This is a genomic window from Clostridia bacterium (genome assembly GCA_035561135.1).
Classification (GTDB): Bacteria; Acidobacteriota; Terriglobia; order Terriglobales; family Acidobacteriaceae; genus DATMYA01.
This window is the reverse complement of the sequence record DATMYA010000030.1, coordinates 1-96,838: the sequence shown is the minus strand read 5'-3', so window position 1 is coordinate 96,838 and position 96,838 is coordinate 1. Positions and strand designations below refer to the sequence as shown.

Annotated in this window: 90 protein-coding genes and 4 tRNA genes; 33 read left to right on the top strand and 61 right to left on the bottom strand. The window is 58.3% G+C overall.

The genetic code is table 11. The annotated features are described in order from the left end of the window. Window positions 1-546 (top strand): PilZ domain-containing protein (locus tag VN622_07570; protein ID HWR35710.1); only part of this gene is annotated, 546 nt, incomplete at its 5' end. Between the two features lie 4 nt (window positions 547-550). On the opposite strand, the gene VN622_07565 is transcribed toward VN622_07570, so the two are convergent. From VN622_07565 to VN622_07550, 4 genes are all read right to left on the bottom strand, one after another. Continuing rightward, entirely contained in the window at window positions 551-751 is a 201-nt protein-coding gene (locus tag VN622_07565; protein ID HWR35709.1) for a DUF3079 domain-containing protein, read from the bottom strand. A 163-nt stretch (window positions 752-914) separates the two neighbouring features. Then, window positions 915-991: transfer RNA gene (locus VN622_07560), tRNA-Arg, on the bottom strand. 76 nt (window positions 992-1,067) lie between these two features. Next, a complete protein-coding gene (locus VN622_07555; protein HWR35708.1) occupies window positions 1,068-1,688 on the bottom strand; it encodes a hypothetical protein in 621 nt (206 codons plus the stop codon). 113 nt (window positions 1,689-1,801) lie between these two features. After that, on the bottom strand, window positions 1,802-2,803 hold the full coding sequence (locus VN622_07550; protein ID HWR35707.1) for an alpha/beta fold hydrolase: 1,002 nt from the start codon (window positions 2,801-2,803) through the stop codon (window positions 1,802-1,804). Window positions 2,804-2,941: 138 nt separating this feature from the next. Between VN622_07550 and VN622_07545 the strand changes: the two genes are divergently transcribed. After that, window positions 2,942-3,154 carry a zinc ribbon domain-containing protein gene (locus VN622_07545; protein HWR35706.1) on the top strand — a complete coding sequence of 71 codons (213 nt, stop codon included), beginning with the start codon at window positions 2,942-2,944 and terminating at the stop codon, window positions 3,152-3,154. Window positions 3,155-3,280: 126 nt separating this feature from the next. Here the strand turns inward: VN622_07545 and VN622_07540 are convergent. The 3 genes from VN622_07540 to VN622_07530 form a co-directional block, all read right to left on the bottom strand. Next, a tRNA-His gene (locus VN622_07540) sits at window positions 3,281-3,355 on the bottom strand. A 186-nt stretch (window positions 3,356-3,541) separates the two neighbouring features. Then, the gene (locus VN622_07535; protein ID HWR35705.1) at window positions 3,542-4,810 is read right to left on the bottom strand and encodes a nucleotide sugar dehydrogenase; all 1,269 of its coding nucleotides are present in this window, start codon (window positions 4,808-4,810) and stop codon (window positions 3,542-3,544) included. A gap of 222 nt (window positions 4,811-5,032) precedes the next feature. Continuing rightward, a complete protein-coding gene (locus VN622_07530; GenBank protein ID HWR35704.1) occupies window positions 5,033-5,554 on the bottom strand; it encodes a 2'-5' RNA ligase family protein in 522 nt (173 codons plus the stop codon). A gap of 100 nt (window positions 5,555-5,654) precedes the next feature. On the opposite strand from VN622_07530, the gene VN622_07525 reads away from it, so the two are divergent. Then, a complete protein-coding gene (locus VN622_07525) occupies window positions 5,655-6,152 on the top strand; it encodes a DUF4112 domain-containing protein (GenBank protein HWR35703.1) in 498 nt (165 codons plus the stop codon). A gap of 60 nt (window positions 6,153-6,212) precedes the next feature. Then, window positions 6,213-6,289: transfer RNA gene (locus tag VN622_07520), tRNA-Pro, on the top strand. Between the two features lie 42 nt (window positions 6,290-6,331). Here VN622_07520 and VN622_07515 read toward each other — a convergent pair. Beyond that, entirely contained in the window at window positions 6,332-7,111 is a 780-nt protein-coding gene (locus VN622_07515; protein ID HWR35702.1) for a winged helix-turn-helix domain-containing protein, read from the bottom strand. 344 nt (window positions 7,112-7,455) lie between these two features. On the opposite strand from VN622_07515, the gene VN622_07510 reads away from it, so the two are divergent. From VN622_07510 to VN622_07490, 5 genes are all read left to right on the top strand, one after another. Continuing rightward, complete coding sequence (locus VN622_07510; GenBank protein HWR35701.1) at window positions 7,456-8,844, top strand: hypothetical protein; 1,389 nt, start codon at window positions 7,456-7,458, stop codon at window positions 8,842-8,844. A 65-nt stretch (window positions 8,845-8,909) separates the two neighbouring features. Then, window positions 8,910-9,719 carry a hypothetical protein gene (locus tag VN622_07505; protein ID HWR35700.1) on the top strand — a complete coding sequence of 270 codons (810 nt, stop codon included), beginning with the start codon at window positions 8,910-8,912 and terminating at the stop codon, window positions 9,717-9,719. Window positions 9,720-10,938: 1,219 nt separating this feature from the next. Next, the gene (locus VN622_07500; GenBank protein HWR35699.1) at window positions 10,939-11,097 is read left to right on the top strand and encodes a hypothetical protein; all 159 of its coding nucleotides are present in this window, start codon (window positions 10,939-10,941) and stop codon (window positions 11,095-11,097) included. 117 nt (window positions 11,098-11,214) lie between these two features. After that, the gene (locus VN622_07495) at window positions 11,215-11,652 is read left to right on the top strand and encodes a M50 family metallopeptidase (protein HWR35698.1); all 438 of its coding nucleotides are present in this window, start codon (window positions 11,215-11,217) and stop codon (window positions 11,650-11,652) included. A gap of 131 nt (window positions 11,653-11,783) precedes the next feature. Beyond that, on the top strand, window positions 11,784-12,086 hold the full coding sequence (locus VN622_07490; protein HWR35697.1) for a PilZ domain-containing protein: 303 nt from the start codon (window positions 11,784-11,786) through the stop codon (window positions 12,084-12,086). Window positions 12,087-12,124: 38 nt separating this feature from the next. On the opposite strand, the gene VN622_07485 is transcribed toward VN622_07490, so the two are convergent. The 4 genes from VN622_07485 to VN622_07470 form a co-directional block, all read right to left on the bottom strand. Next, window positions 12,125-13,747, bottom strand: coding sequence for a hypothetical protein (locus VN622_07485; protein ID HWR35696.1), 1,623 nt, complete (start codon window positions 13,745-13,747; stop codon window positions 12,125-12,127). Between the two features lie 143 nt (window positions 13,748-13,890). Further along, a complete protein-coding gene (locus VN622_07480) occupies window positions 13,891-15,645 on the bottom strand; it encodes a pilus assembly protein TadG-related protein (protein ID HWR35695.1) in 1,755 nt (584 codons plus the stop codon). A 22-nt stretch (window positions 15,646-15,667) separates the two neighbouring features. Next, complete coding sequence (locus VN622_07475; GenBank protein ID HWR35694.1) at window positions 15,668-16,111, bottom strand: TadE family protein; 444 nt, start codon at window positions 16,109-16,111, stop codon at window positions 15,668-15,670. Between the two features lie 9 nt (window positions 16,112-16,120). Then, window positions 16,121-16,684 (bottom strand): TadE/TadG family type IV pilus assembly protein, encoded by a 564-nt coding sequence (locus tag VN622_07470; protein HWR35693.1) that lies wholly within the window; start codon window positions 16,682-16,684, stop codon window positions 16,121-16,123. 206 nt (window positions 16,685-16,890) lie between these two features. On the opposite strand from VN622_07470, the gene VN622_07465 reads away from it, so the two are divergent. Genes VN622_07465 through VN622_07455 form a run of 3 tightly spaced genes read left to right on the top strand, consistent with a single transcriptional unit; the run spans window position 16,891 to window position 20,297 of the window. Next, window positions 16,891-18,462, top strand: coding sequence for a hypothetical protein (locus tag VN622_07465; protein ID HWR35692.1), 1,572 nt, complete (start codon window positions 16,891-16,893; stop codon window positions 18,460-18,462). Window positions 18,463-18,497: 35 nt separating this feature from the next. Continuing rightward, window positions 18,498-18,932 (top strand): hypothetical protein, encoded by a 435-nt coding sequence (locus tag VN622_07460; GenBank protein HWR35691.1) that lies wholly within the window; start codon window positions 18,498-18,500, stop codon window positions 18,930-18,932. A gap of 33 nt (window positions 18,933-18,965) precedes the next feature. Next, window positions 18,966-20,297 (top strand): zinc ribbon domain-containing protein, encoded by a 1,332-nt coding sequence (locus VN622_07455; GenBank protein HWR35690.1) that lies wholly within the window; start codon window positions 18,966-18,968, stop codon window positions 20,295-20,297. 129 nt (window positions 20,298-20,426) lie between these two features. Here the strand turns inward: VN622_07455 and VN622_07450 are convergent, their stop codons facing one another. From VN622_07450 to VN622_07410, 9 genes are all read right to left on the bottom strand, one after another. After that, window positions 20,427-20,792, bottom strand: coding sequence for a DUF192 domain-containing protein (locus VN622_07450; GenBank protein ID HWR35689.1), 366 nt, complete (start codon window positions 20,790-20,792; stop codon window positions 20,427-20,429). 135 nt (window positions 20,793-20,927) lie between these two features. Continuing rightward, window positions 20,928-21,833 carry a type II secretion system F family protein gene (locus VN622_07445; protein HWR35688.1) on the bottom strand — a complete coding sequence of 302 codons (906 nt, stop codon included), beginning with the start codon at window positions 21,831-21,833 and terminating at the stop codon, window positions 20,928-20,930. A 5-nt stretch (window positions 21,834-21,838) separates the two neighbouring features. After that, window positions 21,839-22,798: a type II secretion system F family protein gene (locus VN622_07440; GenBank protein ID HWR35687.1), complete on the bottom strand. Its 960-nt coding sequence runs from the start codon at window positions 22,796-22,798 to the stop codon at window positions 21,839-21,841. Window positions 22,799-22,815: 17 nt separating this feature from the next. Then, window positions 22,816-24,159: a CpaF family protein gene (locus tag VN622_07435; GenBank protein HWR35686.1), complete on the bottom strand. Its 1,344-nt coding sequence runs from the start codon at window positions 24,157-24,159 to the stop codon at window positions 22,816-22,818. Between the two features lie 28 nt (window positions 24,160-24,187). Then, window positions 24,188-25,408 (bottom strand): AAA family ATPase, encoded by a 1,221-nt coding sequence (locus tag VN622_07430; GenBank protein ID HWR35685.1) that lies wholly within the window; start codon window positions 25,406-25,408, stop codon window positions 24,188-24,190. Window positions 25,409-25,427: 19 nt separating this feature from the next. Continuing rightward, window positions 25,428-26,873 carry a type II and III secretion system protein family protein gene (locus VN622_07425; protein ID HWR35684.1) on the bottom strand — a complete coding sequence of 482 codons (1,446 nt, stop codon included), beginning with the start codon at window positions 26,871-26,873 and terminating at the stop codon, window positions 25,428-25,430. A 22-nt stretch (window positions 26,874-26,895) separates the two neighbouring features. Then, the gene (gene cpaB / locus VN622_07420; GenBank protein HWR35683.1) at window positions 26,896-27,717 is read right to left on the bottom strand and encodes a Flp pilus assembly protein CpaB; all 822 of its coding nucleotides are present in this window, start codon (window positions 27,715-27,717) and stop codon (window positions 26,896-26,898) included. 8 nt (window positions 27,718-27,725) lie between these two features. After that, window positions 27,726-28,247: a prepilin peptidase gene (locus VN622_07415; protein ID HWR35682.1), complete on the bottom strand. Its 522-nt coding sequence runs from the start codon at window positions 28,245-28,247 to the stop codon at window positions 27,726-27,728. A 169-nt stretch (window positions 28,248-28,416) separates the two neighbouring features. Next, window positions 28,417-28,617 carry a Flp family type IVb pilin gene (locus tag VN622_07410; protein HWR35681.1) on the bottom strand — a complete coding sequence of 67 codons (201 nt, stop codon included), beginning with the start codon at window positions 28,615-28,617 and terminating at the stop codon, window positions 28,417-28,419. Window positions 28,618-29,207: 590 nt separating this feature from the next. Here VN622_07410 and VN622_07405 point away from each other — a divergent pair. Further along, on the top strand, window positions 29,208-29,582 hold the full coding sequence (locus VN622_07405) for a hypothetical protein (protein HWR35680.1): 375 nt from the start codon (window positions 29,208-29,210) through the stop codon (window positions 29,580-29,582). Between the two features lie 139 nt (window positions 29,583-29,721). On the opposite strand, the gene VN622_07400 is transcribed toward VN622_07405, so the two are convergent. Beyond that, window positions 29,722-30,648, bottom strand: coding sequence for a sugar ABC transporter substrate-binding protein (locus VN622_07400; protein HWR35679.1), 927 nt, complete (start codon window positions 30,646-30,648; stop codon window positions 29,722-29,724). A 263-nt stretch (window positions 30,649-30,911) separates the two neighbouring features. On the opposite strand from VN622_07400, the gene VN622_07395 reads away from it, so the two are divergent. Further along, window positions 30,912-32,606: a PAS domain S-box protein gene (locus tag VN622_07395; GenBank protein ID HWR35678.1), complete on the top strand. Its 1,695-nt coding sequence runs from the start codon at window positions 30,912-30,914 to the stop codon at window positions 32,604-32,606. Between the two features lie 8 nt (window positions 32,607-32,614). Here the strand turns inward: VN622_07395 and VN622_07390 are convergent, their stop codons facing one another. From VN622_07390 to VN622_07380, 3 genes are all read right to left on the bottom strand, one after another. Further along, complete coding sequence (locus tag VN622_07390; protein ID HWR35677.1) at window positions 32,615-34,084, bottom strand: nitronate monooxygenase; 1,470 nt, start codon at window positions 34,082-34,084, stop codon at window positions 32,615-32,617. A gap of 155 nt (window positions 34,085-34,239) precedes the next feature. Continuing rightward, on the bottom strand, window positions 34,240-35,619 hold the full coding sequence (locus VN622_07385) for an amidase (GenBank protein HWR35676.1): 1,380 nt from the start codon (window positions 35,617-35,619) through the stop codon (window positions 34,240-34,242). Window positions 35,620-35,696: 77 nt separating this feature from the next. Continuing rightward, complete coding sequence (locus VN622_07380; protein ID HWR35675.1) at window positions 35,697-36,278, bottom strand: methyltransferase domain-containing protein; 582 nt, start codon at window positions 36,276-36,278, stop codon at window positions 35,697-35,699. 265 nt (window positions 36,279-36,543) lie between these two features. On the opposite strand from VN622_07380, the gene VN622_07375 reads away from it, so the two are divergent. From VN622_07375 to VN622_07365, 3 genes are all read left to right on the top strand, one after another. Further along, window positions 36,544-37,353 carry a helix-turn-helix transcriptional regulator gene (locus VN622_07375; protein ID HWR35674.1) on the top strand — a complete coding sequence of 270 codons (810 nt, stop codon included), beginning with the start codon at window positions 36,544-36,546 and terminating at the stop codon, window positions 37,351-37,353. Between the two features lie 492 nt (window positions 37,354-37,845). Continuing rightward, entirely contained in the window at window positions 37,846-38,601 is a 756-nt protein-coding gene (locus VN622_07370; protein HWR35673.1) for a hypothetical protein, read from the top strand. Continuing rightward, on the top strand, window positions 38,598-39,134 hold the full coding sequence (locus tag VN622_07365; protein HWR35672.1) for a hypothetical protein: 537 nt from the start codon (window positions 38,598-38,600) through the stop codon (window positions 39,132-39,134). The genes VN622_07370 and VN622_07365 overlap by 4 nt, the downstream gene beginning before the upstream one ends. Before the next feature lie 142 nt (window positions 39,135-39,276). Here the strand turns inward: VN622_07365 and VN622_07360 are convergent, their stop codons facing one another. After that, on the bottom strand, window positions 39,277-39,810 hold the full coding sequence (locus VN622_07360; GenBank protein ID HWR35671.1) for a periplasmic heavy metal sensor: 534 nt from the start codon (window positions 39,808-39,810) through the stop codon (window positions 39,277-39,279). A 154-nt stretch (window positions 39,811-39,964) separates the two neighbouring features. On the opposite strand from VN622_07360, the gene VN622_07355 reads away from it, so the two are divergent. The 8 genes from VN622_07355 to VN622_07320 all read left to right on the top strand — a co-directional run bounded on the left by VN622_07355 (window position 39,965) and on the right by VN622_07320 (window position 46,565). Further along, the gene (locus VN622_07355) at window positions 39,965-40,969 is read left to right on the top strand and encodes a histone deacetylase (protein ID HWR35670.1); all 1,005 of its coding nucleotides are present in this window, start codon (window positions 39,965-39,967) and stop codon (window positions 40,967-40,969) included. Between the two features lie 161 nt (window positions 40,970-41,130). After that, window positions 41,131-42,489, top strand: a complete 1,359-nt coding sequence (gene ffh, locus VN622_07350) for a signal recognition particle protein (GenBank protein HWR35669.1) — start codon at window positions 41,131-41,133, stop codon at window positions 42,487-42,489. Between the two features lie 594 nt (window positions 42,490-43,083). Next, window positions 43,084-43,332 (top strand): 30S ribosomal protein S16, encoded by a 249-nt coding sequence (gene rpsP / locus VN622_07345; protein HWR35668.1) that lies wholly within the window; start codon window positions 43,084-43,086, stop codon window positions 43,330-43,332. 34 nt (window positions 43,333-43,366) lie between these two features. Then, on the top strand, window positions 43,367-43,621 hold the full coding sequence (locus tag VN622_07340; GenBank protein ID HWR35667.1) for a KH domain-containing protein: 255 nt from the start codon (window positions 43,367-43,369) through the stop codon (window positions 43,619-43,621). Window positions 43,622-43,643: 22 nt separating this feature from the next. Beyond that, window positions 43,644-44,249, top strand: coding sequence for a ribosome maturation factor RimM (gene rimM / locus VN622_07335; protein HWR35666.1), 606 nt, complete (start codon window positions 43,644-43,646; stop codon window positions 44,247-44,249). 31 nt (window positions 44,250-44,280) lie between these two features. Then, window positions 44,281-45,132, top strand: coding sequence for a tRNA (guanosine(37)-N1)-methyltransferase TrmD (gene trmD / locus VN622_07330; protein ID HWR35665.1), 852 nt, complete (start codon window positions 44,281-44,283; stop codon window positions 45,130-45,132). Between the two features lie 51 nt (window positions 45,133-45,183). Beyond that, complete coding sequence (gene rplS / locus VN622_07325) at window positions 45,184-45,537, top strand: 50S ribosomal protein L19 (GenBank protein ID HWR35664.1); 354 nt, start codon at window positions 45,184-45,186, stop codon at window positions 45,535-45,537. 209 nt (window positions 45,538-45,746) lie between these two features. Further along, window positions 45,747-46,565 carry a ribonuclease HII gene (locus VN622_07320; protein HWR35663.1) on the top strand — a complete coding sequence of 273 codons (819 nt, stop codon included), beginning with the start codon at window positions 45,747-45,749 and terminating at the stop codon, window positions 46,563-46,565. A gap of 47 nt (window positions 46,566-46,612) precedes the next feature. Here the strand turns inward: VN622_07320 and VN622_07315 are convergent, their stop codons facing one another. The 3 genes from VN622_07315 to VN622_07305 form a co-directional block, all read right to left on the bottom strand. After that, complete coding sequence (locus tag VN622_07315) at window positions 46,613-47,239, bottom strand: hypothetical protein (GenBank protein HWR35662.1); 627 nt, start codon at window positions 47,237-47,239, stop codon at window positions 46,613-46,615. A 261-nt stretch (window positions 47,240-47,500) separates the two neighbouring features. Continuing rightward, window positions 47,501-49,465, bottom strand: coding sequence for a M61 family peptidase (locus VN622_07310; protein ID HWR35661.1), 1,965 nt, complete (start codon window positions 49,463-49,465; stop codon window positions 47,501-47,503). Window positions 49,466-49,572: 107 nt separating this feature from the next. After that, on the bottom strand, window positions 49,573-49,830 hold the full coding sequence (locus VN622_07305; protein ID HWR35660.1) for a hypothetical protein: 258 nt from the start codon (window positions 49,828-49,830) through the stop codon (window positions 49,573-49,575). Window positions 49,831-49,968: 138 nt separating this feature from the next. Here VN622_07305 and tmk point away from each other — a divergent pair, with 138 nt between their 5' ends. The 3 genes from tmk to VN622_07290 all read left to right on the top strand — a co-directional run bounded on the left by tmk (window position 49,969) and on the right by VN622_07290 (window position 52,518). Then, window positions 49,969-50,673, top strand: coding sequence for a dTMP kinase (gene tmk / locus VN622_07300; protein HWR35659.1), 705 nt, complete (start codon window positions 49,969-49,971; stop codon window positions 50,671-50,673). 7 nt (window positions 50,674-50,680) lie between these two features. Further along, entirely contained in the window at window positions 50,681-51,832 is a 1,152-nt protein-coding gene (locus tag VN622_07295; GenBank protein ID HWR35658.1) for a DNA polymerase III subunit delta', read from the top strand. A gap of 293 nt (window positions 51,833-52,125) precedes the next feature. Then, on the top strand, window positions 52,126-52,518 hold the full coding sequence (locus tag VN622_07290) for an RNA chaperone Hfq (protein ID HWR35657.1): 393 nt from the start codon (window positions 52,126-52,128) through the stop codon (window positions 52,516-52,518). 178 nt (window positions 52,519-52,696) lie between these two features. On the opposite strand, the gene dcd is transcribed toward VN622_07290, so the two are convergent. Next, complete coding sequence (gene dcd, locus VN622_07285) at window positions 52,697-53,251, bottom strand: dCTP deaminase (GenBank protein ID HWR35656.1); 555 nt, start codon at window positions 53,249-53,251, stop codon at window positions 52,697-52,699. A gap of 219 nt (window positions 53,252-53,470) precedes the next feature. Here dcd and VN622_07280 point away from each other — a divergent pair, with 219 nt between their 5' ends. Both VN622_07280 and VN622_07275 read left to right on the top strand, forming a co-directional pair. Continuing rightward, the gene (locus tag VN622_07280; GenBank protein HWR35655.1) at window positions 53,471-53,740 is read left to right on the top strand and encodes an HU family DNA-binding protein; all 270 of its coding nucleotides are present in this window, start codon (window positions 53,471-53,473) and stop codon (window positions 53,738-53,740) included. Between the two features lie 77 nt (window positions 53,741-53,817). Continuing rightward, window positions 53,818-54,810: a site-2 protease family protein gene (locus VN622_07275; GenBank protein ID HWR35654.1), complete on the top strand. Its 993-nt coding sequence runs from the start codon at window positions 53,818-53,820 to the stop codon at window positions 54,808-54,810. A gap of 4 nt (window positions 54,811-54,814) precedes the next feature. On the opposite strand, the gene VN622_07270 is transcribed toward VN622_07275, so the two are convergent. Beyond that, entirely contained in the window at window positions 54,815-55,420 is a 606-nt protein-coding gene (locus VN622_07270; GenBank protein HWR35653.1) for a DUF6448 family protein, read from the bottom strand. Window positions 55,421-55,747: 327 nt separating this feature from the next. On the opposite strand from VN622_07270, the gene VN622_07265 reads away from it, so the two are divergent. Next, complete coding sequence (locus tag VN622_07265; GenBank protein ID HWR35652.1) at window positions 55,748-56,500, top strand: hypothetical protein; 753 nt, start codon at window positions 55,748-55,750, stop codon at window positions 56,498-56,500. Window positions 56,501-56,594: 94 nt separating this feature from the next. Here VN622_07265 and VN622_07260 read toward each other — a convergent pair whose 3' ends face one another. Then, window positions 56,595-57,227: a VTT domain-containing protein gene (locus VN622_07260; GenBank protein HWR35651.1), complete on the bottom strand. Its 633-nt coding sequence runs from the start codon at window positions 57,225-57,227 to the stop codon at window positions 56,595-56,597. Window positions 57,228-57,501: 274 nt separating this feature from the next. On the opposite strand from VN622_07260, the gene ligA reads away from it, so the two are divergent. Next, window positions 57,502-59,583, top strand: coding sequence for an NAD-dependent DNA ligase LigA (ligA, locus tag VN622_07255; protein ID HWR35650.1), 2,082 nt, complete (start codon window positions 57,502-57,504; stop codon window positions 59,581-59,583). Window positions 59,584-59,740: 157 nt separating this feature from the next. On the opposite strand, the gene VN622_07250 is transcribed toward ligA, so the two are convergent. Then, window positions 59,741-60,640 (bottom strand): PRC-barrel domain-containing protein, encoded by a 900-nt coding sequence (locus VN622_07250; GenBank protein HWR35649.1) that lies wholly within the window; start codon window positions 60,638-60,640, stop codon window positions 59,741-59,743. Between the two features lie 175 nt (window positions 60,641-60,815). Next, window positions 60,816-61,292, bottom strand: a complete 477-nt coding sequence (locus VN622_07245; GenBank protein ID HWR35648.1) for an HIT domain-containing protein — start codon at window positions 61,290-61,292, stop codon at window positions 60,816-60,818. 324 nt (window positions 61,293-61,616) lie between these two features. Here VN622_07245 and VN622_07240 point away from each other — a divergent pair, with 324 nt between their 5' ends. After that, entirely contained in the window at window positions 61,617-63,467 is a 1,851-nt protein-coding gene (locus VN622_07240; protein HWR35647.1) for a 30S ribosomal protein S1, read from the top strand. Window positions 63,468-63,534: 67 nt separating this feature from the next. On the opposite strand, the gene VN622_07235 is transcribed toward VN622_07240, so the two are convergent. From VN622_07235 to tuf, 27 genes are all read right to left on the bottom strand, one after another. Then, window positions 63,535-64,026: an ATP-binding protein gene (locus VN622_07235; GenBank protein HWR35646.1), complete on the bottom strand. Its 492-nt coding sequence runs from the start codon at window positions 64,024-64,026 to the stop codon at window positions 63,535-63,537. A gap of 112 nt (window positions 64,027-64,138) precedes the next feature. Continuing rightward, complete coding sequence (gene priA / locus VN622_07230; protein HWR35645.1) at window positions 64,139-66,649, bottom strand: primosomal protein N'; 2,511 nt, start codon at window positions 66,647-66,649, stop codon at window positions 64,139-64,141. A 7-nt stretch (window positions 66,650-66,656) separates the two neighbouring features. After that, a complete protein-coding gene (locus VN622_07225; protein HWR35644.1) occupies window positions 66,657-67,493 on the bottom strand; it encodes a uracil-DNA glycosylase in 837 nt (278 codons plus the stop codon). 2 nt (window positions 67,494-67,495) lie between these two features. Continuing rightward, window positions 67,496-68,731 (bottom strand): bifunctional phosphopantothenoylcysteine decarboxylase/phosphopantothenate--cysteine ligase CoaBC, encoded by a 1,236-nt coding sequence (gene coaBC, locus VN622_07220; GenBank protein HWR35643.1) that lies wholly within the window; start codon window positions 68,729-68,731, stop codon window positions 67,496-67,498. Between the two features lie 154 nt (window positions 68,732-68,885). Continuing rightward, window positions 68,886-69,128, bottom strand: coding sequence for a DNA-directed RNA polymerase subunit omega (gene rpoZ, locus VN622_07215; GenBank protein HWR35642.1), 243 nt, complete (start codon window positions 69,126-69,128; stop codon window positions 68,886-68,888). A 10-nt stretch (window positions 69,129-69,138) separates the two neighbouring features. Beyond that, window positions 69,139-69,846: a guanylate kinase gene (gene gmk, locus VN622_07210; protein ID HWR35641.1), complete on the bottom strand. Its 708-nt coding sequence runs from the start codon at window positions 69,844-69,846 to the stop codon at window positions 69,139-69,141. Further along, window positions 69,843-70,730: a YicC/YloC family endoribonuclease gene (locus VN622_07205; GenBank protein ID HWR35640.1), complete on the bottom strand. Its 888-nt coding sequence runs from the start codon at window positions 70,728-70,730 to the stop codon at window positions 69,843-69,845. The genes gmk and VN622_07205 overlap by 4 nt, the downstream gene beginning before the upstream one ends. A 2-nt stretch (window positions 70,731-70,732) precedes the next feature. Continuing rightward, window positions 70,733-72,583, bottom strand: coding sequence for an ABC transporter ATP-binding protein (locus VN622_07200; protein ID HWR35639.1), 1,851 nt, complete (start codon window positions 72,581-72,583; stop codon window positions 70,733-70,735). 274 nt (window positions 72,584-72,857) lie between these two features. Then, a complete protein-coding gene (gene rapZ / locus VN622_07195; GenBank protein ID HWR35638.1) occupies window positions 72,858-73,787 on the bottom strand; it encodes an RNase adapter RapZ in 930 nt (309 codons plus the stop codon). 94 nt (window positions 73,788-73,881) lie between these two features. Beyond that, window positions 73,882-74,472: a ribosome-associated translation inhibitor RaiA gene (raiA, locus tag VN622_07190; protein HWR35637.1), complete on the bottom strand. Its 591-nt coding sequence runs from the start codon at window positions 74,470-74,472 to the stop codon at window positions 73,882-73,884. Window positions 74,473-74,696: 224 nt separating this feature from the next. Continuing rightward, a complete protein-coding gene (gene rpoN / locus VN622_07185; protein ID HWR35636.1) occupies window positions 74,697-76,394 on the bottom strand; it encodes an RNA polymerase factor sigma-54 in 1,698 nt (565 codons plus the stop codon). A 262-nt stretch (window positions 76,395-76,656) separates the two neighbouring features. Then, window positions 76,657-77,385 carry an LPS export ABC transporter ATP-binding protein gene (gene lptB, locus VN622_07180; GenBank protein ID HWR35635.1) on the bottom strand — a complete coding sequence of 243 codons (729 nt, stop codon included), beginning with the start codon at window positions 77,383-77,385 and terminating at the stop codon, window positions 76,657-76,659. Continuing rightward, window positions 77,385-79,664: an LPS export ABC transporter periplasmic protein LptC gene (gene lptC, locus VN622_07175; protein HWR35634.1), complete on the bottom strand. Its 2,280-nt coding sequence runs from the start codon at window positions 79,662-79,664 to the stop codon at window positions 77,385-77,387. The genes lptB and lptC overlap by 1 nt, the downstream gene beginning before the upstream one ends. 95 nt (window positions 79,665-79,759) lie before the next feature. Next, window positions 79,760-80,077, bottom strand: coding sequence for an antibiotic biosynthesis monooxygenase (locus tag VN622_07170; GenBank protein HWR35633.1), 318 nt, complete (start codon window positions 80,075-80,077; stop codon window positions 79,760-79,762). A 43-nt stretch (window positions 80,078-80,120) separates the two neighbouring features. Next, complete coding sequence (pyk, locus tag VN622_07165) at window positions 80,121-81,653, bottom strand: pyruvate kinase (GenBank protein HWR35632.1); 1,533 nt, start codon at window positions 81,651-81,653, stop codon at window positions 80,121-80,123. A gap of 51 nt (window positions 81,654-81,704) precedes the next feature. Next, complete coding sequence (locus tag VN622_07160) at window positions 81,705-82,580, bottom strand: YihY/virulence factor BrkB family protein (GenBank protein ID HWR35631.1); 876 nt, start codon at window positions 82,578-82,580, stop codon at window positions 81,705-81,707. 143 nt (window positions 82,581-82,723) lie between these two features. Beyond that, a complete protein-coding gene (gene rpoC, locus VN622_07155; GenBank protein HWR35630.1) occupies window positions 82,724-86,935 on the bottom strand; it encodes a DNA-directed RNA polymerase subunit beta' in 4,212 nt (1,403 codons plus the stop codon). 210 nt (window positions 86,936-87,145) lie between these two features. Then, window positions 87,146-91,618 carry a DNA-directed RNA polymerase subunit beta gene (gene rpoB, locus VN622_07150; protein ID HWR35629.1) on the bottom strand — a complete coding sequence of 1,491 codons (4,473 nt, stop codon included), beginning with the start codon at window positions 91,616-91,618 and terminating at the stop codon, window positions 87,146-87,148. A gap of 852 nt (window positions 91,619-92,470) precedes the next feature. After that, a complete protein-coding gene (gene rplL / locus VN622_07145; protein HWR35628.1) occupies window positions 92,471-92,851 on the bottom strand; it encodes a 50S ribosomal protein L7/L12 in 381 nt (126 codons plus the stop codon). A gap of 246 nt (window positions 92,852-93,097) precedes the next feature. Beyond that, window positions 93,098-93,646 (bottom strand): 50S ribosomal protein L10, encoded by a 549-nt coding sequence (rplJ, locus tag VN622_07140; protein ID HWR35627.1) that lies wholly within the window; start codon window positions 93,644-93,646, stop codon window positions 93,098-93,100. A gap of 75 nt (window positions 93,647-93,721) precedes the next feature. Next, a complete protein-coding gene (gene rplA, locus VN622_07135) occupies window positions 93,722-94,429 on the bottom strand; it encodes a 50S ribosomal protein L1 (protein ID HWR35626.1) in 708 nt (235 codons plus the stop codon). A gap of 93 nt (window positions 94,430-94,522) precedes the next feature. Then, entirely contained in the window at window positions 94,523-94,954 is a 432-nt protein-coding gene (rplK, locus tag VN622_07130) for a 50S ribosomal protein L11 (GenBank protein HWR35625.1), read from the bottom strand. 142 nt (window positions 94,955-95,096) lie between these two features. Beyond that, a complete protein-coding gene (gene nusG, locus VN622_07125; protein ID HWR35624.1) occupies window positions 95,097-95,765 on the bottom strand; it encodes a transcription termination/antitermination protein NusG in 669 nt (222 codons plus the stop codon). 99 nt (window positions 95,766-95,864) lie between these two features. After that, complete coding sequence (gene secE, locus VN622_07120; protein HWR35623.1) at window positions 95,865-96,128, bottom strand: preprotein translocase subunit SecE; 264 nt, start codon at window positions 96,126-96,128, stop codon at window positions 95,865-95,867. A 121-nt stretch (window positions 96,129-96,249) separates the two neighbouring features. Beyond that, window positions 96,250-96,325 (bottom strand) — tRNA-Trp (locus VN622_07115). 86 nt (window positions 96,326-96,411) lie between these two features. Next, window positions 96,412-96,564: a 50S ribosomal protein L33 gene (rpmG, locus tag VN622_07110; protein ID HWR35622.1), complete on the bottom strand. Its 153-nt coding sequence runs from the start codon at window positions 96,562-96,564 to the stop codon at window positions 96,412-96,414. A gap of 132 nt (window positions 96,565-96,696) precedes the next feature. After that, on the bottom strand, window positions 96,697-96,838 hold a 142-nt coding region (gene tuf, locus VN622_07105; protein ID HWR35621.1), incomplete at its 5' end, for an elongation factor Tu.

Here is a 96,838-nt window from a genome sequence, read left to right as displayed (position 1 = left end):
ACGATTGGTCTTGAAGAGGCGTGCGTTGCCGGCTTGAAGTGCATCGTCAAACTCGACGATATTCTCGGCATGTCATGTGACGCTCGGAAGGGACGCTTCCGCGTAATCTGGGTCGGGCAGGCCGGAACTCCACAAGCGGGGCGAATCGCCGTTCGCGCCCTGGACACAAGCCAGAACATCTGGGGCCTCGATTTATCCCAACTATCTGCTCCGGTGCCGGTTGAGACCGGCGAACGCCGCTACCCCTGTAAAGGCGCGATCTCCATCTGGCAGGCAGAAACGCAATATCCGATCAACGCCGCTGTAAGCGACATTAGCCTAAGAGGATGCTACGTAGAGCTGATGAATCCACTGCCGGCCGGAACGGAAGTATCAATGCTGCTCAATGTCCCCGGATTATCCATTCGCGCAACGGGACAAGTCAGAACCTCCCACCCAGCAGTCGGTATGGGGATTCAGTTTGAGGAAATGATCGACACCGATCGGGCGCTCCTGCAAGACTTGGTCGCCAAACTCGCCACGGTGGAAGAAGAAGCATCCAGATAACACCTCAGGTAGCGTTCGAATCCTCCGGTACTTCCGGTGCGCTGTGTTCCTCTTCCCATTCCAACCAGTCCTCACCAAAAAGTTCCGCCGGGTGCTGTGTGCGAACGGTGCCGTTGCCGCAGTTCAGGGAGTCGGCAGGACAAAACTTGTCGCAACCCCAGCAGACGCGCTCCGGATACTTGGGATGAAGTGGGATTTTAGACATTACGAACTCCACTATTTAGATGTGGCAAATGGGGCGCTGGACGCGGGGAAAAGCTTCTTAGCTCTTGTGCCTAGTGCTTAGTTGGCCTGCTTGAGTGGGCCGCTGCACCCATCGCGACAGCGTTCCTTGTTCCCACGCAAGCGACTCACGGCTTGCATTGAACTGGTAGGAGCGGCAGGACTCGAACCTGCGACCCTCTGCTTAGAAGGCAGATGCTCTATCCAACTGAGCTACGCTCCCACTGGGTCAGCCACTGTTCATATTCTATCCGATGCTGGCCGGAGATGTGGCTATGCCTTCAATGGTTCGCGAAACCTCAACTCCTCCGCGTTCCGGATATCCGGCGAAGTTCGGCGGACAGTAGAAGGACGGCGTTCTGCACGAGTTCGAGGCCGACTGTCCAACGCCGGCGCGCTTCGGGCTCATCGTCGCCATATCCAAACAAATAGAAAGTGATGTAAAAGCCAGGCCGAACGGGATCGTCATGCGTGTGCAAATAGCATCGGCGAACGATGAACTCGGCCGCCGCCGCAATTTCCGGAGCCTTGCCCAGCAGCTTCGAAAGGCGCTCTGTCAACTCTTCGTTGCGCTCGAAGCTGAAAGGTGCCTCGGGATCGATTCCGCCATCAAAGAGCAAATCGACATAAGAAGAGAACCTAACGGCTGCGCCGTAGATCTCTTCGGCTTCGCTGAGTTCCGTGTCGGTCCAGGCGTCGCACTTGGCGGTGAGCAGCACGGAGGTCTCGGAATTCACGGCTGCCAGGAACTCGCCGAGTTCGGGATGGCGGGACGCTTCTTCAACGTCTGCCAAAAGCTCAGGCTGACGCTTGAGATCGTAGTAGCGTAGAGATCCGTCCGGGGACGCCCAGGGAAACTCGAGGGCATCATCATCGGCGCCAAGCTCGACGGAAAAGTCTGCGTTCATAGTGGAGTGCATGATGCCATCGCGGAGAGCGAAAGTCGAGAAGAGCTACTGAGCTGCTGAGCCACTGAGCTTCTAAGCTGCTCATTGCTCAGCGGTTCAGTAGCTTAGCTCAGCCGCTTAGCGACTCAGTAGCTCAGATTGCGCTCGACGAAGTTGATGATCTGGCGCTCGGCCCAGCGGCCGTCGTACCCATTGGGGTCGGAGAGGAATGCGCAATGTCCGCCGTGCTCGGTGCGCAAGTAGGTGATGCAAGGATTTGCGATGAACTTAAATTCAGTTTCCGGCAACATGATGATGAACGGGTCGTCGGCTGAATGGACGACGAGCGTAGGAACCGCTATGTTCTGCACGACACGCGCGGAACTAGCGCGAGTGTAGTAGTCTTCCGCACTCTCGAATCCCATGTAGCGCGCCGTGATTTCGTGGTCGAAATCGCGAATGCTGTGGACGTTCTTGAGATGGCGCACGTCGTAACGGTCGGGAAACAGCTCAGCCTTGCGACGTATTCGGCGGCGCAAACCCTGGAGAAATTTCCATTCGTAAATACGGTTGTGCGGCTTGTGCAACTCGTCCGCGGAGATGGAGAGATCGCAGGCGGGCGAGATGCCGGCGGCAGCGACAAGCTCGCGAGGTGCATCGCTTCCCCACTCGCCTACGCACTTCAGCACCTGGTTGCCGCCCATCGAGAAGCCGGCGAGCGCAAATGCGCGCAGGTGCTCATCCCGCACGAGAGTCTCGGCCACGCTGCCAATGTCGTCCGACAGACCTGAGTGATAAAGCGTGGGACCGAGCTTCTCCGTCCCACCGCAGTTGCGTATATTGAGGCGGACGACGTTCCATCCCTTCGCCCACGCCTTGTTTCCCGTACCGATGACGTATTGAGAATTACTGGAGCCTTCAAGTCCGTGAACGATGATGAGGGTGAGCGCGTCAGCGCGGTTCGCCTGCCAATGGCAATGGCAGAGAACCTGAACCTCAGGTTCGACCTGGAAGAGCCGCTCTTCCGGGGCAGGAAGATTGTTGTATCGCGGCAGAAAATTCCCTGCCAAGGTTTGCACGTGTCCGCCGCGCAGACCACGGCGAGGTACAAACGGTTCGGTTGCGGCGCGCGAAAGACTCTGGCTCATCGTTGTATTAATAAAAAAGAATACAGCTCTCTATATAATTGACGATAACAGCTCTGCGAAAGCTGCATTCAATATTACAAAACTTAAGGGCCAAAACGCCGCAAGCGGGCGCATCTGGAATGGGGAGTCAAGAGGCAAATGCCGATTTTTGAATACATATGCAAGGACTGCGGAAAAGCGTTTGAGGCCGTTGTGCTGGGCTCGCGTGCCGCTGCGTGCCCGTCGTGCAAGGGCACGAATCTGGAGCAACAGCTTTCGAGATTTGCGGTGAGCGCGCCCAGTTCCAGCGCGACGGCACCTTGTGGTGCGCCCAGTGGATCTTGCGGTGGGGGAAAGTGCGGGTTTAACTAGGCTGCGCTCCAGAGCAGCAGTGGCATAATGACGACGCCACAAACAACAACGCGCCGCTTAGGCGGCGCGATTCTCTTGGTTCTGCAAAATTGGTGCTACCCACAGAAGTACTTCAGGGAAAAGTTATGGGGTGGGTGGAGGGATTCGAACCCTCGACAGCCGGAGCCACAGTCCGGAGTTCTACCACTGAACTACACCCACCATCGGCGGACCTGCCCAGCAAGAGCCGGACTGATCGTCAGCGAAAGTTGATTATACCAAAGGCGTGTGACTGCGTGGCGGGGGCGCTGCGCTTTGCTGAACACCTTTACTCGACGAACACTGCGTGATTCCGCAAAAAAATGAGCCCGGCGGGGCACCCGGGCTCAGGAGGATTCCGAACGCCGACTATGCCCGGCCGACTCCCATGTACTGGAAACCGATGGAACGTATGCGTTCAGAGTCGAGCAAGTTTTTGGTGTCGATAATCACAGGCTTGCGCAACAGGCGCTTGAGCCGCTCGAAGTCAAGAGCGCGGAACTCCGGCCAACCGGTGCCAACGACGAGAGCGTCGGCTCCTTCAGCGGCGATGTAGGCAGATTCGCAGAAGGTGACGTTCGAGGTAAGTTCGGCGCGAGCATCGGGAATCGCAACGGGATCGTAGGCCCGGACCTTTGCGCCATCGATGACGAGGCGTCGTGCGAGCTTGATCGACGATGATCCGGCGACGCTGTTCGTATTCGGTTTGAAGGCGAGGCCCAGCAGACCGATTTCGCTGCCGGAGAGCGACTCCATCGAGCATGCGATTTTCTGCACAATGCGTTCGCTGTGCGATCGGTTCACTTCTCGCGCGGCGGTGAGTATCTTGAGCGCGACGCCTTTACCGTTGGCAAGTGTCGCAAGCGAGTCCATCTCCGCCTCAACGAAGCTGCCGCCAAAGCCGACGCCGGGCTGCAGGCATCGCGGGGCGATCCGCTTGTCGAGTCCGAGCGCGAGCGCGAGGTCAACCGCATCGGCCTTGACGAATTCGCAGAGGCTGGCCAGTTCGTTGATGAATGAGATCTTGGTGGCGACGAAGGCCGTCGAGGCTTCGCGAACAAGCTCCGCTGTCTCGAAGTTCGTCACAATCACCGGAACGCCGCGCATCACCAGGGGACGGTAGATAGTCTTGATCGCCGTCACAGCCGCGCTGGATCGTGTGCCGAGCAGAATCCTGTCGGGCCAGTTGAAATCTTCCACGGCGCAACCGTCTGTCAGGAAAAGCGGATGGACCACAACAGGCTGCTGGTGTCCGGCGGCGCGCAAACGCTGCTCGATGCTGCTCGCCGTGCCGACCGGCACCGGCGTGCAGAGAACGAGCACGGTATCTGCCGAACAAAGCTCGGCAAGCTTCATCGCGCTCTGCTCGACGTATCGGGGAGAGTCTTCGCAGAGGAACATGACCTTGGCACGCGAGGCGTGCGCCTCCGCGTCGGTCGAGTAAATGAGACGGCCCGCGCGGATATTGCGGCGGATCACCTCTTTCAGGTTCTTCTCGAAAAATGGGATAACACCCTGCGCGAGATCCATGATGCGAAGGCTGTCAGTGTCGAAACAGATGATGGGCGTACCGAAGTCGGCCAGGCAGGCCGAAACTATGGTCGCAAGATAGCCTGATCCATAAACGCCGATGTGCATAAGTCACTCCCACGCGCTGCACCACGCGCGAGTGCCTGGGGAGGGCTATCGCGAGTTACAGATGCAGTGAATCGCTCGATGTATGTACTGTTTCGGGAGGTTCATCCGCAATACGGAAGTGGTACATGTACTTCGAGAACGAAAGCTGCGCGGAAGACGCGGACCTTCCGCGCACGTGCCGAGGGCAGACTTTTCGGGGTTAATCGGCGGCTAGAGTGCGACTTATCTGGCGACGACCGAGCGTCCACCGAGGGCGACGGGAGCGAGATCCGTCCACTCCTGAGCGCGTCCCCGGACGAATGTGAGGCTTTCGATCAGGAAGCGGCGGCTGCCGGAATACTGCGACCAGCGCTCGCGCGAGATTTCGTAAACCTGCCGAGCGCGCTCGTCGGTGTCGAGCTTGGCGATGGTGAGGTGCGGCATATACGGCAATGATTCCTCGCACGCAAAGACGCCAGTGTTCAGAATATCGTGCAGTTCGCGCATTTTGTACGCCGCGTGAGCGACTCGAATGAAGACCGTGGGCGTGGTAGGCAGAAACGCCTCAACATCGCCCATGACCACCTCGAAGGGTTCGACGGCCCGGCATTTAGCGGAGAGGAATTCCAACGCTTCTTCTTCAGTGCCAAGCAATGCGCGAGGTGGCAGCACGGAGATATGGGCAGGCAAATGCGCGTGCTCAGGATGGAGCTCGCGACGCAAATCCTCGACCATTTCGCCGAGGGCGTTTCTCACATAAGCCACTAGGGCATACTGCTGGGGTAACATTGCGTGAATCATTATATTCGCGGGATGGCCTGCGCGGCAGAACGTCTTTCGGAGAACGGCCCTGCATCAAATCCACATGCGACCACGTTCTGAACCTCAGGTCCTGCCGCCACTCTCGGCGCGCTCCAATGTAAGCGACGAGACGCTGGAAATACTCGCAACGCTGCTGGACGACATGTTCCGCATCCCGGGCACCACCGTCCGCTTCGGACTGGACCCGCTGATCGGATTGCTCCCCGGCGTAGGCGATGCGATGAGCGGTGCCGCTTCCCTGATGATTATTTTCGCCGCATGGCAACGCGGGTTGCCGAAGGTGACGCTAAGCCGCATGGTGGCAAACGTCGCGGTGGATTCGCTGCTGGGAAGCATTCCGTTCGTTGGCGATGCATTCGACGTGGCGTACAAGTCGAATCGGAAGAATCTGAACCTGCTGAAACGCGTAGAGAGCGAGGGTCGTCGCCAGCAGGAGTGGCACGACTGGCTGTTCATGGTCTTGCTCGTCGCCGCCGTCATGGTGTTGGTTGCTGCGCCTCTGGTTCTGCTGTGGTGGGTGCTGACGCTCATTAGGAAGTGAGACGCGCGCGTCTGCGCGATTGCTGTCAGGAAAGCTCCTGTCGGCTATAATCAAAACAGTCGGGGCGTAGCGCAGCCTGGTAGCGCACCTGCCTTGGGCGCAGGGGGTCGCTGGTTCGAATCCAGTCGCCCCGACCAATTTCTTCAAGAACTTACCTCCTGCCCAAGATCCATTTTTCGTCAGTCGCTTCGAACGATAGTTCGAACCGATGCGCGCTTTCGCAAGTTCCGTTCGCAAAAGTGTTCGGACAGAGAATGGCGGACGCGACTGGCTATATCCGCCTGCGCCGTAAGTGAATCCGTCATTTCGCAATCGTAGCTGTCAGACCAAACATGCGCCTGATCGGCGACCGCAACCAGCTGGACAGTCACACGCACGCGATGGTCGGATTCCCGCACGCTGCCTTCGAGGATGTAATCGACATCCAGTTCGTGGCCGATCTGAGCGGCATTTTCGCGAGTTCCCTTGTACTGCATGACGGAAGTACGTGCGATCACTCGCAGTTGCTGCGGACCCACTTTTCCAAGTTGCCCAATCACCTCCTCACTTATACCGTCAGCGAACAACTCGTTCGTAGTATCTCCGCTGAGGGGGGTGAACGGTAGCACCGCCAGCCGGACCGTACCCGCGATGACGCCGATAAACCGGTAGCCGTATCGATTGACGGTCTGGATGTACTTGGGCGCTGTGGGCTTATCGTCCAAAACTTCACGCAGCTTACAAATTGCGCGGTTCAGACCATTTTCGAAATCAACAAATGTGTCTGCCGGCCACAACGCGTGTCGAATCTGCTCGCGCGAAACCATCGCCCCGGTGGCCTGTAACAGCATAGTGAGCACTTGAAAAGGCTGGTCCTGGATCTTGACTCTGTGTCCCTTTCGGCGAAGTTCCCTGGCTAGAACATCGCATTCGAACGGGCCAAACCTGATTGACTCATGCAACGAACTAGACGAATTCATGCGCTCTCCCAAACCCTCGGGAGCGTTTCAGCGTTCGTAATTCCCGCGGCAAGCGTGGTTTCCATGCACATAAACGTTCAAGATTTCGAGAAGGCGTAGACCATTGCGGAAGCGCGCTGGAGGCCACAGAGTATCTTGAACACGCGTTGGGCTCTGCGGAACACAGACGGGCTGCATGTGACGTCTTCCCGCAAGTGAATGGAGTGTCCGAGCGGCAGTTCGGTTACAGGGCGGAACCAAGAATTGTACAAGGCTCTGAACCCACTCACGTCAAGGCACGCGTCTTGAACGCAAACGTCGCCTGCAGCCCCCAGAGCTGGAGCGCCTTAAGAGGAGGTCACCTCATGCCGCGTCGCAATCTGCCGTATCTCACCACTCTGGTCGCATTTGTTGCAATGTTGTCGGTGCTCGCAACCATTGCGGGGACAGGCACAAGGAGATCCCACTTCCTCGGCAGCGCAGAGAACAATTCCAAGCAACTGATCGACATGGGACGACAGGTTTTCCGCTTTGACACGTTCGGCGACGAGCAATTCTGGGGTGGCCAACTCCGACTCCACGAGGCTATCAATACTCTGAGCCCGCGAAACGCGCTGGCGCTTGGGTTGAAGGTTGATTCACAGGCGCTTTCCCCGTCGGTTATCCAAGCGATTAAGCAAGGCAGGGTCAACTTGGATGATCCCGCTGTTACGCGCCAACTGATCAGGCAAAACGCCGTCCTTGGCGTAGTGGGATTCTTTCAAGATCAGAGGCTGAGCTCGGTTGGCCTGACATGCGCATTTTGCCATTCGACGGTCGACAACTCGGTTGCGCCCGGCATTGGCAAGAGGATCGACGGACTTGCCAATCGCGACCTCAACGTAGGCGCTATCACAGCAGCCGCTCCCAACCTGCAACCGGTTGTAGACCTACTGAGACTCGCTCCGGCCGACGCTCAGATCACGGTCGCGGATGTCCGCCAGGTATTGAACAGTTGGGGACCGGGAAAGTTTGATGCTGAGCTATTCCTGGACGGCAAGGCTTTCAATCCACAGCAAGTCACGAATGGAATAGTGACTGGCAAGAATGTCTCCGGCGCTACGCTGCTGCCCAATGCGCGCGGGCTGGCCGGCCACAACCTGCATACCTGGACGGGTGGTTGGGGGACTGTGACCTACTGGAATGCGTTCGTGGCGAATGTTGAAATGCATGGAGTCGGCACCTTCTTTGACGAGCGGTTTGATAATGCAGCCCAGTTCCCAATTGCCGCTGCTGCACATCTAGGCCACATTTCTACCGCCCCAGACAGTGATCGTGTCACCAGCAAATTGCCTGCCCTGCATTTCTATCAACTCGCATTACCCTCGATCCAGCCTCGTTCCGGCATCGACTTCGATACTGCGGCCGCGAAGCGAGGCGATGAACTGTTTAGCGGAAAAGCGAACTGCAACAGTTGTCATCGCGAACCCTTGTGGACCGAACCGGGCTGGAACCAGCACCCGCCAGACGAGATGAAGATCGACAGCTTCGAATCGGACCGCTCGCCGGGCCATGCCTACAGGACGATGAACCTAGCCGGCGTGTTTATTCGTGAGCGCGGCCTGTTTATGTTCCCGCAAAACAAAGGCCGCTTCTATCACGATGGGCGATTCCAAACCTTGCTTGACGTCGTGAACAGCTACAACGATCGTTTCAATCTTGGATTGACGGACCAGGAAAGGCACGATCTCGTTGAGTATTTGAAGTCACTGTAGCGGTGACGCTTTGGAGCTGTGCTGTGGAAGCCAGCACAGCTCCAAGTTGCAGATGGAGGAGTTCCATGCGTTCCACTCTTCGCATATCACTCTGCATCGCGCTCGTGCTAAGTGCATGTTTTGCAGCATCGGCGCAGGATGTATCCCAAAATCCAAGAACCATCGCGATCAATCAGACGGAGGGTTTCGGCGAAGGCCAAGAACTCGTGTTCACGTACCTGATGAACTTCATGTGTATTCACGAGCCGTTCGATGACTTGAACAACAACGGCAAGGTGGCCGCCATAGATCCTAGGGAATTCCAGAGGCCCATCTGCCAGGTCGGGCATCAGCCGACGATCGATCCGACCGGAGCTCCGATCGGTGGTGTTGAAAAGCTTTGGGTTATTGTGCCGTTCTTTCCTGGACACAACGACCGCGCGTTCACCCCTGAGCTCGCAACGGCACTGAAGCAACTGTTCGGATTTGTACCCCAGGGTTTCAGCCCGCATCCAGATGTGCCCGTGCAGTGCCCTGAACCTGGTCCGCCGGAGACGGCGCACAAGGGTAAACTGAGCACATGCACCATGCACCCAACTCACCTCGAACTTGGACCGGCTTTGGCGAAGATGGGGAAGGTGCCGCCGGGGACGTCTGTCGTTGTCCCCACGCCAAACCACAGTCACATTCTTGACGAAACGCAGAAACCGGCGGTGTGGTGGCAGATCATATCTGTCTTGGTTACAGACCCAAACGCGTGGCCCGATGAAGAAGGTACCCGGGGCATTAATTCAATTGACGCGCTGCGGGAAGCGCAGGCGCGTCATCAAGCAACACCAGACGCTCCGACCAACTTTTTCCTGTTCTTCAGCGCAAAACCGGAGCACGCGCACTGACCGGGAGAAAGCCTCTCACGCACTTCGCCTGAAGCTGTCGGTGGCAATGGAACAGCGTTGATCCGGGATTGTTCGCCACAACTTGTTCTCAAGCCGACTTGGCAAGATCGCCTGGGCCTTGGGTCGTAGCTCGCCACTCCGGCGCAAGTTTTTGGCTCGCTTTGGCGAGTGCGCGCTGTAAGCCGTCGGCATGGAGAGCCGCTGGGTTGCGCGTCAACAGGGATTGGATGGCCACGGCGAGCGTCGTGCGCTCGGGTTCGGGATTGGTGGAATCGCTTGAGACGCGAGGGCACTAGGTGACATTAGTCCCGAAGAGAGCCCCACTCAAGCCAAAAGAAGGCTTGAATGGGCCACACGCCAAACACTGGAACGATAACGACGCGGCAACACGCGAAAGGATGGGCCAGCACCCAAGCTATCGGACAACGAATACAACTTCGTTAGAGACAATCGAGCCTTTTTCGCGTCCCCAGAAGTGGGGCCCCTGTCCGAGCCTCGCAGGAAGAGGGCTTTGATACGTGACGGTTAAATGGTATGTACCGGGTTTGTCGACAAGCTCCGATGCGCTGATGTCTTCCGTTCTTCCCCAGAGATGACCTGGGAACAGGGTAAGGAAACGTCCCTTAGACGATGACGAAGGAGCAGGTACCAAGTCATCATCCAATGCCGGAGGAGCAACTTCCTTTCCAGAATTGTCCTTTACATGCAGGACAATGCCGCCAGCATATCCACGTAACAACTTCCCATATAACGTTACTGGCTGGTCTCCCATATTCGCCAGCGTGATCGTGATCGGAAACCTCTCGTTCAACACGACTGAAGACACATCAGCACGTAACTGGAGCTCGAGACCAGCCGTCGTATCTTGAGACCACAGCATCGTCATGAGGATCGAGCACGCCACAATTGTCCCGCAAATTGTCCTTTTCATGTTGCCGGGTGCCCCAGGTTCACGCCGTGCAGTTCGGCGTTAACCTGGGATGAGGATACTCTTGATCCCGACCGCGTCCACTGTTTTGTCTTCTCGATCAGGTGCCGTCCACTCGATCTCGATAGTTCCATTCTCGAAAACGCGCACTGTCGGAAACTACTCGAAGTCCGTCGAGTTGGTAGTTCTTCCCGAAACAGTGGAGTTATCCCGGTTAGCGCCAACTACGGGCGCGAACTGGGGCACCCGGCGTAAGTCGCACCGCTTATGTAGAACTAATGGAATGCATTCGTGGCGAATTTTGAGATGGATGGAGTCGGCACCTTCTTCAACGAGCGGTTCGATGATGCAGTCCGCTGCCCGCCGCTGCTGCAAATCGTATTGGCATCGCACAGCGATGGGTTTTCGGGTACTAACCTTTGGCATCTTGAAACCGCGCAGGGCGCGTAATAAGTGGGTGCCGATCGCTGCTGAGCGCCTGAACTCCGCGACCCGCGCCGGGTTTCCAAGCGGAATCAGAGTGGAATTGTGACTGCTGGGTAACTCCGCTGCGAATTGCGGGGCTTCATGCTGATTGAAGTAAAACGTTCCGTTTTGTGGTTCTTTGTGGCGATGGCCTTCACTTCGGCGCTCAACATCGGATGGCCGAACGGCATCTGGGCCGCGGTCCTGATCACGCCGTGCGTACTACTTCACGAAGTGGGCCATGCATCCTTGGCCCATCTGCTGGGCGTACCGGTTTCGCGAATCGGCATCTGCGCCAAGGGCGGCTACACGGTCCGCAAGCGTTCGCCTCGACCATCGAGCGAGCTTCTCATCACCTTCGCCGGCCCGGCAATGAATCTGCTGTTGTTTGCAGTGTTCAGCCGCATCCCGAACAAGCTTACGCTTTGGGTGGCGCTCTGCAACCTGGTGCTGGCCGTGGCCAACCTTGTTCCGATTGGGCCGTCGGACGGGCTGCGCCTCGCAAGAACGATTTCCACAATGCTGCGGCGTCAGGCATAATTAGGAGCCCGCACACCACATTTTCTATTTGTCCCCAAGCTGTTTGTTTTTCTTGACATGGAAGCCTGCGCGGATGCAACCTCTAGCGCACCGGCCCGATTGTCCAATTCTCATGCTGCACAGGCGGTAGTATGAACGTGACTTGCGCGATGCCAACCCCCACGATGAGCGCCGTGTCGATAGGCGAGCGTCGAACTAGCCCTCGATACAAGTTTTTCGGCGAAGTTCAGATCCTGGCCGAAAGCCTGTCCGCACGCAAAGCCCAGGTAAAAGACATCAGCCTTGAGGGCTGCTTCGTGGAAACCACCGAGCCGATGCCCCGTAATGGCCAGGTTCTTCTGCGTTTTCTGATGGGTGGAAGCGAGTTTGAAATGCAAGGACTCGTGTGCAGAAGCGAGCCGGGGTTGGGGATGGGGATTCGGTTCAACTCGTAGCCGGGTCTTGACGTGCGCGACTTAAGAATTCCGGGCAATCACTGCGGCACTGCATCCAGCAGTACGCCGAGCAGCACTTTCGTCGAGACTCGCTTTCCGTCCATTTCTGCCGGACGGAATGACCACCTGCGCAAACTCTCCAGCACAGATTGGTTCACCTGTACGTCCGGAGTCTGAAGGACACGCAAGTCTTGCAGGTTCCCTTCCGCATTAATGATTCCATAAACCACCATGCTCCGTCCGCGATACCTGCCGGCAAGTTGCGGGGGCAGGCGAGGCAGTTCCTTCGTGATCGGAAATGGTGGCGCGAGTACGCCATTCGGTTGCGGGTTCGTTGCGGGGAACGTCATGGTGCTGCCGCTCGTGAGCGATTGAGCGAGCACGGCATACTGAAGCGTCCACTTGGGGCCGACGGCGCCGACATCTGTCATGTCGATATAGACGGTATACACAGCTTCGTTGCGAAAGATGCCAAAATCCTTGAAGCCGCCCCCACTCGACGCGCTGGCGACGATCGTGATGCCGTAACTCTGGCTGGCATTGCTGGCGGGCGGATGAACGCGCGTGCCGGTAACGCGACTGCTGTTGCCGGTGCCACCCTGGATGACGATGTCCGGGAAACCGCTGTTCGATCCGTCACTCTGGCCGGTCACAGCTCCGGAACCGGGCGTCCCGGTGCCGGCTCCGCCCGTAATGCCTGTGCCTTTGCCGGGGCCAGTTCCAGCGCCGCTGTCATTGCCTGTCCCTTTGCCTGCTTGCTTGACTCCAGTTCCGCTGCCTGGCTGTCCGGTTCCGCTGCCCACTCCTGATCCGCTCGCAGCGTTTTTGGCGTTGCCGCCTTTGCCGGTCCCGCGACTCGATGCGGCACCTCCGACGAGCCGATCTTGTGATTTCGAAATGCCGGATTCGCTTGAGGCTGCCGGTGCGCCGGGCGTGGCCGCAGCAGGATTTGGCGAAATCGCGAACGCACCTTGCAACTCGCCTGGAGGCACCGCCACGCGCTCAGCGACAGGCACTTTGACTGCGTTCAGCACCAGCAGGTTGCGAGTGTCGGCCGCGTCGGGGTTGTTCGCGGCAGAGCGTTCCTGCTGGGCGGGCTTCGCGCCCTTGGCGACGGAGGTTGATGGCGGACTCGGTGGCGCCGGCAATTCGGCTTGCAAGTTGCCAGTCGGCAATGGCGGCAGCTTGGGGATTTCTGCCGACAATTGCAGAAGCGGCACCGGTGCTGCAACTCCCTGCGGCGATTCGCGGACCACCAGAACCGAAGGGCGTTGCTGCGGAGCGAGCGCTGGAACGGATGGAGCTACCATCACGACATCCGGCAACCGCAGAGGAAACGGAAACTTCGGAGCCTTTGCGAGGTCCGGCTGGCGGATGGTCTGAACATAGTTGTCCGGCCGTGGCGGGTTCGAAATCACGACTTGCGGCCCTTTGTAGATCGGTCCGCTGAAGGGCTTCTGCTGTGCTGCTTCGCCGGAGGCACTGCCGGGAGCGCCATCCTTTTTCCGCGCCGGGGGAGCCGAGGCAGGCGGCGCGGCAGCGTTGCCTAGAGCCGGCAGATACACAACTTCGTGCTGCCGAACGATAAGTTCAACGGAGTTCGTTTCGACCGGAACAGGAATCCAGTAGTTCCAAGGCACGAGCAGCGATGCCGCAAACATGACCTGATGGATTAGCAGCGAATAGAGCAGGCCGCGAGAAGGCCAGGCGTGCGTGATCTCCGTGCGCAGGAAGAGTGCATCGCCGCTGTCGTCGGGTGCTACACACGGACTAAGCCCAGTCGCTGCCAGTGTTCTGCCCTTCGTTAACGCAGAAGTTGGACTTTCAATATTTCAAGAATGGCGTCAGGCGAGAGCTGCATAGTGATGTCACCGTTGCCGGCCTCGTTCAGTTGATCGGCAACAATCTCGCCCAGGACGTACGTGCCGGTTCCGGGAGTACCCTGAAGTTGCAGGAACGCGTTGTAATCGGCGGGCGGCTGCTTGCAAGGGGTGCCAGTGCAATTGTGCGCATAAAGCGTGCCTGAGAGCACGAGGCCGCCGTTGCCCTGCAAACTAGATTGTCCATTCTGATCGCCATTAGCGCGATCCTGAAAAATTAGGAGACCGCGTCCCGTCCCGATTTCCTCACCCGGAGCACCGATGTAGGTGCCACGTTTTGTGCACGGCCCCAGAAGCACGTTTCCGGACATGCTCGCGGGAAGACCGACTCTTGAGTCAATAGGCTTCCCGCCAGGACATATCACGTTCGCGGTGTTGTATGGATCGATCGTATGGCCGCCAGGACCGCTTCCCGAGGACGTGATCACCACGGAACCGTAGCCAGTGGCAGCTGAGCCAGACAAATAGAAAGTGACGCCGCCACTGCCGTCGCCAGGCGACGTGACTGGGTCGCTGGGTCTCACCACCGATCCCGTTCCGACGTAGAGGCTCGCACGGCACTTGCCTTTGGGACCAGGCGTGCATCCGGAGCCCGGTTTCGCGCAGTCTACGTTATCCGCACCTGCGAAGTTGGTGGGTTTGATGTAATACAACCCAGGCTCGAAGATCGCTGACTGGTGCTCAACGACGATCGGTGCATCGTATCGACCCGGTTTAAATTCCATGCATCCCGCGTGATCGGGACACCCGTGCTCTAAGTACGCAACCGGGCTCGGATCGGGTGCCTTATCCGGAATTGCCGGTGCGGGGACTCTGGCAAAAGGATCGGAGATTGGCGACGAAGGGGAGGCCCACGAGCCCGCCGTGCCTGGCAGAAAGTTCGAAGGAGCCGCAGCGGGAGCCCCAAAGACGCCGAAGGTTGAACCGTTGAAATCGAACCCAGCCTGTGTGAGATCAATCTTGCCATTGCCGGCACATTGCCCTGCAGAATTGATAGTAGCCGCAGCGCAAGCAGTATTGCTGGAGTTGACTTGCACGCTCTTGTTCGGCCCGCCAACCACTTTCAAACTCGCACTGCCACTGATTTGGAAGGAGTGAGGGCAGGTCGGATTCAGCACGATAATCGGAATTGGCGCCGCCGCTTCCACCACGCCACAAACCGCTACGGCGCGGACATCGACCGTGGGCTTTCTCGTGATCATTGGCGAGAAGAAGACCTTAACGCGGTCAATCAAATCGACGCGCATGAAAGCGACCGCAGCAGCGGTCGCGGGCGGTGTCGTGACTCCGTCAACAGAAGCTGGAAAGCTGACCTGCAACTCGTTCCCCGGCACGTTATCAGCGAGAGCGGCAGCCGTGTACCCATTGAGTGCCGCGTATTTACAGGGCACGGCACCGGGAGTGGCGGAGCAACTGAACGGCTCACCCGGAGTGAACCCGGCTGTGGGGGTTCCCGCGCCTTCGGCAACAAGCAACATGTTCATTGCGCCAGCCTGGCAAGCGGCATCGGCCGCGCCTTGCGCCATCTGTCGATGGAACCAAAGACTCGTAAAATCGACGGCGAGACCGGCAAACCCGAGGAGGAAAAGACCAAGAGCCAGCACCACGAGGATCGTGGTCTGGCCGGATTCGCCGTGGAAACGGCTTCTCCTTCGTTGGAAGGTAGTGCTTCCCTGCATGATCGCCCCTCCTACTTTGCGTTTAGTTCACAATTCTGCCGTGGGCCGAGGCATGAATCCGCGGAGGGCTCCAGGGCAACTTGATATACGGGACATAGGTGTAGGCAATGTCCACGGTGACGCGGCCTGGGGGGACGTTAAGTTCGGTGCCGCTGGCGTCCTGGTCATAACTGACGTCGATGGAAATGGCGGATAAGTCGTGGAACGACATTTTTGCGTAGTCGAGAACAACGGCTTCGACCTTTTCCTTGGCGCAGTTGACATCGGCACCGCAGATGGTATTCCGCGAACCGTGGACGATGCCGTACCGAACGCCTTCCTTCGCTGCGTTGGACAGTGTGGAGTAGGTGTAAACGAGCATCACCATTTCCCACGTCCAGAAGATCAGGAACATGATCAGCATGATCGAGAGAACGAACTCGATCTGTGCTGCGCCTCTCCGTTTTGTGTTATGACGTACCGTCATACTTGTCTGTTAGTCCATCGCCCGCATGGAAACCTGACGATGAAAAGTCAGATTGGGCAAAACTGTCAGTCCGAAAACTTCCGCGGGAATGATGGGGGTGATGGTGTACTGCACATCAACGCGGTGAAGCACAAACAGTGGAGCTTCGGGATCGGAGGCCGGGCCGGTGAAAGTCGCCGAGCTTGCGCCATTGAAGTACGCGCACTTTGCCGTCTGGCTTGAGCCTGTGCCGTTAGTGCCTCCTGCAATCGACTTGGTGCACACACGCATTGGCGTACTTGCACTGCCGGCGAGCCGGTTCATGTCCTGGTATGTGAGATAGCTGACGGACATGGTATTCGACGCGGGACCGGCCGGAGCGAGGTTAACCTGGCCAGGCGTTTGAAATCCCTGTATGGAGTATTCAACTCCTTCGCGCGGGGCAGAAGCTAATTGCAGAGCCACGATGAAGTAGTAGCCGAAATTGATGACATTGAAAACGAGCAGCAATAAGAGCGGAATTAGCAGCGCGGTTTCGATGAGGCTCTGCCCCGCTTGTCGAGAACCTCGGCGTGTGGGTCGGTTAGCTTGCATATCAACTGGCACCTTATCGTTCACAGGTGCACACCCCAATTAGTGGGCTAATTGTAGGTACTCTGCCTAGCGCGGTCAATTACCAACACGGTTAACACGCGGATACCCCGGTTACTAACTTTGGTTATCTCAAAAGGAGTACGTAAGCAGGATGAAACTGTGGTAAGTTCTCGTGCTAAATCCAAGTAGCTCAATAGCTAACATTAATGCGACAGGATGCTATCTCGGTTGCGCCGCAATCTACCAGCTTGTGGGTAAACATAGGCGAACGACTGTTCACGTTTCCCGCCGTCCTGGTGGGATTGCTCGCGCTTCTAGTCTTCTTTTTCGCGCGCCGCGACATTGCAGACCCAGACCTCTGGTGGCATCTGCGAAATGTGCAGCACCTTCTCGCTACGCACAAGTTCCCGTCATTCGATAGCTACTCGTACACCGCCGCCGGAGCAAGCTGGTTAGCTCACGAGTGGCTGTCTGAGATTCCTTTCTACGTTGCCTTTCGCGTCGCCGGCCTGACAGGTGTTTTCGTTCTTGTCGCCATACTTTCCGAAGCAATCATGCTTGGCGTGTTCTACCTGGCTTACCGAATCAGCGGTGACGTTAAGAATGCGTTTCTGACATCCGTGCTGGGCGTCATGTTGGCAACGGTCTCAATCGGCGCGCGAACCCTGTTGTTTGGCTGGCTATACCTGGTGGTAATGCTGATCCTGCTGGAGCGCTTCCGCGCGGGAGAGAAAGCACGCCTCTGGCTTATCCCTCCATTGTTCTGCCTTTGGGTGAACACACATGGCTCGTGGGTGATGGGAATGACGATATTCGGCACCATCATTGCGTGCGGATTTTTAGAGGGAAGCTGGGGAAAGGTCTATGCGATTCGCTGGTCGCCTTCGCAATTGCGAAGGTTGCTGATTACGGCGTCGGCATCGGTAGCGGCGCTTTTCATCAACCCATTCGGATACAAGCTGGTCTTCTACCCGTTTGATTTGATATTCCGTCAGAAACTCAATCTTGCAAGCATCCAGGAGTGGCAATCGGTCGATTTCCATACCGCACGTGGGAAGTTGATCATTGGCCTGCTCCTCGGAATGATGCTGGTTTCCCTCGTGTCACGCGTGCGCTGGAGACTGGATGAGGTTGCGCTTGTTTGCCTCGCGCTTTACACCGGGCTCACGCACATCCGGCTTCTGTTCCTTGGGGCGATAGTGCTGCCCGGAATCCTGGCAAAGCATTTCAAATTGATGCCGCCTTATGACAAGGAGTCCGACAAGCCCTGGATGAATGCCGTGGTGCTGGGCATTGTGCTCTTTATCATGGTTGGCAAAGTAACCAGCATCGCCCCGTGGCACAACGAAGTGCGCGAGTCCTATCCCGAAGCAGCGGTCAATCATTTGAAGACCCACGACGCTCGCGGCCGAATCTTTCATGATTACGTTTGGGGTGGATATCTGATTTGGCACGCCCCGCAGTTCCCTGTCTTCGTCGATGGAAGGGCTGATATCTTCGAGCGGGGCGGGGTTCTTAAGGATTACCTTGCAGCAATGTCGCTGGACGACACGTTGGCATTATTTGATCGTTATAAAGTTGACTACGTCCTCGTCTCTCCCAAGTCCCAGGTGTCGTACTTGTTACAGCACACGCCTGGATGGGCTATTGAGTATCGCGACGAGGTTGCAATCGTCTTCCGTAGAGAACTCGCGCGCCGGGAGATTCAGGACAATGCAACGATAGGCAGTCTGGTAGTACCGGCCACTGCCAACATTAGGCGCTTAGCAACACCATAAGGCGGAGCTGAAGATTGCGACCGAGCGATGGCAGATTGAAGTTGTGGCCCCTGGCGGTGACCGCGTTTGCGGCGGTAATCCTGATGGTCTCCATCGGCACAAGTTCGTCCTTGCGAACGCAAGTGCCCGACGAGTTTCTGCAGGTAAGTACGTCTCGCGACAAGACTCCGGACGCGGAACTGGCCCGCGCATATTGGGAAACTGCTGTGCGCGCGGTGCAGTGGAAATATCACCGTGGCTCCGAATTACCGCAAGAGCCACCTGCAGAATTTCAACTGCCGCCCGGTGAACGCCATAGAACCTCCGGTCAGGAACAGGTTGCCCGCGGCGTGTACTGGCAAAAACTGCGCGAACTCTGGCTCAAGCCGGACATCTGGAGAACGTCGTACCACCTGGATCTGACTTGGACAGTTCGCGCCGTGCAGGACGTAACGCGCGGCATTTCTCAATTCTTCCGCAACGCAGGATAAGAGAGTACGCCACCCATAATGACTGAGGAAAAGTTGAAACCAGAAGGCACACAACTCGAAGTGGGTGGCGCGGAGCCCTTTGCGGTCTGCACGATCTGCAACGCAGAATTCGACACAGGGCAGGGACAGTGTCCTCACTGCAACGTGGCCCTCTCGGTCGTTCGGCGCTGTCCCGGCTGCGACCGGCTTGTGTCCGCGAAACACACCAAGTGTCTGTACTGCTCGCAGCCGTTCATCCGCTCAGGCGAAGAGAAGCAGGAACGTGCTTCGGCGGAAAGTGTGCGCCCAGCAAGTTCGTACAGCGATCGCAGGAGCAAGCAGTATCGCGCGATGCTCGTGAGCGTGTTCACGTTCTGCGTGGTGTTTGGCCTGGGGCTCGCGACCATGCGTTACATCGAGCGGCGGGATGCAATCACGGTCCCGGTGATTGCGACGACGTACGCGCTGCACGCTATCGACATAAAGCGTTCGGCATCGCCTGCGTCTTCGACAGCGGGAAATATTGGGGCAGGCAGCGTGGTGTCGATCACCGGCTTCGAAGCGGCAGACACGACGCACCGATGGCTCAAACTCCATTGGAAGGGCGCACCCGGATATGTGGATGCAGATAGCATGGCGCCCCCAAAAGCAGCGGTTGCGGAAAGCGGCTTCGAGGCGCTGAAGTTCTATTTGCTCGGACTGGCGCAACCGGACTTGATCGGAGACGCAGTCGAAGCCGTTGATTATTACGGGAAGGCTTTTCCGGGAAACCCGCATGTGCACGAATTGAGGTGGATTGTCGCCGAGCGCGGACGATACCTGGCCCAACGCGGCAAGCTGAGCAAAGACTGGCTGCGCAAGACACGGGAGCAGTATGAGCAAGTTGCAGCATCGGATAACGCATTTGCGGAAAAAGCACGCGCTGCGCTGACGGTGCCGATCACAGCGATCGCAGATACCGAGGAACCGCGCTCTCGACCGTCAAAACCCCAACGTGCGGGACTTCAGATTTTGGACAGCCGCTCCACCGGGCAGAGCAACTCGTCACCCGCGCATGAGATTGTCATTGTGAACCGGGGCGAGGTGTTCGTACAGACACCCGCCTCTGCGCGCCTGGACACGGGCTCGGTTCTACAAGGACGCGTTGCACGCCCGGTGTGGGCCAATGGAGTGCTCGCCATTCCGTCCGGCACTCGATGTGACCTTAAGGTTGTAAGTGGTAGTGCTGCGGAAGCGAACGCCGTTCTGCAACTGACAGCAATCGAGGTCGGTGGACGAAAGTATCCCGTAAATTCCTCGCCCATCGAATTACGCAAAACAAACCGGACGGCGCTGACGCGGGCACTCGTATTCCAACTGGATGCACCGCTGGCAATCGTCCGCTGATTCCTGGAACAGGCTAGAGCTAAAGAACGCGTCATCGCCGAGCGCAGCGAAGGATCTGCTTTCTCCTGCTGCGAAACAAGCGCGGGGCTTCCGCGCGAAAAGCGAGCCCAACCTCAGCATCACGCCAAGCTAAAACTCAAGATTGAGTTGGTCGCCAACCGCTGTGCGCGTTTCCCGAATCGTGCCGGACGGCAACTCTACGACCCCTACGGCCCTCCACACAACCGAGGTAAGGCGGAACGGTCGAACGTTTTCCCGCAACGAGATCACATGATTGCTTCGATCAAGGAAGACGACATCGATGGGAAACGACATCCCAACGGTGTGGATGGCTTGTGAAGGAAAGATCAACAGTCCAGAACCGGGTTCGAGGGAGCGTCTCCCCAGCAACCCAATCATGCGCTTGAGACTGGTGTCAGCTACCTCGACCTGCTCGCCGAGGTAGCTGCCCCGTGTGAAGTTGTAGACGCGGATGATTCCGCCCTGTGTGGCCAAGTCACTCTCCGCGCCTGGTTAGCGGCTAAGGCGCTTCTTGCGGCGCTGCACGAGAATTACCAGAACGACGACGAACAGTACGCCCGCGACTAACCGAATGATTGTTGTGTTATCCAATGCTTTCCTCCGTGTGAGTTATTTGCCGAACGCTTCTGCAAAACTCTTGGTGATCGAAATAATGGCCGGCCCCAGCAGCACAATGAACATGCTGGGGAAGATGAACAGCACGAGCGGGAACACCAGTTTGACAGTGGTCCTGGCCGCCAGTTCTTCGGCCTTCTGGCGACGCTGCGTCCGCAGCGAATCGGCAAACGAGCCGAGCGACTTCGATAGTGGCGTGCCGAACCGTTCTGTCTGCACCAGCATGTTGACGAAAGAGCGGACGGTTTCCAGAGCCGTACGCTCCGCCATGTTACGCCATGCCTCTGCGCGAGGTTTGCCGGCGCGTTGCTCCAGGTTGATCAGCAGGAACTCTTCGCTCAACTCAGGGTGGCTGATGCGCAGTTCTTCTCCTACCCGAATCAGCGCCTGATCCATGCCGAGGCCCGCTTCCATGCAAATCACCAGCAGGTCCAGCGCATCGGGAAGCGCCAAACGGATTTTTTCCCGCCGGCTTGCAATTGCGCTAGTGAGCCAGAAATCGGGTCCAAAAAATCCCGCTGACGCGAGAATGAGAAACCAGAGAATCACGTCGCCCTGAATCACGAAGCCGGCAATCAGGCCGCCTGCAACAGGAGCCAGTAGTTTGACCGTGTAGAAGACGTCGATGTGCACGCGGCTGCGATATCCCGCAAGCGCGAGGCGGCGGCCAAGCTCCAGATCTTCCGCGAGGCCGATGGCCTTGCGAATCGGGGCGAGCAACTTCGCAACCGAGGAAAGCGCTTCGACGGCGATCTTCGGCTGCTCTTCAACGGTGGCTACTCCAACGCTGGTTACCTGTTTCAGTCGTGCCGATACGGGCGAGCGTGAAGTGACCAGGAACACCAGCAGCATCACGCCGAGGAAGAGCGTCACCGAGATGGCAATGATGAATCCGACCATAGAGGCTAGACCTTGATATCAACGATTTTGCGAATCACCCAAATACCGAATGCCATGAGCACCAGGCCTGCCCACACCAACTTTTGCCCCAAAGGATCTTCGAGCAAAATCCGCGCGTAGCCAGGGTTGATGAAGTTCAGCAACCCGAAGACGATGAAGGGAAGCAGCCCCAGGATCCAGCCCGTCAGCCGGCCTTGTGCAGTGTGAATTCTGAGCTGGCCGAGCAGGCGCATACGTTCGCGAAGCACAGCAGCCGTCTTGTCCAGCACTTCGGCGAGATTGCCGCCGGTCTCTTTCTGCACCAGGATGGCTGTAACCAGGAACTTGACGTCGTCGATCGGGACGCGCTTGGCGAGGTTCAGGAGCGCCTCGCGAAGTGGAAGGCCAAAGTTCTGCTCTTCAAACGCGCGGCGAAACTCCGTTCCAACGGGGTCGGAAATCTCTTTGGCGACCATCTCGATTGCCGCCGTTACGGCGTGTCCTGCACGCAGCGCTCGTGACATCAGGTCGATGGCTTCCGGCAGCAACGAGTTGAAGCGCCGCAGGCGTGCCCCGCGCTTCATGCGAAGCGTGAGATACGGTACGGAAGAAAGTACGAGACCAACGACTGCCCCCACGGGGAAGTTGTGCAGCCAGAGTCCCGCTATCCAACTGCCGGCCGCAAGCAGCAGCAAGGAGCCGAAGATTACGCGGCCCACCGTCCAGTTCGAGTTGGCCTGCTTGATCAGTTGCTGCAGCGATTCGGTAATCGCAAGACGGGAAAGAATCAGGTCCGCGAGAGGAAGGTCGCTGTAGCTTTCCCGTTTGAGAATGTCGTCCGAATCAATGCTGGCGTCCAGTGGGTTTCGGACAACATTGAGCAGGCGTTCCTGGAGCGCGACTTCGGATTTGCTCGGCCGCGTGACAAACCACACGGCTACGAACGTCAGAACCGAGATCACCAGGAATAGGATCACAATCAGCATTGCCCGGCCTTTCTGAACTACACCTCAACCGACATATCAAAAACGTTGGTCGGCAGCGTGATGCCTGAAGCCTTGATCTTTTCCGCGAACCTCGGCATAACTCCGCTCGAGTGGAAGCGGCCAACGACGCGGCCATTCAGGCCGACGCCGCGTTTTTCAAACAGGAAGATGTCCTGCATACTGACCACGTCGTGATCCATGCCGGCAATCTCTGTAACGTAGGTGACGCGCCTGCTGCCGTCGCTGAGGCGGGATATCTGGATGATGATGTCCACGGCCGAAGCGATCTGCTGCCGGATTGCCTTTTCCGGCAGGTTCAGGTTTGCCATCAGCGCCATGGTTTCCATGCGGGCAATGGCATCGCGCGGGCTGTTGGCGTGGATCGTTGTTATCGATCCATCGTGGCCGGTGTTCATGGCCTGAAGCATATCCAGCGCTTCTTCGCCGCGAACCTCGCCGACGATGATGCGGTCCGGACGCATACGAAGCGCGTTAATGACCAGTTCCCGCTGGCGCACCGCGCCTTTGCCTTCGACATTCGGCGCGCGGCACTCCAGTCGAACCACGTGCTTCTGTTTCATCTGCAATTCGGCAGAATCTTCGATGGTGACAATGCGTTCCCTCTCCGAGATGAATGCGGAGAGGACGTTCAGCAGCGTCGTTTTTCCAGCGCCGGTGCCGCCAGAGATGACGACGTTCAGCCTCGACTTGATCGCATTCTGCAGCACCTCAAGCATCTGCGGCGTCATAGTGCGATTGGTGAGCAGGTCTTCAGCTTCCAACGGAATCGCTCCAAAGCGGCGGATCGACAACAGCGGACCATCGACTGCCAATGGCGGGATGATTACGTTGACACGCGAGCCATCCGGCAGGCGGGCGTCGACCATGGGAGAAGACTCGTCCACGCGGCGTCCAACGGCGGAGACGATCTTCTCGATGACGTGCATGAGGTGGAGATCGTCTTTAAACGTGACTCCAGTCTCTTCCAGCATTCCGCCGCGTTCCACATAAACCAGCTTGTGGGTATTGACGAGAATGTCGTTGATCGTCGGGTCCTGTAACAGCGGCTCCAGCGGGCCGAGGCCGAAGACTTCGTCCAGGACTTCGCGGGAAAGACGCTCGCGTTCAACCGCGCTCAGAGGAGTTTCAAGCTGTGCAACGAGGTCCTGAATGACGTTCAGCACCTGGATGCGCGCCCTGTTCTCGTCCAGGTAGGCGAGTTTTTCCAGGTCGATCCGGCTCAGCAGATCTCTGTGCAGCGACGACTTGAGTTCCTGATAGGCCTTCGGTGTCAGTTCCGTTCCTACGCTCTGATCCGCCCGAACCGCCAGCCTGGTTGCGAATCCTAACCCAGTGCTCATTCCGTTCACCGCCCTTTCAAGATTGCTGTTAAATGCCAAACATCGCGGCGAACCGGCGTTTCGGCTCTTGAGCCACGTTCTGCGGCTTGGTGCCCAGCAGCGCCGCGGTCCAGTCGCGGAAGGTCGTTGCCAATTCGCTCTTTGTGTCGGGCGGGATTGGCGTTCCCATGTTGATGGCCTCAAGAATGTTTGCGTAGTCGTTCGGCACCACGAGCGCAACCTGCATGCGAACCGCTTTCTCGACCTGTTGCTGCGTGATGCTTGCCCGCTTCGAGTACCGGTTGACGACGATGCGAATCTTTTCCTCCGGACAGTTGTACTGCCTCAGGTGCTCGAGATACCGGCTGAGGTTTCGGATCGAGGGCAGTTCCGGCGTCGCAATCAGGTATACGGCGTCCGAGCGTTCGATAGCGCTTACGTTGAGAGCGCTCAATCCCGGAGCGCAGTCGATGAGGATAACGTCATAGATCTGCTTGAGAAACGCGAGGGTAGCTTCCAGTGCCGCCGGTGAAACCTGCGTCGTCGTCCCCATTGCGCTCGGAGAAGCGAGGACTTCAACTCCCGAGGCATGACGCACGATGAAGCCTTGCAGCAGGTCCGCATCCATTCGGTGAGTGTTGTGTACCAGTTCATAGAAATCGTACAGGTGCTCGCCCAGGCTCAGGTAAACGCAGATGTCGCCAAGATCAGTGTGGTGATCGATCAGCAGCGTTCTTGCGCCGGATTTCGCGGCGAAGGTCGCAAGATGGGTCGCAAGGGTCGTGACACCCGTACCGCCCTTGGCGCCGATGAAGGTGTACATCGCCGCTTTCTTCACCGCTTCCCGGCCACGCTTATTGTGGTCGACTTTGTTAAGAGCTTCGACAATGCGGTCGCGGTTTAGCGGCTTCAACAGGTATTCCGAACAACCGCTGTGCATGGCCGTAATGATGGCCTCGGGATTCGAATCCGCCGACAGGGCGAAGACGACGACACCGGGCAGCCGGCTTCGGATTTGCTCGGCTGTCGTCCCGCATCGTTCACGATTGCTATCGAAGTCGATGACGCAAATGTCTGGTTTGCGCTGGCGCAAGCTCTCCATGACGGCGCTGGCGTTCGACTTCTCGTGTGTTTGGGCGGAAACCTCTGCAATAAACTCGAAACCTTTCAGCGAGCTTACAACCTGTTTCAGCCCCGCAAGTATTTCCCTGTCGAGGCCGATCGTCACAATAGAAAGCGGTCGCGCAAGTGCAAAGCCTGGGCTACTCATTTCGGTTCCTCATACCTGATCATTCCGCGGGGGTCGTTGCCTTGTCAGACGGCTTCGCCACTCCGCGATCGAAATCTTTCGGGTTTAAGTTCTTCAGGGGAGCCGATGGGACCGCAACCGGCTCGTGAGTTCCGGTGAGCGGGTCAACGATCGTTGGTGTAACCAGAACCAGAAGTTCCGTGTTGCTCCGGGTTACCTGCTTGGAACGGAACAGGAGGCCGAGAATCGGCACATCGCCGATGCCTGGAACCTTGCTGAACAGTGCCGTGGTCCTCTGATCGAGCAGGCCGGCGATGCCGAACGTCTGGCCATCGCGCAACTCGATTTCCGTTTCAGCGCGCCGGGTTGAGAGTGCTGGAACCGTGAAGCCCGAGATGGTCACTGCGTTGGAGAAATCCAGTGCGCTGACTTCAGGAGCCACTTTCAGGCGAATGACGTTGTCATCGCCAACTGTGCCGGTGAAGTCCAGGCGGACGCCGAAGGGGCGGAACTGGATCGTCACCGCGGCGAAGTTGCCGCCGCCTCCTTGCACTACCGGGAAGGGGAACTCACCACCGGCGAGGAAGCGTGCTGGCTCGCCGCTGCGCGCCATCAGGTTCGGCTCGGCGAGAATTTGCAGAACATTTTTCTGCTGCAACGCCTTGATGGTCGCGCCGAGGTTCAGGTCGGGGCGGAACAAAAACACGTTCAGCAGATCGCTGACGGAAAGCGTGTTCGCCGGAACCTTGCCTTGTCCCGCCGTGCCCAGCATGGGCGGGCCGAATTGCTGGGTGGAGATGGTGCCCACCGTATTGGTGGCGCCTGTGCTCAGGATGTTGATGCCGAACGCATCTATCTTGTTGCGGTTCACTTCGGCGAAGCGAACCTTCAGCATGATCTGGCGGCCGCGAACCGGCGGCGCAACGTTCATCGAGTTCACAACATCCTTCGAGAACAGTCCCGCCATCTTGAGTGCTTCGTCAGCCGAGGCCTTCGTGCTCACGTCGCCGGAGAGAATGATCCTTCCCTGCTCAGGCTCCACCTGTAGCGTCTCGTTCGGAAACGCCTGCCGAAGCGAATCTCTGAGCCCGGAGACATCCACATCGGCGTAAACGTCCAGGATGCGAGCCTGTCCGTTCTCGTCCCATAGGACGAGGCTGCTGCTGCCGGGAGCCTTGGCGGAGACGACAACCTGCTTGGAATTCACGGTAAGTGCGTCCAGCACGGCTTGATTGCTGACCAGGACACGGCGCAACCGTGCCTGCGTATTAATGACGATGGAGCGTCCCACCTGTACGTGGAGCGACTGCGTCTCCGGTGCGGTCGTGGGCTGCGGATTGAGGTCAACCTGTGCGGCCGGCGCCTGAACGTCTCCAGTTTGGCCGCTCGGCTGCGCCTGCGCGAATGCTCCAGGCATTGCAACGCCGAACATGATGGCAACTGCGAGAATCCTTTGAACTACCGGCTTGGCGGTTTCCGTCATCATCACAAGTTTCCTTCGGCAGTGTTTAGTTTTCGAACTTGTCGACCGTGCGCTTGCCATTAACGATCGTCTCCACTTCATAGAACTTTGGCGGTTTCACTACCGCGGCCTTGACGAGTTTCTTGGGAGCTGCGGTGGCGGGCTTCTTGAAACCCGCTGTCAGGTCGTCAATACCGACCGTGCTGGTTTCGACGTTCACCTGGTCTGCGCCATTGCGGAGCACGAACTGCACGCTGCCTTGCGTGCTGGCCAGCACCAGTTTCTCGCCGTCGTTCGGCTTCACCAGCAGGGTGACGACGTTGACCGTTTCCGGCTTACCTTGCGGGTCGGGCTCAATCCGCTGCCCTGCGGTGAGGACTTCCACATTCTGAAGAACGGTCGAGGTGACCGGAGTGTTGGAGCCATCAGGACGGTATGTAACCAGAACATCGACATGGGAGCCGGGATAGAGGAAGCCGGCAACACCGAGAATCTCATTGGAGCGCAAGGACAGGGCTCTCATGCCTTCCGGGATTTTCACCGTCAGGCCTATGCCTGAACCCGGCAGCGCCAGGTCGCGAAGCAACAGTGGCTGGTTCGCATTCACGGGATAGATCAGCGACCGGCCGATTACTTCATCGGGCTTTGCGAACGAACCTTCGAGCTTCATATCGGCAGGCCAGTTCACCATCACGACGCCGTCCGCGCCGATCGGAGACCCTGCGGGCAAAGCCTTGGCCGCGGCAACAATCTGCGTGACCTTGTTTTGCGAGCGCTCGGCGCGCAACCGAGAATAGAAAAAATACGTGCTGCCCGCCGCGACAACGACGGCGAGCAACAGCGCCAGCCCAATACGTCGACTATCCATGCGTCACCTCAGGCGATGGTCGCCAGGAACGAATACAAAGCTCCAGCCGCGATCGCGGTGCCGTAAGGAAAACGCATCGCTTCCGGGTTGGAGAGGTTCAACGTCGGGTGGACTGCGGCTCCGGCGACAGCGTGGAACCGAATCAGGTCACCCATGTTCGAAAACATCTTTCGCAAGCGCCCGCGAAAGATGGCGTAACCGATGGCAATCACTCCACCGGCAATGGCCGTAGCAAGTACGGCCCGAAGCGAATTCTGCGGTCCGGCGAAACAGCCGATGGCAGTCATCAACTTGAGGTCGCCGCCGCCCATAACCCGGAGCAGGAAAAAGACCAGGAAAATTCCTCCGGCGATTAGCCCTCCCAGTAGCGCGGAAGCCAACCCCGACCAGCCTTGCATCACCGTATGCACGGCAATACCGGCAATCATGCCGGTGTACGTAAGCGCGTTAGGAATGCGGCGCGTACGTATATCTGCGAATGCCCCGGTAATACCAATTGCCAATGCCGAGGCCATGAACAAACTTTCCATTCGGTTCTTCCCCGGTAAGACAACTTTTGCCTGGGTGTCGTGCGTGCAGGTTCACCCCCGAACCTGCACACATGGACTTTTCAAGCACTACCGCTACACCAAAGAGCTGTATAGCCACGAAGCAAGCCTATGAAGCGTCCTCAATTAACGCTCTTGGCTTGTCTTTCCACTACGGAGTTGGAGGTTTCACAGCATTGTTCAGACTTGTGGAGATATCTTCAAACGCCTTGTTGATGCCGACGGCAAGCTTCGACATACCGGCAGTGGCGGCCAGCGCGATCAGGGCGGCGACGAGCGCGTACTCGATCAGATCCTGACCGGAGTCGTCCTGGTGGAGTGAGCGAAAAGTGTTCAAAAGCAAAGCCTTCATCTGAAAATGCTCCTTGCGGAAGAGATGGTGAATCGAAACCTAGGGGCCGAAAATCGATTCAGAGGCCTGGCGGGGGAAAACAGATCGAAGGCCTAAGTGGGGGACGAATGTTTATCAATTTAACCGAGTGACTAGGATTGTCAACGCGAAACACCATCAAGAGGGGGACACAATAGTAACTATCTCGCGTACCCTCTGACGGAAACTATTGGCTGGAATTTCTCTCCAAAATGTGCAGGCGATCTCCAAATCGCTGCCAATACCGAGCGACTGAGTTTCATCGTCTGTTGGGCCAGCCCGCTCCGTAGAGTTATCACAATTCACGTGTCACGCCGTCCGCGAAGCACGCTGCGTTGCCCTGCATGGCCGTCGACGATAGGGGTCCTTCGACTGCGCCCGGCGTCGCCGGGCTCCGCTCAGGAAGACAACTGGAAGCACAAGACGATTACCTTCGCGATGTTGAACTGTTAACTTCGCGATTACTTCCCGCGCCGTGCATTCGTTGTCGTCCAACATCCTGAAGCCTAAGCCGACGCCAAACCTGCCAGCCGCTCTGTCATCTGAAAGCCAGATGGTCAGGAGGCAAGCGAATGGCGCAGCAGGATTCCAAGGGCAGCGACGAGCGCTCCGTCAGCAACGCGGTAGGCACTAGCGAGGGAACGCCTCTCCGAACGGCCGAGCATGTATTCACCAACTCTCCGCACATGGTCGCCTTGTGCCTGACCGTGATTGGACTCATGAAGGTGTACGCCAAGCTGGCGCAGGTAAGCATGATTGCAGATGAGTTGCTTGCGGTGGCGGCGTCGGCATTCCTGGCGGCAACCGTTTGCTCATACTTTTCGCTGCGAGCGCACAAAGAGCGTCACCGGCATCTGGCAGAAAGGATTGCCGACATCACGTTCCTGGCTGCGCTGATCCTGACCGCGGCCATCACGATCATGATCACGGTGCAACTTGAGGGCTAGCAGCGCCAGTTCGCTCTGCGGCTAAACAGGCTGCTGAAAAAGCCCTACCCTTGAAGACATTGGCCCTCAGCGGCTAAAGCCTGCGTTCATTCAGTGCGACTTGCGGCACGCCTGAAGGCGTGCCCCTTCAGCAATGGGTTCAGCGAGCGGCGAGGACCGCGCGCGAACGAGTTTCCGTCAATCTCTCGATCGGAGGACAGGACGAGGGCAGTACCGTGGTACGTTCCGCCGGGTACGCGCCAGACTGGAGCGATTTCACCAACTGTTCGAGAGCTATGCTGGCCGTATTTGGGAGCGTGATCGAGGCGGTCAGCAGGCCCTTGCGAATCCACTCCTGTCCGGTGTCGGGACAAGCGTCGCAGCCAGTGAAAGGAAGGCTGCAGAAATGCTCGCGCTCTTCGCCGCTGGTGTTCTCCTCAAACGCCTTGCGCGCGCCGATCGCCATGTCGTCGTTCTGGGAACAGATCAGGCCAATCGGTGTCTGGTGCGAGGTCGCCACGCGTAGCCAGGAGGCGACTGCTTCGTATCCGCTCTCGTCCGTCCACTTGCCGCGCAACGTCCTTACCTGCACATTCGCCGGCTTGCCTGCCGTCATTCCCGCCGCGCGAGCCTGAACGACTGGATTGGTCGCCGGCCCCTGGATATAGAGCACCATTCCACCCTTCGGCATCAGCGCCGCAAACTGGCGAGCCTGAATCCTCCCAATTTCTTCCTGGTCGATGGCGACCTGACAAACGGGAGCCTTGGCGGTTCTCCGAAGCTCCGTGATGTAATCGGCGTTCCGGTTAAGGAGGCCCCATCCGATACCGGCGCCAGCGGCGGCATACGCTACCTGCCTTAACTCCGTGCCGACCGGACAACAGACGATTGCGTCCGGGCGAGCGTCCGGCGCTGACTGGACGGCGTGCAGCAATTGCTGACTTTGGTTGATGGAATCGTTGCCGGCATAAATGATTTGCACGTCAACACCCAAACGAAGACCGGCCGCTTGTGCCGAGGCTGCCTGTTCCCGCTGGTAGCCGTTATCCTTCGTCATCAAAGAGACAAGGACCCTGATTTTTCCCATAGATGAGACCGCCGAAAATACTAGCAAAGTCTCAGCGCGATGTAGGTGACGTGCTCCTTGAAAAAGGGTAAATGGAATCGAATGGGGAAACTCGTTGGTACAGCTACTAACGATACCCCTTGGCCGCAGTTGTTGCTTGACGTATCGTACTGTGAACGGAAGTAGGCTGGCCTCTGGCCGGCTACTCTGCATCCAAGAACGTGGCAAGCTGTTGCCCGCCGCCAGCAGGCGATTTCAACAAGCAGATGGGATGGAAGGAGCCGATGGAGCCACACTCCCCCAAGCGCGCCATCAACAAAGACAAGACTGCCGAAACTGCGAACAAGGCAAGGCAGCACGAAGCACTCGCCCGTTTGAGCCATCATGCCTTGCAGAACAGCAACCTTGCTTCAGTGCTGGATGATGCCGTCAGCCTGGTAGCGGAAACCTTGCAGGTACCCTTCTGCGACGTGCTGGAGAAAATCCCGGGCGAGCCGGAGTTTCTGCTGCGAGCCGGTTTCGGGTGGCGAGACGGATATGTTGGGTCGGCGAAGGTGAGCGCCGGGCGCGAGTCGCAGGCCGGCTACACGTTCCAGACAGGTTTCGAAGCCATTGTCGATGAGGCGCACGAAGGCTCTACTTTCACCCCGTCCCAACTTCTCCTGGAGCATGGCGTGGTAAGCGGGATTACGGTGCTGGTGCCGGGGCGCGAACGTCCTTACAGCGTGCTGGGAGCACACACCGCAACCAGCCGCACCTTCACGCAGGAGGACATCAACTTTCTCCAGGCAGTTGCGAACGTGCTGGCCAATGCGGTGCAGCACGCACGCAATGAAGAAGTGATTCGCCAAAGGGAATCGTACTTCCGCGGACTTCTGGAATTCGCGCCCGACGGCATCGCAATCGTCGATGCCGAGGGCAAGATCCGGCTGGTGAATAGAGAACTCGAGCGGCAGTTTGGCTACTCGCGGGAAGAGCTGGTCGGCCAGGGGATCGAAGTCCTGGTACCCGCCCAATATCGATCCTTGCATTCGGCACAGCGTAATGATTTCGCCAAGGAGCGGCGCGCCCGACCTATGGGCATCGGCATGGAACTCGTGGGACGCCGCAAAGATGGCTCCGAGTTCCCGGTCGAGATCAGCCTGAGCCCTATGCAGACGCCGGAGGGCATGGTAGTAACCGCGGCAGTTCGTGACGTGACCGAGCGGAAGCAGGCGGAAGCACAGATCAAGAAACTGAATTCGCAGCTTGAGGAAGCCTTGCGGCGGTCGGACAGGCTGGCAACCACAGGACGCATGGCGGCCAGTATCGCCCACGAAATCAACAATCCGTTGGAATCACTCACAGGCGCTATGTTCCTGCTGGACACCGAAGCTCTGACGCCAAGACAGAGAGAGCTTGTCAGCATTGCGCAGCAGGAGTTGAACAGGCTCACATATGTAACACGCCAGACTTTGGCGCCGCATCGGGAGCCCGCGTCCCCCGTGACAGTTAACGTTTCCGAACTGCTCGATGCGGCGTGCGCGAGCTTCTCTCATCAACTGGACAAGCTGCGGATCAAGGTTGTGCGGGAGTACGACCGCGAGGCTCATGTCAGCGTCTATCCAGGCGAGTTGCGGCAGGTATTTACGAACCTGATATCAAATGCAATCGACGCGATGTCCGCCGGCGGACGGCTGGACCTGCAGGTACACAAGCTGGGAACGGCTGTGCAGATCAGAGTTGGCGATACGGGACATGGCATCGCGGCCGATTCCATGCCCAACATATTTCAGCCGTTCTTTACGACCAAGGGCGAAAACGGTCTCGGCGTGGGACTCTGGATTTCTCGCAAAATCATCGAGAAGCTTGGCGGAAATATCGAAGTGACGAGCCTGACTTCTGGCGACAAGAAAGGAACCTGGTTCACGATAACGCTGACCGCCGGCGGACGAGAAACGCAATCCGACGCGACGGCCCGGGAACATCAGATCGGCTGAAAGTTCGGCTAGTCGTCCGCGCAACTCGTCAGGGCTGTTGCAGCCAGGAAATCGGCTTCGCCCTTCATCAGCATCGAGAGAACACGCTCGGCAGTGTACGGAGAACCATCCGCGGGCAGGAATCGGCCGACTTCGGACAGATCGTCTCCCGTCGTAATCAGGCCAACCTCCAGGTGTTTGCCGGCCCTGATCTGCGGCTGCCCGATGTTCGCCAGCAGCGAATTGCAGAGACACTTTCGTCCTTCGGTATTCTCGGCTTTGCCTCCCTTGGCGAGGTAAACCGTGACGGGTTCGGCAGCGCAGCGGTATCCGATGCTCCCCTCTGGAGTTCTGTAAGGTTCGCGCAGGTAGCCTAAATCGCAGACGCGATGCCGCGCGTCATAGACCTCTTGCTCGGAGAGGGTAGCTTCCAACTTTGCCGACTTGAACGGGAAGCCCGTTGGAGAGGCCACCGGATCGGTGAAGACACGCGCCTTTCCGGCGACGGCCTTTTGCACCAGCGCCTGCTTGTAATCTTCCCTCAACCCGGACTCCGCACAGAAGGCGAATGCGGTCCCAACCTGCACGCCAGCCGCACCTGCCAGGAGAGCTTGCTCCACCTTTTCCGGCGAACCGTAGCCACCGGCAAGCCAGAAAGGTACCTCCAGCTCGCGGATCTTCGCCAAATCGACGATGTCGCGCTCGCCGTAAATGGCTTCGCCAGCTTCGTTGAGCTGAAGCTTGCCGCGAGGCGGCGCGTTATGTCCGCCAGCAGTGGGGCCTTCAATAATAAATCCGTCCACCCTGCCGTTAGCTTTCTTCAACATGGTTACGGCAAGCACGTTGGAAGCAATGATGGCGAGAAACTTTGGACGCTGGAGCGGCGGAAGATCGTGCTCCATGAAATCTCGTGGCACGAATGACATGATGGTGTCATCGCCATCCTGCGCCCCGGCGACGACGAGCGGGTAGGTCGCTGGCTCGTGGTTGACGAATGCATCGAGCACGCCGGGAATTTTGAGCGGGATGCCAGCGCCCATCAACACGTATCCGACGCCGGCAAGCATCGCGCCGTAGATGGATGCCAGGTGCGGCATCTGTACCTTTTCCAGGTAGTTGATGCCCACCGGATTGTCGTGACCATCGCGGGCAAGAAAGACCTCTACGAAGTTGGAGACGATCAGAAGCTCATCGAGCAGGCGAGGATTTTCCTTCGCGTGCATCGGCAATACTTTGTAAGAGGTTCGTTCGGACTTGCCGCCGGCAATGTAGTACGCCGCCCAGACGCGCTCCGCCATTTCAGGAAAAGGAAAGTGGTCAAGCGCATGGCGCATGTGGCCGCCGGGATCACCATCCTGGAGCCGTCTCGCTAGAATCTGATCTAGAGCAACTCCAGAAACAACTCCAAGCTGCCCAAACGCTGACACTGCCCGGGCAAGGCGCCAGCTCGACACGCCCGCACCCATACCGCCCTGAATGATGACCGGAAAATTACTCATACTACTTGTATTGTTTCAGGGGTGGGCCGAGGCAATTGTCAGAGTTTTGTAACAAGACACTCTCTGACAACTGGCGCCAAGGTGGCGGGACATGACGTAGGCAGCAATTTCTACGAGCCGGGGCTGTCTTCGACTGCCCAGATAGGCTTCTCGCTTCAGGCCAGGGCTGCTTCCACCGCTTTCGCGAAACTCAACACTGTAGCTTCTTGCCAGGCTGCTCCGGTGATCTGCAAGCCAATGGGCAGGCCCTCCGCCGTTTCTCCACATGAAATGGAAATAGTGGGTAGCCCAAGCACATTGAAGGGACGCGTGTTGCGCAGCATCAGGAGTTCCCGCTGACGCAACTGGCCGGGCTCGCTCTGAAGTTCGGCAATTGTGGGCGGAGGAACCGCAGCCGTGGGTGTGACGATCACATCCACTTCGCGAAAGAGATCGGCGACTGCGGCGCGAAGGCTGCGCAGCTCGCGGAGGGCCTGGTCGTATTCGTCAACCGTGTAGCGCGCTCCGGATTGGATTCGACGCAGTGTCTCGGGTTGGTACCTCTCCGGAGATTGTGCGGCCCACTCGCGGTGGTACAGATAAGCCTCGTAGCTTTGCACCGTGCGGTCGTTCGAAACCGGGACCACTACTTCGCGCAACTCGGCGATGGGCGCGATAGCACGAAAGGCGCGATCGACGGCGCTGGCTATCTCCGGATGAATACCATCGAAGAAGAACTGGCGTGCCACGCCGACGCGCAAGCGGCCGGTGATCGCGCCGACACTGGCGAACTCAAAAGCCGGCACATCTGCCGAGGCCTTGTCGAGCGGATCGTATCCTGCAATCGCTTCGAGCAGCAGCGCGGCATCTTCGACCGTGCGAGCCATGGGACCAACGTGATCGTACGACCATGAGAGAGGAACTACGCCGTGCGCGCTTACGCGGCCATATGTCGGCTTGAGGCCGACGACGCCACAATAGGCGGCAGGCAGACGTATGGAGCCGGCCGTGTCGGTTCCGATCGCTCCGAAACACATCTTCGCGGCGAGCGCTGCGGCGGACCCGGAAGACGAGCCCCCGGCGATGTAACCTGGTTTGCGCGGATTCTGCACGACGCCGAAGTTGCCGATTACCGAACTGCATCCATAAGCGAACTCGTGCAGGTTGGTTTTACCAAGGAGCACCGCTCCTGCCTGCTTCAGCTTGCGCACTACGGTCGCGTCTTCGGCAGGGACACGTTCTACGAACAGTTCGCTGGCAGCAGTGGTTCGCACCCCAGCGGTGTCGAGCAGGTCCTTCAGCGCGAGAGGGATTCCATGCAGGCGGCCGCGATACTGGCCGTGGCGTATCTCGCTCTCTGCGATCCGCGCCGCCGCTAACGCACTCTCGGCGGTGATGGTTATGAAGGCGCGTACGTCAGCATTCGCGCCCTGAATACGGTCCAGGCACGCTTGCGCGAGTTCTACGGGAGATACAGCCTGGCTGCGCACGAGTTCGGCGGCACACGAAAGCGTGAGGTCTGCTAACGAGCTGACAGTGTTGGGATGAGTATTCAATGGCGCTGCTTCCGCAGACAGTTTAACGGAAGGTTCGCGCCGAAGTAACCGCGCGGCTCGCTACCACGGGTACGGCGCTACCGGGGACAATGGAAGAGCTGTGCAGGGAGGATGTTCAAAGGTTCGAACTCCTCCGTGACAACATCGAACGTATCTTGCAAATATGGCAGCACGGCTCGCGTGAACTGATAAACAAGGAACGCGCCGCCGGGCGCGAGCGCTTCGCGAGTTTCCCGCATGACCTGCTCGCGAAGGTGCTCTGGCAACGTGGTGTACGGGATTCCCGAGATAATGTAATCGGCGGCCTCCAGCCCCTGCGATGCAAGCGCCTGGCGCACGTCAACGGCGGAACCGTGTACGATCCGCAGGCGAGGATCGCGCATGGATTGCCGCAGAAATCCGACGAAGTCTTCATTCATCTCAATGACGATCAGTACCGCATCGCCACGCATGCGTTGCAGAACTTCCCTGGAAATCGTTCCAACGCCGGGGCCGTACTCCACGATGACGCAGGCGCGTTGCCAATCCACTTTTCCGAGAAGGCGATCGATTAAGTATTTCGAACTCGGAATGAAGGACCCGATCATCTTGGGATGCTTGATGAAGTTCTGCGCGAACAGCAGTGCCTGGCGCGATCTTGAACGTGATGTGTTGAGCAAGGCTTTCGCTTTCCTTTCGGTTCCGAGCGTACTCTGCGCACAATATGAGATGCCTGAGGGCAACATAGCGCGCTGGCACTATACAGCACAAACTGAGCCCTGGGCAGTTTAGTCTTTTCACACCCACTGTGTGTGACGCATGTCATATATTGTTTCGCGCGACATTGGTAGAGATAATCCTGCAGACTGTGGCCCTTTCCGTACTAACAAGCGGTTCGCAGGTTAGCTGCCCTCCAAATCCATCGCAAAAACGAGAGGGGCGAAGTTGATCACCGCAGGACAACAGCTTCGCAATCTTCGAGAACGACTGGGCTTTACGATCCGGGATGTGGAAGCCGCCAGCCTGAAAATCGCGGCTCTGCACAAGCTTGATGAATTCGGCATTCCGCTCAGCCGGTTGTCAGACATCGAGACGAAGGGCATCGTCCCCAGCATCTACAGGCTCTACTCCCTTAGCATCATTTATCGCTGCGATTTGCGCGAACTGCTGTGCTGGTATGGCGTTGACGTAAACGCTACGGCTGCGGATCTGGGTGTCTCCGAACCTCCACGTTCGCACAAGGTAAATACGTTACAGAGTGCGACGATCGTGCAAATGCCGACGTCGTTGGACCCCGGGTTCGATCAGCGGCGAACCGCGAACCTTGGCCGCATGATCGAACAATGGGGCATGGTGCCAGTGCAGTACCTGTCGCAGCTCTCCGAAAACGACCGCTACAGCTATGGATACATCGGCAGCGAGGACTTTACGATGTATCCGCTGCTGCTGCCCGGCTGCTTTGTGCAGATCGATGAGACGAAGAACAAAGTACAGGAGGGCGTATGGCGTTCCGAATACGAGCGGCCCATCTACTTTGTTGAGACTCGCGAAAGATTTATATGCTGCTGGTGCGGTCTTGCAGGCGACAAGCTGATATTGCAGCCGCATCCGTTATCACCCGAGTCGGTCCGAACCTTGAAGCAACCTCAAGAGGCCGAAGTAATCGGGCAAGTGGTGGGAATTGCTATGCGGTTGGGCGAGTGTTTTTCGCCCGCGCACGCTCCAGTGCGGACAATGCGAGAACTGCCGACTTAAGGTGAGCCTTGGCAGCTCTGGAGGATTCGCAAGGCAGCAAGAGCTTCATATCGTGCGGAAGTTCCTGGGCAAAATCGGCGGACCTTAACTCCCGGAATAATTCTCTTAGCGGCGTGCGTAGTACGTGCAGCAAAGCATGCTGGTGGGCTTGTAACGCGGTGCTCTGAGCCGTGGTTTTTCCGTAGGTCCGCTCTAATCCCCAATGGCGGTACTTACCCGATGCATCCCGCAGATAAGACACGTAGCGCAGCCGTGATAAAGGCCCGCCCATCACGGCCAGTGACCTGGAAACGAAATCCTCGAAAGCTGATAGCAACATCATTGGTGTTCTGATTCTGGAACAGACTCGTAATATTTTCAGCCACAGAAGGAATCGCGTGCAGGGTATCACTGTTTGTGTTTAGGCGAAAACCGATTGCGATTTACTTGGGGTGAAATACCGTGGAATAGCACCTTCGGGATTGAACGGCCGACCATGGAAGGCTATGCTGAATGCCTTCCATGGTAATGAATACATCAATCGTGCGCCTGCTCTGGCTGTCCGGAATACTGCTCGAGGGTATTCTCTCGGCGGTCATTTTTCGCAAGAAGTTGTATCGAGTCTTACCGGCATTTTCGACGTATACCCTGGCCGGGACGTTGATCGATCTCACGTTATGGGGCGTACAGAAACACTACGCCGTTTATTTCTACACATACTGGTTCTCAGAAACGGTTCTGATCTTCTTGAATGGGTGGATCATCCTGGAGATGTATGGTCGCCTGCAGACGATGTACCCAGTCGTTCGAACTGTGGTGGCGCGCACGCTCGTGATCGCCGGCGCGGTCTTTTCGTTACTGAGTTACGCGATGGTCGTATTCGGCCCTAACAAAGACATATCCAGACTGCCCTTCATCCTTATGAGTGCAGAACGCAGTTTTATGATCGTGCAACTCGGGGCCCTGCTGGCGCTGTTTATGATTGTCTACTCTTTTGGCCTCAAGATGACGCAGTATGACAGAGGCATCGCCGTTGGATTGGCAATCATGAGTGCGGCAACCCTCACAATGGTCACGCTTGTCGCATCCGTCGGCAGGCGTTACGAGTACATATTGACCATTCTCGATATCTTCGGCGCGGTGGCAGCATCATCGATTTGGCTGGTCGCGGTTGTAATACCGGAGAAAACACAGGCAGCAACGAGTACCATTCCCGCACTGCGCATCGAGGAGTGGGACGCCGCTTTATCGGAGATGCTGAACAAGTGAGTACTGCCATAGTTCTGCTGGTCACCGCCGCGGCGCTGCTGTTCTTGATTCACGCCGCCCGTGGCGGCGGTCCGCGCGCAACTACGCCGGAAGAACTGCGAAAACTAACAACAGCAATCGACCTGGCAGCATTCCGTAACCTTATAAGCCCGCAGGAGGACAGTTATCTCAAAGCGCAACTTCCTGCTGTAGACTTCCGCCGCGTGCATCGCGCACGACGGCAGGCGGCATTGGAATATGTGAAGATCGTCGCCCGCAATGCGGGCATTCTTCTCCGGATGGCCGAATCGGGCCGTACCAGCCCTGACCCGGTTGTTGCCGCCGTTGCGCAAGAACTGGTGAACAGCGCTCTGCAACTTCGTATGCATGCGCTACTCGGAATGACCAGGTTGTACATAGGCATCAGGTTCCCACAATTCGATTTCCATCGGGCTGGAATCGTCGATCGTTACGAGAGCCTGACCGAACGCGTGGTGTACTTCGTCAGCGTGAATCACCCCAAACAGACGAGCGCCGTCTCAGCTTCGCTATAAGTCCGGAACGCGCTTTTGAGCTAGCAATCCGCATCGCGCGCCACATCGCCGTCTCAGCATAATGAATGAGGTCAACAACCGCTAGAAGCCGCCCCGAATCCGCTCAGGACGGCCTCTTACACGCCGCGTAGTTCACAAACATTTACTTGTTTGCAGGAGCCGGCTGTCGCGTCATGCGCTGGCGCATGCGTTCGCGCCTACGCTCGGTGACCTGCTGGTTTTCGTCGAGCATCTTTTGCATTTCGGCGCGCTGCTCAGGTGTGAGAACTTTGTTCATCTCGATCCCGCTGGAGACGAAGTCGTTGATCGTTTTGGCAGAGTGCTGTTGCAGGAAGGCGACCTGTTTCTGAATCTCAGCCTGGTTCGGCTGCTCAGAGAAAACTTCCTTCATAAGTGCATGTCTGGCGGCGCGCGAACTTTCTGCTTCGCTCATGCTCTGCTTTGCGCGATCACGTGCAAGTTGCCGCACGCGCTGCTCCTGATCCGGCGTGAGTTTCAGGCGTGTGGCCATCTGGTCCAGCATCCGCCCGTGCATACCCATCCCAAAGCCACCCTGCATACCTCCATGCATACCCTTCATCCCTCGTTGGCGTTGACCCTGACCGGCAAAGGCCACCGTGGCGAGACCAAGCACCAGCGTGACGCAGACGAGTACCACCAGTTGACGACGATTCATAGTTCCTCCTCAAGTTCTGAATGCTCTGCAAATCCGGACAGCGAAAACATCAGTACTGCTTATAACCGCGCGTCCGCCGAATAGTTGCGTTCGCGACTGGAATTCTCGACAATGCTTTCACTGGTTGAGCGCACTCGTAACCTCCCGAACGGACATGCTCCCTTTCAAACTCGTCTACAGCGACGGCTACAACCTCCCGATCGGCAAGCACGTCTTCCCGGCGAATAAGTATCGGCTCGCACACAGATTTTTGTTGGAGCATGGGATTGCGTCGGAGGATGACATTGTTGCGCCGCGACCTGCCACGGACGAGGATGTCCTGCTGGTACACGCTCCGATGTACGTAAGCAAGTTGAAGACGGGTTTGTTATCCGCGCGCGAAGAGCTCGAGTTGGAAGTTCCCTACAGTCCTGAACTCGTGCAGACCTTCTGGCTTCATGCGGGCGGAACCATTCTTACGGCCGATTACGCGCTGCGCGATGGCGTCTGCATAAACCTGGGCGGCGGCTTTCATCATGCATTCATCGACCACGGCGAAGGCTTCTGCGTCATCAACGACATCGCGATTGCAATCCGCAAGATGCAGCGGCAGGGTCGCATTGCCCGCGCCATGACCGTCGACTGCGATGTGCATCAGGGAAATGGAACGGCCGCCATCTTCGGAGGACATCAGGAACCGTTTCCGCCTCCGCAAGCATGGTCGGCGTTGCTGACAGCGCCTCGAAATCCGGCGCACATGGCGCACAGCGAATCGAAGGATGTCTTCACCATCTCTCTGCACCAGGAGAACAACTACCCCGCATGGAAGCCACCTTCATCCATCGACGTGAACTTGCCGGACGGCACGGACGACGGCGAGTACCTTGAATGGCTGGAGAAGGCTCTAACTCGGGGGTTGCAGCAATTCGAGCCTGAGTTACTGTGCTACGTCGCCGGGGCGGACCCCTATCGCGAAGACCAGCTCGGCGGGCTGGCACTCACCTCAGAAGGGCTTAAGCATCGCGATCAGTTGGTATTCGCAACAGCAAAAAATCACGGCGTGCCGGTGATGGTGACCCTTGCGGGCGGATACGCGGTTCGCCTGGAAGACACGGTCGAAATCCACGCGAATACCGTGCGGGCAGCACGCGAAGTCTTCGCGACCGAAAATGGGCCGTGAGTCTCCCGATCTTCCCTGTCGTTTGACTGGCTGGCTCTCCGGCGCTCCGGGCTTGCTTGCCCCTGTTTTCCGCGTGTTATTCTCTCTTTTAACTTTCGTCGCAGCCGTTTAGCGTGCTGCGGCATCCATTCTTCTGAGCAACACTGGATTTTTCCATGCAGATGTTTGAGAACCTTACCGAAAAACTGCAACGTACATTCAAGAGCCTTCGCGGCCAGGGAACGCTGACCGAGGAGAACATGGATGAAGCCCTGCGGGAAATTCGCATGGCGCTGCTTGAAGCCGACGTCAATTTCAAAGTCGTCAAGGAACTGATCGATCGCATTCGCGAGAAGGCGATGGGCCAGGAAGTCATGACCGCGCTCTCGCCCGGCGAGCAGGTTGTGAAGATCGTTCGTGACGAACTGGTCGCGGTACTCGGTCGCGACACTGCAAAGCTGAAGTTCGCTTCCCAGCCACCCACCGTCGTGTTGATGGCGGGCTTGCAAGGTTCCGGCAAGACGACGACATCCGGCAAGCTAGCCGCGTGGCTGAAAAAGGGCGGACACCGCCCGATGCTGGTTTCTGTGGACGTCTATCGCCCGGCAGCGCGCGAGCAATTGAGCGTGGTCGCCAAGGCGATTGGCGCGAAAATTTACGAAGGCAAAGTCGAAGAGGCGAACACGGCGACCGTCGAGCGCCTGGCGAAAGAAGCGCGGCGTGAAGCCGTCAACAATGGTTGTGACGTGCTGATCGTCGATACCGCCGGCCGTCTGCACATCGACGAACAACTGATGGAAGAGATGCAGTCGCTGAAGTCGCTGCTCAATCCTCAGGAAATCCTTTTCATCGCCGACTCAATGACCGGACAGGACGCCGTGCGTTCGGCCGATGAGTTCCACAAGAAGCTTTCGCTCACTGGCGTGGTACTCACCAAGATGGACGGTGATGCGCGGGGCGGCGCGGCGCTCTCCATTCGCAGCGTGACGGGCCAGCCAATCAAGTTCATCGGCATCGGCGAAAAGTACGACGCTCTGGAGCCTTTCCACCCGGACCGCATCGTCGGCCGGATTCTCGGCATGGGCGACATCCTTTCGCTGATCGAACGCGCCGAAGAAAAGATCGACAAGAAGAAGTCCGAGGAGTTCGCGAAGAAGGCGCTGAGTGGCGACGGCTTCTCACTCGAAGACTTCCGCGATCAGTTGCGGCAGGTAAAGAAGATGGGATCGCTGTCGAGCATCATCGGCATGCTGCCGAAAATCGGTCCATTCGCCAACATGCAGCAAGTGGCGGACAAGGTTGACGAGAAGGAACTGGTTCGCGTGGAGGCGATCATCAACTCCATGACGTCCTGGGAACGCGAGCATCACGAGGCCATCAACGGCTCACGCCGTAAGCGCATTGCACGCGGCTCCGGCACGAGCGTGCAAGAAGTAAACCACCTGCTCCGTCAGTACGCCCAGATGCGCAAGATGTTCAAAACCATGAGCAAGCCGAGTTTTGCGAAGCGTATGGCAGGAATGAAGATGCCAGGCATGTAAGCCGAAGCAGAACTGTCATAGAGAAAAGCTGCTGCGTCCAGCAGCCGGGATCGCCGCCCAAACCAATTCAGAACACGCGTCATGGTGAGCGTAGTGCCGTTTTTTGGGCGCGTTGTCGAACCACCTTGTGTTCCGCCGCACTCGAAACACAAGGTGTCTCCACTTCGCGTCTTTGGCGTTCCGGTCGACTGACGCTCTAGTTGTGTCGGCAGTCTGAAGCTGCGGGATACTGCAGCCTCTTGCATTTTCAGAGTTGTCTGATTGGGAGGCATCGAGTCGTGCTTCCCATGATTTAGTGCCTGCGGTATGCTAGACGGGCGCGGATTGCTGCCCAGGTAAGGGCGAGAAAGCGTTGTGAGGTTGCGGATTCCCGCAACTTACGCAATAATAAGCGTTTGCCACCAGTGTCACCCGGTGAGTTGTTCCGGGCCAGCCTGTGGTTATTCCATAAAGGCTCCTGACCGCGTTAAGTGCGCCGGTCAGGCGAGCGGATGATCGGTCCGCCTGCCTGAATGGCCGCCGTGGTGTGCGATTGCTCTGCGGAGTTTTGTCCCTGAGCGGGACCCGTTCACGAAAGGAATTGTTCCTGTGTTGATGATTCGTCTGTCGCGCCGTGGCGCGCCCAAGCAGCCTGTTTACCGCATTGTGGTCATTGAGAAAGATCGCGCCCGTGATGGCCGTTCTTTGGAAGTCGTGGGCATTTATAACCCGCGCACGAACCCGGCGACCATTGATCTGAAGCGCGACCGCGTCGATTACTGGGTGTCGAAGGGCGCCCGCATGAGCGACACAGTGAACAAGCTGGTTGCGAAGTCCGCAGCAGCCCCGACCACCGCAGCGTAATTGCGCGAGAGCGCTTTCGTTCCAGAGGATCGCTATGGCATCGACTTACGCAGGTGACGTTCGCGCATTGACCGAGACGCTGGCAAAGGCGCTTGTTGATGCTCCCGACCAGGTCACGGTAGAAGCTTCGGAGCATGGCGACACCGTGGAGGTCAGCCTTCGGGTCGCGTCTTCCGATCTCGGGAGAGTGATTGGCAGGGCGGGGCGCACGGCGAGATGCCTGCGCGCCATCCTGAACGCGGCTGGGTCGAAGGCATACAAGCGCTACAGCCTGGACATCGTCGAGTAGCCGTCCGGCACGAGGCAAGAACGTGAGCGGACTTTCAGGCAGCCCCGAGTACATCACCCTTGCGAAAGTGGTGAAGACGCAAGGGCGGCACGGCGAACTGGCAGCGCAGTTGTTCACCGACTTCCCGGAACGCTTTGAAGATCGGCGCGAGTTGAGCGCCCTCGGTGGACGCGGCGAGCGGCGCGAATTACGCCTGGAAGATTTCTGGCCCCACAAGGGCGGCATGATCTTCAAGTTTGCAGGCATCGACTCGATCGAAGATGCCGAAAAGCTCATCGGGTGGGAGATACAGATTCCACGCGAACAGCGCGCCGAGTTGGAAGAGGGCGCGGTTTACGTCAGCGACCTTGTCGGCTGCGCGGTATTGGTAGTTGAAAGCGGTGGCGAACGGCGGCTGGGCGCCATCGACGACGTGAACTTTGGTGCCGGAGAAGCCCCGTTACTCGTCGTAAAGGAAGGCCGCAAAGAGTATCTGATTCCTTTCGTCGAGGCGTTTACAAAAGCCGTTGACGTGCCCGGCAAGCGAGTTGTGATGCAACTGCCGGGTGGAATGCTGGAACTGGATGCTCCGCTGAGCCGCGACGAGCAGAAGCGGCAAGAGAAGCCGGAAGACGGCGACAAAGTTTAGCGGGCGTAACGCCTGCGCAAGTGGACATGCGATGAAGTTCGAGATCGTTACGATTTTTCCGGACTTTTTCCGTGGGCCGCTTGATTTCGGCATTGTGCGCAAAGCGCGCGAAGCTGGGATCATTGACATAGGAATCCACGACCTGCGGGCGTTTACGCATGACCGTCACAAGACGGTCGATGACCGTCCGTTCGGCGGCGGTGAGGGCATGGTGCTGAAGCCGGAGCCGATTTTCGAATGCCTTGAGAGCATGGCCATTGCGCCGCGTGAAGAACGCATGAGCGGCACGGCGCGCGAGGCGGTGATCATGATGTCGCCGCAAGGGCAGATGTTCAACCAGGAGGTCGCGCAGGAACTGAAGCAGATGGGCCGCGTGGTCCTGCTGTGCGGACGTTACGAAGGCGTGGATGAGCGTGTAAGCGAACACCTGGCAGATCGTGAAATTTCGGTCGGGGATTTCGTATTGAGCGGCGGAGAGCTTGGAGCGGCGATCATCGTCGACACGGTGACGCGACTTCTTCCGGGTGCGCTCGGCAACGAGGCGTCAGCGCGGCAGGAGTCATTCACTGCCGGAGCGACGCAGTCAGAGGACAATGGTTTGCCGGATTCGACTTGTGCTTCCGGCGGGTTGCTCGATTATCCGCACTACACGCGCCCCGCGGACTTTCGCGGGATGCCGGTTCCCGAAGTCCTGATGAACGGGAACCATGACGAGATTCGGCGCTGGCGTCGTCGCCGCGCGCTGGAAAAAACGCTGAGGAACCGCCCCGACCTGCTGGAAAAGGTGGCGCTCAGCGAAGAAGATAAAATTCTGCTCGCGCAGATACAAGGCTTGGAAGTTCCGGGCCGGCGGCGAGGGCGGGCAAAACGAGACAGAATCTGACGGATCTGGCTGGCGGCTGCGCCACCGACCGCAAGTAGAAGGAAAACGACCATGTCGACATCACCGATTATTGCCAAACTGCTCGCGAAGGCGCAGCGTACCGACATCCCCAACTTCCAGCCCGGCGACACCGTTCGTGTACACGTGAAGATCAAGGAAGGCGATAAAGAACGCGTCCAGGTCTTCGAGGGCACCGTTATCTCGAAGAGATTCGGCTCACAGCCGAGCTTCATGGTTCGCAAGATGAGCTTCGGCCAGGGTGTCGAGCGTATCTTCCCGACGAACTCCAAGGTCGTCGACAAGGTGGAGATCGTCCGCTCCGCGAAGGTTCGCCGCGCCAAGCTGTACTATTTGCGCGCGTTGCGCGGCAAGGCTGCCCGCTTGAAGGAAGCCGATAGGGCTTAGTCCGGCGCGGACTTCTTTCGTTGCCATAGCACGGCAGTTGCGCGAACCGGCTGCATGGGACGTCTGTTCTGCCGGGAGTTCTAATATCGAAGCCTCAGTCCGCATCTACGCGCGGGCTGAGGCTTTTTGTTTTTGGCGCATGACACCGGCGCTTGCCTTGGCCGCCATAGCGTGAGACGCTAGGCGTAGATTCACTTTGGACCTTCGTCGTGCCACGCCGAGCCACCCCAAAATCATCGGGCGGGAAGAATGCCATATCGAAAGCTGCGGCGAAGCTGCGATTGCTCAAAAAGCTGAAGTGCACGACCAGGTTCGAGAAGGCGGCATGGGACACAGGCGCTCGCCTGATCGCTGGCGTGGATGAAGTAGGGCGCGGATCGCTCTTCGGACCCGTCGTCGCTGGCGCCGTAATTCTCGACCCCAACTATCGGATCAAAGGACTGCGCGATTCCAAGTTGCTGCCGGCATCCAGGCGCGAACAACTGGCCAAGCGCATACGCGAGCACTCCATCGCATACGCCATTGCGGCCGTGGATGTCGCGCGGATCGACCAGCTCAACATTTACTGGGCTTCGCAATTGGCAATGGTTGAAGCAGTTTCCAAACTTGTCACAAAGCCCGATCACCTTCTGATCGACGCCATGAGCATTCCCTACGAATGTTCGCAGACGAAAATCATTCATGGCGACGCGCTTTCGGCTTCGATCGCCGCCGCATCGATCATCGCAAAGGTCGAGCGCGACGCGATGATGCGCGAGTGGGATCCGATCTATCCGCAGTACGGGCTGGCGTCCAACAAGGGCTACTACACGCAGAAGCATCTGAAGAGCCTGCGTGAGCATGGACCTTCGCCTTTGCACAGGCAGTCGTTTGCTCCCGTCTGGAACTCGACGGCAGGACAGGCGATGCTGGGCTTCATGCTGGAAGACGACGAAGCACCGGAAGCGGCACTCCAGGCACTGGCATCGGAGGAGCTCGGTTCTTCGGAAGAACTCGGCGAGACCGTTCTGATCGCCGGCGAAAGCTGAGCCTGCAAGCTACCCTGCCCTGCACTTTCCCATTTTCCGCAACACCTCTACAACAATTCAAAGTGGAAGCGTGTGAGGAGTTCACCCTGCGGGGACAGGACTTCCAGCGCCATGCGGGCATCGACGGGTATGTCGCCGGTGTTGAACGAGACGCGGTAAATGCGCTCGTCGTAAGGCAGGTCCGCCGGGACGCCGATGAGTTGCACCGCGATTGGCTGCATGATCTCCAGATTCAGCGCGCGAAAAACCTTCAGGCGGAAATGCAGTCCAAGCAGCATGGCGTTCAGGTCGGTGGGTTCATCAATTCGCGCGATGTCGGTCGTCAGCATCGTCGGGTCAAGCGCAGTAGCTGTTACGCGGAAGTTGAGTGTAGCGGGATAATTTTGGAGTTGCTGGCCATCGCGAGTCTCAACCAAGCCGCCCTTAAATGCGCGGGTGATCTTGAGACCATCCAGTTCCTCGTTTTCCGCTGAACCTAGTACGAAGAAGATTCTGTGGGCCGAAGCCAGTTCGAAACCCTCTGCGCCCAGTGGTAGAGGCGAGCGGTACCACAGTACCGCTTTTGAGTAATCTTCGGCCTGCGACATGGCCGCGGCGATCAGCATTGTGACACTGAGCAGAGTTGCAAGTGCTTCCCTGGACACGAGATGGGAATGGTTGTCCCGCAGTGGCATGGCCGATGTTCCCGTGATACATCTGATGTCGATGCAAGCGGCACACCACTTGCCAGTACCTCGCGGAGGATAGAACCACTCTTGCTGACAAGCCAGAGCGTCATGTCGACCCGAGCGCCGAAGGCGCGAGTTGAGACACCTTATGTTTCCGTGTGGCGGAAACACAAGATAGTTGACTACGCTCACCATGACTCGTGTTCCGACTTGGCTTCGGCAGTTCAGGCGTCATCTCCCGATGACGCCCTTGTCTGGGAGACGCTACTACTCGCTGGGCTTCGGTTCGGGCTCCGGCGGCGTCGTGACCTTTGGCTTGATGATGTCGCCGATGAAGTCCGGCTTGCTGCTGTCCCGAACAAGGTGCGGATAGCGCAGCCCGTCGTGGTAGTCGAGCGAAACCGCTTTGAAGTATTCGGCGTTCTCAATCAGCAACTGCAATGGTTCGCGACTGTTCTTGCTGGCCTTGAGCGCATCGCGCATGACATCGGGCGAGAACTTGCGTCCGTTCACGGCCACGACGCTCATTCCGGGACCGATGCCCGCCTTTGCGGAGATCATGTCGTGGATGGCATCCGATACCTTGCCGTCTTCCTTCAGCAGCAACCCGATGGATGCCGACGCGTCCAGCGCTTTTCCAGAAGTCTCGTGCGCCTTGGTCAGGTCGGAGGGAGTGTCGGTGTAAACGACGCGCCACCCGCCACCTTCGATGCCGCCTAGCGGTGCATTCGGGGCGATGTTGATGATGCGATCGGTCAGGAATTTGCGCCAGTCGTAGGGCGCAACCTGGTTCAGCGTGCTGACGACATCGTCGAACGTGTACGTCCTAACCATGGGACCGCTATTCTGGCCGCCATGGAAGAGGTGTGCGAAATCGTCCATCGATTTCTTGTTGCCGGTCTGTTGGCGGATGATGACGTCGGCTTCCAGCCAGATCAGCGCGCCTTCGTCGTAGAAATCGACACTGCGTCGCCATGAGGTCCACGGGCCGCCAGCCCCGTACAGGCTCTGCGCGGCGGTGGCGGTGTCTTCCAGCGAACGCCACTGCCGACCGGGGCGGTGCGTGAATTCTTCTGCGACGATCGCCATCTGGTCGCGGAACTGCTCCGGTGTCCAGAGACCGCTACGCGCAGTGAGTACGTATCCCAGATATTCGGTGAGACCCTCGTAAACCCAGAGCAGTTCGCTCTGCATGGGCGTCTGGTACTCGGGGGTTGCGAGGTCCGCCGGGCGACGGTATTTGCCGTTCCATGAGTGTACGTATTCGTGCGGCAGTAGCGACGCACCCAGGACTCGCTGCGTCTCATCGACCATGAAGCGTTCGGGAAGTCGGCTGTCGTTCGATTCGTGATGCTCGAGTCCGAAGTGTGCAACGTGGTCGCTGAGTGATAGCAGAAAATGATAGTCACGATAGTGGCGAGCGCCGAAGAGAGCGCCAGCTTCGGAGACGAGGTTATTGAAACCCTGGTTCTGCTCCTTCGTCATCTGCAGCGCGGCTTCGCTGTCAGCAGCGATATCCATCTCGTGCGGCGGATTCTGCCCCTGCGACAAAGGCACGGTGCTGAGGTGCGCGCCCATGATGACCGGGGAATCAACCAGCGTGGTTAGAGATGCGGGCGCGAAGTCGACAACATCACCTCCGCGATTTGCAACGGGTAGTGCCGTGCCGAACTTCCATCCGGCAGGCATGCGCAGACTGGCGCGCACCTGGACCTGGTCCGAGCCCCATCCCTTGGGATAAAGAACCATCCAGTTCCAACTCAAGACGGCCATTTGAGCGGTCGCGGAAGTGCCTGAACTGAAGCCGCCAGGCATCTCAGTCGGCGACATGTAGTCCATGGCTACCTCGACAGTATTTGCGCCCTGAGGTATCTCCACGTGATAGGTGAACATATCGAGCGTGTCGCGACGCCACGGCAGCGTTTTGCCGGCCGCGGTAAAGCGCAGGCCAGCCGTATCGACGACAGGCCCCGTTGGACCGTGCTCGCCGGGAAGCCACTGGGGATAGTAGACCGTGAACGGGCCAGACTTCGCCGGAATGGTCATGCGCGCGTGGAAGATCTTGCGTGGAGCTTCGCTGGCATCGACGGCGAGGGTGATCGTGGGCGCCGAACCTTGCGCCGCCTGCGCCGAAGCCTTGGCTGCGCCCTTCGGCCTGGAAGACTGCTGGGCGTTGAGCGCGAGTGACGCGAACAGTAGCGCGAACAGCAACGGGGAGCGTCTATGCATCATGCGGACTCCTTTGGGTGAAACCGCAAACAGAGTGGGCCCTGATGTCAAGCGCAATACCGCGACACCCGCAGGTGCTCACGAGCGCAGATTGTTTGATTTGTGTCGAGCTACGAGGGTTTCTTCTTCTTGCTGCCGGGTTCAGGCCGCGGGTCGCCCAATTGCCCACTTACACTGGCGAGGACCTTGTCGAAGGCTTCCTGCGCCGTCATCTGCTTCCCGCCTTTGTTGTGGCGGTACTTGTGTTCGCTGTTGCAGGTGCGGCACATCACCTTCACCACTTCTTCGCCAGTCATGGCAACAACAGAGTGGTCCGTGGTGCGCTTGCAGCGGCTGCAGTAGTCGTCGATATAGTCGCCCAGACGCATTGGCTTGCCTCGCAGGCGCCGTGCGCCTGATTGCGCAGAGTTTAGCACAGTGGCGCCGCCCTGCCGTAGAGTGCAACAGGGCATACCAAGAGCAGCTACAACTCTCGGGAGCAGCTTTCGCGATGGTATGATTGCCCCGTGCAACAGCACTCAAATCGTGGACGTTTCCTCACCATCGAGGGCCTCGACGGTTGCGGCAAAAGCACGCAACTGGAGCGCCTAGCAGCCGTTCTCCGCTCTGAAGGTATCGAGGTAGTGATCACGCGCGAACCCGGAGGCACACCCATCGGCGAAAAGATACGGGCAGTGCTGCTGGATTCGCGCACGCAAGGACTCGCGCCAATGGCGGAGTTGGCCTTGATGTTCGCGTCGCGCGCGCAACAAATCGAGCAAACCATCAAGCCGGTGATAGCGGCGGGTAAATGGGTGCTATGCGATCGCTTCACCGATTCGTCGGAAGCCTACCAGGGCGGCGGCCGGCAACTTGGCAGCGAAGCCGTGCTGGATCTGCATCGAGTGATTTGCGGAGGGCTCCAGCCTGACCTGACGATTCTGATGGACTCCGATGTGGCGGCAAGCGTGATGCGTGCGCGGCGGCGCAACCAGCAGAAAAGCGCCGAAGACGCGGCGCAGGCAGACGAGAACCGCTTCGAACAAGAGAGCCGCCAGTTCTTCACGCGTGTGCACAACAAGTATCTGGAGATCGCGGAGCGCGAGCCGGAGCGTGTTGTTGTCGTCGATGCGCGCAAGCCAGCGGACGTGGTACATCCTAAGATTGTGGAGGCCGTAAGATCGCGCCTGCTGAATTGCGCAGCGGGTACAACGGGCAAGCGAGCACGCTAGGTGAGGAATGGGTTTTTCTGAGTTCCACGGCAATGCGGAAGTAGTGGGTCGCTTGCGCGAGATGCTGGCGCGCGACCGTTTCCCTCATGCGGTCATCCTCACCGGGCCGCGTGGCGCGGGCAAGTACACGCTTGCGCAGATGGTCGCGAAGGCGATGAACTGCCTCAATCGGCCGCAACGCGGAGAATTGTTCGGCGGAGGTACCGATGAAGCCGAAGTGCTTCCAGACTTCTGCGGCGAGTGCACCAACTGTGTGCGAATCGCTCAAGCCGACCGCCTGGAAGAACGCTGCGCAGAGGCCGTGGAAGCTCGCGAAAACCTCCGCGAGACAGACAAAAAAGAAACGCGCATCCTGATCCAGACGCACCCGGAAGTGCTCGTCATTCCCCCTGACCCGCCACAGATGATGATCAAGGTGGACCAGGTCCGGCACGTGACGGCGAACATCTATTACCGCCCAGCGGAAGGCGGACACAGGGTATTCATTTTCACCGACGCGGCATTTATGAAGGAAGCCGCGAATGCGCTGCTAAAAGTCCTGGAAGAGCCTCCGGATTACGCGACGATATTCCTGCTGGCAGAGAACGCGACGGCGCTGCTGCCGACCATTCGCTCGCGTTGCATCACGCTGCATCTCGCGCCATTACCCGCGGAAGAGATCGAGCGCGATCTGGCACATAGGATCGAGTGGAACCCCAAGCAGCGCGCACTTGTCGCACGGCTCGCTGCGGGAGCCGTTGGCCGCGCCCGCAGCTTCGACCTGAACGCCTATCTTGCGGCCCGCAACGACGCCCTGACGCTGCTCCGCACCGCGCTGAACGCCGAGAAGTCTGGTCGTGGAGCGGACGCCGACCACTCGGCGCTCTTCCGCACAACGGAAAGCTATCGTGCGGGCGCCGAGGGCAAAGGCAAGACCGACCAGATGATCTCCACGCTATACAACCTGCTGCAGGACATCATGTTCCTGAAATCGAAGACGCCTGACCTCGTGCGCAATATCGATATTGCGCCGGAGTTGGAAGCAATGGCGCAATCGGTTGACTTCGGCTGGATCAGCCGCGCAGCTGATCGTGTCGGCGATGTCCAAACCGGGATGAGACGCAATCTGTTGCGTTCGCTCTCGCTGGACGCGCTGGCGTTCTCGCTCGAAACCGAGTGAGTCCAACCGAGTAGTTGACGTAAATCGGCGAGCCGTGGCGTTGACCCTCCCAATCCTGCCTCTGCTGCGGATGGACCGTCAGCAGGGATTGTCACCCCTTTTGGCGTGTGGTAGTTTTAAAGCAAGTTCACCTCCTAGAAGAACCTGGTCAAAAATCGCCATACGTCTCCGCTTCGATCCCGCGCGCGCAAATGGCGAAAACTAGCCAGACCGAACTTACCGATCTCCTGCAGTGCTCAATTTCGCAGGGACGTACTCCCAAAGGGGAGCAAGGTTTGCCCATGAAGAATGGAATGGATTCAACCGCTGCCGCTTACGCACCTGAACCGGATGGATTCGGGAACCGTAAACTGATTCGGCCTTCGCTGACCCGCGAACACGCTCGAACAGCAGAGGCAGCGGTGGAACGTCGCGAACGCGCCGAACGCTCGCCCTCGGCCTCAACAAAAAAAACAACCCCGCCCGAACAGACGCACGCCGAGAACTTCTACTACCAGAAACAAATGCAGTCAAAGACGCCAATGGTGGTGGTGTTGAACGACGGCGAGGAACTGCACGGAGTCATCGAGTGGTACGACAAGTACTGCATCAAGCTGACGCGCGCAGGCGGCCAATCCAACCTGCTTGTTTATAAGCCCAGCATCAAATACATGTACAAAGAGAACGAACAGAACGGCCGCAAGTAGCAGCACGCACTCTTTCATAGAAAGCAAAAAGCCCGGCACCCTTTGGGGATCGGGCTTTTCTTATGCAATGCTACTCAGCGGCTAAACAGGCTGCTGAAAAAGTCAAAACCGCGGGAAATATGCGGGGGCATCCTGAGCGAAGCGATGAGCCTTGCTCTTCCTGGACGTCTTCTCTTCGCTAGAGCTTCGGCAACACGATTCCCTTCTGGTTCTGGTACTTCCCTTTTTTGTCGGCGTAACTGGTCTCGCAGGCTTCGTCTGACTGGAAGAACAAAATTTGGCAGAGACCTTCGTTGGCATAGACTTTCGCCGGCAGCGGCGTCGTGTTTGAAATCTCCAAGGTCACAAAGCCTTCCCACTCCGGTTCGAAGGGCGTGACGTTCACGATGATTCCGCAACGCGCGTACGTCGATTTGCCAACGCAGATCGTGAGCACATCGCGCGGAATCTTGAAGTACTCAATCGAGCGTGCCAGGGCAAACGAGTTCGGCGGAACGATACAGCAGTCCGACTGGACGGTCACGAACGAGCGCTCGTCGAAGTGCTTCGGGTCCACAATGGCGCTGTTGACGTTGGTGAAGATTTTGAACTCGTCCGCGACGCGCAGGTCGTATCCATAGGACGAGAGACCGTAGGAGATGACGCCTTCCCGGACCTGCTTCTCCGAGAATGGGTTAATCATGTCGTGTTCGAGTGCATTCTTGCGGATCCAACGGTCGCTCTTAATCGACATTCCTGTTCCTTTTGCTGCTGCGGTGGTGAACACCGGCCTTGCTCCTGGTTGATTTCGTTGTGTCAGGGGCGTGTGCCCGGAAGGTGAGCACATCTTACGAGACTTCTAGCGACATTGACAATGGGCGGTTATGCCTTTAGCATCCACACTTTAGCCTCAGTTCGCCGGGTTGATGGGGTCGGCTAGCCCCGGATGTTGATACCCGTCTTGGAGCGCGGCGTGATCAAGCTGGACATCATCAACGAAGTGGTTAACAAAACCGGAGTTACGAAGACCAAAGCCGAGGCGGCGGTCGAGACCGTTTTCGAGAGTATGAAGAAAGCCTTGGCGCACGGCGACCGCATCGAACTGCGCGGTTTCGGCGTCTTCAACGTTCGTCCGCGGAAGACCGGCATCGGACGCAACCCGCGCACGGGTGCGGAAGTCAATATTCCCCCAGGCAAAGCCGTACGCTTCAAGCCGGGCAAAGAACTACAGTCGATCGACTAATCTGTTGCTCCCGGCGGAGGTGCCGGGAGCATGGCTATGCCACGTCCGCAAAACCGTTTCCCCATCTAAGTATCCCGATGTCCGATCCTATCCCGCCGATCGCCTCGCATGAGGTTCTGCCGCACGAGGTTTACGTCATCCAACCCCGACGGCGGCACTACCAGTTGCACCTGTTCCTTTTGCTCACAACGTTCTTTACCACGCTGGTAGTCGGCGCGCGGCTACAAAGCAACTTTCTCCAGAACCTGCCAGCGTTTTCCACTGCCGACGACGCACTGCCGTTGTTCCCGCTGCAATGGATTGTCGAGGAGCCAGGACGGCTGCTGCTCGGACTGCCATTCTCACTGACGCTGATGGGCATCCTGCTGGCGCACGAGATGGGTCATTATCTCTATTGCCGCGAGTACGACGTCTACGCCACGCTGCCATTCTTCATCCCAGCGCCGACTCTCATCGGTACGTTGGGGGCATTTATCCGAATCCAGTCGCCCATAAGGTCGCGGGCCGCGCTATTCGACATCGGCATCGCCGGACCAATTGCCGGATTCGTCGTGGCGGTTCCCGTCATGATCGTAGGGCTTATGCTGTCGAAACCACTCAACGGCGCGCCCGCTTCCGAAATCGAGTTCGGGTTTCCTCTAGTCTTCTGGGTCGCCCACGCAATCTTGGCGCCAGTGTTTCCGAACACGGCCGTTCCGCTAGATCACTTGTACCTGCACCCCGTGGCGGTTGCCGCGTGGGTGGGCATGTTCGCCACGGCTCTGAACCTTCTGCCTGGGGGACAACTGGATGGCGGACACCTGGTGTACGCCGTAGCGCCGCGCGCGCACAAGTGGGTCACCCGCGCAGCTATGCTGCTGCTTGTTCCGATGGCGATTTTAAATTGGGTAGGTTGGCTCATCTGGGCAGTCCTGCTGGGCGTAAGCGGGATGCGCCATCCGAATGTCCCTGTGTGGCCTGACCTGAACCGCTCGCGGAGACGCCTGGCAGTTCTTGCGTTGGTGCTGCTGCTTGTCACCATCGTCCCCGCGCCCTTCAAGCACTCGGCTTTCCTGGACCTTTTCCGCTAACTCGCTACTCGTGTTTATGCGCCGCGGCTTCCGCACCTTCCGCTTTGGCGTGCTCATCGTGCGCCGGTGGCTGAAGCATTTCGGAGTAGTGCATTAATTGCACGTAAGCCCGCACGTATTTGCGACCATCCTGGACGGAGTGTGCTGCTTCGGCTTTTCTGGTCTTCGCTTCGTTGAAGCGAAGCGTGAGCTGATGGCGTACCTCGCTCACCAGGGAATCAATGACTTTGTCGGCATTGCCGCGCTCGAGTGCCTGATCGAAAGCAGCAATTGTCGGAGTGACTGCTTCGGCCGATTTAAGACCCGTGTACGGCTGGCCTTCGCTCGCGCGATGCAGGCGCACGGCCGTCTCAAAGAAGTACGTTTCGCCAAGCTCACGTACCTCAGGGCTTGCATCGCGGACTGCTGATGCACGCTCGAAAGCCGCCCGAAGTTCACGCTCGCTGTCGGGTGCCACCCACTTCAGCATTGGGGTTAAATCGCCGGTTTTCAGGGCAACACGTGCGTCGACCACCACCGGCCCAGAGACAGAGTCACAGTGTGCTGCCGCGAATTGCGGCACGAAGAAGAGGGTAAGTGCAAAAACGCTGCGCAGGATTTTCAAACGCATTGGGTATCTCTTTCCGAGCCCTTGATGGCTCCGCTTTTTTTGCTTCTTCTCAAAGTATTCGCAGCCATTCTTGCCGGATGCGACTTAAGTCACACACGCCGACAGCACCTCCCAAATCGGGAAAGCTACGCTGCGGAATGCCCCGGCGCACCCTTCCAATTGCAGATCGCCAGAGCTCCGCAGGGGCAACCCCACTCAAGGTAGCTACATCCACCGGGTTTGCTCCACGTTTTGGCCCATGGGCGTTCAGGTTGCGTCGCCATTGCTACGTGCTCATCTCTATCTGGTTTCCTGATCCAAACGGTCTTCTGCCAAAGAGGAGGTTTTATGAAACGTTTAGCTGCCGCACTTGCCACCGTGCTGATGCTTTCCCTGTTCGCGCTGGGCCAGCAACCCCAAACTCCCGCCGTCGCGCCCTCCATGCGGAGCGATCTGTACCACGTGCACTTTGTAAAAGCTGCTCCGGGGAAGACTCGCGAGTTGCTCGAGAGTTTGAAGACGCCAGCGCCCAACGCCCCCATGCCGGGCCATGTCCTCCTGCTGAGACATCTGCAAGGCGACGAATGGGACTTCGTGGCAATCGAGCATTTGGGCACCCGGGCCATGATCGAAGCGACCGGCGGTCCTACGCCTGCGCGGGAATTACGCGCCTGGCACAATGACACGTACGCCACTGGACCCGCTTGGGCCGACTTTGTGAAGGCGATGGGAATGACCGCGACACCGGGCGCGCAAGACAAGTCCGTCTATATCGTAAGCACCTACCGTGGTGCACCGGGTCATCGCGCACAACTCGAACAGTCGCTCAATCGCGTTACTGCCGCTTCGCGCAGGCCCGGCGAGTCCATCCTCTTGCAGCACTCAGAGGGCTCGCCATGGGACTACCTGTACATCAGCCACTTCAATTCGTGGCAGGATTTCGCCGCGCAACAGGACGACCCTGAAGCAGAGGGCCGAGAGCGGCGCGCCGGGTTCACGCAATCCCCTGGTCTGGAATTGCGCGAACACATGGCGGCTCATCACGACACAATCACGGATCGAATCCCGCTGCCCGCAGCTCCAGCACAGCCGCCGCGCTAGATCGCGAGTAAGCGCAAGTCGCATCCGCAATGAAAAAGCCGGCCCTTTGGGGTTCCGGCTTTTTTGTTCGATTTGTGTTTTACTGCTTGGCTGTTTACACCTCTTCGAGGCTCGGAACCCGGCCTCTGCGCCAGCGCAGCAGCACCCATACCAGCACAACGACTGCGGCAACAATGGCAGCAGTCACACCCAGATGCTCCCTAACCATGCGCTGCGTCAGGTCCACGATCTGCGGACCAAACTGAATGGTAAGCGCTGACAGGATGGCGAAACGCGCCAGACGTCCGGTAAAGATGGCCAGCAGGAAGTGAGGCCAATACATCTCCAGAATGCCTGCGGAAAAAACGAAAAGCTTAAATGGCGTGGGCGGAGGCATCATCGCCGGGACGATCAACGCTAGATCGCCGTACTTCTCCGACATCCCGTGAATACGTTTGAATTTACGCTGCCCGAGCCTCTTGACCAGGAAAGCTTCTCCCCCCTTGTACCCGATGATGTAAGGCACGAGGCTCCCTATCGCCGAACCAGCGGCACCCAACACGGCAAACAACAGAAAGTGTTGCGGTTCCTTGTGTACGTAGTATGCGATGACGGGGTCGAGAGGGATTCCAAAAAATGCGGAATCTACCATGGCAATGGCGAGTATCGCCCACGGCCCGCCCAAAGGGGCGAGCACGGTCATGATGAAATCTTTGTATTGCCCGAGGATGTGCTTAAGAGTATTCACGCCTGGAACGAATTCGGCCGCAGGAAGGGCTTGATCGTAACGCCTGCTTTCTAGCTATGGATGCGGCGTACGTAGCGGGTGAAAGAAGGACAGGGCTCAGCAGCATTTGTGCTGCAAGGTTCGCGTGTCCTACCCCCGACTCTGGTTCAGCAGCCGCCGGTCTTCGCGTTACGACACCAACTCGATTGTAAACGCTGAGCCAGCCGGATGTCGATGTTGGGTCCCTGATGATCGGGTGCGCGCACATGCGACATTGGCTCTTATAATCATGAACATGCCTGCGGCTACGAAGGACTTTGAACGGAAGATTGAGGACCTGCGCGACAAGATCCGTTACCACGAGCACCGCTATTATGTGCTCGATGATCCGGAACTCAGCGACGCCGAATTCGACCGTCTCATCAACGAACTAAAGGCGCTGGAGGCTGAGTACCCGGACATGGTGACGCCGGATTCGCCTACGCAGCGCGTGGGCGGCAAGCCGCGCGAAGGCTTTGTCAAAGTCCAACACTCCACACCCATGCTCTCGCTCGACAACGCCTACAACGAAGGTGAGCTGCGGGAGTGGTCGCGTCGAGTAGAGGAACTGAGCGGACGCAAGACGGTGGAGTACGTTTGCGAACTGAAGCTCGACGGACTTTCGATGGCGCTACGTTACGCTCCGAGTGTCCGCGACGGCGCGAGCACTCAGTTCCTGCAAGGGATAACTCGCGGCGACGGCTCCATCGGTGAAGACGTCACGGCGAATCTGCGCACGGTGCGCTCTGTGCCGCTGGCGGTGATGCCTGCCACGCTGAAGAAGGCGGGACTCCCGAAGGAGTTCGAGGTGCGCGGCGAAGTCATCATGCCCACGCGCTCGTTTGAACGCATGAATGAAGATCGCGAGCGGCAGGGGCTTGCGAAATTTGCCAATCCGCGCAATGCCGCCGCTGGTGCGGTTCGCGTGCTGGAGCCGAACATCACGGCACAGCGCCGACTGGATTTCTTCGCTTACTTCCTGCTGGTGGACGGTCGAGTTTTCTCCGATAAGCAGGAACACGCTCTTAGGGCGCTGCAGGAAGCTGGCTTCAAGGTCAATCCGAATCACAAGTTGGCACGCGGTATTGATGAAGTCTGGAACTTCATCTCTGAGTCGGAAGCCGGGCGCGACAAACTACCGTATGAGATTGATGGAATCGTCGTTAAGGTGAACGAGACCGCGCTATGGCAGCGACTAGGCTTCACGGGCAAGGCGCCTCGGTGGGCGATCGCCTACAAGTACGCTGCGCGTTCAGGCGTTACCCGCGTCGAAGACATTCTTGTGCAGGTTGGGCGCACGGGGAAGCTGACACCTGTGGCAGCACTGGCGCCAGTCTTGATCGGCGGCACGACGGTCACGCGAGCGACCTTGCATAACCAAGATGAGATTGAGCGTCTGGGCGTGCGCATCGGCGATTGGGTGATGATCGAGCGCGGCGGCGACGTCATCCCAAAAGTTGTGAAGGTTGTGGAAGACAAGGAACACCCGCGCGGACAAAACGGTTTCCACATGCCCGAGAGATGCCCCGTTTGTGGCGGCCATGTCGTGCGCGCAGCGGGTGAAGCTGACTTCCGCTGCGTGAACGCAAACTGCCCGGCCAAGCTGCGCGAAAGCATCCTGCACTTTGCTTCTCGCGGAGTGATGAACATAGAGGGCATGGGCGACGCACTGGTCGATCAGCTTGCCGAACGCGGGCTGGTAAGGAACGTCGCGGACGTTTACGACCTGAGCAAAGACAAGCTGCTCACGCTGGAACGCATGGGCGCAAAGTCAGCGCAAAACGTTCTCGATGAGATAGACAGATCGAAGAAACTGCCGCTGGAGCGAGTCATTTTTGGACTTGGCATACGCTTTGTTGGCGAGCGAACGGCCGAGTTCCTGGCAGAGCATTTCGGTTCCATGGATGCGCTGATCGAAGCTGCGACGGATGCGGACGAGCAGAAAAGTATCCAGGAGTTGCAGCAAGTTCAGGAAGTGGGACCGCGCATCGCTGCCAGTATTCGCGAGTTCTTTGGCGAGCAGCACAACATCGAATTAGTGAAACGCCTTCGCGATGCCGGGCTTACGCTCACCGGCGTGAAGAAGGAGCGCGGCACGGCGCTGGCCGGAAAGACTTTTGTTCTCACCGGCACGCTGCAGCGGCACTCGCGTGACGCAGCCAAGCGTCTGATCGAAGACGCCGGAGGCAAAGTGAGCGGCTCGGTAAGTAAGAAGACCAGTTACGTAGTCGCTGGCGAAGAGGCCGGTTCGAAGCTGGACAAAGCAGGCGAGTTGGGCGTGCCGATCATCGACGAAGCGCAACTGGAGAAGATGCTGGGCGGTTCGCTGTCTTCCTGAGCGGAGCGACGAAATCGCTGAGTCGAAGGACCCCTTTCATCTGCACAGAGCTGACAAAAGGGATCCTTCGACTCAGAAGACAAAATTGATTCGTTTTGCAATGAGCGCTTAACAGCTCAGCAGCTCAGTTCAGCAGCTATGAAGAACTTTATCGAAGCTACGCTGCCTTGTTTTTCTCCACGTCACAGCTTCGGCAGCTCGCAGTGACATCGACTTGATTCCGACGAAGATGGTTTTCGAAAGTCTCGAACCGCCTATGACGGCCCTGCTGAACCGGGTATGGGCGATGCAGGTCAATTTCGTCATTCATCTGCTCCCGCGTTTCCCTGTACGAGGGCGGCAGTTGCTCCGCATTGATGTCCGGCACACGGGTGCGATCGATATCTCCAAAACCAACGTCGCTGTCTTCGCGAAGCCTGGCGTTCTCCAGTGCGGCATCGCGTTTGCGCCAACCTGTGTCTGCTTGGTTGTTGAATGATTGGCCGGGGAGCTTCGTGTCTTCCGCGCGTGAAGAGATTCCGCTCGGGCGCATTCTGGTTTTACCAGCACCCGGAGCTGCGTCAGGGAAGACTCCCGCGAGGCGGTCCGGAGTGAGGTCCACGTTGCCAAGGTCTTTGCCGCCGCCTCGGCGGCCAGCCAGCATCTCGTCAGCTTCCGGCGTGATGGTGCGGTCGCTTCCTTCTTTGTGCAGCACGGGACCCGAAGTCCAGGCTTGCTGGTATCGCGACTCGTAATCCTTCCAGTCGCGCTCATTGTTCATCGACTTCTCGTCAAAGTGCGGGAAGCGCTCAACCTGTTCGCGCGTGAGATCCACGGCAAAATCGTCTTCGTGGCTGGCGCGCGAGTGAATGCGTTCGGCAGGTACCAGGAATGTCCGTGTGCTCAGCCATCCGCCTGTGTCGACGACGGCATAACGGATTTCGCCGCTGTGATGATCGAAGATGACGTCCTTGATTTCGCCGAGCTTCTCGTCGCCGCGGCCATAGAGGTCAGCGCCGCGAATATCATCCACATCTTCGCGAAAACGAAAGTCGCGCAGAGTGCCGTAGTGGGCCATTCAAAGCTCCTTGTATGCGAAAATATGCGCAAATCGCCACAAGATAGTCTGATGCTCACGGCTTTGTGGGAGGCGGCTGGACTCGGGAGCAGGCCGACTGCTCCGCAGCGCTTGTGTTCATTGCCGGACGATCGCGTCGCTACCGATCCTGTGTGATCGAGAAACACGCGGGCGCTCAGGCCAGCCGCTCGCGAATGCGCTTGAAGGTAACCTCCAGCGCCTCAGGCAATACGCGAGTTTCGCCCACTACGGAGATGAAATTGGCGTCGGCCGTCCAGCGTGGCAGCACGTGCATGTGTATGTGTCCCGCAACGCCCGCTCCGGCAGCCTTGCCGATATTCATTCCAACGTTAAGCCCGTCGGGTTTGTAGAGGTCGCGCAGCACGCCTTCCATACGTTGCGTCAGCGTCATCATCTCCAGCGCGGCTGGCTCCGGCAGCTTACGGAGTTCATCGAGGTGTTGGTAGGGAACGACCATCACATGGCCGGCGGTATACGGGTAGGCGTTGAGCATAATGAAACAGTGCTGGCCTCTGTAAACGATGTAGTTGCGTTCGTCATCCTGCTTTAGCTTGTCGCAGAAGATGCAGCATGTCGCGTTATCGGCGTTGGTGACGTAGGCGTAGCGCCACGGAGTCCAAAGGTAGTCCATGCCCGGCAGGGTATCAAACGGCAACGAAATCGGCAGGCGCCAAAAAATTTTTCAAAAAATATTTCTTTAGAGTGCTTGGCTCGTGTTGGCACCCGAGTGTGAACTGTGGATGGGGCAATGTGTCCGAAATCTGTGGTGTCCCGGTTTGACACCTCGAAAGTTAGGTTGCTATAGTCAAGGAAGTCTTTCTAGCGCGGGGCCGCGCTAAAAGGATCCGACCGCTGGATTGTCCAAACCCGCCCTGCGGGCCATTCATTACCTTTAGACCACGCCAGCAGTCTGTAATCTCAAGGCTTCCCATCTGCTTTACGTCAGATGGGCCTGATGCTAACAATGGCTTTCGAAGACACCCGCAACGATTCCCCGTCCCTCGAGAACACGACCCCGGCAACAGGTTCGCCTTCAGAAGAGTCCCAGCACCACCCCGGCCCGACCCCCAGCACTACTAATACTCCCGAGCGGCCCGCCGCGGGTCCAACTCGACACGAAAAAGAGACCATGACGGAAGACTTTGCCACAGCATTAGAAACATTCGAGCAAGAGCAAACGGAAGCGGCAGCCAACGAAGAACGCGTCGTAAAGGGCACCGTTATTTCCATCAACAATAACTTCCTCGTCGTTGACGTAGGCCAGAAGTCGGAAGGCGTCGTTCCCCTTTCCGAAGTTACCGACCACGAGGGCAACGTAAGGTTCAAGCCCGGCGATGAAATCGACGTGATGTTCGAGAAGGGACACACGGAAGAGGGCTACGTAAACCTTTCGCACCAGAAGGCTCAGCGCCTGCACGCGTGGGATGAAATCGAGAAGGCCTACAACGAGAAGTCTTCCATCAAAGCTCGCGTCATCGACCGCATCAAGGGCGGCGTGACGGTTGACATCATGGGCGCACGCGCCTTCCTGCCCGGCTCGCAGGTGGACCTCCGTCCAGTTCGCAACCTCGACGCCCTCAAGGGTCAGGAACTCGATGTCCGCATCATCAAGTTGAATAAAAAGCGCGGCAACATCGTTGTTTCCCGCAAACAGATGCTCGAAGAAGAGCAGTCGGGACGTCGCGATGAAACGATGAAGCACCTGGAAGAAAACGCAGTGCTGACCGGCACGGTGAAGAACCTGACCGATTACGGCGCGTTTGTTGACCTCGGTGGCATTGATGGCCTGCTGCACATCACCGACATGTCGTGGGGCCGCCTGACGCATCCGCGCGACCTCGTACAAGTCGGCGACCAGATTCAAGTCAAAGTTCTGAAGTTCGACCGCGACAAGCAGCGCGTCTCGCTGGGCTTCAAACAGCTCACGCCTGATCCCTGGCTTGATGCCGCAGAGCGTTACCCGATTGGCGCACACGTGAAGGGACGCGTGATCAGCGTTACCGACTACGGCGCCTTTATCGAACTCGAGCAGGGCATCGAAGGCCTTGTGCACGTCAGCGAGATGACCTGGTCGAAGCGGATGAAGCACCCGTCGAAGCTGGTCAACGTCGGCGATGCGCTTGAAGCTGTCGTCCTGAACGTGAACCCGCAAGAGCGGAGGATCTCGCTCGGCCTCAAGCAGCTCGAAACCAACCCTTGGGAGACGCTGCACGAGAAGTTCCCCATCGGCGGCATCGTCGAAGGCAAGGTTCGCAACCTGACCGACTTCGGTGCATTCATCGAGATTGAAGACGGCATCGACGGACTGGTCCACGTCAGCAACCTGAGCTGGACCAAGCGCGTCAAGCATCCGTCTGAAGTGCTGAAGAAGGGCGACAAAGTACGCGCGATCGTTCTGGCCATAGAGCCTGATCAGCGCCGGCTGTCACTCGGAGTGAAGCAGTTGCAGCCTGACGTTTGGGAGACCTTCTTCGACCAGCATCGCGTCGGAGACGTCATCCACGGCAAGGTGCTGCGCCTGGCGAGCTTTGGTGCATTCGTTGAAATCGCGGAAGGCGTTGAAGGTCTGTGCCACAACTCCGAAGCGACCGACGAAACTGGCGGCACGTTCAAACTGGAACCCGGACAGGAATTCGACTTCAAGATCATCAAGATGAATCCTGAAGAGAAGAAGGTCGGCCTCAGCATTCGAGCGGTAGGCGAAGAAGCCACCCGCCACGAAGTGGAAGCCTACAAGCACCCGGTTTCGAGCCCTGGCAGCGCCACTATTGGCGAGCTGATGGATTGGAAGCGCGAGCGCAATTAACTCCGCTAGGCAACACACAAAAGCCCTCCGGCGCCGGAGGGCTTTTGTTTTGGGAATAGCGGGCACTCTAGTACTTGCGCATGTGAATTTCGGTTCCGCCACGCTCGAAACGCACTTCATCCATCAATTCATTGATCAGATAAATGCCACGGCCGTGATTGTCGTACAGGTTCTCGCCGATCGTTGGGTTGGGGATAGCGAGCGGATCGAAACCCTGGCCGGGATCTCGCACGATGATGAGCATGCCATGCTCTTCCTGGCAGGCAACGCAACACTGCACCTGCTTGTCGGGATCGTTATGGCAGCCATGGGTAATGGCGTTTGCCAGTGCTTCACGCAGCGCCGTCTCAATCTCGAAGTCCTTGCCGGAAGCGCAGTCGATCGTGCGGACCACAGCAATAATGCCCTCCACGGCTGCCGAGATCGCCTCCACGCGCGCAGGAATGGTGACACTCATTTTGATTAACGTGCTGTCGTGGTCGAAGTCGAGGCTGTGGCGTTCCTCTTTTGAGCTGGACGGTGGCTTGGGTGCTTCCGCCGGTTTCTGCTCATTCGACACGTTCGGAACCTCACAACCAGAAATACGCAATCCCGGAGAGCTTGGTTCAATTGTCTCAATTTTTGGGCACTTGCGCTATGTTTCGAAGCCCTGTTGCATTAAATCCAAAAAGCTACATCAGTGACATGGCATCCACGTCAATCATGACGTTCGAGCGCGGAACCTTGTTCTCTGCCGCATGCTGAAGCATGGCGCGCAACAGCGCGTTCAGCTTTTCGCGGCTGGCGGACTTCAGCACAAAATGGTAACGGTAGTCTCGCTTGAGGCGGACGATGGGAGCGGCGGCAGGCCCCAAAACTCTGATGCCTTCATGGCGCGTACCCTCGAACCACTTGCCCAGGATGCCGGAATAGCGCAGTGCCTCCTCGACCTTGTCACTACGCACGAGCACGTTTGCGAGCGCCGTGAACGGCGGATAGTGCATCCAGCTGCGAAACCTCAGCTCCTTCTCCGCGAAGCCTGCATAGTCGTGCTGGGAGGCAAAGAGGACGGCATAGTGATCCGGGAAGTAGGTCTGCACAACCACTTTGCCCGGCGTGGCCCCGCGGCCTGCCCGCCCAGCTACCTGCGTGAGTAGCTGGAAGGTGCGCTCGGCGGCGCGGAAGTCCGGGAGACTCAGGGCGGTGTCCGCCCCTACGACGCCGACCAGAGTGACGCCATGGACGTCGTGCCCTTTGGCAATCATCTGCGTACCGACCAGCAGATCGATGTCGCCCGCTTGAAGACTATTCAGGATGCGCTCGAAGTCGGCGTGCCCGCGCACTGTGTCGCGATCCATGCGTCCGATGCGCGCCTGCGGGAAGGCAGAGTGCAGAAGGTCTTCGAGTTTCTCCGAGCCGGTGCCGAGAAATTGAACGTACTCGCTACTGCACTTGGGGCACACGGTTGGGATTGCCTGCTGGTATCCGCAGTAGTGGCAGACAAGGCGGCGGTCACGCTTGTGGTGCGTGAGGGCAATTGCGCAATCGCGGCACTCGATGGTGTCGCCGCAGGAACGGCACATGACGAACGCAGAGTAGCCGCGACGGTTCAGCAGGATCATGGCCTGCTCGCCGCGTTCGAGTCGTTCCTGTATGCCCGCGATCAGCTTGCGCGAGAGCACGTGCTCTTTGCCTGTTTCCTGGAACTCCTGGCGCATGTCGAGAATTTCGACTTCAGGCATGACGCGCTGCTCTACTCTGTCCGGCAGTTCGACAAGCGCGTATTTTTTTCGCACGTTCAGGTAGGACTCAAGAGACGGCGTTGCGGAACCCAGCACTACGGCAGCCCCAAGCATCTTGGCTCTTACCGCCGCGACGTTGCGCGCGTGGTATCGCGGTGTTTCTTCCTGCTTATACGAATTGTCGTGCTCTTCATCGACAATGATGAGTGCAAGGTCCGCGACGGGAGCGAACACAGCCGAGCGCGTACCAACTACGATGCGCGCTTCGCCACGGCGTATGCGGTGCCACTGCTCGGCTCGCTCATCGTCCGACAAGGACGAGTGCAGCACGGCGACCTCTTCGCCGAAAAAGCTGTGCAGGTCGGCGGCCATCGCCGGAGTCAGTCCGATTTCCGGCACGAGCAGGATGGCGCTGCGGTTCTCGGCAAGCACGGACTGCATGGCCGCAAGGTACACGGCCGTCTTGCCCGAGCCTGTAACGCCGTGCAGCAGCGTCACCGAGAACTGCCGGGAATCGGCAGCGGCGCGGATGTGCTTGAGTGCCTGCTGTTGCGCGTTTGTGAACAGGAAGTCGAGCCTCGTGCGCGGCTTCATGCCACTCACGGTGAAGTCGGCTTTCTCTTCCGCAATCTCCACGATGCCACGCTTGACCAGCGTCTGGAGCGTCGTTCGCGGCACGCTCAGCGCGCGCAGGTCATCGACCGGAATGCGGCCGTCGTGTTCGCGCAGGGTGTCGATGATCTTCTGCTGATTGTCGTTGAGCTTGCCGTTCGTTTCTTTGAGGACGGCGATGCGCACGGTGCGACTCGCGTCGCGTATGCCGGAGAGGTCTTCGCGCGCAATCCACTTTTTCGACAGCAGCGTACGAATCACATCCTTCGTCGCGCCGGTTGCGTTGCGCAGCGATGCTTCGCGTACCAGGTCGCCATCGGCAAGATAATCCAGCACGGCGTATTCGACCATCTGGTGCTCGGCATCTTTTTGCGACCGCCTCGACGAGCCTGCCGTGGCGGATTCGTACAGCGCCTCCGACCCGGCCTCAGTGATGCGATACGCAATCGTCTTCTGGAATTCCGCGCCGAGCGGCAGCATGGTGCGGTACACGTCTCCGAGAGGCGCGATGTAGTACTGCGCAATCCAGCGCCCAAGCTCCAACAGGTTTTCATCAAGCACGGAAACGGTGTCGAGGACCTGTGCGACGTTCCTCGTCTTGATGCTGGCATCAGGCGCTTCGTCGTGGAGGCGTGTGACTATGCCGGAAAGGCGCTTCTCGCGAAAGGGCACGATGACGCGTCCGCCGACGACGGGCACGGTGCCGTTTACGCGATAGGTGAATACGGCATCGAGCGGAATGGGAAGCGCGACATCGCAGAACTGCGGTGACGCCTCACGCTGGTCGCCGAGCAGAGACTGGTTTCCCTGCGCGTCCATGGACGCCGCCGCGTTGGGTTGCTGGGACATCTACGCCTTACTCGCTGGACTTCTGCGGCATGGGCAGGCCGAGATAATGCATGACCATCTGCAGGTCTTTCCACGTCTCTTTCTTCTGCCGCGGATCGCGCAAAAGATACGCCGGATGGTAGGTGACTGCAAGCTTCGTTCCCTCGAAGTCGAGCGCGCGTTCAGGCGCGTTTTTGGGAAGCACGGGCGAGAAATCGTAGAAACGGCCACGCAGGTTCGCCATGGAGTCGTTAACGCCAAGCAGGTTTTTCGCCGCGACAGCACCGAGCGCAACGATGATCTTCGGTTGCACGACGGCGATCTGCCGCATGAGGAACGGCGAGCAGGTGTCGCACTCTTCGCGTTCGGGCGTGCGGTTCTGCGGAGGGCGGCACTTGACGACATTCGCGATGTACACGTCTTCACGCCGTAGCCCCATCGCCTGAATCATGTTATTGAGCAACTGACCGGCGCGTCCCACAAAAGGCTCGCCCTGCTCGTCTTCATCCGCGCCGGGACCTTCGCCGACGAACATCAACTCGGCTTCGGGATTCCCGACGCCGAAGACGATCTGCTTGCGTCCCTGCTTATGAAGCACGCAACGCGTGCAATCGCCCAGGTCTTCACGAATGCCATGCAGCGCGGACACCCTGTCATCCAGAACAGGCATTGGATTCACGGCACTCTCCGGAGAAATTTCTGATCCAGCAGCTTCGGGATTCGCAACCTCAACAGCCGAACTGGCGGCATTTTCGGACGGTTCGCCGGGCGGGCGCTTGTAGAAGTCGTAAATGCCGAGATCGCGATAGTAGCGCAGACGATCGGCGACGGCCTGGCGGGTCAAGGGATCCAGTGTCTTTGCCATCGCTATTTGTGAGCCGTGGTTGGCTGCTCAGGTGCAGGCTTGACGGCTCGCTTGCGGCGCAACTCCACAACCGTGTCGAGCACGCGTTGAGCGATTTCGAATTTTGGGGCGTCCGGCACATCAAGCACTTCGCTCGCAGTCACAATCGTAACGGCATTGCGATCTGAGCCGAAACCAATCTCCGACCGAGAGACGTCGTTGAGCACAATGGCGTCCGCGTGCTTCGAGGCGAGTTTCTTGCGCGCATTGTCGATCAAGTTTTCGGTTTCCGCGGCGAAGCCGACAAGAATGTGTTGCGGAAATTTTTGCGTGCCGAGCTCGGCAAGAATGTCGGTCGTCGGCTCGAGTGCCAGGCTGATCGCCTTCCCGCGCTTGATCTTGTGCGTTGCTACCTGCGCGGGGCGATAGTCTGCAACCGCCGCCGTTTTGATCACGACGGACACGTCGGGGAAGCGAACGAGAACCGCTTCGCGCATCTGCTGTGCCCTCTCAACCTGCACTACCTCGGCGGCCGCCGGCGCCTTCAGAGCGGTGGGGCCGCTGACAAGAATGACGCGCGCGCCGCGTCTTACTGCCGCTTCGGCGATGGCGTATCCCATCTTGCCGCTGGAACGGTTACCCAAATAGCGGACTGGATCAATTGGTTCAAACGTCGGGCCGGCAGTGACCAGCACGGTCTCGTCTTTAAGGTCCTGCGCCACCCCAAGCGTCTCCATGACGCTCTCGATGATCTGCTCGGGCTCGGCGAGCCGTCCCGCGCCCAACATTCCGCAAGCAAGGTAGCCGCTGCCGGGCTCAACGACGCGGACGCCGCGCTGGCGCAGCGTCTCGATGTTCTTGCGCGTTGCTTCGTGCTGCCACATGTTGACGTTCATCGCCGGAGCAACGATCACGGGCGCAGTAGTGGCCAGATACAGCGTGGAAAGAAAGTCGTTGGCGATTCCGTTGGCGAACTTCGCCAGCGTATCTGCCGTCGCGGGCGCAACAACCAGCGCGTCGATGGATTGCGCGACGCTGATGTGCTCGACCGCGGAGTCCACATTGGACTCGTACTCCGAGAACATCTCGGTGATAACTTTTTCGCCGGAAAGTGCCGCAAAGGTGAGCGGACGGACGAATTCCTGCGCGCCACGCGTCATAACTACTTGAACGTGGATGCCACGGTCCTGCAACATTCGCAGAATCTCCGCAGCCTTGTAGGCCGCGATGCCGCCGGTAACGCCGAGTGCGATTTTCATTGCTGATACGGGCCGCGAAAGCCGCCGGCTCAGGGCCTCTGCGGCACTACGGTGCCGTTCCTCTAATCGTTTAGATGGAGCCCGTATCCAAAAGGGCTCCGCAGTTCTAAATCACTGAAGAGCAACTTCTTGCGTTCTGGGAACACACTAAAGCTTAAAGCTGATTCCCTTCCAGAGCCTTATCCAGCAATTCACTCGCGGCAACGGCGGCAGACTTCGGCTTCTCAGGGATGAACCACTTCACCAGCGATGCCTGAATCTCCTGCTCGGCGATACGGCAGGGCTTGCGGGATTGCGTATCGACCAGCGGCCTTGCGCCGGACTGAAGCTGGCGGGCGCGACGCGCCGCCACAAGGATGTACCGATAGTTGCTGTCGAAACCGTTGATCAGTTCCATGGGAGATCTCCTACTTACGGACCACTTGTGATTCCGGGAGCGCGAAAGACGCCAGTATCGGCTGAACGCGCTCACGAACATTGGGAAGCAGGTACTGTTCCGCCTTGGCAAGGAGTGCCCTCTCGCTCTCGCACAGTTCGCCTCTAGAGCGCTTCCTGCGCTCTGATAAGACGATTGCCGTTAGCGCATCGATGGATTCCTGCAGGTGGTCGTTCACGAGAATATAGCTGTATTTAGAGTAATTCTCAATTTCTTTTGCGGCGGTTCGGAGCCGTCGATTGATGATTTCTCCATCAACATGCTCAGCCTCGCTTCGACACCGCAGCCGGCGCTCGAGTTCGGCGCGGTTCGGAGGCAGGATGAAGATGCTGATTGCGTCCGGTAGACTCGCCTGCAACTGCGATGCGCCTTGCACGTCGATATCGAGCAATAGGTCGTTGCCGTGAGCATGGGCTTCCACAAGGAAGCGTCGCGCCGTGCCGTAGTAATTGCCAAACACGTCGGCGTACTCAAGGAACTCGTGCTGTTCGATCATGCGCTCGAATGCGGCGCGATCCACGTAGAAGTATTCGTATCCCTGTTTCTCCACCCCGCGTGGTTTGCGCGTGGTATACGAAACGGAAAACTCGAGGCCGGGTACGTTGCTGCGCAGCCCATTGACGAGCGTCGATTTGCCAGAGCCGGATGGAGCCGAAATGATGAAAACGAGACCGCTCATTCGATGTTTTGCACCTGTTCGCGCGATTTTTCTATCTCGGACTTCATGGCCAGCCCCATCTCGGTAATGCGCAACGCTTCGCCAGCCACGCCGGATGTCTTCGACAGCAGCGTGTTGGCCTCGCGGTTCATCTCCTGCAAGAGGAAGTCGAGCTTCTTACCGACTTCGCCGCCTTCATCAAGCAGCCCCAGGAAGTGCTGGATGTGCGTCTTCATGCGCACGATTTCTTCCTGAATGTCACTGCGCTCGGCCAGCATGGCAGCTTCCTGGAGAACGCGTTCAGGGTCAGCATTGGCCCCGAGGAGTTCCTGCATCCTTGATTGTACTTTCTCAAGGTAGGCGCGCAAAACTGCGCCCCGCATTTGTTCTACTTCGGCCGTGCTGTGCCCCAGGTGATGCATGCGTTCGCGCAGTTCACGAGCCGCGCCGTCGCCTTCGTGTGTGCGCATCTCGTTCAGCCTGGCGATGCCCTCTTCCACTGTAACTAAGAGTGCGGATTGCAGCCCTTCATCTTCGGAAACTTCACCCGAGCTGCTCAGTGCGCCGTTCAGTCGCAGAATGGCGTTCAGGTCCGGCTCTCCGGAGATGCCAAACTCCCCGGCCGCTTTGCGGTAAGCCTGTATGTAGCCAGAGACTAGTTCGCGATTGATGGTCACGGCGCCCGTGTCGGTACGTTCGATCGAGAGTGTCAGCTCTATGTGGCCGCGATGAAGATGTTCCTTGAACACGCGACGGATCTTCTGTTCGAGAGCGTCACTATTGGAAGGCAAACGCAGATGCAGGTCAAGGAAGCGATGATTGACCGATTTCAGTGTGATAGTGAAACTGATTCCGCCGTGCTGCCCTTTCACTTGGGCGAAACCAGTCATGGATCGGATCGACATCGTCAGTCAGTAGCTTTCTCCGCCTCGTGACGGGGCGGCTCCAAGTCAACGAATTGGAGGTCGTATAGTCGTCGATAGGTTCCGAGGCGGCTGATGAGGTCCTCGTGACTGCCCATATCGGCTATCGCGCCGTTCTCCAGGACCACGATGCGGTCGGCGCGGCGAACCGTGGACAAGCGGTGCGCGATGACGAACACCGTCCGTCCTGACATCAGGTTATGCAGCGCCGCCTGAACGAGCGCCTCGGATTCCGTGTCCAGCGCCGAGGTCGCTTCGTCAAGGATGAGAATGGGCGCATTCTTCAGCAGCGCGCGGGCGATGCTCAACCGCTGGCGTTCGCCTCCCGAAAGGCGGAAGCCACGCTCGCCGATAACGGTGTCGTAGCCCTCGGGCATGTTCATGATGAAGTCGTGCGCCAGTGCGGCCTGTGCGGCGGCGACGACCTGGTCCTGTTTCACCTTTGGCTGGCCGTACGCAATGTTATTGCGAACCGTGTCATTGAACAGGATCGTCTCCTGTGTGACGACGCCGATCTGCGATCGCAAGGATGCCAGCGTCAGGTCGCGCACGTCGTGCCCATCTATCAGCAGACGGCCCTGGGTGACATCAAAGAACCGTGGGATCAGGTTCACCATCGTTGTCTTGCCGGAGCCGCTGGAACCCACGATGGCGAGGACTTCTCCGGTTTCGACTTTTAAATCGATGTCGCGGAGAATCTCGCGGCCTTCGCCATTCTCGCCGTATCCAAAGCCAACATGATCGAACTGGATACTCTGGCTGAACGCTGGCAGTACCAGCGCATCCGGCTTCTGAATCACTGTATCTTCAGCATCCATGAACGCGAAAATCGAGCCCGAGGCACCCAGCGCCTGCTGGAAGCTGTTGTTGAACATCGCAAACTTGCGTACGGGATCGTAGAGCTTGAACACGGCGATGATGAACGCAAGGAAAGTTCCGGCCGTGAAGACGTGTGCCTTGATCTGGTCTCGACCAAGCAGCAGAAGCAGGCCTATCGCTACGGCGCCAAAGATGTCCATGAGCGGAGAACTCACGGCTGCGGCGCTCACCGATCGCAGGTTAGCCTTAAACAGGCGGTTCGCTGCGCTGCGGAATCGTCCGATCTCCCACAATTCCATGCCGAACGCCTTAACGATGCGGTTGCCGGAGATGGTCTCTTGCAGGATGTTCTGAATCTCCGCCAGCTTGTCCTGTCCCTTACGCGTGGTGTGGCGGACGCGCCCGCCGATGCGGCGAGCCGAGAACAGGATAAACGGTACAAAGATCACTAGCACCCAGGCGAGCTTTCCACCCAGTAACACAACGATCGCAGCCGTGAAGATGAGCGTGAAGAATTGCTGGAGGAACTCGGCAAGCACTGACGACATCGCAAACTGCACCTTGTCGATGTCGTTGATGATGGTGGAAACGAGCGTGCCCGTCGGATGCTTATGAAAGAACGAGACGGAGCGACGGAGCACGCTGCTATACAGATTGTTGCGAAGGTCGGTGATAAGGCCGAAGCCGGCATAGTTGACGGCGTAGGTGCCCAGGTAATCGCAGATGCCCTTGAGCACGGTTGCCGCGACCAGCGAAAACGCAACTACCGTCCACGCGTTCTGGAAGTGCTGCGGCACGAACTGCTGCAGGTAGACGGTGTGTTCAGTGTACGGGAGCTTGAAGAGAGCGATCTCTTTCGACTGCGATGCCGGGTTCAGAACGCGATCGAAAATGGGACCTATGAGCAGCACCCGGAAGGCGTCCAGCAGCCCAACCATCGCCATCAGCACAACGGAACTGGTGAGTTGCAGCCAGTAGGGCCGGACGTATCGCAGGAGTCGTATTAGTTGCCGCATACGAGGTGACAAGCTCCAGCGTCGATTCCGCTACGCGCGATGGCCCGGGATGCAGGCTGACCGGCACAAATGTGCCCTGTGGCTCTGGGCGGGATGATCGGATTGTCGGCAGGAACGAGCAAGTCTCAATTTTAGCGGAGACTCGCGACCCAAGGGATAATTTCGGGCATTTATGCGGAAAAATAAAGCGCGTGGACACCCTGAAACCTTTGGGTGTTCCACCCGGCTTGAACGCCACGCACTGAATGTCCGGCCAAACTGAGGCCGTGAACGCTCAGCGCGGGCAGTCGCGGTGTGAGCCTTTCACCCGGTAGCCCGCTTTTGCGAGTCGTTTACGAACTTCTTCGGCGATCATCACGGACCGGTGCTGGCCGCCCGTACAGCCAAACGCAATCGTCAAATAGCTCTTTCCCTCTTCTATGTAATGCGGCAGCAGATACACGAGGAGGTCGGAGATGCGCGTGATGAACTCCTCCGTCTGCGGGAATGAGCGTATGTACTTTGCGACCTTTGGGTCCAGGCCCGTGTAGGGACGCAAGGCTGGCACGAAGTGAGGGTTTGGCAGGAAGCGAACGTCGAAGACGAGGTCAGCATCCTCCGGCGGCCCGTTGCGAAAGCCAAAGCTTACGACAGAAACGAGGATGGTCTTAGGGTGCGCGACCTCATGCTGGAACGCCTCGATGACGTGCGCGCGTAGCTCGTGCACATTGAACTTCGACGTGTCGATTACGATGTCGGCCATGTTGCGAATGGCCTTTAATTGGCGGCGTTCATCCGTCAGCGAAGACTGCACCGATGACTTTGTCCCCAACGGATGCGGGCGGCGGGTCTCGCTGAAGCGTCGCAGCAGAATAGGGTCGTCTGCTTCCAGATACACGACCGTAGCATTGAGCTGCTTTTTCAGGTCACTGACGATCTGCGGCAACATCTCCAGCCGCTGCCCTTCCCGGATATCGACCACCAGCGCGGATTTGCGCTCCTCGGCCGATTCGTTCAGAAGATCGGCGAAGCGCTGGATCAATTCGACAGGAAGGTTATCGACGCAGTAGTAGCCCAGGTCCTCAAAGGCTTTCAGAACGGAAGCCTTGCCCGAACCGCTCATGCCCGTGATGATGACCAACTCATTCTGCCGGCTGCCCTTACGGCGCAGGCGCACAGGTTTGCGCTTGAGATCGATCTTCTTGATGGTTGTATTTGCAGCCATTTCGTTCATCGTACTCCAGCTCGGCACAAACCGTGAACTCAGCAAAAAGGGGCACCGCCAGTGCCCCTTCCGTATGCTGAATCTGCGAGGACCTTCAGGCCTCGATCAGTTCCAGTTTGCCGTCTTTCTTGCGATGCAGAACTTTGACGTTGCCTTCTTTGTCACGAAAGACGAAGACCTCGCGATCGCGGAACTCGCATTCCTTGACCGCCTCCTCGATTGTCATCGGGCGGATTGCGACCGCGTCCTCGCTGTTGACCAGGTGCGCCTCCGTCGTGCGGTGTACGGCCGGGAACTTGTGGACGACCACCGGAACAGCGGCAGCAACCGAGGCGCCCACCGCCATTTGAAGCGGTTCCTCCGGAGCTTCTCTCTTCCACTTCGACTTGGTCACGCGCTTGGTGTCGCGCTTGCGGCCATTGTGTTTCAGCGCCTGTTTCTCGATATGGTCGAGCGCCTGGCTGATCGCGGTGCTCATGTCAACCGCCTCAGCCAATCCGACCAGGGACTGCTTGCGCCTTGTGATCGTGATTTCGGCGATCCGCCGCTGTCGTTCGGCGGTCAGGATGATCTTGCTGTTGAAGCTATCGCCCAGAATTTTCGAGAGCTTCAGCAAACCTGCTTCAACTTCCTCACGGATAATAGGTGTGATTTCAAACTGTCTTCCGGTGTATTCCACGTTCATTAGCTCCCCTCCTTGTAAACCGAGAGCTTCTGCCAGGCCATTGGCAGAAATCCCGGGAAGGTTCAATACGGGTCGCCAGCGGTATCAGCATTAATCCGGAGGCGGCTGGCAATCGCCCCGCAACCAAGTGGTTCCGGTACAGATGCGGCGATGGCCGACTAAGCAGCTAATTATTCACGTTGAGAGATGGGCCGGGCCTTGCGTCCGGGCGCACAGGCAGCGTTCTAGCTCTTGACTCTACGCTGATGCGTGCTCGGAATCTTCATATCTTCCCGGTACTTCGCGACCGTCCGGCGAGTGACCTGGATGCCCTGCGACTGGAGGATGCGGGTGATCTGCTCGTCCGTCAACGGCCTGGCTGGGTCTTCCTCTTCGATGAGCTTCTTAACGCGACGTTTCAGGATCAGCAGCGACGTGCCGCCGCCTTCAGGTCCGTTGACGCTCTCGCTGAAAAAGTACCTGAGTTCGAACACGCCTTGCGGCGTGTGCGCGTACTTGTTGGCCACCGCACGGCTGACGGTCGAGGGATGAACCCCGATTTCTTCCGCGACTTCCTTAATCATCATCGGCTTGAGATAGTCGATGCCGAGAGCGAGGAATTCGTTTTGCCGCCCGATAATGGCGTAGCAAGTCTTCAGGATCGTCTGCTTCCGCTGCTCGATGTTCTTGATGAGCTGGATAGCGGACTTGTAACGCTCTTTTACGTAATTGCGAACGTCCTTTTCCGCGGCCTCGCGGCTGAGCAGTTTCTTATACGTCGGGTTCAGGCGAAGCTGCGGCATGTCATCGTCGTTCATCACGACCATGTACTCGTCGCCCTGCTTCACAAAAGCCACGTCAGGCTCGATAAGCCTTGGTTCAACCTTGTTGTAGCGCAGGCCGGGCTTGGGATCGAGGGTTCGGATCAACTCCACCGCATGCATCACGCGCTCAATAGACTTGCCCATGGCCTTGGCAATTTCCTTGTGCTGCTTATTCTGCAGCAGACGGATGTGATCGCGTATGACGACGATCGCTTCGTCAAGCTGTTCGGCCATTGCCGGATCGCTGCCGTTTTTGCGTTCGTGGTGATGCAGCTTCAGATCCTGCAACTGCGCGAGCAGGCATTCGCGCAAGTCGCGTGAGGCGACGCCGACCGGGTCCATCTGTCGAACGAGGTCAATCGCTTCGCGCAAGGCTTCGCGGCAGAAAGCGGCGCGACAGGGCTGGTCCGGTTTGCGCAGAAGCATTGGACCGCCGTTGTTGTTTTCCTCGCAATCGGCGGCAAGTTCCGATAGTTCGGATGCCTCGGCGAAAGCCTCTTCCGGATCGTCAATTGCGAGCAGTTCGTCCTGCTCCAATTCTGCTTCCGCTTGCTCAAAGCCTCCAACTCGCGTCTTGCCGTCGTACGACGCCATCGAGATCAGTTCGTCATCGCTTGCGAGCAGGTATCCGTCCTCATTCAGGTTGCCGATAACCAGTTCGGCCGCCGCGCGCACGTCGTCCTTCAGATGCATGGCGCCCAGTTGCCACATGAGGTGGTCGGTCAGAGAGGTCGGCTTGGAGAGGAAGTTTTCGAACGAAGGCTTATCGATCGACTCAAGTTCCGTATTGCTGCGATAACCGGGGTCGAGGTACTCCTGGAAGAACGACCCGAAGTCGATCTCCTCAAAGGGATCCTTCTCTTTGGCATCCGCCGGAGGCGCTTCTTCGGTCACACTGCTGTCGCGCTCGCGCTGTTCCTCGCGCGCGGCAACCTCGTCCAGCGTCGGTACCGATTCCAGGTACTCATCGAGAACGGGGTTCTCAACCATCTCCTCGTTAATCATGTCCTTGAGTTCAAGCTTGTTGAGAGCAAGGACGCTGACCATCTGGACGAGCCCAGGGGTCAATATCTGCTTCTGGGAGACTCTGAGATTCAGTTTCGGCTGCAGCAACACCATTTGAAAGGCCAGAGGTTACGAGGGAAATATCCCACTACGATTCTAAACCAGAAGCACACCGGAGGTGACGAGGCACCGATGTTTTTTGCTTCTGCACATACTTTCACCTTCAGCCTTTGGGGAGAATATCAGCCAAAAATCAAGCAAAATATTAGTGATTTTCCCTATTGCCTACGCAAGCCTGCTGTGCTTCCGAAGTGCTCGATAGCTGCGGGGATTCGCCCCACATGACGCACGGCTGGCGGCTCGCATCCGCCGAAAACTATACGAGCGAAAAACTTTCGCCGAGATAAACGCGCTTTACCTCTGGGTCGTTGCCGAGTTGTTCAGGAGTTCCTGCGCGGAAGATTCTGCCCTCGTTAATGATGTAGGCCCGGTCAGTGACGGAAAGCGTCTCTCGAACATTGTGGTCAGTAATCAACACGCCGATGCCGCTGGCCTTCAACGAGAAGATGATCTTCTGAAGATCGAGGACAGCGATGGGGTCTATACCGGCAAAAGGCTCATCAAGCAGGATGAACGAAGGCGATATGCAGAGGCAGCGCGCGATTTCCACTCGCCGGCGCTCGCCGCCGGAAAGCGCGTATCCGCGATTCTTCCGAATGTGCCCGAGCGTGAGCTGATCGATCAGCGTTTCCATGCGCTCGCGGCGCTCGTGCCAGGAAACAGGCTGCGTTTCCAGCACGGCCAGTATGTTCTCTTCCACCGTAAGCTTGCGGAAAACGGACGGCTCCTGCGGCAAGTAACTGATGCCGAAGTTTCGGGCCCGCAAATACATGGGGACGTCGGTAATCTCTTCCTTGTCGGCCATGACGCGACCCGTGTCCGGGGGCGTTAGCCCGACAATCATGTAGAAACTGGTCGTCTTACCGGCCCCGTTCGGCCCCAATAATCCAACCACTTCGCCACGATCCACATGGAGAGAAACACCGTTGACGACCCTGCGGCCCCTATAAGCCTTTCCCAGTTCATCTGTCGACAGGGTTTGCATTATCTGCTTACTCTAGTACGAGTTACGGTGCGGGAAGCGTCCTTGCCTTCGATCACGACTTTATCATCGCGACTATAGAAGGTCAACGAATCGCCCCTGACCGTGCCGCGCTCGGCGTCGACAATCACGGGTGGGCCTCCGGTCAAAACGAAACGGCCATCGGTTGTCGAATAGACCAGTCGATCGCCCGTCGCACGCCTCTTGGCCTGCTGGATCACAACACCCTTCTCCGCGACGATTTCCTTCAACTGGCTCGGTCCGGCGACTGCCGCCGACTGCTGTCCTGAAGCTTGCAGCACTACATCTACATGATCCGCCGTGATGGTCGCATCAGCGCCCTTAGCCAATACGCCACCGCTATACCGTGCACGACGCTGGGTGTCGACGTAGGCCAACTTGGCTGCCGTCACTACGACGGGCGTTGACTTGCCCGACTTATCTACCTGGACGAAAACGCTCGTGACCGGCTGCGCCGTCGTGCCCTCGGCCACGACGCTCCTATTCGTCTTGTCGAACTCAATCGCGGGCGCTTGCACGATGTTAGCGCCTTGCCAGAGGCGGGCTCCACCGGAGTAGCGCGCAACGCCCGTTGCTTTGCGCGCCGTCATCGTCCTGGCGGTTGCGTGCACCGGGTCGGATGTCGCCAGCAGCGCGCCGTTCGGATCCTGCTTCAGTTCGCTATAAGTTGTCTTCACATCGCCTTGTGCTACTGCATCACCACTGCGGCGGTTCAATCGCATGGATTGCGCCGCGATCGTCATGCCGCCTTCCACTACTCGCGGCGATCCGGAAAGCGTCAACATCTCATCCGTCGGGCTGTAACGCGCACGTTCCGCAGTTGCGACTCGACCGCCTGGGCCGGTGGACGCAATCGCATTCGCAACCTGCGGCTCCGTGTAGCGGAAATCTCCTTCCTGAACGATGCTGGAGATGCCACCCGCAGCCGCAAACTGCACGTCCAGCGTACGGCTGGTCGAGATCTTATCCGGTTGTCCCGGCGTCATGGCGACAATGCGCGCGTTGGGCTCGCCACGTACGACGGTGAGCCGGTTGCGCGAATCGAACAGCGCACGGAAGCTGCCGGCCGTAATGACCGTGCGCTCGCCCGCAACAGCCGTAGCCGACTGCGGTGCCAGCGTGATCTGCGCCGCGCCCCCGGTCTGCGCGCTTTCCACCCGTTTTCCGTTGCGGACATTGAAAACCAAGGTGTCCGCGGCAATGTCAACCGCCTGCGCCTTTGACCCCTGCTGCGGTAGTTGCCGCAATCGAACGGCTTCGCTGGCGCGGATACGGTTGAGTTGGTTGCGCGCGACAAAGTCGAGCGCAACCCTGCCGGCGTTCCCGTCCAGACGGTTCTCACCCGAGCCCTGGAACTGCACCCCGCCGGAGAAACTGGCGGACGTCAACAGATTGCTTGCGCCCAAGTCCATGTCAGCCCGTGGCGCTCGCACCAACAGGGCATTGCGACCACGTCCCGACAGGCGAACATCTCCCGTGGCCGTAATGTGGTCGATAGCGTTCGATTCATTCAGAAGGACGACTACGCGGTTCGCTTCAAGATCGCGGTCAGTCTGCGTCACTTTAACCGCTTCGAGCACGACCTGTCGCGGTTCCTTGGTGATGACACCATGCCCGGAATCTACACTCGTCGGTTTGCCGCCGGTAGTGACGATATGAATCTTTGATGACAGCGTAAGCTGGTTCGCTTTGGCATCGTAAATGGCGCCAACGGCAGAGCCGCTCGCCTGTGGGAACCGGAACTCGATAGCTTCTTCTGTCCGTGCGATGCCGCTCTTCTGATTGAAAACGAGGCCGCTGGTTTTCAGGTGTATCGTGTTCTTCAGTTCGCCAGGAGGCGCCTGATCGGGACGGTCGGGACCTTCGGCATTACCTTCCAACTGGATGTGTACTTCGCCGCGAGCAATGACGTCACCAGTCTGCGGGTCGTACTCAAAGCTTGTGCCACGAATCTGGTCAAAGCGGTTCGCCTTGCGGCCATAGACGACGATGTTCACATCGCGTAGTTCCGCGCGTCCGCCCTGCTTGTACTGGATGGCCTTTGAAGCCTGGACGGTGAAGAGGGTACGTCCGCCCTCAGATTTCGAAAGCGAAAAGCCTTCGGTGCTCTGCTGTATTTCGATACCGAGCCGCTGCGGCGCTTCGCGAATCGCGCGACTCACCGTCATGCGGGCGTACAGATAGAAACCCGCAACCACCGCCACAACGGCTATAGCGATCAGTGCGAACCACGTGCGCAGGCGAGGAATCGAAATCGACATTCAGTATTGATTTTACGCCACGTAGGATAGAGCAGGCTTGAAGGCCTGCTCTATCCGTTACCGCCGGCTCGGAACGATACCGCACACCAGCGCGACTAGGCTGGCTCAGGCGTATAAGTACAGAACAACTGCTCCAGCGTCTCATGGATTGTGGTGATGGTACACACGTCCGGTAACTGGATCCAGAAGCGATGCACTTCGGGGTCCTGCTGCGCCTCTGAGCGCGCCTCCTCGGAATACCACATCCGGAGGTGGACGAATCGCCCGGGTTCCTTCGGGTCACGATAGAGAAGGTCGCTGCTGTAGCCCTTGGCATGGAGCAAGGTATAGAAATCCCGCAGCAGAGCCAGACATGCGTCCTCTTTGCCGACGACGGGCTCAAGAATCGCCAGCGAAAGAACTTGATTCGACATAACCTATTTGACCTTTCTGCCCTGATTTCGTTACTAGCTGGAACTAAGTTTTTTTCTTCGGAACTCGCACTCGGCGTGAGCTTCCGGGCTCTGCGGGAGTGGTTTGCACAACGTGCAACTGCATGAAATTGGTTGATCCGGCACGGGGTTGCGTACCGGCAGCTACGGCAAGCACATCCTTCGGGGCGATAACTCCGCGGCGCAGCAACTCTGCCTGCGCCCCACGCACCATAGCCTCATCGTCCGGCGCCCGCGCCGCCAGGATCGGTTGCACGCCCCAGTAGAGGTTCGCCCGGTTCCTGACTTCAGGGATATGCGTGAAAGCATACACCTCCGCGCGAGGCCTGTATTTCGATATTAGTCGCGCCGTGGTTCCACTCTCCGTGTAGATCGCTATGGCACGGATATTGAGTTCTTCCGCCGCGTGGGCGACGGACTCACAGATGGTTTCAGAAATCGAGAGACCGCGTTTTTCGCGTCGATGACGCGGACCGCCGTCCAAAAGGTGCGCCTCGGTTTCCATGATGATACGCGCCATCATGCTGACGGCTTCGCGCGGGTACTTCCCTGCGGCTGTTTCGCCCGAGAGCATGACCGCGTCTGAGCCGTCGAAGATAGCGTTGGCGACGTCGCTGGCCTCGGCGCGAGTTGGCCGAGGATTTTGAATCATGGATTCGAGCATCTGCGTTGCCGTGATGACCGGCTTGCGAAGTTCCTGTGCCCGCCGGATCACATGCTTCTGAATGATGGGAACCTTTTCGGGAGGAACCTCGACGCCAAGGTCTCCACGCGCCACCATGACACCATCGGCAACTTCGAGAATTTCCTCCAGGTTGTCGATGGCTTGCGGCTTCTCGAGCTTTGCGATGACCGGAGTGTTGTAGCCCTGCTCGGCGATGGCACGCTTCACTACTCGCACGTCATTCGCGCTGCGCACGAACGAGACGGCCACCACGTCAACACCGTGCTTCAAACCAAACTTCAGATCCTTGTAGTCCTTCTCGGTAAGTGACGGGACCGAGATGACAGCACCAGGAAGATTGATTCCCTGGTGCTCGCCCAGTGATCCGCCATCAATGACCTCACACTCAATGTCCTGCCCCCGCACCTTCTTAACCAGAAGCGAGATCCTGCCGTCAGAAAGCAGGATTCTCGACCCCGGGTGAACTTCCCGGGGTAGCGGCTCGAAGGACGTAGAGATGAGACTGGAGTTGCCAAGCACGTCGCGCGTAGTAAGGGTCACGGTGGACCCTGGTTTCAGCACAACCGGCTTGTGGTCGTGCAGGCGGCCAGTGCGCATCTTCGGGCCTTGCAGGTCCTGCAGGATGCAGATCGACCGTTGCTCCTCCTCTGCCATCTTGCGTACACGGGCGATAACGCGCGAATGGTCCTCGTGTGTGCCATGAGAGAAATTAAGGCGCGCCACATCCATACCAAGGCGCATTAGGTCGCGAATAAGTTCCTCGGTATTGCTGGACGGACCTAGCGTGCAGACGATCTTTGCCCGGCGCTTGTTCACACGCTCGGGGCATTCGCCATTGGGCACAAATTTAGATTGGTTACTTTCCATAGTCATCAGGGGTGCATCACTCCAAAGTAGTTCGTTGCGCACGGTTTCACCAAACCGTCACTGCGCCTGGGCCGGAGCACTCGAGCGCAATTCCGAGTGTGCACCGAAAAGGAACCTGGGATATCGCAAAGAATTGAACTCCGCGCCCACCAGCACCACGAGAGAAATCAGATAGAGCCACACCAGCAACGCGATTGCTGTCCCTACCGATCCGTAGATCTGATTGTAATTTGCGAAATTGCGCAGGTACGCGCCGAACAGAACAGTTGCCACAAACCACATCACGGTAGCGAGAACCGCTCCCGGCAACACTCTATGCCACGGCTGCGTGCGCGGTAACCCATGGTGATAAATAAGCGCGATGACGGCGACGCTTGTCAGCATCGCAATGACCCAGCGCACAGCCGTCCACATCCCAAGAATGTACGCGCCCATCTCGTGGCCGCTGTGGAAGATCATCCACGTTTCGATCTGGTTCCCAAAGGCGATAAGGAAGCTGGCGAACGCCATCGGAACTCCCGCCAATAAAACGAGCAGGAAGGCGATCATGCGCTCCTTGACCACACCCCACGTTTTGGGAAGCTGGTAGGCCTTACGGAACCCTTCCATCCAGGAGATCATCACGCCAGACGCAGTCCACAGCGTAATCGCGGACGTGGAAATAAGGTTCTGTACCTGTTTAGGCTTTGCCCCCTCAAAGTACTGCAATACGGCCGCGCTGGTTCCCTGAGGCATGATGCGACCTACCGCGTAAGAGATCTCACGCACAAAAGTCGCGGTGCTATGCGAAGCCACCAGGATGGAGGCGAGCAGCAACACTGCCGGGAACAACGTCATAATGGCCGAGAATGCCGCAGCCTTGGCCACCGCAAACTGGTCGTGTTGGAATCCGCGCCAGAAAGCCAGCCGCAACAACCTGAAGAAGGGGGACATATATATCCGAATGAGGCTAAACAAAAAGCGGCCAGTGTGCAACGTTCATGAAAAACCGGACGAGCCCGTCTTAAACGATACCTGCCGCAAAAAGAATCGCGGGCCTTAACGGCCCGCGATCGCATTGAGCGTGAGTGATGCGGTTACGGCTGCTCGGTTGCCAGCTCTTCCGGCTCGTTCTCGCCTTCGTGGCGCAGCAGTTCCAGCGCGCGTTCTGCTTCTTCGTACTCGCGGCTGATCTCCTCCTGTACCTTCTGAGCGGCTTCTTCCAGCTCCGGAGCCAACCGCACGTTGCGGTAGTACTCCATGCCGGTACCTGCCGGAATGAGGCGTCCGACGATGACGTTCTCCTTCAGACCACGCAGGTGGTCCACCATGCCGTTGATGGCGGCTTCGGTGAGTACGCGCGTGGTCTCCTGGAACGATGCGGCCGAGATGAACGAATCGGTCGAGAGCGACGCCTTCGTGATGCCCAGCAACAGCGGACGGCCGGTAGCCGGCTTGCCGCCTTGTGTGATCACGCGGTCGTTCTCTTCGCGGAAGCGGAACCGGTCCATCTGCTGTTCGAGCAGGAAGGTGGTGTCGCCCACGTCTTCGATCTTGACCCAGCGCATCATTTGGCGAACGATAACTTCGATGTGCTTGTCGCTGATGTTCACGCCCTGCAACCGATAGACTTCCTGAATCTCATTGACCAGGTAGCCTTGCAGTTCCTTCTCGCCGAGCACGGCAAGAATGTCATGCGGGTTGAGTGGGCCGTCCATCAGCGGTTCGCCGGCGCGGACGCGCTCGCCTTCCTGCACGTTGATGTGAACGCCACGCGGCACCGAGTACTCCTTCTCCGTGCCGTTGTCGGCCACCACGTAAATCTTGCGCTGGCCTTTGGCGATTTCGCCGAACTTGACGCTGCCGTCGATTTCGCTGATGACAGCCGTTTCGCGCGGCTTGCGGGCTTCAAACAACTCGACAACGCGCGGCAGACCGCCGGTGATGTCCTTGGTCTTCGTGGTCTCACGCGGGATCTTGGCCAGCACGTCGCCCGGGAAAACCTCATCTCCGTCCTGCACCATGAGGTGAGCACGTGAAGGCATCAGGTAACGTTTGTTGGTCTTTCCGCCCTTGATCACGATTGCAGGCTGGCGCTTCTCGTCCGGCGAATCCATGACGACGTGACGCGAGAGACCGGTCACTTCGTCCACTTCTTCGTGGAGCGTCAAACCATCCTGCAGATCCTTGAAAGCCACCGGACCGCCGATTTCCGTCAGGATGGAGAAGGTGTACGGATCCCACTCGACCAGTACCTGGCCCTGTTTGACCTGGGTTCCCTCTTCCACCTTGATACGAGCGCCGTACACGACCGAGTAGCGTTCCTTTTCGCGGCCCTTTTCATCAACGACAGTGATCGACCCGTTGCGGTTCATCACCACAAGGTCGCCCGCCTTCGAACGGACGGTCTGCATATTGGCGAAGCGCACGATGCCGTTGTTCTTGGCATCCAGGCGCGACTGCTCGCTGACTCGCGACGCCGTACCGCCAATGTGGAACGTACGCATCGTGAGCTGCGTGCCCGGCTCGCCGATGGACTGCGCGGCGATGACGCCGACAGCCTCGCCAAGCTCGACCATGCGGCCGGACGCAAGGTTGCGACCGTAGCATTGCACGCAGACGCCGCGGCGCGATTCGCAGGTCAGCACCGAGCGAATCTTCACGCGCTCGATACCAGCCGATTGAATCTGGCCGGCCAGGTCTTCCGTGATGTCCTGGTTCACATCGACAATGACGTTGCCTTCGTAGTCCTTGATCTTCTCGAGCGAGACGCGGCCAACGATACGGTCGCGCAACGGTTCGATGATGTCACCCGACTCCACGATTGAAGTGACGTAAATGCCGTCCACCGTGCCGCAGTCGTACTCGCTCACGATCACGTCCTGAGCGACGTCGACCAGCCGGCGAGTGAGGTAACCCGAATCGGCCGTCTTGAGAGCCGTATCAGCCAAGCCCTTACGGGCGCCGTGCGTCGAGATGAAGTACTGCAACACAGTGAGGCCTTCGCGGAAGTTCGCCGTGATGGGCGTCTCGATGATTTCGCCTGACGGCTTGGCCATCAATCCACGCATACCGGACAGCTGACGAATCTGCTGTTTCGAGCCGCGAGCGCCGGAGTCGGCCATGACGTAGATGGGGTTCATCGAGCCGGCCTTGTCCTGCTGCTGCATGTTGTTGAACATCTCGTCGGCAACCCTTTCGGTGATCGACGACCAGATTTCAATGACTTTGTTATAGCGTTCGCCGTTGGTGATGGCGCCGTCCAGATACTGCTGTTGCACGGCGATGACCGACTTCTCGGCGTCCTTGACCAGCGAGTACTTGCTGGGAGGAATGACCATGTCGTCGATGCCGATGGACAGGCCGGCGCGGGTTGCGGAATTGAACCCGAGCGACTTGATCTCGTCCAGCATCCGGACCGTCGTTTCCAGCCCGAAACGCAGGTAACAATAGTTAACAAGCTGTCCGATGCCCTTCTTCTTGAGCAGGCCGTTCATGAACGGCATCTCCGGGGCAGCGGCACGCATACGGTCGTTCAGGATGGCGCGGCCCACCGTCGTGCTGACGAATTGACGGTTCAGCACGACCGGATCGGTGTGCAGCACGTCCTGATCGTCGTACGCGGTCGTCAGGTCGATAACCTCGCCCGTATAGCGCAGGCGGATCGGCGTGAGCGTTTCCACTTCGCCGGCCTCGCGCGCAAGCAGCACTTCCTCGATGTTCGAGAAGGCGCGACCTTCGCCCTTGGCATTCACGCCAGCCTTGGTCAAATAGTAGATACCGAGCACCATGTCCTGGGTAGGAACAGTGATCGGATGGCCGGACGCAGGCGACAGAATATTGTGCGATGCGAGCATCAGCACGCTGGCTTCGACCTGGGCTTCCGGCGATAGCGGAATGTGAACCGCCATCTGGTCGCCGTCGAAGTCGGCGTTGAACGCCGTACATACAAGCGGGTGAATCTTAATCGCCTTGCCTTCCACCAGCACCGGCTCAAATGCCTGGATGCCCAAACGGTGAAGGGTTGGAGCGCGATTCAACATCACGGGATGATCTTTGATGACCTCTTCCAGGATGTCCCAGACCACCGGTTCCTGCTGCTCCACCATCTCCTTGGCTTGCTTGATCGTGGTGCAGTGCCCCGTCTGCTCAAGGCGGTGATAAATGAACGGCTTAAACAGCTCCAGCGCCATCTTCTTGGGAAGACCGCACTGGTGCAGTTTCAACTCGGGGCCTACAACGATGACCGAACGGCCCGAGTAGTCCACGCGCTTGCCGAGCAGGTTCTGGCGGAAGCGGCCTTGCTTACCTTTCAGCGTGTCGCTGAGAGACTTGAGCGGGCGGTTGTTGGCTCCGCGCAGCACGCGTCCACGACGTCCGTTGTCGAACAGCGCGTCCACGGCTTCCTGAAGCATGCGCTTTTCGTTGCGCACGATAACTTCAGGAGCGTGAAGGTCCATCAACTTCTTCAGACGGTTATTGCGGTTGATGACGCGGCGATAAAGATCGTTCAGATCCGACGTTGCAAAGCGGCCGCCATCGAGAGGAACGAGCGGGCGCAACTCCGGCGGAATGACCGGAATCACGTCGAGGATCATCCATTGCGGCTTGTTGCCGCTCTTGCGGAACGCCTCGACGACCTTCAGCCGCTTGGCATATTTCAGCCGCTTCTGCAGAGAGGTCTCGGTCTTCATCTTCTCGCGCAGTTCAACCGACTGCACTTCTACGTCTACGCGTTTTAGCAGTTCCTTGATGGCTTCCGCGCCCATCAAGGCCTTGAAGCCCGTGGGACGGTACTGCTGGTCCAGTTCGCGGAATTTCGCTTCGTCCTTGATGATCTCGTGATCCTTCACCGGCGCGTCGCCAGCTTCCACGACGACGTAGGCTTCGAAGTACAGGACCGATTCAAGGTCACGCAGCGAAATGTCCAGAATGTGGCCGATGCGGCTGGGCAGGCCCTTGAAGAACCACACGTGCGAGCAAGGCGACGCAAGCTCGATGTGGCCAAGGCGCTCACGACGCACCTTGGAAAGCGTGACTTCCACGCCGCACTTGTCGCAGATCACGCCACGGTGCTTCATGCGCTTGTACTTGCCGCACAGGCACTCCCAATCCGTGACTGGACCAAAGATGCGGGCGCAGAACAGGCCATCGCGCTCCGGCTTGAAGGTACGATAGTTGATCGTTTCCGGCTTGGTTACTTCGCCGTGCGACCAGCTACGGATCTTTTCGGGCGAGGCCACGCTAATCCGAATCGCGTCGAAATCCGCAATGTTGTTACCAAGGTCAAATGGGCTCGAGCGGTACAAATTGCCTCCTCCCCTGGTCCGCCGACTGTGCGTCCAGGGTGCTGTGGCTCTCTCGTGACCACGAACGGCTCCCAATCGAACCGGCCATACTTGCCGGCCATTGAATCCACGACCTGCACCGCTTGGGAGCTGCAAGCAGGTCTTCGATTCCCTACAAAACTTGTGCGAACAAGCGAGTCTGCGAGGCGCATCGAGCGCCTCGCACTCTCATCAGTCAGCTGCGGCCGTCGCCGGCAACGGAGTACGCTCCTTCACCTTGATCAATTCCACATCAAGACAGAGCGACTGCAATTCACGGATCAGCACGTTGAACGACTCAGGGACGCCCGGCTCGATCGCTGCCTCGCCCTTCACGATGGCCTCGTAAATCTTCGTGCGGCCATACACATCGTCCGACTTCGCCGTCAGCAACTCCTGCAGGATGTATGCAGCGCCGTAAGCTTCCAACGCCCACACTTCCATTTCGCCGAAACGCTGACCGCCGAACTGCGCCTTGCCGCCCAGCGGCTGCTGGGTAATCAGCGAGTACGGTCCGATCGAACGCGCGTGGATCTTGTCATCGACAAGGTGCGATAACTTGAGCATATAGATGTAGCCGACCGTGACCGGCTGTTCGAACTTGTCGCCAGTCATGCCGTCGAACAGGGTGGTCTTGCCTGAAGTCGGCAATCCGGCCTGCTCGAGAAGTCCTTTAATCTCTCTTTCCTTGGAACCGTCGAACACGGGCGAAGCAAAGTACGCGCCGCCTTTAAGCCCTTCAGCGATCTTCATCAGAGCGTCATCGTCCACGTCCGTAAGCTCATCCACGAAGGGCGTGTCCTTGAAAATCTGCTTGATCTCGCGACGGACCGCTTCGGCTTTCGAGTTCTCGCGCATCATCTCGTCGATCTTCTCGCCGAGTTGTTTGCCGGCCCAGCCAAGGTGCGTTTCCAGAATCTGACCGACGTTCATACGACTTGGTACGCCAAGCGGGTTCAGGACTATTTCGACAGGCGTTCCGTCTTCGAGGTACGGCATGTCCTCTTCAGGCAGAATGCGGGCGATAACGCCCTTGTTACCATGACGGCCTGCCATCTTGTCGCCGACGCTGAGCTTGCGCTTCATGGCGATGTAAACCTTCACCAGCTTAATGACGCCTGGCGGCAGTTCATCACCCTTCTGCAGCTTGTCCACCTTCTCGCGCACGATCTTGCGGAGAACGTCGATCTGACGCGAAGTCATCTCTTCGATCTCGTCAATCTGCTCGTTGACGCGCGGGTCCTTGTCGGCGAACTTGATCCGCTTCAGGTTGCGCGTCGAGATGCGCTCAATCGTTTCGCGATCCAGAATGACGCCCTTGGTCAGCAGGCGCTTGTTGGTGCGTTCGTCGTGCAGGTCAGCCTGCACTTCCTTGCCGCCCAACAGGCCTTCCAGACGCTTCAGTCGCTCGTCGGTAAGAATTCGGATTTCGTCTTCAAGGTTCTTCTCGAGGCGCTGAACCTGCATGCCCTCGATCTGCTTGGCGCGCTCGTCCTTCTCCTGACCCTTGCGGGAGAAGATCTTGACGTCAACAACCGTGCCTTCAATTCCAGGAGGGCACGTCAGTGAAGCGTCACGCACGTCGCCGGCCTTTTCGCCGAAGATGGCGCGCAACAGCTTCTCTTCCGGAGTGAGCTGCGTTTCGCCCTTGGGAGTGACCTTGCCGACAATGATGTCGCCCGGCTTCACACTAGCGCCGATGCGAATGATGCCGCTCTCGTCGAGGTCGCGCAGTGCGCTCTCGCTGACGTTCGGAATGTCACGCGTGACTTCTTCCGGACCCAGCTTGGTATCCCGCGATTCGATCTCGAACTCTTCAATGTGGACGCTGGTGTAGTAATCCTCTCTCACCAGCTTTTCCGAAACGAGGATGGCGTCTTCGAAGTTGTAACCGCGCCATGCCATGAAAGCCACGAGCACGTTGCGTCCGAGCGCCAGCTCACCCTTGTCCGTACAAGGACCGTCGGCGATCACCTGGCCCTTCACAACCCGGTCGCCCTTCTTGACGATGGGCTTCTGGTTGATGCAGGTGTTCTGGTTCGAGCGCTTGAACTTCGTCAACTGGTAGATGTCGCTACCGACTTCGCGCGACAGCTGCATCGGGTGGTGCTCACCCTCTACGCGCACGATGATGCGCTCCGAATCAACCGAGTCGATGATGCCCGAGCGGCGGGCAAGAATGACTGCGCCCGAGTCGCGCGCCGTAACGCCTTCCATGCCTGTACCCACAATCGGAGCTTCGGCAACGAGCAGCGGAACGGACTGGCGCTGCATGTTCGCGCCCATGAGAGCGCGGTTCGCGTCATCGTGCTCAAGGAACGGCACCAGCGATGCAGCAACCGAAACAAGCTGTTTCGGACTGACATCGATGTAGTCGATCTCGTCGCGGTTGACCAGCACGAAGTTGCCGGCCTTGCGCGCGTTGATCAGTTCGGCAACCAGGCGACCCTTGTCGTCCAGCTCGGCGTTGGCCTGTGCAGTGGTGTGCTTATCTTCTTCCCAAGCCGAGAGGTAGAAGGAGAACGGCTCCAGGTCCATCGGACGCTTCTTGCGCGCGCGGAGTTCGTCGTTGGCCTTCACCGCCTCGTGCTTCTCGATGTGATCGCCCACGCGGTAATCACTGTCACCGGCGTTGACGATGGTCACAAAGTCGAGCACGCGGCCGCCTTTTACGCGTCGATACGGCGACTCGATGAAGCCGTAGTCGTTGATTCGCGCATAGCAGCTCAGCGACGAGATCAAGCCGATGTTCGGACCTTCCGGCGTTTCAATCGGGCAGATACGTCCGTAGTGCGTCGGGTGAACGTCACGGACTTCAAAGCCAGCGCGTTCGCGAGACAGACCGCCCGGCCCAAGCGCCGATAGGCGCCGCTTGTGCGTGATCTCCGAAAGCGGGTTTGTCTGATCCATGAACTGCGAGAGCTGTGACGAACCGAAGAACTCGCGGATGGCAGCCATCACTGGCTTGGCATTCACGAGGTCGTGCGGCATCGCCGTAGACATCTCCTGGTACACGCTCATCTTTTCCTTGATAGCGCGTTCCATGCGGACCAAGCCGATGCGGAACTGGTTTTCCATCAACTCACCAACGGCGCGCACGCGGCGATTGCCGAGATGATCGATGTCGTCCACCGAGCCGATGTTCTTGCGCAGCTTCAGCAGGTAACGGATGGTTCCGTAGAAATCGTCCGGCTCGAGGGTGCGATTGTCGAGGCTGCTGGCATCGCCCTTTTCGAACAGCTTGATGTTGAACTTCAAACGGCCCACGCGGGAGAAGTCGTACTTACGCGGATCGAAGAACATGCCGTGGAACAGCGAAGTCGCCGTGTCCAGCGTCGGCGGGTCGCCGGGGCGCAGCTTGCGATAGATCTCGATCAACGCTTCCTGTGGCGTCTTCACCGAGTCGCGGCGCAGTGTCGCGCTGATGATGGTGCCCACGTCGTCGCGTTCCGGGAAGAACACGTGGATTTCGCTGATACCGGCCTCGATCATCTTCGACAGCTTGTCGGCCGTGATCTCCGCGTTGGCTTCGAGCAGCACTTCGCCCGTGTTCGTGTCCACCACATCGGCGGCCGTGAACGCGCCTTCCAGATCGGCGAGATCGACCTCAATCTCGCTAACCTTGGACTTGTGAATCTCCTTCATGATCGACGGAGAAACTTTGCGTCCGGCGTGCGCGATCTCCTCACCGCTCTTGTTAACGATGCGGTGCGAGAGTTTCATGCCCTGCAGGTTGGTGGGACGATCGACGCCTGGCTCCAGGGTCCAGAACAGCTTGTTGTCCTTGAGCGCGATGCGATCGACGGTGTAGAACGTGCGCAAAATATCTTCGTCCGAACGCAGACCCAGGGCACGAAGGAAGATGGTTCCCAGGAACTTGCGCTTGCGGTCGATGCGGACGTAGAGGATGTTCTTCTGGTCGTACTCGAACTCGACCCACGAGCCGCGGTACGGAATGATCTTGCCGAGGAAATACGTGCGATTGTTCGCCGTCTCGAAGAAGACGCCCGGCGAGCGATGCAACTGGCTGACAATGACGCGCTCGGTACCGTTGACGATGAACGTACCGTTCTGGGTCATCAGCGGAATATCGCCGAAGAAGACTTCCTGTTCTTTAATGTCGCGAATGGTGCGGTTGCCGGTCTCCGGATCCTTATCGAAGATCGTCAGGCGCATCGTGACCTTCAGCGGAGCCGAATACGTCATGCCGCGCTCTTCGCACTCAGGCACGTCGTACTTGAGTTGCAAGCCGACAGGGTCGCCGCACTTATTACAGAAGTCGGGCGTGTTCGCGTTGTAGGTGCCGCACTTTGTGCAAAGCACCTCGCCCGGATGGAACGGATCGGTCACGACCGTCGAACCGCAATTGCGGCAAGTCGTGCGCAGATGATGCAGGCCCTTCAGGTGCCCGCACTTGCACTCCCAGTTGCCGATCGAGTAATCCACGAATTCAAGCTGCGACACATTGCGGAAGTCCGCGATCGGGAACACGGACTGAAACACCGCCTGCAACCCTGCGTCGTCGCGTTCGCTCGGCAGCCAATCCATCTGCAGGAAGCGATCGTACGAACGCTTCTGAACCTCGATCAGGTTCGGGATCTTGATGGTCGCCGGAATTTTGGAAAAATCGAGTCGTCTGCGGAAGGCACTTTTCTTGTTCGCCATAGAAACTCCTAAGTGTTGCCTTGGGCTGCGTCCTCGCCGGAACGCCTGCTCCAAGGCCGCGCGCATCGTGCTGCGCGCAATGCCGTCGCCCTGTTCGCGATGGCCAGTCGGGCTCCCCGCCGTCGTGCCGCGGGGGTCGCCAGGGCCCTACACCCCGTGGTTGGCGCGCTTCCATCGGCCCCGCTCATCAGCGTTGCCGATTACTGCTTTGATCGCAAGACGCAGGCGCCCCTGCGCGAGCCTCGTAAATCCAACGTGCCTGGGGTTGACACGCGGCATTCGGTGGCCGCAACGGGACAAAATGCGGAAACGCCCGAGAAGACAAACGTCCCCTTGGGCGCCAATCTTGGCGTCTTGTATGCTTCCCCACTGCAAAATCGGGGAATCCGATGCTCGAGTGCATCGGTGATTCAAATGTGTATTCCCGCGCCAGTATCTAAAGGCCTGTTCTCAGTCCGTCGCGCCGGAGCTTCGGCTACGAATCCGGACCGCCTGCCACTCAATGCTGTTGTTTGTGCAGCTCGCCCACCTGCACCCGCGCCCGGGAATTCTGCAGTCTCCGCGATCCTCGCGGCTGGATATTGGATGACTGCTCCGCTTCCTCGGCTTCATGATCTCCAGTCGGCCCGCTCGTGACATACCGGAGAATCTCTTGCAGCCCGGCCCGCCCGTCGCCGGGCGTCCAGACCTTCTCGCCTGTTTATGGGCGAGGCCTCACTCCGTAAAACGAAGTGAGGCGCCGCAAAACCGTCTCGTCCAGTGGACGAGAGATCCGTTGTTTAGCCGAAACCAATGCCTGGCCGATGCCAAACGCGGGATTACGACCGCGGGCACGAGGCCCGCAATCGCAAACTACTTCACTTCGACAGTAGCGCCGGCATCGGTAAACTTCTTCTTGATGGTCTCGGCTTCTTCCTTCGAGACGCCTTCCTTAATGGACTTCGGTGCGCCATCGACGAGGTCCTTAGCTTCCTTCAGACCCAGGCTCGTCACTTCGCGAACAGCCTTAATGACGTTGATCTTGTTCGCGCCCGCCGCGGTCAGGACCACGGTGAACTCGGTCTTCTCTTCAGCCGGAGCAGCTGCCGCGCCTGCGCCCGCGCCCGCAACCATCACCGGGGCAGCGGCGGCAGCCGACACGCCAAGACGCTCTTCCAGCTTCTTCACCAACTGTGCCGCTTCAAGCAGCGACAAGCCTACGATCGATTCTTCCAACTGCTGCAGATCCGCCATTTCGATATCTCCACTTTTTCGTTATTCGTTCGTGATTGAATTTCGCTATCTCCAGCGAGGCTTCCAATGTGCTCGAAGCTTTTACGGGTGGCTGCCACGCGATCTCCGCGTTACTTAAGCCCGCGAACCCTTTCGGGTCTCTGCTTCGGCCGTGCGCCAGACTCGCGACCGGACTAGCACGCCTCACAACGGATAACGGAATCTTTGAAGCGGCTTCCGCCGCTCCGAACTTGTTTACGAAGAGCCTTACGCGCCGGCCGCTTCGCCCTGCTGGAACTTGTTCTTCTCGACGCCCTGATTGAGCACCACGGCTACGTCTCGGCCAACGGCGTTCATCACCGTGACCAGGCGTTGCGCCGGGGCATTCAACATGAACAGCAGCTTCGAGTACAGTTCTTCCTTCGACGGCAGTGCAGCCAGCGCGTCGATCTCGCTGATCGAGATCACGCGGCCATCGACCACGCCTGCCTTGAAGCTGTACTCCGGGTTGTCCTTGGCGTACTTGGAAAGCGCCTTTGCCAGCGCAACCGGGTCGCCTTCGGTGTAGGCGATCGAGGTAACGCCACTCAAGTTCTGAATGGCAACTTCGATCTTCGTACCCTTCGCCGCGCGTTCCGCCAGCGTGTTCTTCACCACGCGATAGCGGCCGCCAGCCGTGCGAACGGCCTTGCGCAGCTCAAAGTCCTTGTCGACCGTCAGCTTGCCGAACGTGCCTACAATGGCATTGCTGACGTTCTTCAGTTCATCGGTGAGCGCTACAACCTGCTCGATCTTCTTTGCTTTCGTGACAGCCATGTCCGAATCCTTTGCAATCTCTATGGCGCAGCCGATTGTGGCTGCGACTCTGCGCCCTTGGGCGCGTGACGCAGCCTAACCCTTCGCGGCCAACTCGACCGATGCGGTGTCGATCAGGATGCCGGGGCCCATCGAGGAACTCAGCGTGCAGCCCTTGATGTATTTTCCCTTGGCTACCGCGGGCTTCGCTTTCACCACACTGGTGATGACGGTCGTCGCGTTGTCCACCAGCTTATCTGGCGTGAACGAGATCTTGCCCACCGGCACGTGTACCAGCGCCGTCTTGTCGGTGCGGAACTCGACCTTACCGGCCTTCACTTCCTGCACTGCCTTGGCGACATCAAACGTCACCGTGCCCGTCTTCGGGTTCGGCATCAGGCCGCGAGGACCTAGCACCTTTCCCAAACGGCCAACCGACTTCATCATGTCGGGCGTGGAGATCACAGCATCGTAGTCGGTCCAGTTTTCCTTCTGGATCTTCTCGACGATTTCTTCACCGCCAACGATGTCGGCGCCCGCAGCTTCCGCCTCGCGCACTTTATCGCCTGTCGCAATGACCAAAACCTTCTTCGACTTGCCCAAGCCGTGCGGCAGCACAACGGTGCCGCGCACCATCTGGTCAGCGTGCTTCGGATCGACGCCCAAACGAAGCGTCACTTCCACAGTCTCGTCGAACTTGGCGAACTTCACCTTCTGCAGAAGCTGAACTGCTTCCAGCAGTCCGTACGGACGAACTTCCACGGCCGCACGCGCCTTCTCGATATTTTTTCCGGGTTTTCTCACTGCTTGCTCCTGTCTCCCACCGCTTTACGAAACTCTGTAATGCCGTGGTCCCTTCGACTCGCAGTCTTTGCGACTGCCAGAATTTATAAATGACTAGCCGACGACGTCGATACCCATCGAACGCGCCGTACCCTTGATGCTCTTGATCGCCGTCTCTACCGAAGCCGCATTGAGATCGGGCATCTTCTGCCGGGCAATCTCTTCAACCTGCTTTTCGGTCACGGTTCCAACCTTGTCCTTGTTCGGCGTGCCAGAACCCTTTGCCACGGCGGCAGCGCGCTTCAGGAGAATGGATGCCGGAGGCGTCTTCGTGATGAACGTGAAGGTGCGATCCGTGTAGACCGAAACTACGACCGGGATAATCAGGCCTTCAAGTTCCTTCGCGCTGGTTCGCGCGTTGAACTGCTTGCAGAACTCCATGATGTTGATCTGCGCCTGACCCAGAGCGGGACCTACCGGCGGCGCCGGAGTCGCTTTGCCCGCCGCGATCTGCAACTTCACTTGCCCAGTTACTTTCTTCGCCATCTCTTTACCTTCTCTTTTTCTGGTTCCCGCTCCACTTACCGCGAAGCCCCGAGTCTAGGATTTTCGGCCCAGGCGAGTTCAAGGAACCGTGTACTCGAACCCAAAAACTTTCAGCCCAAAAGCACAACTCAAACACGACCGATTACGTAATGACCTTCTCTACCTGGCCGAATTCCAACTCGACCGGCGTCGAACGCCCAAAGATTGTGACCATCACCTTCAGGGTTTCGCGGTCTTCATTGACTTCGTCCACAACACCGGTGAATGTTGCGAATGGCCCATCGGTGATGCGGACGGACTCGTTCTTCTCGAACTTCACCTTGAGCTTCGGCTTTTCCTTGCCTTCGGCAACGCGGTAAACGATCTGCTTCACTTCGTCATCAGAGAGGGGCGTAGGCTGCTGTCCGGTACCCACAAATCCGGTCACGCGCGGCGTCGACTTTACGACGTGCCACACGTGGTCATCCATATCCATTTCCACCAGCACATAGCCGGGGTAGAACATGCGCTCGCTGGTGTATTTCTTTCCACCGCGAACTTCTGTAACGGCTTCGGTAGGAATCAGCACCTTGCCAATACGCGTTTCGAGACCGAAGGCGTGAATGCGCGACTCCAATGATTCCTTGACCTTGCGCTCAAACCCAGAATACGTGTGGATGATGTACCACTTCATGTTCGGGTTCGCCGGAGCGTCGGGAGCCTGCGCGGCTGCTGGACTGCCGTCCTCGGAGACAGCTTCCGGCGCGCGCTCTTCTTCGGCGCCCTGCTGCGGCTCTAACCCGTTGCTCGTGTTTTTAGTGATCTCGTCCATAACTTTGTTTCCGCCCCGTCCTTAGTCGCGCTGAGTGCGCCGAAGATTCCAGCTCTTGCGGGGCCGCCAACGGTCCGCCTTGCGGCGATGCTACTGGTCTTACTTGTGACTGAAGGAGCGCAGCACCTGATCTAGACCCTTGCCGATCAGCGTGTCGATAACCCAGAAATAAATTCCGAACAACGCAACCGCAACGATCACAACCATCGTCGTCGCGCGCACCTCTTTTAGGGAGGGCGTCGTGACCTTCTTCATCTCGGTGCGCACGTCGTTGTAGAAGCTCTTCGTGCGCTGCGGCCACGATTTGATACGCGCCGTCAGATTGTTGTTCTCTACGCTCGCTATTGCTGCCGACTTCGCCATTTCAGGTCCTTTAACTGAGCGCCGCGCCGTTCGGCTGTTCCGGCTCTCGCATCCTTACGCGGCAACACGACTTGCGTTCGTCGTACGCCGTACCAATTCCGCTATCCCGCGGGAAAAGGAATGGCAGGGGCGGAGGGATTCGAACCCCCAAGTCCGGTTTTGGAGACCGGCAGTTTAGCCGTTGAGCTTACGCCCCTGTATACCTCGACCCATTCACCGCCCCTGCGTCTTTCGGCAAGGGCACGCCGCGCCGGCCTCTCGGTCCGGCGCCCGCATTCCGGCCTTACTTCGTCTCGCGATGGACGGTGTGCTTGCGGCACTTACGGCAGAACTTGCTGAATTCCAGCCGTTCCGTCGTGGTTTTGCGGTTCTTGGTCGTCGAGTAATTCTTATCCTTGCAGTCGGTACATTGAAGCTGACAGATTTCGCGGGGCATTGAGCCACTCCCTTTTAGATTGCTTCGCGCTCATTTCCCGCGAAGCCTTGCCCGTGTCGAAGTTCCGGCGAACCGGAACCCTTGCGCGGGAATCGGCAGGCGCGATTCTCGTCGCGTCTGCCGAGAAAAATCTTACTGAATAATTTCGGAGATCGTGCCGGCGCCGACCGTGCGTCCGCCTTCGCGGATAGCAAAGCGCAAGCCCTTCTCCATCGCAACCGGCGTAATCAACTCCACCGTCAGCGCAACGTTGTCCCCGGGCATCACCATCTCG

Coding starts and splice junctions, on each gene's coding strand:
- VN622_07270 (HWR35653.1), bottom strand. CDS start 55,420: ATGCGTTTGAAAATCCTGCGCAGCGTTTTTGCACTTACCCTCTTCTTC.
- VN622_07430 (HWR35685.1), bottom strand. CDS start 25,408: ATGAGTAGCCCAGGCTTTGCACTTGCGCGACCGCTTTCTATTGTGACG.
- rplJ (HWR35627.1), bottom strand. CDS start 93,646: ATGGCTGTCACGAAAGCAAAGAAGATCGAGCAGGTTGTAGCGCTCACC.
- VN622_07225 (HWR35644.1), bottom strand. CDS start 67,493: ATGGCAAAGACACTGGATCCCTTGACCCGCCAGGCCGTCGCCGATCGT.
- VN622_07390 (HWR35677.1), bottom strand. CDS start 34,084: ATGAGTAATTTTCCGGTCATCATTCAGGGCGGTATGGGTGCGGGCGTG.
- VN622_07415 (HWR35682.1), bottom strand. CDS start 28,247: ATGGAAAGTTTGTTCATGGCCTCGGCATTGGCAATTGGTATTACCGGG.
- lptB (HWR35635.1), bottom strand. CDS start 77,385: ATGCAAACCCTGTCGACAGATGAACTGGGAAAGGCTTATAGGGGCCGC.
- rplK (HWR35625.1), bottom strand. CDS start 94,954: ATGGCGAAGAAAGTAACTGGGCAAGTGAAGTTGCAGATCGCGGCGGGC.
- VN622_07565 (HWR35709.1), bottom strand. CDS start 751: ATGTCTAAAATCCCACTTCATCCCAAGTATCCGGAGCGCGTCTGCTGG.
- VN622_07360 (HWR35671.1), bottom strand. CDS start 39,810: ATGAATCGTCGTCAACTGGTGGTACTCGTCTGCGTCACGCTGGTGCTT.
- VN622_07275 (HWR35654.1), top strand. CDS start 53,818: ATGTCCGATCCTATCCCGCCGATCGCCTCGCATGAGGTTCTGCCGCAC.
- pyk (HWR35632.1), bottom strand. CDS start 81,653: ATGACTATGGAAAGTAACCAATCTAAATTTGTGCCCAATGGCGAATGC.
- VN622_07485 (HWR35696.1), bottom strand. CDS start 13,747: ATGTTTGCGGCATCGCTGCTCGTGCCTTGGAACTACTGGATTCCTGTT.
- VN622_07205 (HWR35640.1), bottom strand. CDS start 70,730: ATGTCGATCCGATCCATGACTGGTTTCGCCCAAGTGAAAGGGCAGCAC.
- VN622_07170 (HWR35633.1), bottom strand. CDS start 80,077: ATGTCGAATCAAGTTCTTTCGCTGGCGATTCTTGAGCCCGTCGTCGGC.
- trmD (HWR35665.1), top strand. CDS start 44,281: ATGAAGTTCGAGATCGTTACGATTTTTCCGGACTTTTTCCGTGGGCCG.
- VN622_07425 (HWR35684.1), bottom strand. CDS start 26,873: ATGATGACGGAAACCGCCAAGCCGGTAGTTCAAAGGATTCTCGCAGTT.
- VN622_07545 (HWR35706.1), top strand. CDS start 2,942: ATGCCGATTTTTGAATACATATGCAAGGACTGCGGAAAAGCGTTTGAG.
- nusG (HWR35624.1), bottom strand. CDS start 95,765: ATGGACGAGATCACTAAAAACACGAGCAACGGGTTAGAGCCGCAGCAG.
- VN622_07250 (HWR35649.1), bottom strand. CDS start 60,640: ATGGCCCACTACGGCACTCTGCGCGACTTTCGTTTTCGCGAAGATGTG.
- VN622_07435 (HWR35686.1), bottom strand. CDS start 24,159: ATGAGCACTGGGTTAGGATTCGCAACCAGGCTGGCGGTTCGGGCGGAT.
- VN622_07305 (HWR35660.1), bottom strand. CDS start 49,830: ATGCGTCTGGGCGACTATATCGACGACTACTGCAGCCGCTGCAAGCGC.
- priA (HWR35645.1), bottom strand. CDS start 66,649: ATGTCCCAGCAACCCAACGCGGCGGCGTCCATGGACGCGCAGGGAAAC.
- VN622_07240 (HWR35647.1), top strand. CDS start 61,617: ATGCTAACAATGGCTTTCGAAGACACCCGCAACGATTCCCCGTCCCTC.
- VN622_07410 (HWR35681.1), bottom strand. CDS start 28,617: ATGAAGGCTTTGCTTTTGAACACTTTTCGCTCACTCCACCAGGACGAC.
- rpoZ (HWR35642.1), bottom strand. CDS start 69,128: ATGGAACTGATCAACGGTTTCGACAGCAACTATCGGTACATCCTTGTG.
- VN622_07505 (HWR35700.1), top strand. CDS start 8,910: ATGCGTTCCACTCTTCGCATATCACTCTGCATCGCGCTCGTGCTAAGT.
- raiA (HWR35637.1), bottom strand. CDS start 74,472: ATGAACGTGGAATACACCGGAAGACAGTTTGAAATCACACCTATTATC.
- VN622_07395 (HWR35678.1), top strand. CDS start 30,912: ATGGAGCCACACTCCCCCAAGCGCGCCATCAACAAAGACAAGACTGCC.
- rapZ (HWR35638.1), bottom strand. CDS start 73,787: ATGGCTGCAAATACAACCATCAAGAAGATCGATCTCAAGCGCAAACCT.
- VN622_07495 (HWR35698.1), top strand. CDS start 11,215: ATGCTGATTGAAGTAAAACGTTCCGTTTTGTGGTTCTTTGTGGCGATG.
- dcd (HWR35656.1), bottom strand. CDS start 53,251: ATGTCGATTAAGAGCGACCGTTGGATCCGCAAGAATGCACTCGAACAC.
- VN622_07480 (HWR35695.1), bottom strand. CDS start 15,645: ATGCAGGGAAGCACTACCTTCCAACGAAGGAGAAGCCGTTTCCACGGC.
- rpoB (HWR35629.1), bottom strand. CDS start 91,618: ATGGCGAACAAGAAAAGTGCCTTCCGCAGACGACTCGATTTTTCCAAA.
- rplS (HWR35664.1), top strand. CDS start 45,184: ATGTCGACATCACCGATTATTGCCAAACTGCTCGCGAAGGCGCAGCGT.
- ffh (HWR35669.1), top strand. CDS start 41,131: ATGTTTGAGAACCTTACCGAAAAACTGCAACGTACATTCAAGAGCCTT.
- VN622_07370 (HWR35673.1), top strand. CDS start 37,846: ATGCCTTCCATGGTAATGAATACATCAATCGTGCGCCTGCTCTGGCTG.
- VN622_07445 (HWR35688.1), bottom strand. CDS start 21,833: ATGGTCGGATTCATCATTGCCATCTCGGTGACGCTCTTCCTCGGCGTG.
- VN622_07295 (HWR35658.1), top strand. CDS start 50,681: ATGGGTTTTTCTGAGTTCCACGGCAATGCGGAAGTAGTGGGTCGCTTG.
- coaBC (HWR35643.1), bottom strand. CDS start 68,731: ATGAAAATCGCACTCGGCGTTACCGGCGGCATCGCGGCCTACAAGGCT.
- VN622_07400 (HWR35679.1), bottom strand. CDS start 30,648: ATGGGAAAAATCAGGGTCCTTGTCTCTTTGATGACGAAGGATAACGGC.
- VN622_07440 (HWR35687.1), bottom strand. CDS start 22,798: ATGCTGATTGTGATCCTATTCCTGGTGATCTCGGTTCTGACGTTCGTA.
- VN622_07405 (HWR35680.1), top strand. CDS start 29,208: ATGGCGCAGCAGGATTCCAAGGGCAGCGACGAGCGCTCCGTCAGCAAC.
- VN622_07515 (HWR35702.1), bottom strand. CDS start 7,111: ATGAATTCGTCTAGTTCGTTGCATGAGTCAATCAGGTTTGGCCCGTTC.
- lptC (HWR35634.1), bottom strand. CDS start 79,664: ATGTCGATTTCGATTCCTCGCCTGCGCACGTGGTTCGCACTGATCGCT.
- VN622_07475 (HWR35694.1), bottom strand. CDS start 16,111: ATGACGGTACGTCATAACACAAAACGGAGAGGCGCAGCACAGATCGAG.
- rpmG (HWR35622.1), bottom strand. CDS start 96,564: ATGCCCCGCGAAATCTGTCAGCTTCAATGTACCGACTGCAAGGATAAG.
- cpaB (HWR35683.1), bottom strand. CDS start 27,717: ATGGATAGTCGACGTATTGGGCTGGCGCTGTTGCTCGCCGTCGTTGTC.
- VN622_07315 (HWR35662.1), bottom strand. CDS start 47,239: ATGCCACTGCGGGACAACCATTCCCATCTCGTGTCCAGGGAAGCACTT.
- rpoN (HWR35636.1), bottom strand. CDS start 76,394: ATGGTGTTGCTGCAGCCGAAACTGAATCTCAGAGTCTCCCAGAAGCAG.
- VN622_07245 (HWR35648.1), bottom strand. CDS start 61,292: ATGGACTACCTTTGGACTCCGTGGCGCTACGCCTACGTCACCAACGCC.
- VN622_07535 (HWR35705.1), bottom strand. CDS start 4,810: ATGCACATCGGCGTTTATGGATCAGGCTATCTTGCGACCATAGTTTCG.
- VN622_07160 (HWR35631.1), bottom strand. CDS start 82,580: ATGTCCCCCTTCTTCAGGTTGTTGCGGCTGGCTTTCTGGCGCGGATTC.
- VN622_07200 (HWR35639.1), bottom strand. CDS start 72,583: ATGCGGCAACTAATACGACTCCTGCGATACGTCCGGCCCTACTGGCTG.
- secE (HWR35623.1), bottom strand. CDS start 96,128: ATGGCGAAGTCGGCAGCAATAGCGAGCGTAGAGAACAACAATCTGACG.
- rpsP (HWR35668.1), top strand. CDS start 43,084: ATGATTCGTCTGTCGCGCCGTGGCGCGCCCAAGCAGCCTGTTTACCGC.
- VN622_07510 (HWR35701.1), top strand. CDS start 7,456: ATGCCGCGTCGCAATCTGCCGTATCTCACCACTCTGGTCGCATTTGTT.
- VN622_07555 (HWR35708.1), bottom strand. CDS start 1,688: ATGCACTCCACTATGAACGCAGACTTTTCCGTCGAGCTTGGCGCCGAT.
- VN622_07470 (HWR35693.1), bottom strand. CDS start 16,684: ATGCAAGCTAACCGACCCACACGCCGAGGTTCTCGACAAGCGGGGCAG.
- VN622_07550 (HWR35707.1), bottom strand. CDS start 2,803: ATGAGCCAGAGTCTTTCGCGCGCCGCAACCGAACCGTTTGTACCTCGC.
- VN622_07340 (HWR35667.1), top strand. CDS start 43,367: ATGGCATCGACTTACGCAGGTGACGTTCGCGCATTGACCGAGACGCTG.
- rplL (HWR35628.1), bottom strand. CDS start 92,851: ATGGCGGATCTGCAGCAGTTGGAAGAATCGATCGTAGGCTTGTCGCTG.
- VN622_07490 (HWR35697.1), top strand. CDS start 11,784: ATGAACGTGACTTGCGCGATGCCAACCCCCACGATGAGCGCCGTGTCG.
- VN622_07355 (HWR35670.1), top strand. CDS start 39,965: ATGCTCCCTTTCAAACTCGTCTACAGCGACGGCTACAACCTCCCGATC.
- VN622_07465 (HWR35692.1), top strand. CDS start 16,891: ATGCGACAGGATGCTATCTCGGTTGCGCCGCAATCTACCAGCTTGTGG.
- ligA (HWR35650.1), top strand. CDS start 57,502: ATGCCTGCGGCTACGAAGGACTTTGAACGGAAGATTGAGGACCTGCGC.
- VN622_07310 (HWR35661.1), bottom strand. CDS start 49,465: ATGATGCATAGACGCTCCCCGTTGCTGTTCGCGCTACTGTTCGCGTCA.
- gmk (HWR35641.1), bottom strand. CDS start 69,846: ATGAGCGGTCTCGTTTTCATCATTTCGGCTCCATCCGGCTCTGGCAAA.
- VN622_07525 (HWR35703.1), top strand. CDS start 5,655: ATGCGACCACGTTCTGAACCTCAGGTCCTGCCGCCACTCTCGGCGCGC.
- VN622_07265 (HWR35652.1), top strand. CDS start 55,748: ATGAAACGTTTAGCTGCCGCACTTGCCACCGTGCTGATGCTTTCCCTG.
- VN622_07290 (HWR35657.1), top strand. CDS start 52,126: ATGGATTCAACCGCTGCCGCTTACGCACCTGAACCGGATGGATTCGGG.